The organism is Pseudomonas sp. WS 5078 (assembly GCF_012985745.1).
In the GTDB taxonomy this organism is placed as follows: domain Bacteria; phylum Pseudomonadota; class Gammaproteobacteria; order Pseudomonadales; family Pseudomonadaceae; genus Aquipseudomonas; species Aquipseudomonas lundensis_A.
Genome location: NZ_JAAQWX010000014.1, coordinates 1 through 114,184, shown reverse-complemented (window position 1 = coordinate 114,184; position 114,184 = coordinate 1). Strand labels below are relative to the sequence as shown.

The window sequence follows — 114,184 nt, the reverse complement described above, 5'->3', positions numbered from 1 at the left end:
TGTTCACCGGCTTCACGCAGCACGTTCAGAGCGGTTTCTACGTCAGCCTGAGCCACGCAGATCACCATGCCGACGCCGCAGTTCAGTACGCGGTGCATTTCGGTTTCGGCCACGTTGCCTTGTTCCTGCAGCCAGTCGAATACCGCAGGGCGCTGCCAGCTGGCCACGTCCACCACGGCTTGGGCGCCTTTAGGCAGCACGCGCGGAATGTTGTCGAGCAGGCCACCGCCGGTGATGTGCGCCATGGCCTTGACCACGCCGGTTTCCTTGATCAGCTTGAGCAGCGGCTTGACGTAGATGCGGGTCGGGGCCATCAGCAGGTCGGTCAGCGGCTTGCCGTCGAGCTGGATGTTTTCGATGTCTGCACCGGACACTTCGATAATCTTGCGGATCAGCGAGTAACCGTTGGAGTGCGGGCCTGAAGACGGCAGGGCGAGCAGGGCGTCACCGGCAGCCACTTTGGAGCCGTCGATGATTTCGGATTTTTCGACCACGCCAACGCAGAAACCTGCCAGGTCGTAGTCTTCGCCTTCGTACATGCCTGGCATTTCAGCGGTTTCGCCGCCTACCAGCGAGCAGCCGGACAGCTCGCAACCTGCGCCGATACCGGTTACCACCTGGGTCGCGGTTTCAACGTTGAGTTTGCCGGTGGCGTAGTAATCGAGGAAGAACAGTGGCTCGGCGCCGCACACGATCAGGTCGTTCACGCACATGGCCACCAGGTCGATGCCGATGCTGTCGTGTTTGTTCAGGTTCAGGGCCAGACGCAGCTTGGTGCCAACGCCGTCGGTGCCGGAGACCAAAACAGGCTGCTTGTAACCGGCAGGAATTTCGCAGAGGGCGCCAAAACCGCCGAGGCCGCCCATCACTTCCGGGCGTGCAGTGCGCTTGGCCACGCTCTTGATGCGTTCGACCAATGCTTCACCGGCGTCGATGTCTACACCGGCGTCTTTGTAGCTCAGGGATGGTTGCTTGCTCATAATCCAGGCCTTTAGGGGGGATTCGGGGAGGTCGACCGATCTCAGAGGGCCCGCTGGCAAGTGCTCATCGCTGTGAATGAAGCATTTGCCGGGTGCCCGGCTGTCGCCGGTCTGCGAAGGCGCGCGATTTTATCAGGCTTGAAGGGCAGCGGCCATCCTCGGGCCGACGGGCAGGGTTATATAGCGCGAAAAAAACCTTTTTTAGTCGTACTGGCCGCTGCGGGCAGGCCTGTATAAGGTATACGGGTTCACTTTTGATTTTTTATGACCGTGTGAAAACGCTGCCGCCGCGGTGAATGATTTGGCTTGCGCCCTGTCTGAAACCTGCAGCAGTGGATTTATCGGGTCTTTCAAGACTGCTTTTTTGTCGTCAGGAATATTTCATGCGTTTTCATCACCTTTTAGCCGCAGGCTGTTTGTCCTTTTTCAGTCTGGCGAGCCATGCCGAAATTCTGACCAATTTGTATCAAGTGCGTGAGCCGGTGAGCAGTCAGTCTCCCGAAGAACGCACCCAAGCCACGCAAAAAGCATTGGAAACACTGGTGATCCGCCTGACTGGCGATGCCAAGGCGCTGCAAAATCCTGGTCTGGAGCCGGTGCGCAAAGACCCCCAGCAAATCATTCGTCAATACGGATATGACGCCGGGCCGCCCGAAAGCCTGCAAGTGGATTTCGATCCTGTGAGCACCGAACGTGCGTTGCGGCAGGCGGGCCTGTCGTTGTGGGGCAGCAATCGCCCGGCGTTGTTGAGCTGGTGGCTGAGCGACTCGGTTGAAGGCTCAAGCCTGGTAGGTGACGGGCAGTCGGCCGCCGAACCCCTGCGCCGTGCAGCGCAACACAGGGGTTTGCCCTTGCGTTTGCCGCTGGCTGACTTGAGTGAGCAACTGGTCGGCACGGTCGACAATATTGAAGGCTCCAATCCTGCCCCGTTGCGTGAAGCATCCGAGCGTTATGGCGCCGATGCGTTGCTGGCGGTACATGCCCGTGAAGAGGGCGGCCAGTGGCAAGCTAAATGGCGCATGTGGCTGGGTGATCAACAAGAGCAGGGCAGCGCGCAGGCGGCGGATCAGGCGGCACTGGCCGATGCGGTGATGCTGGCCGTGAGTGAGCGCCTGGCGCCGCGTTACGTGGTCAAGCCGGGCGTTTCCACTGAGCAGTTGCTGGAAGTGCAAGGCATGACCCTAGAGCGTTATGCCTCGCTGGGGCGTTTGCTTGAACCGTTTGGTGGGCAACTCGTGCGCATGGACGGCGACCGTAGCGTGTATCAGGTCAATGGCAGCGCCGAGCAGTTGCGCTCTCAATTAGGGCTGGCGCATTTGCAGGAAATCCCGACGAGTGAAAGCGCGCCGGTGACTGAGGCGGGTCAGACGCCCGCTACGCCTGCCGCGCAGCTACGCTTTCGCTGGTAGGTTTTTCTCTTCTATATAAAGGATGGACGCTTGATGACGGATTCGCGGCGATGGGTATGGTGGGGCATGGCGCTGGTGTTCGCCCTGTTTGTGTATTTCTTGCATCCGATACTCACGCCGTTTCTGGTTGCTATCGTACTGGCGTACATGTTCGATCCTGTGGTGGACCGTCTGGAGAAGTTCGGCTTCTCCAGAACCTGGGGCGTCGTGACCGTGTTTGCGCTGTTCACGGTGATCGTAACGGGGCTGGTGCTGATTCTGGTGCCCTTGCTGGCCAAGCAGTTGATGAAGCTCTATCAACTGGCGCCCCAAGTGCTGGACTGGTTGCAGCACACGGCGGTGCCGTGGGCGCAAAGCAAATTCGGCCTGAGCGACGGCTTCTGGAAGTTCGACAAGATCAAGGCCGCTATCACTGAGCATATGGGGCAGGCGTCCGATATCGTCGGGGTGGTGCTGTCGCAGGCCACGGCGTCCAGCCTGGCGCTGATCGGCTTTTTGGCCAACCTGGTGTTGATCCCGGTGGTGGCTTTCTACCTGCTGCGCGACTGGGACATCATGCTGGCCAAGATCCGTGGCTTGCTGCCGCGCGACCGCGAAGAACAAATCGTTTCGCTGGCCAAAGAGTGCCATGACGTACTCGGCGCGTTTGTGCGTGGGCAGTTGTTGGTAATGCTTGCGCTCGGGGTGATTTATTCCGCAGGCCTGATGCTGGTCGGGCTGGAGCTGGGGTTGTTGATCGGCTTGATGGCGGGTATCGCGGCCATCGTGCCGTACATGGGGTTCATCATCGGCATTGGCGCGGCATTAACTGCCGGGCTGTTCCAGTTTGGTGGTGATCTGTACCCGATGCTCGGGATCGTGGCGGTGTTCATGGTCGGCCAGGCGTTGGAAGGTACGGTGCTCACGCCTTTACTGGTGGGTGACAAAATCGGTATGCACCCGGTGGCCGTGATTTTTGCGATTTTGGCCGGGGGTGAACTGTTTGGGTTTACCGGGGTGTTGCTGGCTTTGCCGGTCGCCGCCGTGATCATGGTGCTGGTCCGCCATGTGCAGGACATGTACAAGGAGTCGCAGGTGTACAAAGGCGAGGAAGACCCGGAGTTATAGGTCTCGTCATGTGAGAAAAAGGCAGGCCGGTCGTTTGACGGGCCTGCCTTTTTTGTTGCACCGCATGGCCCGTTGGAATTGGAAAAAACTCAAATAATCCAAGGCCTTAACGCAAACCTTTGATTTTGCTCGTGGTCTGTTACATTGTGCGCCCGGCTACAACGGGTATAAACTTTGCAAACTTTACACAGAGGCCACTAACGGTTCGTTTGAACTGTTCAGTCAGCATGAAACCGATTCAGCTGCCCCTAGGTGTGCGTCTGCGTGATGACGCTACCTTCATAAACTACTATCCAGGCGCCAATGCCGCTGCACTCGGCTATGTCGAGCGTCTATGCGAAGCCGACGCCGGCTGGACAGAAAGTCTGATTTACCTGTGGGGCAAGCATGGCGTAGGACGTACGCACCTGTTGCAGGCAGCCTGCCTGCGTTTTGAACAGATGGGCGAACCTGCTGTGTACCTGCCGTTGGGCGAATTGATGGATCGCGGCATCGAAATCCTCGATAACCTCGAACAGTATGAGCTGGTGTGTCTGGATGACCTTCAGGCAGTCGCCGGTCGCGCGGACTGGGAAGAAGCACTGTTCCACCTGTTCAACCGTCTGCGCGACAGCGGGCGACGGCTGTTGATTGCGGCTTCGGCGTCACCGCGAGAGCTGCCGATCAAACTGGCTGACCTCAAATCCCGCCTCACCCTGGCCCTGATCTTCCAGATGCGACCGCTGTCCGACGAGGACAAGCTGCGTGCTTTGCAGTTGCGAGCTTCGCGTCGTGGCCTGCACCTGACCGACGAAGTCGGGCACTTTATCCTCACCCGTGGCACCCGCAGCATGAGTGCGCTGTTTGACCTGCTGGAGCAGCTCGATCAGGCCTCTTTGCAAGCCCAGCGCAAATTGACCATCCCTTTCCTGAAAGAAACCCTGGGCTGGTAAACACGCCGTTTCAAGCCGTTTCGACAAATGACAGGCGTCAGAAAACCCGCGTGCCAGAAGGGCGGCAAACGCAGAATTTATCGTCAGGGGTGTAAAACTTTAGATGTCATGAGAAAACTGGCGAGTCACATTTAGATCGATTGAATTTGCAAATGAGGATCATAGTTGGCATAGTCGCGGCTACTTTTCCCACAAGCCACGGTCGTGCCCATGCTAAATCGCTTCGCACCCCTCGTGCCCCTCGCACTCGTTACCCTGTTATTTGGTTGCGCTGCGCACTCGCCAGTGTCTCAGCAAGTGGTCGACCAGCAGGCTCATAAGTCATCAGTGTCCCAGGATTCCGCTCTTTATCAGGAAGAACTGGCGACCGAAAAAGAACTGGCGCAATTCTCCGAGAACAGCAAGCCTTACGAGTTGCCAGCGTTGGCTGACAGCATTCTTGAGCGTGGCATGTCCCTGATCGGTACCCGTTACCGTTTTGGCGGCACCTCGGAAGCAGGCTTCGACTGCAGCGGCTTTATCGGTTATCTGTTCCGCGAAGAGGCTGGCATGCAATTGCCGCGTTCAACGCGCGAGATGATCAACGTTGATGCGCCGCTGGTTGCTCGCAACAAACTCAAGCCGGGTGACCTGCTGTTCTTCAGCACCAACGGCCGCGGTCGTGTCAGTCACGCGGGGATTTACCTGGGTGATGACCAGTTCATCCACTCCAGCAGCCGCCGCAGCGGTGGTGTGCGTATCGACAAGTTGGGCGATACCTACTGGAGCAAAACCTTCATTGAAGCCAAGCGTGCACTGGCCATGGCGCCAACGAGCGTAATCGCCCGCAAGTAAAGTTAAAGCTTCACTTGAAGTTTGGCCTCTAAGGGCTAGAATTCAGTCGCATTGTTAAATTCCTGAGCCGCGAAGGTATTGCCTGTCGCGGTTTCAGGTTTCGCGGCCGAGTTGCCGTATCCAGAATCAGGAACGTTCTGTTTATGTCAATCATGGCCCGCTTCTCAGTTTTGACTCTAGCAGCCCTGCTCAGTGCTTGCGCCAGCAACCCGCCGCCCGCCCCAGTGGCCAAAAAGCCGGTGGTATTTGCCAATCCCTCTGAAGATTTCTCGCCCATCGCCGCCGATGTGTTGTTCCGTGCGCTGGGTCTGGTAGGCACGCCTTATCGTTGGGGCGGCAACACCCCTGACTCGGGCTTTGATTGCAGTGGCCTGATCAAGTACGTCTACAACGACGCTGCCGGGATTTCGTTGCCGCGCTCGACCCGCGAGATGATCGTGATGAGTGCGCCGAATGTGGGTAAAGACAAGCTGCAAACCGGTGACTTGCTGTTTTTCGCTACCAGTGGCGGGACGCAAGTCAGTCATGCGGGAATTTACGTGGGAGAAGGGCGCTTCGTACACGCGCCAGCCACCGGCGGTACCGTCAAGCTCGACAGCCTGTCCAAAGCCTACTGGCAAAAAGCCTACCTGAATGCCAAGCGTGTACTGCCAACCGAGCAGCACCTGGCCCGCAACCCTTAAGCGGGCCTGTTATACAGAGAGAGGCTGTGATCACACAGCCTCTTTTTCTATTCCGGGCAGCAGTACCTTACTTCGCGGACACCCGCCAGATCTTGTTGCCGACATCATCTGCCACCAACAGATCTCCTTGCTTGTCGATCACTACGCCCACCGGACGGCCCATCGCTTTTTCATCGGCGGTGAGGAACCCGGTCAATACATCCATCGGCATCCCGGTCGGTTTGCCATCGGCAAACGGTACGAAAATGACTTTGTAACCGCTATGGGGTTTGCGATTCCATGAGCCGTGCTGGCCGACAAAAGCCCCTTCGGTGAAGTTCGGCAACTTGCTGCCGTCGGCAAAGCTCAACCCTAATGAAGCGGTGTGCGGGCCGAGTGCATAGTCAGGCGCTATGGCTTTTGCTACTTGCTCAGGGTTTTGCGGATTCACCCTGGCATCGACGTGTTGACCGTAATAGCTGTAGGGCCAGCCATAAAAGCCACCGTCTTTGACGGACGTGATGTAGTCCGGCACCAGGTCGCTGCCAATCTCGTCGCGTTCATTGACTGCCGTCCAGAGTTTACCGGTCGACGGTTCCCAGCCCATGCCATTGGGGTTGCGCAAGCCGGACGCGAAAATGCGGTGGCTGCCGGTGGCGGGGTCCACTTCCCAGATCGCCGCGCGGCCTTCTTCCTTGTCCATGCCGTTCTCGCCCACGTTGCTGTTAGAGCCAACGGTCACGTAGAGCTTCTTGCCATCGGGGCTGGCAATCACGTTTTTGGTCCAGTGGTGGTTCAGCGGGCCGCCTGGCAGGTCGACCACTTTGGTCGGCTGAGCGCTGATGCTGTCTTCACCGGCTTGGTACGGGAAGCGCAGCAGTTTGTCGGAGTCGGCCACGTACAGATCGTTGCCGACCAGGGCCATGCCAAATGGCGAATTCAGGTTTTGCAAAAACACGCTGCGGGTTTCGGCGATGCCATCGTGATTGGCATCGCGTAACAGTGTGATCCGGTTCGCACTGGGCACGCCCGCGCCAGCTTTACCCATGACCTTTTCCATCACCCAGCCGCGAATCCCTTTACTGTCGTCCGGTTTGGGCGGGGCATTGGTTTCCGCCACCAGCACATCGCCGTTGGGCAGCACATACAGCCAGCGCGGGTGATCAAGGTCCTCGGCAAAGGCGCTGACCTGCAGGCCTTCGGCGGCAATCGGCTTGGCTCTCTGCGACCAACCCACGGCGGGGGCGATATTGACCGTCGGGATCAGCGTCTTGTTAGGTTCAGGCAGCTTGGGCGACGGGCCAGTGCCATCCGCCACTTGCAAAGTCGAACTCTCACCACAGGCGGCTAATCCTGCTGCAAGTACGATGACAACAGCGTGCTGGCGCTTGAGCATGTGAATCTCCATGAGTAGGGGTGTAAGTGATAGAGAAGCTTGGCGAGGCAAAGGTTCAGGGTAATGCCATTTTGCTGTGGGTATGTGCACTACCTTTAATTGACGCTCCACCCCCAACCCTCTAACCTTCGCCGCTTGTTTCAGGTGCTCTGCAGCCATGGGCTGGCAGGGTGAAACAGGGAAGCCGGTGAGGGTTCAGGTGCAGTGCGCCGGGGCCACGATTCCGGCGCTGCCCCCGCAACGGTAAATGAGTCAACACCACGCCAAGTGCCACTGTGTCTGTTCACGGGAAGGCGCGCGGTCAGGGCTGCTTGTGTACAGGCGGCCCGCTCATGAGCCCGGAGACCGGCCTGATCCATCCAGCACCTCGCGGCGGGCGACGGTGTGTCGCTTTTGTTAAATCTCCCCCGCCTCCCGTTTGCTTTTTTCAGCCCCAACGGAGAGCTGCCATGAATGAATCCCCCGAACGCGACGAACGTCATCAGGCGCGCATGCTGCGCAAAAAAGCCGTGATGGACGAGCGCATTGCCAGCGCACCCAATGAGTGTGGTCTGCTGCTGGTGTTGACCGGCAACGGTAAAGGCAAGAGCAGCTCGGCCTTCGGCATGCTGGCCCGCGCCATGGGCCACGGCATGCAGTGTGGCGTGGTGCAGTTCATCAAGGGACGCAACAGCACCGGCGAAGAACTCTTCTTCCGTCGCTTCCCGGAGCAAGTGCGCTATCACGTGATGGGCGAGGGCTTTACCTGGGAGACGCAGGACCGTCAGCGCGACATCGCCGCTGCCGAGGCTGCGTGGGAAGTGTCCCGCGAAATGCTGCGTGATCCGTCCATCGGGCTGGTCGTGCTGGATGAGTTGAACATTGCGCTCAAACACGGCTATCTCGATCTGGAACAGGTGCTGACTGACCTGCAAGCCCGTCCGCCGATGCAGCACGTACTGGTCACCGGACGCGGTGCAAAACCTGAAATGATTGATCTGGCCGACACCGTGACGGAAATGAATGTGGTTAAACACGCTTTCCAGGCCGGCATCAAAGCCCAGAAAGGCATCGAACTGTGAGTGTTCAAGCATGAGAGAGTCGCGTCATTGCCCGGCGGTGTTGATCGCCGCGCCGGCTTCCGGTCAGGGCAAGACCACCGTTACCGCCGCTTTGGCCCGACTGCACCGCAATCAGGGGCGCAAGGTGCGGGTGTTTAAATGTGGCCCGGATTTCCTCGACCCGATGATTCTGGAGCGTGCCAGCGGTGCGCCGGTGTATCAGGTCGATTTGTGGATGGTGGGCGCGCAGGAAAGTCGACGTCTGCTGTGGGACGCCGCGGGTGAGGCAGACCTGATCCTCATTGAAGGGGTGATGGGGCTGTTTGATGGCACGCCGTCCAGCGCTGACCTGGCGCGTCACTTCGGGGTGCCGGTACTGGGCGTGATTGATGGCACCGCAATGGCTCAAACCTTCGGCGCCTTGGCGCTAGGGCTTGCGCGGTATCAGCCGGACCTGCCCTTTGCCGGGGTGTTGGCCAATCGGGTGGGTACGGTGCGTCACGCGCAATTGCTTGAAGGCAGTTTGACCGAAGGGTTGCGCTGGTATGGCGCGCTGTCCCGGGAAACCGGCATCGAATTGCCCAGTCGTCACTTGGGGCTGGTGCAGGCCAGCGAGTTGAATGACCTGGACGCACGCCTGGATGCGGCCGCCGACGCCCTCGCCAGCACCTGCGAGGTAGCGCTGCCACCCGCTGTTGAGTTCGCAGCGCCCGAGCCGGTAAAGGTCGAGCCATTGTTGGCGGGCGTCCGGATTGCCGTGGCGCGGGATGAAGCGTTCGCTTTTACATACGGTGCGAGCCTGGCTTTACTGCGCGACATGGGCGCTGAGCTGCTGTTCTTTTCGCCGATCCGCGACACGCAGCTTCCTGCGGCGCACAGCCTGTATTTGCCGGGAGGCTACCCGGAGTTGCATCACCTTGAGCTGTCGCGTAACCACGCGATGCTCGACGCGATTCGTGCTCACCACGCTGCAGGCAAGCCGTTACTGGCGGAATGTGGCGGCATGCTGTACCTGCTCGATGCCTTGACGGATGTCGACGGCCAACGTGCTGAATTGGTGGGCGTGCTGGCGGGGGAGGCAACCATGCAAAAGCGTCTCGCGGCACTGGCGTTGCAAGCTGTTGACATGCCCGAAGGCCTGCTGCGCGGTCATACCTATCACCACTCGCTGACCAGCACCGAGCTGCAACCCATTGCCCGCGGCCTGAGCCCTAACGGGGGGCGCGGTGCCGAAGCGGTGTATCGCGAAGGCCGTATGACGGCGTCTTATGTGCACTTTTACTTTCCCTCCAATCCCAAGGCCGTGGCTGCGCTGTTCGCGCCCTGTGCTGTGAAGGTGCCATGAGCGACAACGCATTCAGTTCCCAAGAGCGCGCAGCGGTGTATCGCGCCATCGCCGAGCGCCGCGATATGCGCCATTTCAGTGGGGGAACGGTCGCCCCCGAACTGCTGGCCCGCTTGCTCGAAGCGGCGCACCAAGCCCCCAGCGTGGGTTTGATGCAGCCGTGGCGGTTTATCCGCATCACCAACCGTGAACTGCGCGCCAAGGTTCAGGCGCTGGTGGAAGAGGAGCGTGTACGCACCGCCCAAGCGCTGGGCGAGCGTTCTGATGAATTCATGACCCTTAAGGTCGAAGGCATCAACGACTGCGCCGAAGTGCTGGTTGCCGCATTAATGGACGATCGCGAGAAGCATATTTTCGGGCGCCGCACGTTGCCGGAGATGGACATGGCGTCGTTGTCCTGTGCCATTCAAAACCTGTGGCTGGCGGCCCGGGTTGAAGGGTTGGGCATGGGCTGGGTGTCGTTGTTCGAGCCGCAAGCACTGGCGGATCTGCTGGGCCTGCCTGCCGGCGCAAAACCGTTGGCGGTGTTGTGTCTGGGGCCGGTCGAGGCGTTTTATCCGGCGCCTATGCTGGTGCTGGAAGGGTGGGCGCAGGCGCGTCCTCTCAACGAATTGGTGTACGAGAACTATTGGGGGGTGAGCCCATGAGTGTGGCGTTGCTGTGCGTCGCCGGGGTGGCGTTGGACGCATTGCTGGGTGAGCCCAAACGCTGGCATCCGCTGGTTGCGTTCGGCCGTATGGCAGACCGCATCGAACAGCGTTTTAATTCCGGTGGACGTGGCTGGCGCAGTCACGGCGTGACCGCTTGGGTGTTGGCCGTGATTCCGTTGACGATTTTGGCCACGGCGTTGTCATGGCTGCCTTATATCGGTTGGCTGGTGGACATTCTGGCGCTGTATTGCGCGCTGGGCATGCGCAGCCTTGGCGAACACGTGCAACCTGTGGCTGAGGCGTTGCGCAGTCAGGATCTGGATCACGCCCGCACCCGTGTGGGTTATCTGGTCAGCCGCCAGACCAGCGAACTGGACTCGACCGAAGTGGCGCGGGCCGCCACCGAGTCGGTGCTGGAAAACGGCAGCGACGCGGTGTTTGCAGCGATTTTCTGGTTTGTCGTGGCGGGTGCTCCCGGCGTGGTGCTCTATCGTTTGAGTAATACCCTCGATGCCATGTGGGGCTATCGCACTGAACGGTTCGAACGTTTTGGCTGGGCTGCTGCGCGCATCGACGATTTGCTTAACTACGTGCCTGCGCGTCTGGTCGCCCTGACCTACGCACTGCTGGGCAAAACTCGGCTCGCCATGCAGTGTTGGCGAACGCAGGCGCCGCACTGGGACAGCCCCAACGCGGGCCCGGTCATGGCGGCCGGTGCTGGCGCGCTGGGGGTCGCACTGGGTGGCCCGGCGATTTACCACGGTGAATTGCACGAGCGCCCGCAGTTGGGTGAAGGCCCGCCCGCCGACGCCGATTCCATCGGGCGCGGCTGGCAATTGGTGCAGCGTGGCGTGTGGCTGTGGCTGCTGATTCTGTGTGTCGGGAGTGAGTTTTATGCTTGAGCACGGTGGACGTTTGCGACAGGCAGCCCTGCAATACGGGATTGCCGAAGCTGACTGGCTGGACCTGTCCAGCGGTCTGGCGCCCTGGCCCTTCACAATCCCTGTTATTCCCGAGCGGGCCTGGGCGCGCTTGCCCGAAACCGATGACGGTCTTGAACAGGCCGCGTGCAGCTATTACGGCGCCCCTGAAGTCTTGCCTGTGCCCGGTTCGCAATGTGCTATCCAGTTGCTGCCCCGTCTGCGTCGCAGTGGCAAGGTCGGCGTGCTGTCACCGTGTTATGCCGAGCATGCAGAGGCCTGGCGCCGCAACGGGCACATCGTGCGCGAAATCCTGGAGCAGGAAGTCGATTTTTATCTCGACACGCTGGACGTGCTGGTGGTGGTCAACCCCAATAATCCGACGGGCCTGAGCCTGTCACCCGAACGGTTGCTGGACTGGCATGCGCGCCTGGTACAGCGCGGCGGCTGGCTGGTGGTGGACGAAGCGTTCATGGACAACACCCCTGAGTTGAGCCTGGCGCCGCAGAGCCAGCGTACCGGCCTGATTGTGCTGCGTTCGTTCGGCAAGTTTTTCGGGCTCGCGGGGGTGCGTCTTGGCTTTGTGCTGGCGGAACTCAAGCTGCTCAAGTTGCTCGCTGAGCACGTCGGCCCGTGGGCTGTCAGCGGACCGACGCGGGTACTGGGGCAAGCGTGCCTGCTCGACACCGAGGCGCATGCCCGGCAACGCCAGCGCAGCGAGCAGGCCAGCCAGCGTCTGGTGGCGATGCTCAGTCAGTACGGGTTGCCTGCACAGGGCGGCTGTGCACTGTTTCAGTGGCTGATCACCCCGCACGCTGAGCACCTCTACGACTTCATGGCCCGGCGCGGCATACTCCTGCGCCTGTTTGCCCATAACAGCAGCCTGCGTTTTGGCCTTCCCGCCGAGGAGGCCCATTGGCTGAAGCTGGACCTGGCTTTGCAGGCTTACACCAAGGAAATCCCATGAGCACGTTGATGGTGCAAGGCACCACGTCCGATGCGGGCAAAAGTACATTGGTAACGGCGTTGTGCCGTTGGTTGACCCGTCAAGGCGTGCGTGTGGTGCCTTTCAAGCCGCAGAACATGGCGCTCAACAGTGCGGTGACAGCTGAGGGCGGCGAGATCGGTCGCGCCCAGGCCGTTCAGGCGCAGGCTGCCGGGCTGGCGCCGCACACCGACATGAACCCGGTATTGCTCAAACCCAACAGCGACACCGGCTCGCAAGTGATCATTCACGGGCGTGCCGTGACCAGCATGAACGCGGTGGCTTATCACGATTACAAAACCATCGCGATGCAGGCTGTGCTGGCCTCCCATGCACGTCTGAGTGCGGCCTATCCCGTGGTGATGGTCGAAGGCGCGGGGTCGCCGGCCGAGATCAATTTACGCGCAGGCGACATTGCCAACATGGGCTTTGCCGAAGCGGTGGATTGCCCGGTGATTCTGATTGCCGACATCAATCGCGGCGGCGTTTTCGCCCATTTGGTCGGCACCCTCGAACTGCTGTCGGAAAGCGAACAGGCACGGGTTCAGGGTTTTATCATTAACCGTTTTCGCGGCGATATCGCATTGCTGCAACCGGGGCTCGACTGGCTGGAGCAACGGACGGGCAAGCCGGTGATCGGAGTGCTTCCTTATGTGATGGACCTGCACCTTGAAGCCGAAGACGGCATCGATCAGCGTCAGATCAGTAAAGAGGGGCATGTGCTGAAGGTGGTGGTGCCGGTGCTGCCGCGCATCAGCAACCACACCGATTTTGACCCGCTGCGTTTGCATCCCCAAGTGGATGTGCAGTTTGTCGGGCCGGGCCAGTCGATTCCGGCCGCCGACCTGATCATCCTGCCGGGTTCCAAAAGCGTGCGCAGTGACTTGGACTACCTGCGCGCCAATGGCTGGGACGCGGTCATTGAGCGGCATTTGCGCTATGGCGGCCGGGTGTTGGGGATTTGCGGTGGCTTGCAAATGCTTGGCGAACAGGTACACGACCCGCTGGGCCTCGAAGGCGCGCCGGGTTCCAGCGACGGGCTGGGCCTGTTGGCGTTTAGCACGCAGCTGGAAGCTGAAAAACAACTGCGTAATGTCCGCGGGCGGCTTGCGCTGGAAAACGCCGAGGTCAGTGGTTATGAGATTCACGCCGGGGTAACCAGCGGGCCAGCCCTTGAACAGCCCGCCGTGCAGCTCGAAGACGGCCGATGCGATGGCGCGCTTAGCGCAGACGGGCAAATCATCGGGACTTACGTGCATGGCCTGTTCGAGTCGCCCGCAGCGTGCAGTGCCCTGCTGCGCTGGGCCGGCCTGCGCAACGTCCAGTCTGTGGACTACCACGCGCTGCGTGAGCGCGATATTGAGCGGTTGGCTGATCTGGTGGAAAACCATTTGGACACCGACCGCTTGCGCCAGCTGTGCGGGCTTGAATAACCCGGTGATCGCTGCCGCAGGCTGATTTTTTAGAGGTTCATGAACATGCTGCAACTGATTTTGGGCGGTGCCCGTTCGGGTAAGAGCCGTCTGGCAGAAACGCTGGCAGCCGGCTCGGGGTGCGCGGTGACCTACATCGCCACCAGCCAACCGCTTGACCTGGAGATGAATGACCGTGTTCGTCACCACCGCGAGCGGCGTCCTGCCGATTGGGGGTTGATTGAAGAGCCGTTGGCATTGGCCCGCGTGCTGCGCGAAAGTGCCCGTGCCGATACATGCCTGCTGGTGGACTGCTTGACGTTGTGGTTGACCAACCTGTTGATGCTCGAAGACCCGCAACGCCTGATTGCTGAGCGTGATGCCTTGCTGGCGTGCCTGACAGCGCTGCCGGGAGAGATCATTTTTGTCAGCAATGAAACCGGAATGGGTGTCGTGCCGCTGGGCGAGTTGACGCGCCGTTATGTCGATGAAGCCGGTTGGCTGCATCAAGCTTTGGCCGAGCGCTGTGAGCGGGTTGTGTTGACCGTCGCAGGCTTGCCCCTGACGTTGAAAGGAACTGCCTTATGAACACGCCGTGGTGGCTGCGCCCGTGTAAATCCCTTGACCGTGACGTACAAAAGGCAGCTGCCGAGCGTCAACAGCAATTGACCAAACCTGCTGGTTCACTGGGGCAGCTCGAAACCCTGGCGATTCAACTGGCCGGGCTGCAAGGGCGGGTCAAACCGCGTGTCGATCAGTTATGGATCGCCCTTTTCGCCGGAGATCACGGGGTGGTGGCCGAGGGTGTTTCAGCGTACCCACAAGCCGTGACCGGGCAAATGCTGCACAATTTTGTCAGTGGCGGTGCGGCGATCAGTGTGCTGGCACGGCAATTGGGCGCGCAACTGGACGTGGTTGACCTGGGGACGGTCACGCCGATGCTCGATCTGGCGGGTGTCCGTCATTTGCAATTGGGGGCGGGCACGGCGAACTTCGCCACGGGGCCGGCCATGACGGACGCACAAGGCCTGAAGGCCTTGCAAGCAGGGCGCGACAGCGTGATACGGGCCCGTGAGGACGGTGGGGAACTGTTTATCGGCGGCGAAATGGGTATTGGCAACACCGCCTCCGCCAGTGCGGTGGCCAGCGCGTTGCTTCAATGCCCGGCATCGTTGTTGACGGGCCCCGGTACAGGGCTGGACGCTGCGGGCGTCAGCCACAAAGCACGGGTAATTGAGCAGGCGTTGGCGTTCCATGCTGGCTGGCTGGACGATCCGCTGCAAACGTTATTCCGTCTCGGTGGTTTTGAAATCGCCGCGCTGGCGGGCGCGTATGTGGCCTGCGCCCAAGAAGGGCTTGTGGCGTTGGTGGATGGCTTTATCTGTACGGTCGCGGCGATGGTTGCCGTGCGTTTGAATCCCGAGTGCCGTCAATGGATGGTCTTCAGCCATCGCGGAGCCGAACAGGGGCATCGTCACGTGCTCGAGAGCCTCGCAGCAGAGCCTCTGCTTGATCTTGGCCTACGGCTGGGCGAAGGCAGCGGGGCGGCACTGGCGGTGCCGTTGCTGCGGCTGGCCTGTGACCTGCATGGGCAAATGGCGACGTTTGCCGAAGCAGCCGTGGCGGATCGCCCGGCATGATTGTGCGCCTGGACCTGTTGCGCCATGGGGAAACCGAACTGGGCGGTGGCCTGCGCGGCAGTCTGGACGATGCGCTGACCGAACTGGGCTGGTCGCAAATGCGCGAGGCGGTTCAGGGACAGGGGCCGTGGGAGCGGATTGTCAGCTCGCCATTACAGCGCTGCCGCCTGTTTGCGCAGGATCTGGCTGCGTCCCTGGACCTGCCGTTGACCCTCGACAAGGATCTTCAGGAGTTGCACTTTGGCGTGTGGGAAGGGCAGAGCGCGGCGGCCTTAATGGAAACCGATGCTGAGGCGTTGGGCTTGTTCTGGTCAGACCCGTATGCCTTTACCCCGCCTGAAGGGGAGCCGGTGCTGGAGTTTGCCGAGCGTGTGATGGCAGCGGTTCTGCGGCTGCAACACCAGTACGCGGGTCAAAAAGTGCTGGTGGTTTGCCACGGTGGTGTGATCAAACGGTTATTGGCTCAAGCTCGCGGCTTGCCCCGCGAACAGTTGCTCAACGTCGCGGTGCCCCACGGCGCCTTGCTGCACGTGCAAGTGAGCGCTGAGGGTGAGTTGCATGAGGTGAGCGCATGAGGGGGCCGTTCTGGATTGCCTTGCAATTTTTGAGCAGTTTGCCGGTGCGGTTGCCCGGTATGCCGTCACCTCGGGAAACCGGCCGTTCGCTCCTGTATTACCCGCTGGTGGGCCTGCTGTTGGGCGCTGTTTTGTGGGGCGTGAACGTGTGCTTGTCAGGCGCGCCGCTCATGTTACATGCCGCCCTGCTGCTAACGGTGTGGGTGCTGTTCAGCGGCGGGTTGCACCTGGACGGCCTGGCGGACAGCGCTGATGCGTGGTTGGGCGGGTTTGGTGATCGCGAGCGCACGCTGACCATCATGAAAGACCCACGCAGCGGCCCGATTGCCGTGGTGGTCTTGGTGTTGGTGCTGCTGCTTAAGTTCTCTGCCTTGCTGGCGGTGATCGAGCAGCAACAGTACGTGGCGTTGCTGATTGTGCCGCTGATCGGGCGCAGTGCGTTGCTGGGTGTGTTTTTGACCACCCCTTATGTGCGCGCCGGTGGGCTGGGGCAGGCGCTGGCCGATCATTTGCCGCGCTCGACAGGCTGGTGGGTGCTGGGCGTCAGCGCGTTGGTTGGTGTGCTGCTGGGGGGGATGAGTGGCGTGTGGTCGCTGGTCTTGGCCATCATCGGGTTTGCGTGGTTGCGCCGAATGATGATGCGTCGATTGGGCGGCACCACCGGCGATACCGCCGGCGCGCTACTGGAGTTGCTTGAGGTGTGGGTATTGGTCGGTCTGGCCCTGATCGGGTAGCCACCGTTTTGAACGGGAATGAGCCGCCGGGGCAGTCGCGGCGTATTTCGGGCTGGCTCAGGCTTCAACAGCGGCTAAGGTTTTATTCTTGTAACTCTTTTATTGCGGGTATATACATACAAAATGTTACCAACCCAGTGTTTATGCACCAACCTGCGGCGTGCGGCGCGTGGCGTCAGCAGGCATTACGACGGCGCCCTGGATGGCTTGGGGATCAACGTTGCCCAGTATTCACTGCTCTGCAACCTCAAGCGTATGGACCGACCGAGCATTTCCAGCCTTGCCGAAGCGATGGGGCTGGACCGCAGCACGCTGGGCCGCAATTTGCGGGTGCTTGAGGGGATGGGGTTGGTGAAACTCTCTGAAGGCGCTGATCAGCGTAACCGACTGGTGTGCCTGACCGAGGCGGGTAATGAGCGTCTTGCTGCGGCCCTGCCCGCGTGGGAGCGCGCGCAGCAACGCTTGATGGACCGCTTGGGTGACGCGCGACGCGCCCAACTTTTAGAATTGTTGAACGAATTGGCAGGCACTGACTAAGGGTAAGTCGCGTGTCTTCAAAGGGTTTATACCCGCTCCCGGAGAATAAAAATGACAACGGTGTGGCGTAATAGCGGTTGGGTCTTGCTGGGCAGCGCGCTGATCTTGGCGCTGTCCTTGGGCGTGAGGCATGGCTTCGGCCTGTTTCTGCCGCCGATGAGTGCGCAGTTCGGCTGGGGCCGAGAAGTCTTTGCGTTCGCTATCGCTTTGCAAAATTTGATTTGGGGCTTGGCGCAGCCTTTCACCGGGGCGCTGGCGGACCGGTTTGGCGCGGCCAGGGTCGTGATCGTCGGCGGCGTGCTATACGCGGTGGGTCTGGTCATGATGGGGATGTCCGATTCGCCGCTGTCGCTGTCATTGAGCGCAGGGCTGCTGATCGGGATTGGCCTGTCGGGCACTTCGTTCTCCGTGATCCTCGGTGTCGTAGGGCGTGCCTTGCCGCCTGAAAAGCGCAGCATGGGCATGGGGATCGCCAGCGCAGCAGGTTCCTTCGGGCAGTTCGCCATGCTGCCTGGCACGCTGGGGCTGATCGGCTGGCTCGGTTGGTCAACGGCCTTATTGGTGTTAGGCCTGTTGGTTGCGCTGATCGTGCCGCTGGTGAGCATGCTCAAGGATCGCCCCATGCCCGCACTGGGCGGCGAACAGACCCTCAAACAAGCGTTGCACGAGGCGTGCAGCCACTCGGGGTTCTGGCTTTTGGCCTTTGGTTTTTTCGTCTGCGGTTTTCAGGTGGTCTTTATCGGCATTCATTTGCCGGCCTATCTGGTTGATCAGCATCTGCCTGCGACTGTCGGTACGTCTGTGCTGGCACTGATCGGTCTATTCAATATCTTTGGCACCTACACGGCAGGTTGGCTGGGCGGGCGGATGTCCAAGCCACGCTTGTTGACCGGCCTCTATTTGGCGCGGGCGGTGGTCATCGTGCTGTTCTTGTGGGCGCCGGTTACGCAGTTCAGTGCTTACTTGTTCGGTATGGCCATGGGGTTTTTGTGGCTGTCGACGGTGCCCCTGACCAACGGTACGGTAGCGACACTGTTTGGTGTGCGTAACCTGTCGATGCTGGGCGGCATCGTTTTTCTGTTCCACCAGTTGGGGGCATTTTTGGGTGGCTGGCTCGGCGGTGTGGTCTACGATCAAACCGGGAGTTATGACTTGATCTGGCAGGTTTCGATTGTTTTGAGCCTGTTGGCGGCGGCCCTTAATTTACCGGTGCGCGAGCGGCCTGTTGCGCGTTTGCAATTGCAGGAGCGTGGGGTGTGAGTTCAACCTGGATCTGGCTGGGTGGCTTGGGTGCGGGGTCGGCCCTTATCGCTCTGGCATGGTGGGGCTGGCATCAGGGTGGACTGGCGTTGCTGCAACTGGGCATGGCTACTTGCTAGTTCATGGGCCGGGCGCGTAAGTTCAGGGCCTGTATTTTTTAAAAGGACACCAATGATGCTCAAGCGCTGGATTGCGATGCCCGTACTGTTGTTGGCGTGTGCAGGACCTGTTTGGGCGGCACAATGCCCGCCGCTGCTCGAAGGTTCGTTGCCCAAGTTGCGATCAAAAGAGTCCATCGACTTGTGCCAACGCTTTGCCGGAAAGCCGCTGGTCATTGTCAATACCGCAAGTTTCTGCGGGTTCGCGCCCCAATTCAAAGGGCTTGAAGCGTTGAATAAACGCTATAAAGATCAGGGGCTTGAGCTGATTGGCGTGCCCTCGGATGACTTCAAGCAAGAGGCCAAGGATGGGGAAGAGACTGCCAAGGTGTGTTACGTGAACTACGGCGTGACATTCACCATGACCAATCCGCAGAAAGTTCGTGGGGCAGATGCGGTGCACCTGTTCAAAGTGCTGGCTGAGCAAAGCAGCGCGCCGAAGTGGAACTTCTATAAATACGTGGTGGACCGTCAGGGCAATGTGATTGCCAACTTTTCCAGCCTGACAAAGCCCGACAGTCCGGAGCTGATCGAGGCGATCGAAAAGGCCATTGCTTCAAAACCCTGATTAACGGCCAATAAAAAATCCCCGCGCTCGTCACCGAGGCGGGGATTTTTTAATTCAGCAGATGAACCGTGAGGTTCGTCGCGAATTAGAACTTGTAGGTTGCACCCACTGCGAAGCCGTTTGCGCTGTTTTCATATTTGGCGCTGTAACGGTTGATGCCCTTCGCGTCGTTGACTTTCACGGACTCTTCTTTGAGGTAAGAGTAAGCCACGTCAATAGTCAGGTCGTCAGTGATTGCGTAGCCAGCACCCAGGCTGAAGATTGTCCGGTCACCGGTAGGAATACGTGGCGAACGGTTGGTGTTGTTGGTAGGCGACTGGTCCCATGTCAGACCGGTACGCACAATCCACTGTTTGTTCAACTGATAAGACGTACCGATGGCGTAAGCCCAAGTGTCATGCCAGTTTTGCTCTTCTTTGATGGTGGTGAACGCCTGAGCGCCGCCCGGACCTGCGTTGGCAACCGTAACGCCTTCGTTTTTAACGGTTATGTCTTTCAGGCGGCTCCAACGTGTCCAGGTAGAACCGGCATAGACTTTCCAAGCATCAGACAGGTCTTGTGTGACGGACAGATCCCAGGATTCAGGGGTGTCGATCGACAACGAAGCATCATAGCGGTTGCTTTTCAGCAATTGAGGCGGAGTACCCGCGCCCGCTTCAATGTCGGTGTGGCCTTTGAGCTTGTAGCTGACTTTGGAGTGGTAGGTCAGGCCGACACGGGTAGTGTCAGTGGCTTGCACCAAAATACCGGCGTTCCATCCCAGAGCGGTGTCATCACCTTTGATCTTTACATGGGCTTCAGGTGTTCCTGGTACCAATGCAAGATCGGATTCCAGTTTGCCGGCAATGCGGTTGATGGTTGGACCGAAACCGATCGACACCTTGTCATTGAACGCGTAGCTGACGGTCGGTTGGAAGGTGACAACTGCAACGTCGCTAGTACTGCCGAAAGCGCGACCCTGGAAGCTTTTTTCATATTCAGTGGCGAGGCCAAAGGGCGCGTATACACCGAAACCTACAGCCCACTGATCATTGATGCGGTTCGTGTAGAAACCCATTGGAACACCGGTGAAGGGAACCATGTCACCTTTGTTGGTTCCCCGGGCATTACCTCGCGCATCTTTGATATCGGTTGTTGCGTCAATGACTGCAACGCCACCGGTCACTTGCTGACCTTGTAGGCGGGACATACCGGCAGGGTTACCAAATACGGTGCTTGCATCATCCGCTTGAGACGAACGACCTGCGAAACCGGTCCCCATACCGCTGACGCTTTGTTCGTTGAGGGCGAAGCCACTGGCGAAAATCTGGCTGGAAGCCAAAGTGACGGCGAGGCTAAGTGTGGTCTTGAGCATTACTTTTTTCATTATTAGAACTCCTTTTGATCACCGGGTGGAAAGCTACCAACATTTTTGTTTAAGCGCTATAGGCCAAATCGCAGGAGATAGCGTTGTTTTGTAGGACAATCCTACCGGTTTTAGGTCTTTTTCTAGTTGTTAAGGCGGTTGGAAATCTCAGGCCACCTGGTTGAGATGTGTAACGCAGATGCGCCAAGCATGAGCGAAGTCACGTAAACGTCCTTGTGGCTCAAAGACTTGGCGCCAAACTTTGGCCATGCCCACTACATCGTTGGTTTTCGGGATGATGGCTTTTTGCTCTTCAATCAACATCCATGCGATTGCGGTGGCGTAACGCAAATTTACAGTTAGCTCGAGGTGAGGACTGCATAAAAAAGCGTGCTGGCTGGCGAGTCCCCTTACAAGGCTTGCCAGATCCGGGTCATGTGCGAGGTAGTCATCCCACAGTGCGGCGTGTCGAGGTTCGCGAATACTGTAAAGACCATGCCTGCGTCGGTCGTGGAGTGCGGAGCCCAGGTTTGACTGACTTGCAGCAATGCCGAGCAACAATGCCTCTGCATCAGGATTGTTCGTGCCTAAATAAAGAAGCGTTGGTCGGATCACGTAAAGTCTCAACTCCCTGGCAGCAATACCCATGGCAACCTCGAAGCCTGAAATTGGCCGGCTACACCCAGGCGCTTGGCAGCGATGAGTCGGTAGGGTTCGCCGGAAGCGGAATGAACCGCTTGAGTTGAAGTGTAGTGTCATATCTTTGCTGTAACGGACTGTTTTTAAAACATTTGCAGCATCTAGGCTGTAGCTATATACCCGCAAGTAATTAAATAATGCGGCATATTTCTTAAATTCAAGACAACAAAAAGCCCCACTATTGGAGCAGGGCTTGTTGTATAGACGCTGGGCGCGTTGTCAGGCGATCAATGCCTGACGTGTCCGGTCAATCACAGCTTGCAGGGGTTCTGCGCTGGAATATTGATCCGGGTACAGGCGTTCGCTGTGACGTGCGATGCCGTGTTCGTTGACCAGTGTGAAGCTAAAGCAGCCTTTGCGAGCGGCCATAATCAGGCAGTTCATAGGAGCGAAGGCGTTGGTTAGGGTGCGAATGGCATCCTGAGTATGGATTTGAGTAGACATAGTTATTAGGTGTTCCTGCAAATGACACGGATATGATCCGTGCAACGTTAAAACGTTCCAGTGACGTCGAGCCATCTTTGGCGTGACGAAGAACCTGACTGGAACAAAGCCGCCAGTTGGAGCGCATTTAAGTATGTGGCGCTTGGGCTGGCAGGTAGGTACTTAGGAGGGCAGGCAATCACAACAAGAGCTAAGGTTCCGTGCTCGGGGTGAAGATCCTGATCAATTGGCAGGTTGGTTCTGTCAGAGTAAAAGCGCTTGGCGATACCCTTTGTGTTTGTTCAAAGGCCGTATCGTCGCAAGATTTACCTGGAAACCATCGAGGGGGTCGATCCCGTGTGTATCAGCGTGGCTTCTCTTTAGGGAAGGTGGCTGGGGGATTTGTTCGGCCCGAATTGACTTTCAGCTTGGTACTAACGCTGCGGATACTAACGGCTTGAAAAAATAAACGCAACTGTGCTAGCCAAAATACTTTCTGTGCCTGCTGAAGTGCGGCCGTGAGCCGTTAGTCGGTTTTTGTCAAAATGCCACTCGATAGGGCAGGGGGACAAGGGTTAGCGAACGCCTTTGAATGACGAACCCAGTGGGGTCGCAGTCCTACAGATTTCAGTACGTTTTGAGTCCATTCCTGCTGCTGAGTGTGAACTTGTGCACATTTGCAGTGCGTCATATAAACGCACTGCAGGCAGGAAGCCACGCAGGCGCTTAGCCTGTTTCGCAAATTTAAGTCAATGAAAAACATCGTTTTTTTTAATTGGTGAAAAAATCGTCAGTTTGACCCCGACCCCCGCCCTGTGGGGGTTTGACGGGGGCAAAAGGGGGTTGTCCACTGACTTATCCACAGGATCTGTGGATTGTCGCACTCCGTTGCTCTAGCTCGGGGTTGTAGACCTTTTTCGACTTTACCCAAACGAAAAAAGGAGTAGAGTGGCGCGCCTTCTGTTCTGCCCCACAGTGTTCTATGAAGTTTCGCACAAACTCTTCCTCTGTTACTCCCTCCGGATCACCTGCCGAGGCACCAAGGCGGTTTTCTTTGAGTGTAGCCATCTGGCTGTTGGACAACCCGCGGCTGGGGACTAATCCGAGCATCAAGCATGTGGCCGGTCATCTGCTCAAGCAACCTGCCCGCCAAGGTGTGGTGCTGGCGCAAAGTCGTCTCGGGCAACTGATGTGCCGCGATTGTGGCAGCAAGCGGGACCAACGCATTGGTCATGCCTTGTTACGTAATGCTGCGCGCGCAGGCGATGAGGCAGCCCAGCAAGAACTCAACAAGATCGAAGACTGAGCTGTCTTCGACTCTGCAGCTTGGTTAACCTTGCTCTTTTACCTTGTGCGGAGGGGTTATGGCCCTGGACTTGAACAGCATTCTGCTGGGCCTGGTGGTAGCAGGTGTGCCGTTGTTGGCTTTTATCTGGCAGTTGCAGCGTCGGGTCAGCGCGCATAACGCAGAACTGGCCCTGCTGGAAGAGCGCTTGAATATGGCGCAGTTGGCACAGGAAGGTCTCAATGCACAACTCGATGCTGGCCGTGACGAGATCAGTGATCTGGGGCAGGCCAATGCCGCCAAGCAGGCAGAGCTGGCGGCCCTGAGCCGCGAAGTCGAGTTGTTGCAGGTCGAGCGCGACAACGCCCGGGATGCTGCCCATGGCTGGAGCCTGGAGCGGGCTCAGAAAGAAACTGAATTGCGCAGGCTTGATGCCCAGTGCGCCGCACAAGCGGCAGAGCTACGCGAGCAGCAAGAAAACCACCAACAACGACTCAACGACCTGCAGGGTTCTCGTGATGAGCTACGGGCGCAGTTTGCAGAGTTGGCCGGCAAAATATTCGATGAGCGCGAGCAGCGGTTTGCGCAGACCAGCAATGAGCGACTGGGGCAGTTGCTGGACCCGCTTAAAGAACGCATTCAGTCGTTCGAAAAGCGCGTCGAGGAAAGCTATCAGCAGGAAGCCCGCGAGCGTTTCTCTCTTGGCAAAGAACTTGAGCGACTTCAGCAACTCAACCTGCGCTTGAGTGAGGAGGCCACTAACCTCACGCGGGCGCTTAAGGGACAGAAAACCCAAGGCAACTGGGGTGAGTTGATTCTGGAACGGGTACTGGAACATGCCGGGCTGGAGAAGGGGCGTGAATATCAGACCCAGGTCAGCCTCAAGGGCCCGGATGGCGAACGCTTCCAGCCGGACGTGCTGATCATGTTGCCGGGCGACAAGCAGGTAGTGGTCGATTCCAAGGTCAGTTTGACTGCCTATCAGCAGTTTGTTGCAGCGGATGATCAGGTGATCGGGCAGGCGGCACTCAAGCAGCATGTGTTGTCGTTGCGTAATCACGTCAAGGGCCTGGCTGGCAAGGACTATAAGCGTCTGGAAGGCTTGCACAGCCTGGACTTCGTTTTGTTGTTCGTGCCCATTGAGGCGGCCTTTTCAGCTGCATTGCAGGCCGAGCCCAATCTGTTTCAGGAAGCGTTCGACCGCAACATTGTGATTGTCAGCCCCACAACCTTGTTAGCTACGTTGCGGGTGATCGACAGTTTGTGGAAGCAAGAGCGTCAAAGCCAAAACGCGCGCGAAATTGCTGAGCGTGCCGGGTGGCTGTACGACAAGTTCGTGCTCTTTATTCAAGACCTGGATGAGGTTGGCAATCGCTTGCAGCAATTGGACAAAGCCTATGCTGCCGCGCGCAACAAGTTGACGGACGGGCGCGGTAACTTGGTGAGCCGCAGCGAGCAGCTTAAGTTGTTGGGTGCGCGAGCCAGTAAAAGCTTGCCGCCGGATCTGCTGGAGCGCGCCATGACCGACGTGGACGGTGTGGCGCACCCCGCAGAGTGACGTGCAGCGGACTGAGTGAATGGCGGCCAGGCGCTGTTAAAGCGGGACGTGGCGGCTAACCAGTGCCCGCAGTACGGCGGGCTTCACCGGTTTGGCAAGATATTCCAGACCCGCCGCATGCACCTGCGCAATCATCTCCGGGCGTCCGTCTGCACTGATGACCACGCCCGGCACCGGCTCGCCCAGTTCAGCCCGTAGCCAACGCATCAGCTCGGTGCCGACTTCGCCGTTATCCAGGTGGTAATCCACCAATACCAGTTGCGGGCGTACCCCTTCATTGAGCAGTGCCGCACATTCTTCGCGATTGCGCGCCGTCCAGACGCGGCATCCCCAGCGGGTCAACAGGCTTTGCATACCGATCAGAATGCTGTCTTCGTTATCGATACACAGCACTTGCGCGCCCGTCACGGGTTGACCATTTTGCTCTGCGACGACCGGTTGTGGGGCAACCTGACTCTGTGCCAAAGGCACGCTGACGCTGAATACGCTGCCTTTACCAGGCCATGAGCGAACTTGCAGGGTGTGTCCCAGCACGCGGCACAAACCGTCAGCAATCGCCAGCCCTAGCCCCAAGCCCTTTTCAGCGCGGGTCTGATGGCTGTCCAAGCGTTTGAATTCCTCAAAAATGACCTGCAACTTGTCCTCTGGAATGCCTGGGCCGCGGTCCCACACTTCGAGGCACAACGCATTGCCACGACGGCGCACGCCTAGAAGAACCGGTCCTTTGGCATAGCGAAATGCGTTGGTCAGGAAGTTCTGCAAGATCCGGCGCAGCAGTTTGATATCACTGCTCACCCGCAATCGACTGCCGCGGACACGGAAGGTCAGCCCTTGCTCTTGAGCCTGTGCCTTGAACTCATTGCCCAGCGTGTCAAACAGCTCATTCAGGGCAAACGGCTTGATGTCAGGCGTGAATTTTCCGTTTTCGAGCCGGGAAATATCCAGCAAGTCGCTGATCAGGTCTTCGGCAGAACGTAACGAGCTGTCCAGATGTTGCACCAGCTTTTGTGCCTCCGGGCTAAGTCCTTCCTCCTGGTGGGAAAGGGCGGAGGAGAACAACCGGGCGGCATTCATGGGCTGCATCAAGTCATGGCTGACAGCAGCCAGAAAACGGGTTTTCGATTGGTTGGCGGCTTCTGCGACGCCCTTGGCTTCGATCAGAGCCTTGTTCAGCTCGGACAGTTCGCGGGTGCGCTCGGCCACCCGTTGCTCCAGGCCTTCGTTGGCCTCTGTCAGTGCCTGCTCTGCTTCGCGGAAGGCAGTAATGTCGGTAAAACTCATGACAAACCCGCCGCCCGGCATCGGATTGCCGATCAGCTCAATCACGCGCCCATTGGGGAACAGCCGTTCCGAGGTGTGGGCGCGCCCCTGACGCATCCAGTGCAGGCGACGGGCTACATGCACCTCGGCTTCGCCGGGACCGCACAGGCCACGCTCGGCATTGTGGCGGATGATGTCGGCAATCGGCCGGCCAACGCTGATCAAGCCATCAGGGTAGTCGAACAGCTCAAGATATCGGCGGTTCCAGGCCACGAGCCGCAAGGACTGGTCGACCACGCTGATGCCTTGGGTGATGTTCTCAATCGCGCCTTGCAGGAGGGCGCGGTTGAACTGCAACACTTCTGACGCTTCGTCGGCAATGCGTACGACGTCTTCGAGCTGCATTTCCCGGCCTTCGATGGCAGCTTTCACCACTGCCCGGGTCGAGGACGCACCGAGCACGCCTGCCAGCAAGCGCTCTGTGTGGGCGATCCATTCGCCATCGGCATTCTGGTTCGGGTTGAAGCCTTTGCCCTGACGGTAAGCGAAACGGATAAAGCTCTGGCGCGCGCGTTCTTCGCCGACAAAACGTGCGGCCAGCGTTAACAGGTCATTGATCTGTACAGCCAGCATGGAGCGGCCATTGGGGTGGCTGATTTCCTGGCCGATGAATCGTCCTGCTTGCCAGTGTTCCGAGACACGGGTGCGCGACAGCACCGAGACCCACGCAAAGACGGTGAAGTTGCCGGCCAATGACAGCACGACGCCTTGTGTCAGAGGTGTAATAGGCAACCCCAGCGGGTTGCCATGCAGCCAGGCCAAACCCGGGAAGTGGCTCAAGTGCCAGCCAAGGCTGTGAGCTATCAGGGGCAGCACCAGTGTGTAAAACCAGATAAAGGTACCCGTGGCCAAACCGGCGAAAACGCCGCGACGGTTGGCTTGTTTCCAGTAGAGCGCACCGATCATGGCGGGTGCCAATTGCGTCACTGCGGCGAAGGAAATCTGCCCAATGGTGGCTAGGCTGGCTGTTGAGCCCAGCAGGCGATAGCTGACGTAAGCCAGCAGCAAGATGACCACAATCGATACGCGGCGCACCGACAGCATCCAGTAGCGGAACACTTCAAAGGGGCGCTCGGCGTTTTTGTGCCGTAACAACCAAGGCAACAGCATGTCGTTGGAGACCATGGTCGACAGGGCTACGCTGGCCACAATCACCATGCCGGTGGCCGCAGATGCGCCACCGATAAAGGCCAGCAAAGCCAGTGCCGGGTGGGCTTGCGCCAGTGGCAGGCTGATCACGAAGGAGTCTGGCAGGACTGAGCTGGGCAACATCATTTGCCCGGCCAGCGCGATCGGGACGACAAACAGTGCAGCCAGGATCAAATAGGCCGGGAACACCCATTTCGCCAGCCGTAAATCCTGTGGCTCGATGTTTTCGACCACGGTCACGTGGAATTGGCGAGGTAAACAAATGATGGCCATCATGGCCACGCCGGTTTGCACCACCATCGAGGGCCAATTGACGGTCTCTTTCCAGTATTGCTCCAGGCGCGGTGCGAGCATCGCCTGATTGAATAAGTCGTCAAAGCCGTCATACAGGCCGAAGGTTACGAACGCACCCACAGCGAGAAACGCGAACAGCTTGACCAGCGACTCGAAAGCAATTGCCAGCACCATGCCGCGGTGGTGCTCGGTGGAGTCAAGGTTGCGGGTGCCGAAGACGATGGTAAACAGCGCCAGTACCAGAGACACAATCAGGGCTGTGTCTTGCGCGCGAGTGCCGGTTGCATCGGCACCTGCACCGATCAACAGGTTCACGCCGAGTACGATGCCTTTAAGTTGCAAGGCGATATAAGGCAATACGCCCACCAGACAGATCAGCGCCACGACAATTGCCAGCGACTGGGATTTGCCGTACCGCGCGGCGATGAAGTCGGCAATGGAGGTGATGTTCTCCTGTTTGCTGATCATCACCATTTTTTGCAGCACCCAGGGTGCAAACACCAACAACAGCACCGGGCCCAAGTAAATGGGCAAAAAGGACCACAGCTGCTCGGCGGCCTGGCCAACAGCGCCAAAGAATGTCCAACTGGTGCAGTACACCGCCAGCGACAAGCTATAGACCCATGCGCGAACCCGTGGCGGCAGCGGGGTGCTGCGCCGGTCACCATAAAAGGCAATGGCGAACATGACGGCCATATAGGCCAGGGCAACGGCGGCGATCAGCCCGCTGGACAACGACATGGTGACTCCTGGAGGTATAAGGCTGCAGCAATCCGGCTGCTGCTGGCTAGTCTCGCATGATGTTTGGGCGCCGTCAGTGTCGACGATGGTCGCAACGCGGCCAACCGTCGCAGTGCTTGAAATCGGTTAAAACAGTCCTTATCTGTAAAGTCGATAACAGTTAGAGAAATTACCCGTTATATAGATATTCGATTCAGTTCTACTCTTGTATTACCTCGCACGAGGATCAGGAGGAACCCATGACTTGCCTTAACATGACCAAAACCACTTTAAGACCCTTAAGCACACTGCAACACCCGCGTGAGGTGATCCGTCAGTTCACCCCTAACTGGTTTGCAGCCACCATGGGGACCGGGGTGCTGGCGCTGGCGCTGGCTTCGTTGCCCGTACACATTCCGGGCGTGTACGCCCTCGCGGAAGGGTTGTGGCTGTTCAATATTGGCTTGTTCATTTTATTCAGCGTGCTCTATGGCGCTCGTTGGGTGCTGTATTTCGATGAGGCGCGGCGGATTTTTGGCCACTCCACCGTCTCGATGTTTTTTGGCACCATTCCCATGGGATTGGCGACCATCATCAATGGTTTTCTACTGTTCGGTGTCGCCCGCTGGGGCAGTGGCATGGTGCAAGTGGCCGAGGTGTTATGGTGGCTGGACGTGGCCATGTCGCTGGCGTTTGGCGTGCTGATTCCTTACATGATGTTCACCCGTCAGGAGCACAGTATTGACCAGATGACTGCTGTCTGGTTGTTGCCGGTAGTGGCGGCTGAAGTGGCGGCTGCCAGTGGTGGCCAGTTGGCTCCGCACCTGACGGATTCGCTGGCGCAGTTCCATGTGCTAATCACCAGCTACGTGCTGTGGGCATTTTCGGTGCCGCTGGCGTTCAGCATCCTGACCATCCTGATGCTGCGCATGGCGTTGCATAAATTGCCTCACGAAAGCATGGCGGCGTCGAGTTGGCTGGCATTGGGGCCGATTGGTACTGGAGCGCTTGGCTTGTTGCTACTGGGGGCGAATTCGCCCGCGATCTTTGCGGCCAATGGTTTTGCCGGTATCGGTGAAGTGGCCAACGGTATGGGCCTGATTGCAGGGGTTGCGCTGTGGGGCTTCGGGTTGTGGTGGATTGTGATGGCGATACTGATTACCCATCGCTACTACCGCTCAGGCATTCCGTTCAATCTGGGGTGGTGGGGGTTCACGTTCCCGCTGGGTGTGTATTCGCTGGCCACCTTGCGCCTGGGCAGTGTGCTGCACCTGACTTTCTTCGATATTGCGGGCTGTGCGCTGGTGGCTTTGCTGGTGATGATGTGGCTGATCGTGGGGCGTAAAACCTTGATCGGCGCTTACCGGGGCGAGTTGTTTGTTTCGCCTTGCATCGCGGGCTTGAACAAGTAGGAGCTTGCCTCAGGTTTTGTACGAATGCGCCTAGATGGGTGGCATCAGCTACATAACCTGAGGCAAGGTTGTGCCTCGGGTGTTACAAGAGCACTCCAATGAGAAAGCCTCTGGCGCAACTTGAGAACATGGATGATGAGTCACCCCTCGCAGTTCAGCTTGCTAAGGAAGCGACGCTTCCTGCCCTTCTTTGTGACCCAGTCGCTGGGCGCCCTCAACGACAACCTGTTCAAACAATCGTTGATTCTGGCCATCCTTTATAAGCTCGCCATCGAGGGGGACCGGGGGATTTGGGTCAATCTGTGTGCGCTGCTGTTTATCGTTCCCTTCTTTTTATTTTCTGCCCTGGCGGGTCAGTTTGGCGAGAAGTTCGACAAGGATCGACTGATCCGTCTGATCAAACTTGGCGAAATCGCGATCATGCTTGTCGGTGCCGCAGGATTTGCATTCGATCATTTGGCACTGATGTTGGTCGCCCTGTTTGCGATGGGTACCCATTCTGCGTTGTTCGGCCCGGTCAAGTACTCAATCCTGCCGCAAACATTGCATGAGGATGAGTTGGTCGGGGGCAACGGTCTGGTAGAAATGGGGACTTTCCTGTCGATTCTGGCCGGGACCATCGGTGCGGGGATCATGCTGTCGTCGAGCAATTACGCCGTGGTGGTGTCGGTGGTGATCGTCTGCGTGGCGGCGCTCGGGTATCTGGCCAGCCGGGCCATCCCCAGCGCACCGGCCGATACACCTGATTTACGCCTGAACTGGAACATTTTCAGCGAGTCCTGGGCCACGTTGAAAATGGGTCTGAACCAGACGCCTGCAGTGTCGCGTTCTGTCGTGGGCAATTCGTGGTTCTGGTTTGTCGGTGCGATTTACCTGACACAAATTCCGGCCTACGCCAAAGAATGGCTGTATGGCGATGAAACCGTGGTGACGTTGATCCTGACGGTGTTCTCGGTGGGGATCGCGTTGGGGTCGATGCTGTGCGAAAAACTGTCGGGGCGCAAAGTTGAAATCGGTCTGGTGCCATTTGGTTCTTTCGGCCTGACGGTGTTTGGCCTGTTGCTGTGGTGGCATTCCGGGCAGATGCCGTCACCCCTTCAGCCGAATGACTGGCTGGACGTATTGGGCTTCAGTCAAGCGTGGTGGGTGCTGTTCGATATTCTTGGTCTGGGCGTGTTTGGGGGTTTTTACATCGTTCCGTTGTATGCATTGATCCAGTCTCGTACTGCGGAAAACGAGCGTGCGCGGGTGATTGCTGCCAACAACATCTTGAATGCGCTCTTTATGGTGGTCTCAGCCATCGTCACCATCCTGTTGCTCAGCGTGGCGAAACTGACGATTCCTGAACTGTTCCTTGTGGTCTCGCTGCTGAACATCGCGGTCAATACTTACATCTTCAAGATTGTTCCCGAATTCAGCATGCGCTTCATGATCTGGCTGCTGAGCCACTCCATGTACCGGGTGCAGCATAAAAACCTGCAAGCAATCCCCGACGAGGGCGCGGCATTGCTGGTGTGCAATCACGTGTCGTTTGTGGATGCGTTGCTGATAGGTGGAGCAGTGCGTCGGCCGATTCGATTTGTGATGTATTACAAAATCTACAATTTACCGGTGCTCAACTTTATCTTCCGTACCGCAGGGACGATTCCTATTGCCGGGCGCGCAGAAGATGAAGCGATCTACGAGCGGGCTTTCAAGAAAATTGCCGAATACCTGAACGACGGCGAGCTGGTGTGTATTTTTCCGGAGGGCAAGCTCACCACGGATGGCCAGATCAACGAATTCAAGGCAGGCGTCACACGGATTCTGGAACAAACGCCGGTGCCGGTGATTCCGATGGCGTTGCAAGGGTTATGGGGCAGCTTCTTCAGTCGCGATCCGAATAAAGGGTTTTTGCGCAGGCTGTGGTCGCGGGTGACGCTGGTAGCAGGCGAGCCAATAGCGGCAAGTGAGGCTACGCAAAAAGTGCTGCGTGAGCGGGTGACCGCGCTAAGGGGGCAGAGCCTCTAGACCTTTTTTGGTGGGTTTTGCTCGCCAGAGTGAAGAGGGGGCGGAGGCCTGAGGGCTGTCCCGGCCTGGCCAGTGACTACAGAGTGGGCATTTCTGTAGTCGCTGGCGAGTGAGGGGTCAGGCGCTGATTTTCAGACCAATCAGCCCGGCAATGATCAGCGCCACGCTGGCCAAGCGGAACAAGGCCATGGATTCGCCAAACAGAATGATCCCGGCGATGACCGTGCCCACTGCGCCCACACCTGTCCAGATGGCGTAAGCCGTGCCCAATGGCAGTTCCTTCATTGCAAGGCCCAGCAAGCCGAGGCTTACCGCCATGGCGGCGACTGTTAATGCCGTGGGGAGGGGGCGGCTGAAGCCGTCAGTGTATTTCAGGCCGACCGCCCAGCCGACTTCAAACAGGCCAGCGAAAAACAGAATAATCCAGGACATGGTTGCCTCCATCAATTGATGGGGTCGTCCCCAGAAAGTCACTCGATGAGTCGCGAGGTCGTCCTCGCTGGGCGCAGTATATTGCCCATGATTAATCTGGCAGGCAACTGTGATTTTTCGTGCGCGATCATTGATCGTCGCGCTTTCTATAGAGGAAGCAGCCGACAGTCGAAGTTGCATCATCTGCCGGACATGCTTCCTTAACCCACGTTACTCGATACCTTGCGGAATCTCTTCGCCGCCCAGCGCTTCAAACAACTGGGGCAAGAACTCACCGAACGTCAGCATCATCAAGGTAAAGCTGGCGTCTTGCTGGCCCAGGTCGTCATCGCCGCCGTTCTGTTCAGCTTCGTCTTGCAGCAGGTCTTCAAACTTCAGGCGTTTGACCACCAGTTTGTCGTCCAGTACGAACGACAGTTTGTCCTGCCAGGCCAATGACAGCTGCGTCACGACTTTGCCAGTGCTCAGGTGCAACTGAATTTCGTCGCTGGTCAGGTCCTGACGCTTGCAGCGAATGATGCCGCCGTCTTCATGGGTGTCGCGCAGCTCGCATTCGTCGAGGACAAAGAAGTGTTCGGCAGCTTTTTGGGTCTTGACCCATTCGGTCATGGTCGCACTTGGCGCTACTTTGACGGCCAATGGACGCACCGGCAGCGAACCCACAACTTCACGCAAGGTGGAGAGCAAGTCTTCGGCGCGTTTAGGGCTGGAGGCGTTAACCAAAATCAGACCCTGTTTAGGTGCGATGGCGGCGAAGGTGGCTGAGCGACGAATAAAGGCACGCGGCAAGAAGGCCTGGATGATTTCGTCCTTGAGCTGGTCGCGTTCCTTTTTGTAGACCTTGCGCATTTGCTCGGCTTCGATCTCTTCGACCTTTTCCTTGAGTGCGTCACGCACAACGCTGCCGGGCAGGATGCGCTCTTCTTTGCGGGCAGCGATCAGCAGGAAGTCCTGGCTGACGTGAACCAGTGGAGCATCTTCGCCTTTGCCAAAAGGGGCGACGAAACCGTAAGTGGCTAATTCCTGACTTGAACAGGCGCGGGCCAGTTTGGTGGCCAGTGCAGTTTCCAGCACCTGCGCATCAAAAGGCAGATCTTGGGTCAGGCGATAGATAAGCAGGTTTTTGAACCACATGGGGTGAATCACTCCTTTATACAAAGACGGCATTATTCGCCTCATGGGCGCATAGGCCAACCCTGCGCTAAGCCTTTGTCATGCATAAGAAAATTATTTTAAAAAGTGCTTGCCAGACTTCAGGTCGCTCCGTAGAATGCGCGCCACACCGAGAGTGAAAGGGTGATTAGCTCAGCTGGGAGAGCATCTGCCTTACAAGCAGAGGGTCGGCGGTTCGATCCCGTCATCACCCACCATTCACTTGCAGTGTTACGCGCAGCGGTAGTTCAGTCGGTTAGAATACCGGCCTGTCACGCCGGGGGTCGCGGGTTCGAGTCCCGTCCGCTGCGCCATATTTTGATCACAAGCCCCTTGAACGCTTGTGGTCTGGGGAAGCCCCGCTAAGTGCGGGGCTTTTCTTGAAAGTCTTGGATTCAACAGCTTGCTGGAGAATCAAAGAGCAGGGCGCAGGAAAAGGTCGTTTGAAGCAAGTTTTAAAAAACTTGAATAAAAACAACCGCTTACACAATAAGTGTGAGAGAATGTGTCCCGCAATGAGAGTGAAAGGGTGATTAGCTCAGCTGGGAGAGCATCTGCCTTACAAGCAGAGGGTCGGCGGTTCGATCCCGTCATCACCCACCATTCGCTTTCAATGTTACGCGCAGCGGTAGTTCAGTCGGTTAGAATACCGGCCTGTCACGCCGGGGGTCGCGGGTTCGAGTCCCGTCCGCTGCGCCATATTCGGAACACAAGCCCCTTGAACGCTTGTGATCCACAAATAGCCTGCCATTTGCAGGCTTTTTTGTGCGCGTGTGTTTTGTGGTTTGCTGCCAGAGTTTCTGCGTTGGCGTAGAGGTAATTGAATCGCTGCGCGCCTGCTTAACCTCACGCAGTCCTGCGGCAGTTGCACAGGACTGAGGGTTTTAAGGTCAGTGTTTGGCGATCAAATTACCAGCATGCAGGCCACATTCCTTTTGCGTAGCTTCTTCCCACCACCAGCGGCCTTCGCGCTCGTGCTGGTTAGGCAGGACTGGGCGGGTGCAGGGCTCGCAACCGATGCTGATAAAGCCTCGTTCGTGCAGGCTGTTATAGGGCAGCTCCAACATGCGGATGTAACCCCAGACTTCCTCGCTGGTCATTTGCGCCAACGGGTTGAATTTGTACAGCGGGCGCTCCGGGGTCGAGAAGGCGCCGTCGATTTCCAGTGCGGCGACCTGACTGCGAGTGCCCGGGCTTTGATCGCGCCGCTGGCCGGTCGCCCACGCTTTGACGCCAGCCAGCTTGCGGCGCAGCGGTTCGATTTTGCGCACGCCGCAGCATTCACCGTGGCCGTCTTTATAGAAGCTGAACAAGCCTTTTTCTTTGACGAATGGCTCCAGTAGGCGTTGATCTGGCGAAATCAGCTCGATCTGCAGGTTGTAGTGTTCGCGGACCTGCTCAATGAAACGATAGGTTTCGGGGTGCAGGCGTCCGGTGTCGAGGCTGAACACTTTAACGTTTTTGTTGAGTTTCCAGGCCATGTCCACCAGCACCACGTCTTCGGCGCCGCTGAATGAAATCCAGAGTTCGTCGCCAAAATGCTGAAAGGCGAGTTTGAGAATGTCTTGCGGGGATTTGCTGGCGTATGTCGCGGCGAGTTCCGCGACGTCGAACGGGTGGCTCATCAGGCGGCTTCCTACAGTCAATGGCGCTGGGCGCTCTCTAGTGGCGCGATGTTAGCAAATACGGTGTGTTACAGGGCTTGCAGCGTGTCGAGCAACACTTTCACTTTAGTGATGGACTCTTGATATTCGGCTTCCCAGTCCGAGTCCGCGACAATACCTCCTCCTCCCCAGCAGCTCACGCGACCGTCCTTGATCAGCAGCGTGCGAATGGCGATGGAGCTGTCCATCTCGCCGCGTACGTCGAGGTAAAGCAACGAGCCGCAATAAATACTGCGACGGGTGGGCTCCAGCTCGTCGATGATTTGCATGGCGCGGATCTTGGGTGCGCCGGTGATCGAGCCGCCCGGAAAGCTGTCGCCGATCAGGTCCAGCGCGTCTTTATCCGCAGCCAGCTCGCCCGTGACACTGCTCACCAAGTGATGGACGTTGGGGTAACTTTCGAGATTGAACAGCTCCGGCACGCGGACCGAACCTGTGCGGCAGGTGCGCCCGAGGTCGTTGCGCAGCAGGTCGACAATCATCAGGTTTTCAGCGCGATCTTTAGCGCTGGCAAGCAGTTCGGCGGCGTTGGCCGTATCTTGCGCGGCGTTCTTGCCGCGTGGGCGGGTGCCTTTGATCGGACGGGTTTCGACCTGCAGGTTGCTGACCCGTACAAAGCGTTCCGGCGACAGGCTGACAATTGCGCCTTGCGCGGGTAATTGCATAAAGCCGGAAAAGGGCGTCGGGCACGCCGCGCGCAGAGCGCAATACGCCGTCCATGCGTCGCCTTGGCAGTCGGCGCTGAAGCGCTGGGTGTAATTGACCTGATAGCAGTCGCCGGACTGAATGTATTGATGCACTTGAGCAAGGGCGTGCGCGTACTGCTGAGTGCTGATGTCCGGCCGCATCGGTTGTTTCAGGCGGAAAGGTACTTCCAACGGGCGTTGAAGCACGCTGAACTGCTCAATCAGGCGTTTGCGTTCACTGGCCTCCAGCGCGGGATGAAAAACCAATTGGCTGGTTGCGTGCCGGTGGTCGCTTATCAGTGCCCACGGGTACAGGCCCAAGCGTGCATCCGGTAGCTGCAGGTCGTCCTGAGCCAGCGCCGGAAGCTGTTCGAGTTGACGCCCGAAGTCGTAACTCAAGTAGCCGATGAGACCGCCCGCGAACGGCAGTTCGTACTCGGGCGGGATCTGCGCCTCGCCCAGTTGGCACAACTGGCCGCGCAAACGTTGTAAAAATGCGCGTCCTGATTCCTCTGGCTGACGTTGCAGTGTGTGAAGGGGCCAGGCACTCATGATGTCGTAACGGCCACGCTCGGCGTCGGGTCGTCCACTGTCCAGCAAGACCGCGCCGGGAGCGTGGCGTATGGCAGCAAAATAATCGGCCGGGTTGGCGAGGTAAGGCAGTGGATGAACGGAGCAGGTCAACATGCGCAGCAAATCAGCCATCGAAACGGGGAGGGGATTGTAGGCCTGTGTCGGTGGGTAAATCCATGAAACCGTTCAGGAGCGAGCGTGTCTTGCGTGGCCCGCTCGCTCCAGCTGGTCAGGTGTTAGGGGGGATGTGCCCGAACATTTCCTGAGCAAAACGGACCCGCTCTTCAACGGTTTCCTTGATGCCTTTGGCTGCCAGGGCTTCAACGTGGGCCTCGACTGCGTGGGTGCGCAGTGTCAGGCCGCAGTCGTTGGCGATCTGGATGTTCAGGCCCGGGCGGGCATTGAGTTCCAGAATTAGCGGGCCTTTATCCTGGTCCAGCACCATGTCCACACCGATGTAGCCCAGTCCGCACAGTTCATAGCAACCGGCGGCCAGCTTCATGAAGCCATCCCAATAAGGCAGTTGTACGCCGTCCACCGCGTTGGTGGTGTCGGGGTGTTTACTGATGATGTTGTTCAGCCAGGTGCCGCGCAAGGTCAGGCCGGTTGCGAGGTCAACACCGACGCCGATGGCGCCTTGGTGGAGGTTGGCTTTGCCACCGGATTGACGGGTCGGCAAACGCAGCATCGCCATTACCGGGTAGCCCATCAGCACAATGATGCGGATGTCCGGTACGCCTTCGTAGCTGATGCTTTTGAAGATCTGGTCGGGGGTGACGCGGTATTCGATCAGGGCGCGGTCGCGGTGCCCGCCCAAGGAATACAGCCCTGTCAGGATGCTGGAGATCTGATGCTCAATTTCTTCATGGCTGATGATCTTGCCCGAAACGGTGCGAAAGCGGTCTTCGAAACGGTCGGCGATCACCAAGATGCCATCACCGCCTGCGCCTTGCGCAGGCTTGATCACGAAGTCGCTGCGCCCGCCGATGATCTCGTCGAGCTTTTCGATTTCTTTCTCGGTGGAAATCACGCCATACATCTCCGGCACGTGAATGCCGGCCTTGATGGCGCGTTCCTTGGTGATGATCTTGTCATCCACAATCGGATACAGGCTGCGTTTGTTGTACTTGAGTACGTAGTCCGCATTGCGCCGATTGATGCCCATGATGCCCCTGGCTTCCAGGGCCTTCCAGGTCTTCCAGAAGCCAAACATCAGGAGTCAGCCTTCAAAAAGGCTTTGAAACGGACCAATTCGGTCAGGCGGTAGCCGCGGTAGCGACCCATGGCCAGCATGAAGCCTACGAGAATCAGCAGCACTGCCGGGAAGGTGAACACGAAGTACACCAGCTCCGGAATGCTCATTACCAGATACGCCAGGGTGGCAGCGAACAGGGTGCCGATTGCGACCTTCATCGCATGCCCGGCGCCTCGCTCCTCCCAAGTGATCGACAGCCGCTCGATAGTCATGGTCAGAATCACCATCGGGAACAACGCGACCGAAAGTCCGCGCTCAAGGCCCAGCTTGTGGCTGAACAGGCTGATGGCGGCAATCAGTATCACCACAAATGTCAGTACCACGGACAGGCGAGGCAGCATCTGCAGCTTCAGGTGCTCCAGGTACGAGCGCAACATCAACCCGAGCGCGGTTATCACTGTAAACAGGATGATGCCGAACCCCAGTTGTGTTTCGCGGAACGCCAGTGCAATCAGTACCGGGGTAAATGTGCCCAGGGTTTGCAGGCCGATCAGGTTGCGCAATACCAGAATCACCAGCACGCCAATCGGGATCATCACCATGATCATGAACGTTTGCTGAGTTTGTAACGGCAGGCCGTACAGCGAATATTCGAGGAAGTTGGCGTCGGTGTTCTCGTCGGTCAGTTTGGCCAGGCGGATGGCGTTCATCTCGCTGTTGTTCAGGCTGAACGTTACGTTGGCTTTTTTGCCGCCATCGACGCTAATAATCGGCTCGTCGCCCGTCCACCACAGCAGGCGGTCGGACGGCAGGCCCTGTTCGCCGGTTTCCGGGTTGAAGTACAGCCAGTCGTTACCGTTGAAGCTGCGCAACCACAGCTCCGGGGTTTGCGGCTGGTCTGCTACCAGGCGGATGGTGTGGACTTTTTCCAGTGGTACGTGGGCAATCGACAGCAAAAGCTCGATGATTTGTGCTTTGTGTGGCGTCGACGGATCGCCCGCCAGCAGCAGTTTCACGTTGTCATCGTTCGGGTTGTTAACCCGCTTGATGGTTTCGCTGATGAAGGTTTCAACGTCGGCCGAGTGCTGGCGGATCGGTGCCAGCAAGGCTTCGGCGGCGATTTTTTCTGGCCCTTCGACAGCGATGCTGTCACGGAATACCGGGCCTTTGACCTTGGTTTTGTCGCCGGTGTAACGCTTGGTCAACACCAGGCGGTAGTAAAGGGTTTGCTTGCCGCTAACGCGACGGGCTGACCACGTGACTTTGCGATTGCCGTCTACCCGATTGACGCTCACCCCGTAATTGTTGGAGATGAAGCTTTCATTGAGGCTGACGTAGTCGCGGTTCAACGGCGGTACGAACATCTGGATCTTGACCGGATCCTTGGAGCTGGCAACGAATTCGACTTTCGCGTCGATGTTCCACAGGTCATCCGTTGCGTCTTCGGTCACCGGGATGCCGATGACGAAAATCTGGTAGGCCGTAATCGAAATGCCCAGCACCACAAGGATGGTAATCAAGACTTTCAGGTGAAAGGTAAGAGCGCGCATTTCAATTACTCTGCGGTTTGAGCGGTGGCGGCGCAGGCAGGTTTGCCAGCAGCGTATTTAAGGCTTGGGTCGACCAGCGCATCAAAGCGTTTGAGCGCTTCGGAGCCAATCAACAGCGGGTATTGGAACGCGCTTCGGTCGGTCAAGTTCACTTCGATGGTGCGTAAAGCTTTGCCCATACAAATTTCCAGGGCAATGACCGGCCGCAATGTGTAGTTCTTGTCCGACTCAGGGTCGTAATCCCCGGAGCGACGCTTGATCTTGCTTACCCGTGCCAACGGGCGTTCGATGGGATGCGAATGGGCATCATCAATGGCCAGATAAAAGCGTACCCAGCTCTCGCCGTCGCGTTTGAAGCGTTTGATGTCGCGGGCGCTCAGTGAGGCGGTTTTGGCGCCAGTGTCGAGTTTGGCGGCCACTTGCAGGTTGATACCTGCCAGTTCGGCGTATTCATTGAGGCCGTAAACGGTTTTTTCGGCGCCAAGGCTCAGGCCCGGCAACGCCAGCAGGCAAAGACATATAAAGAAGGAGGGAAATTTCATAAATCCGGGGGCAGTCTCTTGCAGTCTTCAGTTCAAGGCGACTGGCAATACAGCGCAAGCGTCCTCGTGCGGCTGCCCTGTTCAAAAGGGCAAGGCTGATGCGGTCGGCATTCTAGCATGATGGTTTTATGACGCCAGCGCCCAAGCCGTTCGACGCGTGGTCTGTGGCTGTCGATTCAACCAAGGTCTTATTCGGAGATTGTCGACAATCCTTATTTATCCTTTGACTATAAAGCCTTGAATAGCTAATTTTGACGCTATTGATTTTCAAGGTGTCGACAATATGCTGGATTCGTTCGAAAGTGCCGCGCTGGCCCAAGATGACTCGGAAACCTTGTCCGAGAACGTCTTCAGGCGTATTCAGGCCGCTATCGTCCAAGGCGATATTGCGCCGGGTAGCAAAATTTCCGAGCCGGAGCTGGCCCGCACCTACGGCATCAGCCGCGGGCCGTTGCGCGAGGCGATCCACCGTCTTGAAGGTCAGCGCCTGTTGGTGCGGGTGCCGCATGTGGGCGCGCGGGTTGTGTCCTTGAGCCATGAAGAACTGATTGAGCTCTACGAAATTCGCGAATCCCTTGAAGGCATGGCCTGCCGTCTGGCTGCAGAACGCATGAGCGATGAAGACATCGCGGAACTGCGCCGTGTGCTCGAAACCCATGAGCGCGATGCAGCATTTCAGGCAGGTGTGGGGTATTACCAGCAAGAAGGCGACTTCGATTTTCATTACAAAATTATTCAGGGCAGCGGCAATCGCACCCTGACCCAGATGCTCTGCGGTGAGCTGTATCAACTGGTGCGCATGTACCGCATCCAGTTTTCCACCACCCCGAATCGCCCGCACCAGGCATTCGCTGAGCACCACCGGATTCTCGATGCCATTGCCGATCGCGACGGCGAACTGGCCGAGTTATTGATGCGTCGCCACATTGGCGCGTCCAAACGCAATATTGCGCGTCACTATCAAGACAGCGCCCAGCAGACAGCCACTCCACGAGGTGAGTCATGAGCAATAAAAACAGTCCAGGCCAACGTTTCCGTGATGCAGTCGCCAATGAACATCCCCTGCAAGTGGTGGGCGCCATCAATGCCAACCATGCTTTGCTGGCCAAGCGCGCCGGTTTCAAAGCGATCTACTTGTCCGGTGGCGGGGTAGCGGCGGGTTCGCTGGGTGTGCCGGATCTGGGCATTACCGGTCTGGATGACGTACTGACCGATGTGCGTCGCATCACGGACGTTTGCGACCTGCCATTGCTGGTGGATGTCGACACGGGTTTTGGTTCTTCGGCGTTCAACGTGGCGCGTACTGTCAAGTCGATGATCAAGTTTGGCGCTGCCGCTATCCACATCGAAGATCAGGTGGGCGCCAAACGTTGCGGCCATCGCCCAAACAAAGAAATTGTCTCGCAACAAGAGATGGTCGATCGCATCAAGGCCGCTGTGGATGCGCGCACCGATGACAGCTTTGTGATCATGGCGCGTACCGACGCGCTGGCGGTCGAGGGGCTGGAGTCTGCGCTGGAGCGTGCTGCAGCCTGCGTGGAAGCGGGCGCCGACATGGTGTTCCCGGAAGCCATTACCGAACTGGAGATGTACAAACTGTTTGCCAGTCGCGTTAAAGCGCCGATTCTGGCCAACATCACCGAGTTTGGAGCCACCCCGCTGTACACCGTGGATCAACTGCGCGACGCCGATGTGTCGCTGGTGCTGTACCCGTTGTCGGCCTTCCGCGCCATGAACAAGGCGGCGGAAAACGTCTACGGTGCGATTCGCCGCGACGGCACCCAGCAGAATGTGATCGACACCATGCAAACCCGCATGGAGCTGTACGACGCCATTGACTACCACGTGTTCGAACAGAAGCTCGACGCGCTGTTTGCCAGCAAAAAGTAAGACGGCTTCTAACCGGATTGACCTGACGCCCGGGATTGCTGTCGAGCCTCGCGGGGCTCGATACGCACCAAGGGCGTAACAAATTAATAAGTTCTTGCCGAATCCCTAACAAATTCAAGATTGGAGAAGCGCAATGGCCGAAGCAAAAGTATTGAGTGGTGCCGGATTACGCGGCCAGGTGGCCGGGCAAACGGCGTTGTCGACCGTAGGTCAGGAAGGGGCCGGTCTCACCTACCGCGGTTATGACGTGCGTGAGTTGGCCGCCCAGGCGCGCTTTGAAGAAGTCGCGTACCTGTTGTTGTACGGCGAATTACCTACCGAGGCAGAGCTGGAGGCCTATACAAGCAAACTCAAAGCCCTTCGCGATTTGCCGCAAGCGCTAAAGGAAGTGTTGGAGCGTATCCCGGCTGACGCGCACCCGATGGATGTGATGCGCACCGGCTGCTCGTTCCTCGGCAACCTCGAACCCGAGCAGGACTTTTCCCAGCAACGCGACAAGACCGACCGCTTGCTGGCGGCCTTCCCAGCGATCATGTGCTACTGGTATCGCTTCAGCCACGACGGGGTGCGCATCCATTGTGTGACTGACGAAGCCTCGATTGGCGGCCATTTCCTACACCTGCTGCACGATAAAAAGCCAAGCGACTTGCACATCAAAGTGATGAACGTGTCGCTGATTCTGTACGCAGAGCACGAATTCAACGCGTCGACCTTTACTGCCCGCGTCTGCGCCTCAACCCTGTCCGATCTGTATTCGTGCATCACGGCGGCCATCGGTTCGTTGCGTGGCCCGCTGCATGGCGGCGCGAACGAAGCAGCCATGGAGATGATCGAGCGCTTCAGTTCCGCCGACGAGGCCATCAAAGGCACGCTCGGTATGCTCGAACGCAAAGACAAAATCATGGGCTTTGGTCACGCCATCTATAAAGACAGCGATCCGCGCAATGAAGTGATCAAGGACTGGTCGAAAAAACTGGCGGAAGAAGTGGGGGACACGGTGCTGTTCCCGGTATCCGAAGCCATCGACAAAACCATGTGGGAGCAAAAGAAACTGTTTCCCAATGCCGACTTCTACCATGCCTCGGCGTATCACTTCATGGGCATCCCGACCAAGCTGTTCACCCCGATTTTTGTCTGCTCACGCCTGACCGGCTGGGCCGCGCACGTGTTCGAGCAGCGCGCCAACAACCGCATCATTCGCCCGAGCGCCGAGTACATCGGCGTCGAACAGCGCAAGTTCGTGCCAATCGAACGTCGCTGACCGCAGGGCCGCCCATGCCAGCCCGGCAGGCGCCGCGTGTGGCGGCCCCGACCTAACCGTGATCGAGTCCCATGCCAATGAATACTGAATTTCGTAAAACACTTCCGGGCACCCGGCTGGATTATTTCGACACCCGCGCGGCGGTCGATGCGATCAAGCCCGGCGCCTATGACACGCTGCCGTACACCTCGCGCGTGTTGGCTGAAAACCTGGTGCGTCGCTGCGATCCGGCCACCCTCAATGCTTCGCTGAGCCAGCTGATTGAACGCAAGCGTGACCTCGACTTCCCGTGGTTCCCGGCCCGGGTGGTGTGCCACGACATCCTCGGACAGACCGCGTTGGTGGACCTTGCCGGCCTGCGTGACGCCATTGCCCAGCAAGGCGGCGACCCGGCGCAAGTGAACCCTGTGGTGCCGACCCAACTGATCGTTGACCATTCACTGGCAGTGGAATGTGGCGGTTACGACCCCGAGGCGTTCGAAAAGAACCGCGCCATCGAAGACCGCCGTAACGAAGACCGTTTCCACTTCATTGAATGGACCAAGAAAGCCTTCAAGAACGTCGACGTGATCCCGCCGGGCAACGGCATCATGCACCAGATCAACCTGGAGAAAATGTCGCCGGTGATTCAGGTGCGTGACGGCGTGGCGTTCCCCGATACGTGCGTCGGTACCGACAGCCATACTCCCCATGTCGACTCGCTGGGTGTGATTGCCATTGGCGTCGGCGGGCTGGAAGCCGAAAGCGTGATGCTGGGCCGTGCGTCGTGGATGCGCTTGCCCGAGATCGTTGGTGTTGAGCTGACCGGCAAGTTGCAGCCAGGCATCACGGCCACGGACATGGTGCTGGCCCTCACGGAGTTCCTGCGCAAACAAAAAGTGGTCGGCGCCTGGCTGGAGTTCTTCGGTGAAGGCGCTGCGGCGTTGACCCTGGGCGACCGCGCGACGATTTCCAACATGGCCCCGGAATATGGCGCCACGGCGGCGATGTTCTATATTGACCGGCAGACCATCGACTACCTCAAACTGACCGGACGCGAAGACCAGCAAGTGCAGTTGGTCGAGCACTACGCCAAGGTCAGCGGCCTGTGGGCCGACAGCCTTAAAGACGCGCAATATGAGCGCCGCTTGAGTTTTGATCTGTCCAGCGTTGTGCGCAACATGGCAGGCCCGAGTAACCCGCATGCCCGGGTCGCCACCACTGATCTGGCTGCCAAAGGTATCGCCGGTCAATGGGAGGATGTGCCGGGGCAAATGCCGGAGGGTGCGGTCATCATTGCAGCCATCACCAGTTGCACCAATACCAGCAACCCGCGCAACGTGATCGCAGCGGGCCTGATTGCTCGCAACGCTAACCGGCTGGGGCTGACCCGCAAACCGTGGGTCAAATCTTCGCTGGCGCCGGGCTCGAAGACCGTTGCGTTGTACCTCGACGAAGCTGGACTGACCGATGAACTGGAGCAGTTGGGCTTTGGTGTCGTGGCGTTTGCCTGCACCACGTGCAATGGCATGTCGGGTGCGCTGGACCCGCACATTCAGCAGGAAATCATCGACCGCGACCTGTACGCCACGGCTGTACTGTCGGGTAACCGTAACTTCGACGGGCGTATTCACCCCTACGCCAAGCAAGCGTTTCTCGCCTCGCCGCCCTTGGTGGTTGCCTACGCGATAGCGGGAACCATCCGTTTTGACATCGAGAAAGATGTATTGGGTCTGGACGCCAACGGCAACGAAATTCGCCTCAAAGACATCTGGCCAAGCGACGAAGAAATCGACGCAGTGGTCAAGGCGGCGGTCAAACCGGAACAGTTCCGTCAGGTCTACATCCCGATGTTTGCAATCCATGAAGACACCGGGCCGAAGGTTGAGCCACTGTATGACTGGCGCCCGCAAAGCACCTACATTCGCCGCCCGCCGTACTGGGAAGGCGCACTGGCCGGTGCCCGCCCACTCAAAGGCATGCGCCCGTTGGCGGTGTTGCCCGACAACATCACCACTGACCACCTGTCGCCGTCCAACGCGATCATGCTCGACAGCGCTGCGGGTGAATATCTGGCGAAAATGGGCCTGCCGGAAGTTGACTTCAACTCCTACGCGACTCACCGTGGCGACCACTTGACTGCCCAGCGCGCGACGTTTGCCAACCCGAAACTGTTCAATGAAATGGTCATCGAGGACGGCAAAGTCAAACAGGGCTCGCTGACTCGACTGGAGCCTGAAGGCAACGTGATGCGCATGTGGGAAGCCATCGAGACCTATATGGAGCGCAAGCAGCCGCTGATCATTGTCGCCGGCGCCGATTACGGGCAGGGATCTTCCCGCGACTGGGCGGCCAAGGGCGTGCGTTTGGCGGGTGTGGAAGCCATCGTCGCTGAAGGCTTCGAGCGTATCCATCGCACGAACCTGGTGGGCATGGGTGTCCTGCCGCTGGAGTTCCTGCCGGGTACCAACCGCAAAACCCTGCAACTGGATGGCAGCGAAATTTACGACGTGATTGGCGAACGTACCCCGCGTGCCACGCTGACGCTGGTCATCACCCGCAAAAACGGCGAACGCGTCGACGTGCCGGTGACGTGCCGTCTGGATACCGCCGAAGAAGTCTCGATCTACGAAGCTGGCGGCGTGTTGCAGCGTTTCGCGCAGGACTTCCTGGAATCGGCCTCCGCGTAATCACAGCGCCGGGGCGCCTCGCCCCGGCCTTAACAGGACTGTGTCATGGCTTATGCAGCGCAAATCAAAATCCCTGCGACGTATATGCGGGGCGGAACCAGCAAGGGTGTTTTTTTCAGTCTCCTCGACCTCCCGGCGGTCGCACAGGTGCCCGGCGCGGCCCGTGATGCCTTGCTGCTGCGGGTGATCGGGAGCCCGGACCCGTACGAAAAGCAAATCGACGGCATGGGCGCAGCTACATCCAGCACCAGTAAAACCGTGATTGTGAGCAGAAGTTTGCGTGCGGATCACGACGTCGATTATTTGTTTGGTCAGGTCGCCATCGACAAGCCATTCGTGGACTGGAGTGGCAACTGCGGCAACCTCTCAGCAGCCGTTGGCTCATTTGCCATCAGCAGCGGCTTGGTGGACGTGGCGCGGATTCCGCAGAACGGCACCGCAGTGGTGCGAATCTGGCAAGCCAATATCGGGAAAACCATCATTGCCCATGTCCCTATCACGGACGGTGAGGTGCAGGAAACGGGCGACTTTGAGCTGGATGGGGTGACGTTTCCTGCGGCCGAAGTGCAGCTGGAGTTTCTTGACCCGGCGGCGGATGAAGACGGAGCCGGCGGCTCAATGTTCCCTACCGGTCATGTGGTTGATGAACTGGACGTTCCAGGTGTCGGCACCCTGAATGTGACCATGATCAATGCGGGTATTCCCACCATTTTTGTTAATGCCCGCGACATTGGTTACAGCGGCACCGAACTGCAAAACGACATCAACAGTGACGCCAAGGCCTTGGCCATGTTCGAGACCATTCGCGCTCACGGCGCATTGCGCATGGGGCTGATCGGTACTCTTGAAGAGGCCGCCAAACGCCAGCACACCCCTAAAGTCGCGTTTGTAGCCGCGCCTGCGGATTACGTGTCGTCCAGCGGCAAGGCCGTCAAGGTGCAGGATGTGGATTTGCTGGTGCGGGCGCTGTCGATGGGCAAGTTGCACCACGCCATGATGGGCACGGCCGCTGTGGCGATTGGCACGGCGGCCGCCATTCCCGGCACGTTGGTGAACCTGGCGGCAGGCGGCGAAACGCGTGATGCCGTGCGTTTTGGCCACCCGTCAGGGACGTTGCGCGTCGGCGCACAGGCGCAGCAGGTCAACGGTGAATGGACCGTCACCAAAGCCATCATGAGCCGCAGTGCGCGTGTGCTGATGGAAGGCTGGGTGCGGGTGCCGGGCGATTCGTTTTGACCGCATGACCCTTTGCCCCCACCCCGACCCTCTCCCGTCAGATGAGGGGCGGGGGAGGGGCCAAGGTGTCTAGGGACTGTCGAGCGGGCACTTGAGACCCGCAACACCATGATTAACCTGAGGATGGAACACACCACTCACTGACTTTTTGGAGGCACCCATGAGCGCCAACGTCGACCTCAACAACCGTCCGGACTATGACCGGGTTTTGCAGGACATTGCCGATTACGTCCTCAATTACCGCATCACGTCGCAAGAAGCCCTGAACACTGCCCGCCTTTGCCTGATGGATACATTGGGGTGCGGTTTGTTGGCGCTGCGCTTTCCGGAGTGCACCAAGCACCTCGGGCCGCTGGTTGAAGGCACCGTGGTGCCGTTCGGGGCGCGGGTGCCCGGTACGCCGTACCGTCTCGATCCCGTAAAAGCGGCGTGGGACATCGGTTGCAGTGTGCGTTGGCTGGATTACAACGACACCTGGCTGGCCGCAGAGTGGGGGCACCCTTCGGACAATCTGGGCGGGATTCTGGCGGTGGCCGATCACCTGTCACAACAGCGCGTGGCCAAAGGTCAAACGCCCCTCACGGTGCGCGCCGTGCTCGACGCAATGATCATGGCGCATGAGATTCAGGGCGTGATCGCGCTGGAAAATTCGTTCAATCGAGTCGGCCTCGATCATGTGTTGTTGGTGAAAGTCGCCTCGACAGCCGTGTGTGCCAAGCTGATGGGGGCCACCCGCGAACAGCTGTTGTCGGCGCTGTCCCACGCATTTGTGGACGGTCAGGCATTGCGCACGTATCGCCATGCCCCCAACGCAGGTTCGCGCAAATCGTGGGCGGCGGGGGATGCCACCAGCCGCGGTGTGCGCCTGGCCGACATTGCGCTGAAAGGAGAGATGGGCATCCCGGGTGCTCTGACGGCGCCGCAATGGGGTTTTTATGATGTGCTCTTTAGCCATACCAACAAGGACCTGGCACTTAAGCCCGAAAGCCAGCGTGCGTTCAAGTTGTCGCAACCCTATGGCACGTATGTAATGGAAAACGTGTTGTTCAAGATCAGTTTTCCGGCGGAGTTTCATGCGCAAACTGCCTGTGAAGCGGCCGTTACCTTGCATCCGCAGGTCAAGGATCGGCTGCATGAGATCGAGAAAATCGTTATTACCACCCATGAATCAGCGATCCGGATCATTTCCAAGCAGGGCAAGCTCGCCAACGCGGCAGATCGCGATCATTGCATTCAATACATGACGGCCGTGCCGCTGGCGTTTGGCAATCTGGTGGCTGAACAGTACGAAGACGATTTCCATGCGGCGCATCCGATCATTGATGAGTTACGGGAGAAGATGCAGGTCGTCGAAGAGCCGCGTTTTACCCGGGAATACCTGGAGGCAGACAAGCGGTCGATTGCCAACGCGGTGCAGGTTTTTTTCACCGATGGTTCCAGCACTCAGCAAGTGGTGGTGGAGTACCCGATCGGCCATCGTCGGCGCCGGGCGCAAGGTATTGCGCTGCTGGAAGAGAAGTTCAAAAGCAACTTGGCGACGCGTTTTGCACGCCAGCGTTGTGCGCAGATTTTTGAGTTGTGCAACGATCAGGCGCAGCTTGAGTCGACGCCGGTCAATGAGTTTGTCGATAAGTGGGTCATTTGACCCGCACGCTTGCGCAGGCTGCGATCGGGCTATAAGACACCCTTTTTTGCAGCCTGCGCCAGTGCGGCAAGATGAGGTCTATTTGAAGCGGCGTTCCACGCCTTTCTCGACCAGAATTTTGGCCGAGATTTCCTCTACGGAAAAATGGGTGGAGTTGATGTGCGGGATGTTTTCGCGCTTGAACAGGTTTTCGACTTCGCGCACTTCGAATTCGCATTGGGCAAAGCTGGAGTAGCGGCTGTTGGGCTTGCGTTCGTTGCGGATGGCGGTCAGCCGGTCCGGGTCGATGGTCAGGCCGAACAGTTTGTGTTTGTGCTCGCGCAAGGCGGCGGGCAGCTTCAGGCTTTCCATGTCGTCTTCGGTCAGCGGGTAGTTGGCTGCGCGGATGCCGAATTGCATGGCCATGTACAGGCAGGTTGGGGTTTTGCCGCAACGCGAGACACCCACCAGAATCAAGTCAGCCTTGTCGTATTTGTGTGTACGGGCGCCGTCATCGTTGTCGAGGGCAAAGTTCACCGCTTCGATACGCTCCATGTAGTTGGAGTTGTGGCCGATGGAGTGCGATTTGCCGACCGAGTAAGAAGAGTGTTCGGCCAACTCTTGTTCCAGTGGGGCGAGGAAGCTGGAGAAGATGTCGATCATGAAACCATTGGAGGTCGCGAGGATTTCGCGAATGTCCTGATTGACGATGGTGTCGAAGATTATCGGACGAACTCCGTCTTTTTCGGCGGCGTTATTGATTTGTTGTACCATTGCCCGCGCTTTATCGGCGCTGTCTATATAAGGCCGCGTGAACTTGCTGAAGGTCACATTTTCGAATTGGGCCAACAAACTCTGGCCGAGGGTTTCGGCGGTGATGCCGGTGCCATCGGAGATAAAGAAAGCAGATCGTTTCATTTGCGCCTTGGGCCTTAAGCTGGTGACGATTCTTGGATATGATAGGCGCGATTTTGTCGGCCTCAGTGTCAGGCAGTGTCACTTATTTTCCAGGTCCAGGCCACATTCGCTGCGATGCCGCCCTGTAGAGCGTCCAGCGCCCTGAGCTTTTCCAACACAGTTAGTGGAGAGATCACCTTGGTAGAGTACGTAGTTTCCCTCGATAAGCTCGGCGTCCATGATGTAGAGCATGTGGGGGGCAAGAACGCATCCCTCGGCGAGATGATCAGTAATCTTGCAGGCGCCGGTGTTTCGGTACCCGGTGGTTTCGCCACCACGTCTCAGGCCTATCGCGATTTTCTTGAACTCAGCGGTTTGAACGATCAGATCCACGCTGCGCTCGACGCGCTGGATGTTGATGACGTGAACGCACTGGCCAAAACCGGCGCCCAGATCCGTCAATGGATCATGGAAGCCGAGTTCCCGGAGAAGCTCAACGCTGAAATTCGCACTGCGTTCGCCACCTTGTCCCAGGGCAATCCCGACATGGCTGTGGCCGTGCGCTCCTCAGCCACCGCTGAAGACTTGCCTGACGCGTCGTTCGCCGGTCAGCAAGAAACCTTCCTTAATATCCGTGGTGTAGAAAACGTGATTCGTGCGACCAAGGAAGTGTTTGCTTCCCTGTTCAACGACCGTGCGATTTCTTACCGCGTGCACCAGGGTTTTGACCATAAGCTGGTCGCCCTGTCTGCTGGCGTACAGCGCATGGTGCGTTCTGAAACCGGGACCGCAGGCGTAATGTTTACCCTGGATACCGAATCGGGTTTCCGTGACGTGGTCTTTATCACCGGCGCTTATGGTTTGGGCGAAACCGTCGTACAAGGCGCGGTCAACCCGGATGAATTCTACGTGCACAAACCTACGCTTGACGCAGGCCGTCCTGCGATTTTGCGCCGTAACCTGGGCAGCAAAGCCATCAAGATGATCTACGGCGACGAAGCCAAGGCCGGTAAATCGGTCAAGGTGATCGACGTCGAGCCCGCTGATCGTGCACGTTTTTGCCTGAGTGACGCTGAAGTCTGCGAGTTGGCCAAGCAAGCGATGATCATCGAAAAGCACTACAAGTGCCCGATGGACATTGAGTGGGCCAAAGACGGCGATGACGGCAAGCTTTACATCGTTCAGGCGCGTCCTGAAACTGTGAAAAGCCGTTCTCAGGCCAATGTCATGGAGCGTTACTTGCTCAAGGAAACCGGCACGGTCCTGGTAGAAGGCCGCGCCATTGGCCAGCGCATCGGCGCTGGCAAGGTCCGCATCATTAAAGACGTGTCTGAAATGGACAAGGTTCAGCCGGGCGACGTGCTGGTGTCCGACATGACCGACCCGGACTGGGAACCGGTGATGAAGCGCGCCAGCGCTATTGTCACCAACCGCGGCGGACGCACCTGCCACGCGGCGATCATCGCCCGTGAACTGGGGATCCCGGCGGTCGTGGGTTGCGGCAATGCCACTCAGTTGTTGAAGGACGGCCAAGGCGTAACTGTTTCGTGTGCCGAGGGCGATACCGGCTTCATTTTTGAAGGCGAGCTGGGCTTCGACATCAAGAAAAACTCCGTGGATGCCATGCCGGAGCTGCCGTTCAAAATCATGATGAACGTGGGCAACCCGGACCGCGCCTTTGATTTCGCGCAGTTGCCGAACGCCGGTGTGGGCCTGGCCCGCCTGGAGTTCATCATCAACCGTATGATCGGCGTGCACCCCAAGGCGCTGCTGAACTACGACGGTCTGCCGCAGGACATCAAGGAAAGCGTCGACAAACGCATCGCCGGTTACAACGACCCGGTCGGCTTCTATGTTGAAAAACTGGTAGAAGGCATCAGCACACTGGCAGCGGCATTTGCACCGAAGAAGGTGATCGTGCGCTTGTCGGACTTCAAGTCCAACGAATACGCCAACCTGATTGGTGGCAAGCTGTACGAGCCGGAAGAAGAAAACCCGATGCTGGGTTTCCGAGGCGCCTCGCGTTACATCAGCGAAAACTTCCGTGACTGCTTCGAGCTGGAATGCCGTGCCTTAAAGCGTGTGCGCAATGAGATGGGCCTGACCAACGTCGAAATCATGGTGCCATTCGTGCGTACCTTGGGCGAAGCGAGTCAGGTAATCGACTTGCTGGCCGAAAACGGGCTTAAGCGTGGCGAAAACGGCCTGCGCGTCATCATGATGTGCGAGCTGCCGTCCAACGCGATCCTGGCTGACGAGTTCCTCGAATACTTCGATGGTTTCTCCATTGGTTCCAACGACCTGACTCAGCTGACGCTGGGACTTGACCGCGACTCGGGTGTCATCGCGCATTTGTTCGACGAGCGTAATCCGGCAGTCAAGAAGCTGCTGTCCAACGCCATCCAGGCTTGTAACAAGGCTGGCAAGTACATCGGTATTTGCGGTCAGGGCCCATCTGATCACCCGGATCTGGCGCGCTGGTTGATGGAGCAAGGCATTGAAAGTGTGTCGTTGAACCCGGACACCGTGCTGGAAACCTGGTTCTTCCTGGCCGAAGGTCAAGCCAAGGCTTGAGCCGTTAAATGAGGGGCGGGGCAGTCCAGTGATTGCCCTGTCCTTATATAAGCAGTGGTAGGGCGAGTTCCTGTATGGGGTCGCCCTTTTTTGTGCAAGAGCATTATGCAAAGCAGCAGTCATTTATTTCCCGTTGCCCTGATCAGCGCCGAGCGTCGGGGCGATCTGAGCGAAGACGTGTATCGCTTGAAACCCGCCAACAGTCCGGATGCGTCCGTTGAATTGGCGGTCACCCGTCTGGGCATGGCAGATGCCGGGCTGGCGCGGGGCGTGCCCGTGATCCTGTTACACGGCAGTTTCTCCAATCGACGTTTCTGGTACTCCCCAAAAGGTGTCGGGCTTGGGGCGTATCTGGCCCGTGCCGGCTTTGATGTGTGGCTACCCGAGATGCGTGGTCACGGCCTGTCAGTGCGCAATCAACAGTGGCGTAACAACCGTGTGGCGGATTATGCGCGTTACGACTTGCCAGCGATTGCTGCCTTTGTGCGTGAGCAAAGTGGGCAGGTCCCCCACTGGTTAGGTCATTCTCAGGGCGGTGTCACATTGGCCGCTGCGTTAGGCGGCCAGTACATGGGCGAACCGGCAGTCGCGTCTGCAGCGTTTTTTGGCTGTCAGGTCAATCGCCGCTATTGGCTGTTAAAAATTCCGCCGGTGGAGTGGGTCGCTCATCTGTTGCTCAAGCGCTGCGCACAACTGTCGGGCGTTCGCCTCAAGCGTGGACCGGAAGACGAGCCGATTGGCATCGCGCTGGAAAACTTGCGCTGGAACGGTTTTTTGGGGCGCTTCAAAGGTGCCGGACGCGATTGGTGGGCCGGGCTGGCTGAGGTTCGTTTACCGATCATGGCTGTTGCGGCCGCGGGCGACTTGAAAACCCCGGAATGGGCTTGCCGCGCGTTGTATGACCAATTGGGATCAGAGCAGCGAACATTCATGACCTTGGGGCGTGCGCAGGGTTTCAGTTCGGATTTTGGTCATGTCGAAATGCTGGTCAGTGAAACTGCTCAAACCGAGGTTTGGCCAAAGGTGCTCAATTGGTTGCAAAGCCGGAGCGCGTCGCAACCACGTGAAGTCGCTGAGGAAAGCGAAGCGCCACTGCTGGGGTTTCGGCAGGATGAGGTTGCGGCTACTATGTGACGCCCTTTGAGGTTCTGGTCATATTGTGTGACCCGTTCCTTGCTGTGTTCTGACATGCGGGCAACTTTTAAAGCCTCACGCCGTGGTGGCGTCTATACCCTTAGAACCCTTTCGCTTCTTCCTGCTGTGCCTTTTTTCACAGGAGTTTCCATGAACCACTACATCACTCCCGATTTGTGCGATGCCTACCCTGATCTGGTTCAAGTGCTTGAGCCGATGTTCAGCAACTTTGGCGGGCGCGATTCATTCGGTGGCGAAATCGTCACGATCAAGTGTTTTGAAGACAACTCGCTGGTTAAAGAGCAAGCAGAGCTAAACGGTAAAGGCAAAGTACTGGTGGTCGACGGTGGTGGCTCACTGCGTCGAGCCTTGCTGGGTGACATGATCGCTGAAAAAGCGGCGAAAAACGGTTGGGAAGGCCTGGTCATTTACGGTTGCATACGGGATGTAGACGTCATCGCGCAAACTGATCTGGGTGTCCAGGCGTTGGCCAGTCATCCGATGAAAACCGATAAGCGCGGGGTGGGCGACCTTAACGTTGCGGTCACGTTTGCAGGCGTCACATTTCGGCCAGGTGAATTTATTTACGCCGACAATAACGGCGTCATTGTTTCGCCTACTGCTTTGAAAATGCCGGAATAACGGCGTAACCGCTAAGGATCACGGATGTTCGAGGAAGACAACGCCCAATGGGGCCTGGTGCATGCATTGGTGCTGGACGGTGAGGGCGGTGCTCGCCCGATTGCCCGCACCGAGCTCAATGAGCTTGCGTTGCAAGCCCATGAAAGCCTCTGGTTGCATTGGGATCGCAGTCATCCTCAAACCCAGAGCTGGCTGCGTAACTCTAGCGGCCTGAGCGAGTTCAGCTGTGACTTGCTGCTGGAAGAAAATACGCGCCCGCGTCTGCTGCCTCTGCCCAACAACGAATTGTTGCTGTTTCTGCGGGGCGTTAACTTGAACCCCGGCGCTGAACCGGAGGACATGGTGTCGCTGCGTATTTTCGGCAGTGCGCAGCGGGTGATTTCACTGCGCATGCGGCCTTTGCGTGCAACCGATGAGCTGCTAAGCGAGTTCGATCAGGGCGAAGGGCCTAAGAACCCCGCCGAATTGATCCTTTATCTGGCTCAGCACCTGACATTAAAAGTGCAGGATCTGATTGGTGAGCTGTCTGAAATCGTCGATGACGAAGAAGATAAAATTGATGCCGACGAACGGTATACACCCGAGCATGGCGCTATTTTGCAGATCCGCAGAAGGGCTGCCGCACTGCGTCGTTTTCTTGCCCCTCAACGCGATATTTTCGGTCAGCTGACACGCACCAAGTTGCCATGGTTTACGGCCGATGATGCAGATTACTGGAACGAATTGAACAATAGTCTGACGCGCTACCTCGAGGAGCTCGAACTGACCCGCGAGCGCGTGGGGCTTGTGCTTGAGGCTGAAGACCGACGTTTGAACGTTCGCATGAGCCGCATCATGTATCGCTTCGGCGTGCTGACCGGCATCTTCTTGCCCATCACCTTTATTACCGGTTTGTTGGGCATCAACGTGGGCGGCGTTCCCTTCTCCAATGACCCTTATGGTTTTGCCGTGACCTGCCTTGTGATGTTGGTCATTGGTGTAGGGCAGTGGTGGTTTTATCGTCGTTTGCAGTGGCTTTAAAGCCACGGTATGTGACCTCATTCATGTTGCCCACGTCTTTCACTGACATACCGAGAGGTGCTTATGCACGATCCGTTTGAACAGTCCTTACGTGAAATGCTCAAGGCCGAGCCGTCCACCCGTGACGACGATGCCTGCTTGGGCCGTGTACTGAAAACCGCTAACCGTCAGGTGGGGGCGGGTGATCTTTTCAGTCTGCTGGGCCGTTGGGTGCAGGCACTGATGATTGCTTTGAACAGCGGTTCGGCTCATATTGCGCCCGTTTCGCGACGCAAACCTGCTGCTCGCCCTGCTGATAAGGCTGATTGAACATGGAACTTGATCTCTGGACCCAGAGCCTGGTTACGGCAATGACCGCCCTTTGGACCAAAATTGCCAACTTCATCCCGAACCTGTTCGGGGCGCTGGTTGTTGTATTGCTGGGCTTCGTGGTTGCAAAACTGCTTGATACCTTGCTGTCCAAGTTGCTCGCCAAGTTGGGCCTTGACCGTTTGATGGGTGGCACCGGCCTCACGAAAATACTGGGCCGTGCAGGGATCCAGGTCCCGATCTCCACACTGATCGGCAAAATTGTTTATTGGTTCATTCTTCTCATTTTCCTGGTTTCAGCAGCTCAGTCCCTTGGACTTGAGCGGGTTTCAGCTACGCTGGACATTTTCACGCTTTACCTGCCCAAGGTTTTTGGCGCGTTGCTGGTACTTCTGGTGGGTGTGTTGCTTGCGCAATTGCTCAACGGTCTGGTGCGCGGCGCGGCCGAAAGCGTAGGGTTCGATTATGCTGGCGGGCTGGGCCGCGTGGCTCAGGGTCTGGTCATCATCATCAGTATTTCTGTGGCCATCAGTCAGCTGGAGGTCAAAACTGACCTGCTGAACCATGTAATTGTCATCGTTTTGATTACCGTTGGTCTGGCAGTTGCGCTGGCAATGGGGTTGGGAAGTCGGGAAATTGCGGGTCAGATCCTTGCCGGGATCTATGTGCGTGAGCTGTATCAGGTTGGGCAAGACGTGCGTGTAGGTGAGATAGAAGGGCAGATCGAAGAGATCGGCACGGTTAAAACCACGTTGCTGACCGAGGAGGGTGAGCTAGTCTCCATCTCCAATCGGATCTTGCTGGAGCAGCACGTGACTAGCCGCTGATGCGGCAAACCCTGCTAATGTATGCCGCCGCAAATAAGCCTGTGTTCTCGGCTGTGGCGGACATTGACCTGACTGTCGGCACGACTCGTTTTGAATAAAGCCCAATCGCTATCCATGCGCTATGACCCCCGCGAACTCTCCGATGAGGAGCTGGTGGCGCGCTCGCATGATGAGTTGTTTCACGTCACGCGCGCCTATGAAGAGTTGATGCGGCGTTACCAACGAACTTTGTTCAACGTTTGTTCAAGGTATTTAGGGAACGATCGTGATGCTGACGATGTCTGTCAGGAGGTAATGCTTAAGGTGCTGTATGGCTTGAAGAATTTTGAGGGCAAATCGAAATTCAAGACGTGGCTATATAGCATCACCTACAACGAATGCATTACGCAGTATCGGAAGGAACGGCGAAAGCGTCGCTTGATGGACGCATTGAGTATTGACCCCCTCGAGGAAGCGTCTGAAGAAAAGACGCCGAAACCTGAGGAAAAGGGTGGGCTCGATCGCTGGCTGGTGCATGTGAACCCGATTGACCGTGAGATTTTGGTGCTGCGATTTGTCGCAGAACTGGAATTTCAGGAAATCGCAGACATAATGCATATGGGTTTGAGTGCGACGAAAATGCGCTACAAGCGTGCTCTTGATAAATTGCGTGAGAAATTTGCAGGCATTGCTGAAACTTAGTTCAGCGCAAATAGCTCTACGTGTAGGTAAGTTCTGATAGACTTGCCGCCGAGTTGTCCCCCGGTATGTGGGACTGCTTTACAATCACCAGATGGGGATTTAACGGATGAAACTGAAAAACACCTTGGGCATTGCCATTGGTTCCTTTGTAGCCGCAACTTCGTTCGGTGCCCTGGCACAAGGCCAAGGCGCGGTCGAGGGTGAACTGTTCTACAAAAAACAGTACAACGACAGCGTCAAGCACGTAGAAGACGGTTACAACCCAGGCGCATCGATCGGTTACTTCCTGACCGACGACGTCTCGTTGAACCTGACCTACGACAAGACTAACCACACCCGTTCGAACGACGGCACTGGCCACCAGAAAATCAAAGGCGACAACTTTGGTCTGAACGCTCAGTACCACTTCGGCACCGTGGGCGACGCTCTGCGTCCTTACGTTTCCGGTGGTGTTGCTCACAAGAGCATGACCAACGTAGAAGCTGACGGCCACAGCGGTCGTGACAAGTCGACTTTCCTGACTGCTGGCGCTGGTGTTAAGTGGTACATCACTGACAACCTGTTCGCCCGTGCAGGCGTTGAAGCTGACTACAAACTGGACAACGGCAAGTGGGACTACGCTCCTACTGTTGGCCTGGGTGTAAACTTCGGCGGCAACGGCGGTAAAGTAGCTCCTGCTCCAGTTCCAGCTCCAGCACCAATCGCTGAGCCAGAACCAGAAGCTCCAATCGCTGAAGTGGTTAAAGTTGAGCTGGACGTTAAGTTCGACTTCGACAAGTCGGTTGTTAAATCGCAGTACATGCCTGACATCCGCAACGTTGCTGATTTCATGAAGCAGTACCCAGCGACCACCACTACCGTTGCTGGTTACACTGACAGCGTTGGTCCAGACGCCTACAACCAAAAACTGTCCGAGCGTCGTGCTAACGCCGTTCGCGCAGCTCTGGTTAACGACGGTGTTGAATCCGGCCGCGTAAACGCAGTAGGTTACGGCGAAGCCAACCCAGTTGCTTCGAACGCAACTGAAGAAGGCCGTGCTCTGAACCGTCGCGTAGAAGCTACCGTTCAAGCAGAAGCTAAGTAATTTTTAGCTAGCCTGTTCAGAAAAGCCCGGCTCATGCCGGGCTTTTCTTTGCCTACGATTTAATCGTACTGTTTCAATCCGGCAGGCCTGATACGCCGCGCCACACTTCCCTCGCGTCTTCGCGCTCGGCACGGCTATAATCGCGCTCTCTTTCAGCCGCCTTCCGAGACCATCGAGCCCATGTATAACCTGGCCCGCCAGTTGCTCTTCAAACTTTCTCCTGAAACCTCGCATGATCTGTCCCTTGACTTGATCGGGGCGGGCGGCCGTTTGGGGCTGAACAGTTTGCTGTGCAAGGCGCCGGCCAAGCTGCCCGTTACGGTCATGGGCCTTGAGTTCCCCAACCCGGTCGGGTTGGCCGCAGGCCTGGATAAAAACGGTGCTGCGATTGATGGTTTTGCTCAATTGGGCTTTGGATTTGTGGAGATCGGCACCGTTACGCCGCGCCCGCAGCCCGGTAATCCCAAGCCGCGTATTTTTCGTTTGCCTGAAGCGCAGGCCATTATCAACCGCATGGGGTTCAACAACCTTGGCGTCGATAATTTGGTGACACGTGTGCAGGCCGCCAAGTACAGCGGCATTCTGGGCATCAATATCGGCAAGAATTTCGATACACCGGTTGAGCGTGCTGTCGATGATTACCTGATCTGTCTGGACAAGGTCTACGCTCACGCAAGCTACGTGACCGTTAACGTCAGCTCGCCCAATACACCTGGCCTTCGCACGCTTCAGTTCGGCGATTCGCTCAAGCAGCTTCTGGAAGCCTTACAGCTGCGCCAGAACGAACTTACACAGCGTCACGGAAAGCGCGTGCCACTTGCAATCAAGATTGCACCTGACATGACCGATGAAGAAACCGTGCTCGTTGCACGTGCCTTGCTGGATACAGGCATGGATGCGGTGATCGCCACCAACACGACGTTGAGTCGCATCGGCGTTGAGGGTATGGAGCATGGGGATGAAGCGGGCGGCCTGTCGGGTGCACCCGTACGAGAAAAAAGCACCCACACGGTGAAGGTCCTGGCTGAAGAACTTGCTGGCCGGATGCCTATAATTGCAGCGGGCGGCATCACTGAAGGCCGGCATGCGGCTGAAAAAATCGAGGCTGGTGCCAGTCTGGTGCAAGTTTACTCCGGCTTTATTTATAAAGGACCCGCGCTGATTCGCGAATCGGTGGATGCCATTTCGGCTATTCCTCGTCGATAAACACCCAATAAAAAGGGCTCCTTGAAGGAGCCCTTGGGCCGCAGCCCGCCGCCCGGATAGGACGGCATGGTTAAAGTGTTGCGTATTCGAGGTGATGTCGGAATGTGCCCAGAGTTAGCCGACGGCGTGAAGTTCGTTGAGTCTGTGGATGCCCGCAGTGCCTGTCATACCGTCCCAGTTGTCGCCGCGTCCTTCGCGCCAGCCATTAATCCATGCCTGGCGCACCGACGGTAGAGAAAAAGGGCAAAGCTCACGGGACTTGCCATTAACGCCATATTGGTATCCGCGTAAGAAAGCTCTTTCCAACGGATCACGCTTAAGTCTTCTCATAGGGTATTGCCCTCACTTGTTGACTGTTTTATATCGCGTCGACCTGACTCAGGTCGGGGCAGAATAAATCTGCCGTGGGTTGCTCGCTGCCGGCGTGGCGAGCATGTTTGTAATCACCTGCGCGGTGACTACCTGAGTTAAGTTCTAACGAATGTACTTGGGTGTGTGAATGATCGTTTTGTCATAAGGACGTAACGATAGTGTTGTTCAGGCCATAAGACCGGGTGTGCTGTTGCCCCTTTCTACGACAAAAGCCTGATGCTGCGAGTGTTTGCAAAGATGATGCGTTTCATTCTCTGCTGCGAATGACCGCCTTTTTTGCTCGGGTACTATTCGACGAAGGGTCTGAATATGTCCCTTTGTTTCAAGATGAATGACCTGCCTCTGCGTCTAAACTCTTTATGCCTGCGGGCGAGGGTGGTCGTTGGGGTGGAACGGCACAGTTTCGTGCCACGCGAGCGCTCTTCAAGAAAAGCGCTTGATTGAAAACGGAGCAGGCAATGCGTTGCCTCTTCACTGATAGCTAAAAGCTCAGGAATCCCATGTCGGATCGTTACGAACTCTTCCTTACCTGCCCGAAAGGCCTTGAAGGCCTTCTCCTTGAAGAGGCCACCGGCCTTGGCCTTGAGGAAGCTCGCGAGCATACCTCGGCCATTCGTGGTACTGCAGATATGGAAACTGCCTACCGTCTGTGTCTCTGGTCGCGCCTTGCCAACCGCGTATTGCTGGTGCTCAAACGCTTCCCGATGAAGGATGCCGAGGACCTCTACCACGGCGTACTGGATGTTGACTGGCAGGATCACATGGTGCCGGACGGCACCCTGGCGGTGGAATTCAGCGGCCATGGTTCAGGCATCGACAACACGCACTTTGGTGCGTTGAAGGTCAAGGACGCCATTGTCGACAAATTGCGTACGCCAGCCGGTGAGCGTCCTTCGATCGATAAGATCAGTCCAGACTTGCGTATTCATTTGCGTCTGGACCGTGGCGAAGCCATTTTGTCGCTGGATCTGTCTGGCAGCAGCCTGCACCAGCGCGGGTATCGCTTGCAGCAAGGCGCAGCGCCCCTTAAAGAAAACCTTGCGGCAGCCATTTTGATTCGTGCGGGCTGGCCGCGCATGGCAGCCGAAGGCGCCGCGCTGGCTGACCCTATGTGCGGTGTGGGCACATTCCTGGTTGAGGGTGCGATGATCGCGGCGGACATGGCGCCCAACCTCAATCGCATACATTGGGGGTTTGATGCCTGGCTCGGCCATGTGCCTGCAATCTGGAAAAAACTCCATCAGGAAGCCACAGAGCGTGCTGAAGCAGGCATGTCCAAGCCGCCGTTGTGGATTCGTGGTTACGAAGCTGACCCGCGATTGATCCAGCCTGCCCGCAATAACATCGAGCGTGCCGGGTTGAGCCACTGGATCAAAATTTACCAGGGTGAAGTCGCGACGTTCGAGCCCCGCCCGGATCAGAACCAGAAAGGCCTGGTCATCTGTAACCCCCCTTATGGCGAGCGTCTGGGTGACGAAGCGAGCCTGCTCTATCTCTACCAGAACCTCGGCGAGCGTCTGCGTCAGGCGTGCTTGAACTGGGAGGCCGCAGTATTTACTGGCGCTCCGGATCTGGGCAAGCGCATGGGTATTCGCAGCCACAAGCAGTACTCGTTCTGGAACGGTGCCTTGCCTTGCAAGCTGCTGCTGATCAAGGTTGTGCCGGATCAGTTTGTGACAGGTGAGCGTCGCACTCCCGAGCAGCGTCAGGCGGAGCGGGAGCAGGCTGAGTCCGATCTGCCGTCCAACATTGAGGCGCCGGGTAAATACGAGAAGTTCAACAAGAACGGTAATCCGATCAAGCCGGTTCCTGTTGTGATCGAACAGCCGCGATTGAGCGAAGGCGGGCAGATGTTCGCCAACCGTCTGCAAAAGAATCTCAAAGCGCTGGGTAAGTGGGTAAAGCGTGAAGGCATCGATTGCTACCGTGTTTACGATGCAGACATGCCTGAGTACTCGATGGCGATTGACCTGTACCACGACTGGGTACACGTTCAGGAGTATGCAGCACCTAAATCCATCGATCCGGAAAAAGCCTCGGCGCGTATGTTCGATGCGCTGGCGGCCATTCCGCAGGCACTGAACGTCGATAAAAGCCGCGTGATCGTTAAGCGCCGTGAACGTCAAAGCGGTACCAAGCAGTACGAACGCCAAAGTGCTCAAGGCAAGTTCACCGAAGTCAATGAAGGTGGCGTGAAGCTGCTGGTCAACCTGACGGACTATCTGGACACAGGCCTGTTCCTTGATCACCGCCCGATGCGCATGCGTATTCAGCGTGAGGCTGCCGGCAAGCGCTTCCTTAACCTGTATTGCTACACCGCAACTGCCAGTGTCCATGCGGCCAAAGGTGGCGCGCGCAGCACTACCAGCGTGGACTTGTCCAAGACCTATCTGGACTGGGCACGTCGCAACCTGTCGCTCAATGGTTTTTCAGACAAGAACCGTCTGGAGCAGGGCGATGTGATGGTCTGGCTGGACGCGTGCCGGGAAGAGTACGACCTGATCTTTATCGATCCACCGACCTTCTCTAATTCCAAGCGCATGGAGGGCATCTTCGATGTCCAGCGCGACCACGTGCAATTGCTGGATCTGGCCATGGCGCGTTTGGCGCCGGGGGGCGTGCTGTATTTCTCGAACAACTTCCGCAAGTTCATTCTTGATGAGCATCTGGAAGCGCGCTACGCGGTAGAAGAAATCACGGCCAGCACGATTGATCCGGATTTTGCGCGCAACAGCAAAATTCACCGCGCGTGGAAAATCACTGCGCGTTGACGGCCTCTTTGTCATTTCTTAGCGCAATGACAGATGCAGTACACACAAAAACGCCCCGGTTCTTGCGAGCCGGGGCGTTTTTTGTGGCAGGTAAGAGACCCGCTACTGGGCGATGGAAACTGCGTTATTCGGCACTTGCGGCTGGCGATAAAGGTCCAGCAATACTTGGTCGAGAACTGCAGAGGCACCCCATGGGCGTGGGTCATTGAGAATGGCGACCACGGCCCAGGTGTTGCCATTGCTATCGCGGCTGAAACCCGAAATGGCCCGGACAGTGTTGAGGGTGCCGGTCTTGATGTGAGCCTGTCCGTTCATGGCGGTGGTTTTCAGGCGTTTGCGCATCGTGCCGTCCTTGCCGGCAATGGGCATGGAGCTGATGAACTCGGCAGCATACGGGCTCTTCCATGCGGCCTGAAGCATCTGGGCCATTTCACGTGCGCTGACTCGCTCGGCGCGAGACAGGCCCGAGCCATTCTCCATCACCAGGTGTGGTGCGGTGATGCCTTTCTTGGCCAGCCACTGACGAACCACCCGTTGTGCTGCTTTGGCATCATCGCCATCTGCATCGGTGCGGAACTGCGCGCCCAGGCTCAGAAACAGCTGTTGAGCCATGGTGTTGTTGCTGTACTTGTTGATGTCACGAATGATTTCGGCCAAGTCGGGCGAGAAAGCGCGGGCCAGTACTTTGGCGCTTTTAGGCACCGAACCCTGACGGTCCTGTCCCAGAATGCTGCCGCCCAGCTCTTTCCATATCGCGCGAACTGCGCCTGCGGTGTACGTTGCGTGATCAAGCAGCGACAGGTACGTCTGCGAGTTGCAGCCTTCTCCCAGCTGGCCAGTGACGGTGACGACCACCGAGCCGTCCGGCTGCGTCACCGGGTTGTAGCGCACGTCCCCCGTGCATTGCTTGGCGTTGACGGCTTTTACCTGGTTATCCACGCGGATGCTGGCAATCGGCGGCTCAACCGATATCAGGACCTTTCCTGAATCATTGCGTGCAACAAAACGCAGCGCCTTGAGGTTGACCATCAGCGCGTCGGGTTTGACCAGGAACGGCTTGTTCTTGTCATTACCGTCGTCGTCAAACACGGGCAATTGTGGTTGTTCGAAGAAGCTGCGATCCAGTACCAGATCGCCCGTCACCTGCTGCACACCATTGGCGCGCAGGTCGCGCATCAATAGCCAGAGCTTTTCCATGTTCAGCTTGGGGTCGCCACCGCCTTTAAGATAAAGGTTGCCTTGCAGGATGCCGTTGCTCAGCGTGCCATCGGTGTAAAACTCGGTTTTCCACTGATGGGTAGGGCCGAGCATTTCCAGCGCCGCATAGGTGGTGACCAGCTTCATGGTGGACGCCGGGTTCATAGAGACGTCGGCGTTGAAAACAGTCGGTACGCCGGGACCGTTGAGCGGTAGCATCACCAACGACAGTGCGTTGTTTTGCAGCTTGTTGGTTTTAAGGGCCTGTTGAACCTTGGGCGACAGGGTGGTGTTGACGGGGGCGGCGTTGGCCCCAAAGGCGAATGGCAGCATCAGCCCGGCAAGAAACAATGGACGTAAAGACTTGATCATAAAAAGTAATACCCTACAGGCGAGGGGGAAAATACGAGGGCATGATGAAAAGATTCCCTCAATGGTCATGAAAGTGACGGCATTATGCCCCAAGGTCGTCAGGCTTGGGCATTGCCGTGATACATACATCCACTGATTAAATGCACAAAACGATGAGCCGTCCACACTGAACCGGGCAAGTGCAGCTCGAAACTGGTAAAGTGCCGCCGTTATTACTTAAGAGGATTGTTCAATGGCTACTAATCGTTCCCAGCGTCTGCGCAAAAAGCTGTGCGTTGATGAATTTCAGGAGTTGGGTTTTGAGCTGAACCTGGATTTCAAAGAAGACCTGTCGGATGAAGCTGTCGATGCTTTCCTCGATGCGTTCTTGAAAGAAGCCATGGAAGCGAACGGCCTTGGTTATGTTGGCGGCGACGACTACGGTCTGGTTTGCCTGCAGAAGCGTGGTTCGGTCAGCGAAGAACAGCGTGCCGCTGTTGAAGCCTGGCTGAAAGCTCGTCCAGAGCTGACCAGTGTTGAAGTGAGCCCGCTGCTTGACGTTTGGTACCCGGAAAAGCCAATCAATCCGGTAGCCTGATGTTGTGCATGGAGGCAGCCTGCATGGCTGCTTCCATGCTGTTGCCCTGCAACATTCTCTAGCCCGTTCGGGCGTCAGATAAAAACCCTCGATCTTCTTTGCTCGCCCTGCGTGTATGTATCCGCGCGCGCATATTCCTGCGCAGGTTAGGCGTTAAGACCGTGCCTGTTGATCAGTCATCAATGCTTTCAGGTATCCAAAAAAAAGGACAAGGCATACGCTTGTCCTTTTTTTCAGGGTTTAGCACATCAGTCGTAGATGACCTTTTTCTTCCAGTCGGCATCCGCTTCGTCAGTTTTCAAACCTTCAGTCAGCTCATTGACTTCATCTTTTGCCGGCTCAAGCTTGGTGAGTACGAGCGAGTTGGCACGCGCCAGTTGCTCCTCCATTTCCTTCAGGGCGTTGCTGTACAGGGCAGGCTCAGGCTGTTTGCGCAGGTACTGGGCGCCGCGCTCATAGGCGAGACGTGCCTGGCCAGGCTGATTTTGCTGGAAAGCCAGTTGCCCAAGGTTGTTGAAAAATTCGATGTGCAGCACGACCAGTAAATGGCGGATCTCTTTGATCCAGCGCTTGGCTTCGTTGGTAGGCAGAAAGCCATCTTGCACCGCGCGGGTGATTTGCCCGTGCAACGTTTCCAGCAGAAAACGCACGTCTTTTGCTTTGGCTTCAGTCAGGATAGGGCCGGGCGGGTTATTGACCGGAATCGATTCACCTTGGCCCACCAGTGCATTCAGCTCGGCAATGCGTGCCTTCACAGGCGCGCTGTTCTTATCCAGATGCAGCAGGCGCTGGCACGCATTGAGTTCCAGGCGCGTCAGCAAGTGCTTGAGGCCGGGCGACATCAATTGGCCCGGGAATGTTTCGCTGACTTCGCTACAGCGACGAACGCGGTCAGTCAGTTCAACCTTCAGGCGCGCCTTTTCCAGTTTGTTGTTTTCCACCACATGGTTCATGTAACCGATGGCGATCAATAGGACGATCCCGGCTACTACAAGCAGGGTGATCATGGATGGCGTCAACGTGAAAACCTCTTTGGATGGTCAATGGGCTTTATTTGGGTGTGGCAAACAATCTTGAAGGTAATAGCTCTCATCTATAAAGAGGCAAAAGTGTGGGATGTGGTACAGAGTGCCACTATTGTCCGCTGCCAACTATAACTCCTTGTAGGATGTCGGAATATAGGCGTCAGGACTTGGGCGCTAGACGGCGTAAGAAAAGTCCTGAAGATAGGGGAAGTCATTGATTTCAATATATTTTCATATTGGGGTTGACGACTTCCAAAACCATCCCTAGAATGCGCGCCAATTGCAGCGTAAAGCACACAGCCAAACGCAGTGACCAGTGAAGTTGTAGCGTGTCCCCTTCGTCTAGTGGCCTAGGACACCGCCCTTTCACGGCGGTAACAGGGGTTCGAGTCCCCTAGGGGACGCCAATGCGGGAATAGCTCAGTTGGTAGAGCACGACCTTGCCAAGGTCGGGGTCGCGAGTTCGAGTCTCGTTTCCCGCTCCATTTTTAAGCAGCTTCGCTCTTGAGCGGGGTTGAGTGAAAGCCAAAACAATAACTTCGGTTAATGTAATTGGCACTGAAACATACAGCGTATGTTTTGGGCAACGTCCCCTTCGTCTAGTGGCCTAGGACACCGCCCTTTCACGGCGGTAACAGGGGTTCGAGTCCCCTAGGGGACGCCATTATTGCGGGAATAGCTCAGTTGGTAGAGCACGACCTTGCCAAGGTCGGGGTCGCGAGTTCGAGTCTCGTTTCCCGCTCCAAATTTTGTTTTCTGGAGCTACGCACAGTTCAGAAAGCATAAAAAGATCAGCCGAGGCTGATTTTTTTTGTGTCACCAGCAGCCCTGCCTTCGGGTGAGGTTGAGTGAAACGCCAGAGCAGCAACTTCGGTTAATGCAGTTGGCACTGAGACATACAGTGTATGTTTTGGGCAACGTCCCCTTCGTCTAGTGGCCTAGGACACCGCCCTTTCACGGCGGTAACAGGGGTTCGAGTCCCCTAGGGGACGCCATTATTGCGGGAATAGCTCAGTTGGTAGAGCACGACCTTGCCAAGGTCGGGGTCGCGAGTTCGAGTCTCGTTTCCCGCTCCAAATTTTGTTTTTTGGAGCAACGCAGTTTCAAAAAACACAGAAAAGCAGCCCGCAGGCTGCTTTTTTTGTGCCTGCGATTTATGGGGCGCTGCCGAACCAGTGAGGGGCGCACCCTCATAACAGTCAAATAAGTGTTCACATATTTAAGCGTCACCTCCCGCTGGACGGTATGACTGCTAATGTTGGACATATCCCCCTGTTCAGTCAGTACTGACCTGAACCTTGCGTCAACTTCGTTGTTCAAAGCCAATAGCGCTCCGATCACGCCGACACCACACAACAAGAGAATCTGTATGAACAATCTGAAAAAGTGGCTCAGTGTCCCGCTTCTAGCGTTTGGAATCATGACACAACCCGTGTCGGCACAAAGCCAGGCTACACCGGTTCACTTCGCTGATCTCACGTGGGAAAGCGGCAGTTTTATCACTGAGGTGCTGCGCCAGCTCACCGAAAAGGGCTACGGCGTCAGCACTGACACATTGCCAGGCAGCACGGTCAGCCTTGAAGCCGCCTTGGCCAAAAATGATATCCAAGTGATCGGCGAAGAGTGGGCCGGGCGCAGCCCCGTGTGGGTCAAGGCCGAAGCTGAAGGCAAGGTCTTTGGCCTTGGCGATATTGTGAAAAATGCCAGCGAAGGGTGGTGGGTGCCTGAATACGTGATCAAGGGTGATCCGGAAAAAGGCATCAAGCCTTTGGCGCCCGAGCTGAAATCCGTCAGCGATCTGGCGCGCTACAAAGACGTTTTCCGCGATCAGGAAGACCCGAGCCGCGGACGCTTTCTCAATAGCCCCAGTGGTTGGACGTCTGAAACCGTTAACAGTCAAAAACTCAAAGCCTACGGGCTGGAGAGCGATTTTGTGAATTTCCGTACGGGTTCCGGGGCTGCGCTGGATGCCGAAATTAGCTCTTCGATCAAGCGCGGGAAGCCGGTGCTGTTCTACTACTGGTCCCCGACCCCCTTGATCGGCCGCTACCCGTTGATCAAGCTGGAAGAGCCGCCCTTTAATGCCGAAGCTTGGAAAACCCTGACCGACGCCAACGATCCGAACCCCAAGGGCACACGTTCACTGCCTGCAAAATTGGCAATTGGCGTTTCTGCGCCCTTCAAATCCCAGTACCCGCAGTTGGTTCAGTTCTATGAGAAAGTCGACTTCCCGATCGACCTGCTGAATCAGACACTGGCGCAGATGAGTGAAAAACGAACCGAACCGCGCAAGGCCGCCGAGGCGTTCCTGCGTGAACAGCCGCAGATCTGGGAGCGTTGGGTAACCCCTGAAGCCGCGCAGAAGGTTAAATCGGCGCTATAAGCCGTCTATTTCTCAGAACAAGAGCCGTGCATGTTTCCTGAAAATCTGACGTTCTCCATCGCCGGCTGGGTTAACAACGGGGTCGATGCGCTGGTAAGCAATTATGGGGATGTATTTCGCAATATCTCTGACACATTGCTGTGGGCCATTATCAACCTTGAACACCTGCTGCGCCTGACGCCGTGGTGGCTCATGCTGGCCATTGTCGGAGCCATTGCCTGGCATGCCACTCGCAAAGTCTTCAGTACGCTGTTGATTGTCGGCTTGCTGTTTTTGGTCGGTGCAGTAGGGCTGTGGGACAAGCTGATGCAAACCCTGGCGCTGATGATGGTGGCCACTGTGATTTCGGTGCTCGTCGGTATTCCCTTGGGCATTCTTGCCGCGCGCAATAATCGTCTGCGAGCGGTGATGATGCCGTTGCTCGACATCATGCAAACCCTGCCGAGCTTCGTGTACCTGATCCCGGTGCTGATGCTGTTCGGTCTGGGCAAAGTACCGGCCATTTTTGCCACCGTCATTTATGCAGTCCCGCCGTTGATCCGCCTCACCGATTTGGGCCTGCGCCAAGTGGATCGCGAAGTTATGGAGGCAATCAATGCCTTTGGTGCCACCCCGTGGCAGCAACTGTTTGGCGTGCAGTTGCCGCTGGCCTTGCCCAGCATCATGGCCGGGATCAATCAGACCACCATGATGGCGTTGTCGATGGTGGTGATCGCCTCCATGATTGGCGCGAGGGGATTGGGCGAAGATGTTCTGGTGGGCATTCAGACCCTCAACGTCGGCAAAGGACTGGAGGCAGGGCTGGCCATTGTGATTCTCGCCGTGGTGATTGACCGCATCACTCAGGCCTACGGGCGCCCCCGGCAGGGAGAACGTAAATGAGCCTAGCGGGCGTGAATAAAATTGAAGTCCGGCATGTGTTCAAAGTGTTTGGCAAACGTGAGAAAGAAGTGCTTGCCCTTCTTCGGGCCGGGATGAGTAAGGAGCAAGTCCTGGCCGAGACCGGCTGCGTAGTGGGCATCAATGATTTGTCGCTGTCGATCCAGGCGGGGGAGGTGTTTGTCATCATGGGCCTGTCCGGCTCGGGCAAGTCGACGCTGGTTCGTCACCTCAATCGGTTGATCGACCCCTCAAGCGGGCAGGTTTTGGTGGATGGCGAAGATATTCTTCATCTCGACATGCCAGCGCTGCGTCACCTGCGTCGCCATAGAATCAGCATGGTGTTTCAGAATTTCGGCTTGCTGCCTCATCGAAATGTACTTGAGAACGTGGCTTACGGCCTCAAGGTGCGCGGCGAGAGCAAGGCACAATGGGATGAACGGGCGCGGCACTGGATCTCTGTAGTGGGGCTCAAGGGCTACGAGCAGGCGATGATTCATCAATTGTCAGGCGGCATGCGCCAACGTGTAGGACTGGCGCGGGCGCTGGCCACCGATACTGACATTATTCTGATGGACGAAGCATTCAGCGCCCTCGATCCACTGATCCGGGCCGAAATGCAAGATCAGTTACTGGCGTTGCAGCGGTCGCTGAAAAAAACCATCGTCTTTATCACCCACGACCTGGACGAGGCGCTGCGTATTGGCAATAGCATCGCCATTCTCAAGGACGGGCAATTGATTCAGGTCGGGACCCCAGATGACATTCTGCGTGCGCCGGCCGATGACTACGTGGACCGTTTTGTAAAGCGGCGTCGCACGCACGCGTGAGTCAGGGGTAATCAGCTACCGCAGAGGAAGGCGGTGCATTGCGTTTAATGAAAGAAAAGCCCGGTCCATGCAGGTTCGATGGGCTGGGCTTTCCTTAACACGTCAATGCAATGGACGCCCGATGAAGACCTTCTCCTCAACCCCCGGCTTAATCTCCCGTTTCAAGGTGCTGGGCAGTTTTAATGCCCAGGATTTCCCGCCACGCCCGACGCTTTATACCGTGCTTGCTGCCCAACTCAACGATTCGCTGGCCGAAAAGTACGGGGGGCTTGGCCTTGATGTCACAAGTCTGCACCTCGCAGAACCCTGGCCCATCGCGACTGCCTTGCTATCACCTCAAAGCACAACGCCCCAGCGTTATCGATTGATGTCCCCAGTGGACATGCTGGTCCAGTGTTTCATCGATAAACGCCCCATCAGTCTGATCCAGGGGGTGCACCGACTGACGGATGAGACCACTGAATACGATCCCCATCCCTTGGCGGTGCACATGGATGACCTGCAAACGGCTATCAATGAGTGCGCACCCTTGTTGCCCGAAATCTGGCAATGCGCTTTGACGCAGTTTTGGAGCGTAGGCAGTACTGGCGTTTCGCCAATTCTGTGGCTGAGCCAAGTGCTGCAGACAAGCCTTAGCTCAACATTGGCTCACAATCATCACGTACCGGCCTTGAGCAATGATCAAGCTGTCTCATTGGCGGTGGTGGCGAGTTTTGCGGACAGTGAACAGCGCCAAAAAGGCACGGAAGAGTCCCCTGTGCATGCCTATCTGGTCAACATTCAGGCGCTTAAGGCGCCGGGGGTTGAACGCTTTCAAGCGCCGGGCGAAATGCTTGTTTTGCGGCAGATGAATCAACGCGAGTTGGTGATGAGCTACTCCCTCAACACAGGCATCCTTGCATATGAGTCGCTGCATGATTACGGCACACGGCTCGCCCGTCGTCTGGAAGGCCAGTTGGGGCGCCGGGTGTTTTCATGGGGCTTGAACGAACCCCAGGGAAATATTTTTACCGCGCAGGCTTACACGCTGCTGGATCAACAGTTACGCGACTTGAGTGACCTTGGGCAAACGGCACAAGCTGAACGCTGGAGCGCCTGGCGGCTGGAGCGCAAGCTGGACGACGCTGCGGGAATGTTCCCTTTATTCAGTCAGGAGGATCGCCCCTGGCTCGATCATGTCATGACCAAACTGCCTTCGTGGCTCAAGCAGGCGTCTGCGCAGCACCAATTGGCCTATAGCAAACTGATCATTGCTCAAGCCCTGTCTCAGCAACAATCTGCGGGCAAAACGTTTCTTGATGAGATCGAAGCATTGCCGGTCTATGCCGGGCAACTGATCCAGAAACGGCTTGAGATCGATCACCCCCACTCGGGGGTGGATATTTCCAGGGTGGAAATTCATGACCAGGGGGTTGAGGTGCTGACATTGCCGATCTTTACCGATGACCGGCTGTCTTTGATCGACTTTGTGTTGAGCTATCGAGGGGGCTGGCCGATCGGGCTGATTGGTGTTGAAGGGCGCGACGGCACCGTTTTGCCCGGCTGGTTTACCGCCGATTACGCCCGACAGTTAGTCGACGAGCTGGATGTCGGTACTCAGTACATTGCGCAGATCAAGCGTTTGCTGGTTGATGACGCGCAGGAAGTTGCGCGACGCAAAGTGCTATTCAAATCGCAAGTAAGTGTTCAATTGCCCATGTTCGCGCTGGAGAAGCTTATCAAGGGCGAAGCCGGGTTGACCGAGCATGGGTGGGCGGTTCTGCTGCGTTTGATGCGTCCCGATGGCAACGCGACCTTCGATAAAGGTGACTTTTGTGTACGGCCTTTAGGCTTTATAGCGTACGAAGGCGCACCGACCCATTATGTCGCCAACATGTTCATCCTCGGCCCGCGTGATATCGAAAAGGGTCCCTTTATCCTTTACCAGCCCTTCGCAACGGAGCCTTTACTGCAGGTTGAATCATGGCCGGCGCTATTGGCAGCCATCATTGAGTCCGAAGACCTGAACTACAGCGTGCTGCAATGGCTGGAAGACGACGCGCGAGGTTTTTACGCTGACGGAGGGTTTGCCCGGCCCCATCTTGAAGGTGTCTTGCTCGAAGGCTTTCTTGCCCTGTTACCGCGCAGCCCCGCGGCATTGAGTACACAACCTGTGGTGGGCGATTACTTTGACGTCTTGTTTACAGCTCATGCCAATGCCTTGATGTTACTGGCCGACAAGCAAACCGTGACGGTCGCTGAGCGACGCTGGTTGTTGGTCAAAAAAGCAGGCTGGGCGTTATTTAACGGGCTTACTTTCTTTGTCAGCGGGCCGCTGCAAAAAGCGGGCTGGTTACTTCAAACCTTGCTCAGTATTGATGGCGCCTTGCATGCTCGTCTGAGCGCTAATAAAGAAGCCGCGCGCGAATCTGTCATCGACTTGCTGATGAACGTCAGTCTGGCGTTGCTGCAAGAAGGGTTGAGTTTCAGGGGGCAAGCCAACGACCGGCGGCGTCTCAATGTGCCTGCGGATGAACCCTTGTTTTCGCGGTTTGAAGAAGGGTTTGCGCGGCCCCCCAAACCGGCCATTGAGCCACTGATGATGCCACGCAGAAACCCTGACCTGAGCCCAGCGGCTGTGCAGGACTATTCGGCGCTGGAAGTGACTTGGTTCAGTGGTCAGCAGCGTTTGACCCCCGCGCAACGCCAAGCGCTTGAAACATTTGAAGTGCACACCGACCTGTCGCAGGCCACCCGTATCGAGGTCGGCGCGTTAGCGGGGGTCATGACCCATCAAGGGCAGTCTTACGTGCGCATTGCCAGCAGCACCTATGCCGTCGCGCGTGATGCGCAGGGGTTGAGAATTCAGGATGCGCGTCAACTCGATCGCTGGGGTCCCCGTCTGGTGCGCGATGAAACGGGGCGCTGGGCACTGGATCTGCGCCTCGGCTTAAAGGGTGGCGGTCCTAAAGCGCGAATCAAGAAGCTGCGCGAGGACAGGCAGAAAAAAGTCGATGAGTTAACGCGCCAGGCTGACACCCTCAAAGGGCTCATTCAGGAAAAGGCGCGCGTGCTGAGTGTGACTCAAGGCTTGCTCGAAAGCGCAACCGAACGCAAGACCGTGTTTCTGGAGCGTTACCACCAGGAATTCGAAAGCTGGCGGCTCATGGTCCACGATTTGATTAACCTGTTGACCAAGGCAGAAAGTATTGCCCCTTCAGAACCACGTGCGCAGAGAATCCAGGGCTATTGGAGCAAGTTGGCGTTGAATCATTTCAAGTTGCAAAACTTTTACGAGCAGGTGCGCCAGGCCCTTCCTGTCCATAACTCTCAAGAGGACTTTCTCGAGAAGTTGATCGATGTAGTCAAAAAATTGGAGGCTGGGTCAAGCGATGTTTACGAAAAGTGGGTTCAGCAATTGGAAAAAGCCCAGGAGATTGAAGGGAAGTTGTTCCATAACGCCGTCGAAGAGGCACAAGCCCTGAACCATGTTCATGCACGTCCCCTGCCCAAGGACAGCGCACTCCGGGAATTCAAGAACAGAGAAGATCATGAGTATTTCGATCGCCATTGGTCTGCCGTGTATTTAGAGACTTTGTGCGAGTTAGTCATCCGGCGGGGAGGGGTTAACATGTCCCCGGAAGAACAGCATGCCTACAGCTTTTTTGCTAAAGCTTCTCTGGTCGACACGGCGTGGGCGCAATTGAGTTTGCGAATGGAAAATCAGCTATTTAGCAAAGACCATATTGCCTTGTTGGATCGGGCGATCGAGCACTACTACGCGGCCGAAAGCTTGTGCGTGAATCTCCTGAGTCTGGAGTCTGAACATTTTCGAAACCAGTATTTGGCGCCCATCATGCAGGTGATCAGACACTTGAGAGAATTTGCTGAAAACCAGCTGGAAAAAGTCATCAGAGACTCCGAAAGCTCATCGTCTGAGTTTGAAGAACCCCGACCGGGGCCTAGCCGTCTGGCTCACGTTGAGCAAAGAAAAAAAGCGGAGCCGTCCCGGCCTGCACAACACGTGATCGAAACGACGACTCATCAAGTGCTTGTGGGCGCCTTGCGAGACCCCGCCGAGGGCACCTCCGGCGACATCGTCGAGGTCACCGAAGGCTTTGGAAGGATGACGGTTCATGCGTACAAGCAAGTTGAAGGCGGAACCTGGGAGGAAATCACTCAGTTGCGGCCTGGCGTGCAGGTAGCGACTCAGTCCAGAAACCTGGCGCGACTGGAGGCTGATGCTCGGCGCTTGCTCGCCAAAGTCGAGGGTGCGATTGAAAGCAGCCGCTCCAGCGCTGCCATTTCAAAAATCCCGGTAGAAATCGAAGAGATCCTCGAATTTAAAGGCAAGAGTCTCGATGAGGTTGCCGTTCAAATAGATGTGATCTTGATGAACTCCAGCGCTGAACCCGAAATACTGACCGGCACCCGTCAGCGCGCCGCGCAGGCGTTGAGTGAGGAGTTGAAGGCTGCGGCGATCCGGTTGCGTTCGGTCGGGAAAACGTTACGCGTGGGCATGATCAAGCGTTTGCCTCCGACGGGGCCTAATGTGGATTACTTGAACACTCAAAAAGAAATCAGCATTCGGCGCTTGGGTGAGCGCACGTTTTTGTCCCGTGGGCAGCGCAAAGACTACTTGCAGGAATACGTCATCAATGACACAGACGGGCGCGCATTGTGGTACGCGCACTTTCATTACAAAGCACTTGAGACGCCGGCCGCGGCGTTCGATGTGGCGCACCTGAAAACCGCAGCCCAGCGTCGATTGAGCGAACAGACACTTTATTCGAGGGCGGGTACGTCCCAAGAGGTCATCGAGGTCTACCGGGCCAAACTCGATGCAGCACTGGCTCAGCGTTTGTTTTTGTCGATCCCCTAGCATGGCAGGGCGCCGCGCAGGCGCCTCAGTCCATGGTGTAGCGAACGGTGAGTACGCCTTTCTTTTCTTTGATCGACAGGATGGGGACAGATTTTAATTGCTTCAACGAGCTGACATGGGTGCCGGCGCACGGGTAGACGGGCAGCTCGCCGAAGCCGATGAAACGTTGCTCGGCCTCCATGCGCGTCACCCGCGGCAAGTCCGCTTCGATCCATTGCTGGAGTTGCTCCTCGACCTGTTGCGCCTGCAGTGGCTGAGGGGCTTGGCCCGGCACGAAGCTGACCCGGCATTCACCCGGCCAATGATGGGCTTTACTGGGGATCCAGCCTGCGCGTTCGCCACAGACGCCGATCAAATGACCGGCCGAATGCAGGCGGGTATTCAAAAGGCGCCGTGTTTCATCGACGCGGGCTTGGGTTTCCCCTGTTTGTACGGCGGCTTTGACGACATGCACCAACGTGTCGTCCCCATGGAAAACCCTGATCACTTCGCTGTCGCCGATCCAGCCCGTGTCGCTGGGCTGCCCGCCACCCTGAGGGTGGAAAGGCGTCGTACTCAGCTCCACCGCAAACCCATCGTCACACGGGGCGCAACTGAGCACCTCGACCTGAGCAGTAAGGCCATCTTCGGTAAAAAACAGGCGTGGGGTCATGGCGAGGTTCCTGAAAAACGTGTTTTTGAAGTATAAGGACGTCACGTTGGCGTGATAATCCCTTCAATTTTCAATGGACCTGTGCGTTGTGAGCATCAATCTACCGTTGTCTTTGTTGGCTGAAATGGCGATTTTTGTGAAGGTGGTTGAGGCCGGGAGCTTTTCTGAGGCAGCGCGCCAACTGGGTACATCGCCCTCTGCTGTGAGCCGCAGCATTGCCCGGCTGGAAAAGGCACTGGCCATCCGCGTATTGCAGCGCACCACCCGTAAATTGCGCCTGAGCGATGGCGGCGAGGAGGTGTATAAGCGTTGCCGGGATGTAGTGGGTGCGGCGCAGTCGGTCATGCAAGTCAGTGGACGTTTTACCCAAGAGGTGGAAGGTCTGGTACGCGTGAGCGTCCCCAAGGCCATCGGCCGCTACGTGATTCACCCGCATATGCCCGAGTTCCTGCGTCGCTTCCCGCACGTGGATGTGCAGTTGGTGCTGGAAGACCGGTATGTAGATTTGATTGATGGCAATGTCGACTTGAGCCTTCGTGTTACAGAGCAGCCCGCGCCAAGCCTTGCAGGGCGGCAATTGTTTGTGATCGAGCAACTGCTGTGCGCAACGCCACAATATCTGGCCGAGCATGGCGTCCCGCAACAGCCTGAAGATCTTCGCCATCACAGTTGTATCTGCCTGGGCGAGACCCCGGCCGATGCGCGGTGGAAGTTCAAACAGGGCAGCAAAGCAGCGGTTGTGGGCGTAAAAGGGCGCTACGCTGCCAATCACACGGGGGTGCGGCTGGATGCCGTGTTGCAGCATATCGGGATTGGAAGCCTGCCGTATTTCACCGCGCGGGAGGCGCTTGAGCAGGGGCTTATTGTTCAGGTGTTGCCCGAGTGGGACTTTATTGCGTCCTACCACGGCGGGGTGTGGCTCCTGTACGAACCGACCCGCTACTTGCCACCGAAATTGCGCGTGTTCATCGACTATCTGGTTGAGCGGCTGGCACAAGAACCGAGTCGACCGCTAGCCGCCTCGCGCCTGGATCGCGACCCCTGACTAAGCTGCGCAAGGTTGCGATGCTCAACAGAGTCGACGCATCGCTCGCCGTGGCAGGGGGCCTGAAACGGCGACGCAAAAAAAGACCCGCGCGGGGAACCGGGCGGGTCTGGTGTCTTGTGTGGCGCCGATCAGTGTTGAGGGCTGTCTTCGGCTGTCGGCAATGCCATGAACTGCTTTTCCTGATTCCAGTCGAACGGCTCACCGTTTTCTTCGGCCTCATGACGGCGCTCTTCAAGCGCCTGGTACATGTCCAGTTCTTCATCGGACAGGAAGTTGAAGCAGGCACCACCGAAGTACCACAGCAGGTCGCGAGGCACGAGGTGGGCGATTTGCGGGTAGCGTTCGATCACCTGGCACATGATGTCCTGGCCCAGGTACTGGCTTTCAATCGGGTCGACCGGCAAAGCGCTGCGCATTTCGTCGAAACGTTCGATAAACAACGCGTGGCTTTCTTCGGGGATCTGCTCGGCATCACCGACAGCAACCAGAATGCTGCGCAGAATGTCGAGCAACACGAGGTTGTGGTTGAGATCGTTGGTGGCCATTGCGGTGTCCTCTAAAGCAAAACGGGCGCGGGAGTATAAAGCCCCGCGCGCCCGCTGTCGTGCTATCGAATTTTCCCCTCGCTGTGAGTGAGCTCCTCTTTCGAGAAATCATCAACATCAATTACCCTGCGCCGTGCCGCCTCGGCATCGCGCAGGGTTTGCGCTTCGGCCGGTTGCAACACGCCAGCACTGAGCGCGGCATCAATTGCATGCTCCCCCGCAGCCGGTTTGACGTGCCCGCTTTTTAGGCCCTGATGAAGCGTTTTGAACAGCGGCTGGGCAGCGGCCAGCAGTTCACTGGCATGTTGCAACGCGCCGACCGGATCATCGGCCGATTGCGGGCGATAGCACCCGGCAAGTACTGCTTCCAGCGTCGGGTCGCCCTTGGCGCGTCCCAGTACGGCGGCCACCTCGGCGTCCAGCGCATCGCTGGGCCCGGTGTGACGTCGGCCAAACGGGAACACCACCCCGCGCAGGAGGAAACCCAGCGTGCGGCTCGGGAAGTTTTTCAGTAATTCATCCAGCGCCCGCTCTGCATGCCCCAGGCTTTCTTCCATGGCCCAGGTAAACAGCGGATTCAGATGTTCCGGTGAATCAAGGTCGTGATAGCGCTTGAGGGCCGCGGAAGCCAAGTACATATGGCTGAGCACATCGCCCAGACGCGCCGACAGGCGTTCGCGGCGTTTTAGCTCGCCGCCCAGCAGCATCATGCTCAGGTCGGCCAGCATCGCAAACGCCGCGGCCTGGCGGTTCAAGGCGCGGAAATAGCCTTGGCTCAACGTGTTGCCCGGTGCATGTTCGAAGCGACCCAGGCCCAGATTCAACACAAAGGTGCTCGCAGCATTGCTGACGGCAAAACCGATATGTTTGAGCAGCAGGTCATCGAATTCGTGCAGGGCCTGTTCATGGTCCTCGCGTCCGGCCAGTGCCATTTCCTTTAAGACAAACGGATGGCAGCGAATGGCACCCTGGCCGAAGATCATCAGGTTGCGCGACAAAATATTTGCGCCTTCCACGGTGATGAAGATCGGCGCACCTTGCCAGCTGCGGCCCAAGTAGTTGTTGGGGCCCATGATGATGCCTTTACCGCCGTGCACGTCCATGGCGTGGCTGATGCATTCGCGGCCACGCTCGGTGAGATGGTATTTGAGGATGGCCGACAGTACAGACGGTTTCTCGCCCAAGTCGACGGCGTTGGCCGTCAGCATGCGGGCGCTGTCCATCAACCAGGCATTGCCGCCGATTCGGGCCAGCGCTTCCTGAATGCCTTCGAACGCGGCGAGGGGCACATTGAACTGTTCGCGCACCTGGGCATATTGGCCAGTGACCAAACTGGTGAACTTTGCAGCTCCGGTGCCCACCGCCGGGAGGGAAATCGAACGGCCCACCGACAGGCAGTTCATCAGCATCATCCAGCCCTTGCCGAGCATCTCCTGCCCGCCAATCAGATAGTCCAGCGGAATGAACACGTCTTTGCCAGCGTTGGGGCCATTCATGAACGCTGCGCCCAATGGCAGATGACGTCGGCCAATCTCGACACCCGGCGTGTCGGTCGGAATCAACGCGAGGCTGATGCCCAGGTCTTCTTCCTCACCCAACAAGTGGTCAGGGTCGTGCGCCTTGAATGCCAAACCCAACAACGTGGCGACCGGGCCGAGTGTGATGTAGCGTTTTTCCCAGTTCAGACGCAGGCCGATGACCTCTTGGCCTTGCCACTGGCCTTTGCAAATAATCCCGGTATCGGGCATGGCGCCTGCATCCGATCCGGCAAGCGGGCCGGTAAGGGCGAAGCACGGGATGTCGTCACCCCGGGCCAGACGAGGCAGGTAGTGGTTGCGCTGTTCATCCGTGCCGTAGTGCAGCAGCAATTCTGCCGGGCCGAGGGAGTTGGGCACCATCACCGTGGACGCCAGGTCGCCGCTGCGGGTGGCGAGTTTCATGGCGACCTGCGAATGCGCAAACGCCGAAAAGCCTTTACCGCCGAACGCTTTGGGAATGATCAGTGCAAAGAAGCCGTGTTGCTTGATGTGCGCCCAGGCTTCGGGGGGTAAATCCATGCGTTGGCCGATGTCCCAGTCCGAAACCATGGCACACAGTTCTTCGGTGGGACCGTCGATGAACGCTTGTTCTTCCTCAGTCAGTTGGACTTTGGGGTAGGCCAGCAGTTGATTCCAGTCGGGACGACCGCTAAAAAGTTCGCCATCCCACCACACGGTGCCTGCATCAATGGCGTCGCGTTCGGTCTGCGACATGGGCGGCAAGGTTTTTTGGAACCAACTGAACAGTGGCGCGGTGAACACCTTGCGCCGCAGGTCAGGCAGTAGCAACAGCGCGGCCGGTACCGCCAGCAGAATCCAGAAGATCCCCAGCAGCCAGCCCGGTGCGTGGCTGAACAGGCCCATAGCCAGTAGATAGACCGCGACTATGCCCATGGCGGGCAGCGGGGCAACGCGACGGTGCGCCAACCAGGCGACGCCTACGATTAAAACCACAATCCACAACAACAGCATATTTAATCCTCCGTGAAACCAGTGGCGCGAACCTGTTAGAGCTTAGTCGCAAGTCGTGTTCGGGGTGCTATGGATAGTGACCTCACCCGGGAGGCGGAGTTCGTCCGGCGAGGTTAGACTCGTGCAGCGTCTATCAATCAGGAGTTGAGTCATGCTGAAAGTGTGGGGTCGCAAGAATTCATCTAATGTCAGAAAAGTCCTGTGGTGTGCCGAAGAGTTGGCGCTGCCCTACAGCCGTGAGGAGGCCGGTGGCGCCTTTGGTGTCGTCGATAGCCCAGCATACCGAGCGCTAAACCCTAACGGTCGGGTGCCCATGATTGAGGACGACGGTTTCGTGCTATGGGAATCCAACGCCATCGTGCGTTATCTGGCTGCGCGTTACGGTTCAGACACAGCGTGGTATCAAACTGATGTATGCGTGCGCGCACAGGCGGACAAGTGGATGGACTGGACCACGTCGACGTTTGCAGGCCCTTTCCGCGATCTGTTTTGGGGGATTTTGCGGACTCCGGCCGAGCAGCAGGATTGGGTGCTGATTAACGCTGCACGTAAAACATGCGCAGAGTTATTGTCGATTGTGGATCAGGCGTTGTCGGAAAAACCTTATTTGTCAGGTGATGAAATTGGCATGGGTGACATTCCGCTGGGCTCGTTCATTTATGCGTGGTTTGAGATGCCTATCGAACGCCCGTCGATGCCGCATCTGGAAGCGTGGTACGAGCGCCTGAAACTGCGCCCGTGCTACCGCCATGCGGTCATGACCGCGTTGACTTAATACCCACTATTAATACGGGCGACTGTACTTGTGCGTCGAGGCCAAGCACCATGCTGCTTGCGTGTCGAACGTCTATGACAGACGGCTCGCCCTTATTTACACCTCCTATTCCCCCATCTTGGTGCGTAATCAGATATGAGTTCCGCTCTGTCCATACGGCAGCTAACCAAAACCTACGGCAACGGTTTCCAGGCCCTGAGTGGTATCGATCTGGATGTTTCTGAAGGTGATTTTTTCGCATTGCTCGGCCCCAATGGCGCCGGCAAATCCACAACCATTGGCATTCTCTCGACACTGGTGAACAAGACCAGCGGCACTGTGAATGTGTTCGGGCATGACCTGGACCGCGAACCCGCCGCCTTGAAGCGTTGCATCGGCGTGGTGCCCCAAGAGTTCAACTTCAACCAGTTTGAAAAAACCTTCGACATTGTCGTAACCCAAGCGGGCTATTACGGCATCGCACCAAAAGTCGCCAAGGAGCGCGCTGAGAAATACCTGACCCAACTCGGGTTATGGGACAAGCGCGACACGCCGTCGCGCTCTCTGTCGGGCGGCATGAAGCGCCGTTTGATGATCGCCCGCGCCCTGGTGCACGAGCCTCGCCTGCTGATCCTCGACGAGCCGACCGCAGGCGTGGACATTGAGCTGCGTCGTTCGATGTGGACCTTTCTTACAGAGCTGAATGAGCAGGGCACTACCATCATCCTCACTACTCATTACCTGGAAGAGGCTGAGCAACTGTGCCGTAACATTGGCATCATCGATCACGGCACCATCGTTGAAAACACCAGCATGCGTCAGTTGCTGGGCCAGTTGCATGTCGAAACCTTCCTGCTGGACTTGAAAACCCCGTTGCAGGCGGCCCCGCATCTGATCGGCTACCCAAGCCAGTTGCTCGACAGCATGACGTTGGAGGTTCAGGTGGACAAACAGGTCGGCATTACCGGCTTGTTCACCCAGTTGGCTGCACAGCAGATTGAAGTTGTGAGCTTGCGCAATAAAACCAATCGCCTTGAGGAGTTGTTTGTGTCGTTGGTCGAGAAAAATCTGGCGAAGGTGGCGATATGAGCTCGGAGCTGCGCCCCAATCTGATTGCGCTGAACACCATTGTTTACCGCGAAGTACGTCGTTTCATGCGCATCTGGCCGCAAACCCTGCTGCCGCCAGCGATCACCATGGTGCTGTACTTTGTGATCTTCGGTAACCTGATTGGCCGACAAATCGGTGATATGGGTGGTTTCACCTATATGGAGTACATCGTGCCGGGCCTGATCATGATGTCGGTGATCACTAACGCCTACGGCAATGTGGTGTCGAGCTTTTTTGGCAGTAAGTTCCAGCGCTCTATTGAAGAATTGATGGTATCGCCAGTGTCGCCGCATACCATCCTGATCGGCTACACCGTGGGCGGGATTCTGCGAGGCTTGATGGTGGGCGTGATCGTGACCTTGCTGTCATTGTTCTTCACCCACTTGCAGGTGCATCACCTCGGGTTAACGGTGGCGGTTGTGTTGCTGACGGCGACCATCTTTTCGCTGCTGGGCTTCGTCAATGCCGTATTTGCACGTAATTTCGATGATATTTCGATCATTCCGACGTTTGTGCTCACGCCGTTGACCTATTTGGGAGGCGTGTTTTATTCGATCTCGTTGCTGCCGCCGTTCTGGCAGACGGTGTCGATGGCCAACCCGGTGCTGCACATGGTGAATGCCTTCCGCTACGGCATTTTGGGGGTGTCTGACATCAAAATCAGCGTGGCCCTGACCTTTATGATGGTGGCGACCGTGGTGTTGTACATCTTGTGCGCCCGATTGCTGGTTAGCGGTCGCGGCATGCGTCAGTAACACGCTTTGCGCTTTGCAAAAGACCCCGTAAGGGGTCTTTTTTATGGGCGATTGTTTTGTCGGCGTTTCCATTGGCGGCTCACCCACCAGCGCCAATAGAGTTGGGTCAGGCAATAGGCGAGCGCGCCCAATACCACGCCGCATACCACAGAGCCCAGCAAGAATGGCTGCCAGAGGGTAGACAACTGCCCGCTGATCCACGCCCAGGTCAGATCGTCTGGCAAGGTACGTGCCGGCACGTCCATCAACCAGGCGCCAAGTTTGTAGGTGCAATAAAACACCGGTGGCATGGTAATCGGGTTGGTCAGCCATACCAGACCGACCGAAATGGGCATGTTGCTGCGCACGGTAATCGCGAGGAACGCTGCCAGGAGCATCTGAAAAGGCATGGGGATGAACGCGGCGAAGATGCCCACGGCCATGGCGCGGGAAACCGAGTGGCGGTTCAAGTGCCAAAGGTTCGGGTCATGCAACAGGGTGCCCATAAAGCGTAAGGATTTGTGTTCCCTGATGCTTGCCGGGTCTGGCATGTAACGTTTGAACAAACGCCGTGGCATGGGCCTCTCCCTGGGGTCAATGGGGCAGTATGCCCAAATTCGTACCTGTGCCTATTCAGACTTTGTGACAATTATTAAAGCGCGGTAGGCCCGGATGAACTAATCCGAGAGGAAAGGAATTTCTGGGCTGGCTATGTATACAGGGATGTCAGGGCTGGCGCTGGGCTTGATGGCGTTGCGTTATTTGCCGGTATTGCCGCCGGTGTGGTGCTGGGTGCTGTTGTTCGGCCTGGGGCTTGGCTTGCTGTTTTTTCGCACGTACCCGCTTGGATTGTGCCTGCTGGGGCTGGTGTGGGCGTGCGTACAGGGGCAGTCGGCGCTGGATGACCGCCTGTCGGATGCCCTCGACGGGCGTACCCTGTGGATTGAGGGGCAGGTGACAGGTCTGCCGCAACGCACAGCGTCTTACGTTGCTTTTGAAATCGGGAGCCCTGTGTCTCGTCGAGCTGATCTGCCGCGCACGATTCGGGTGAGCTGGCAGGACGGGCCGCCCGTTAACAGCGGGGAGCGCTGGCGTCTGGCCGTGAAACTGAAAAAGCCGCGAGGGCTGCTTAATCCTCAGGGATTTGACTACGAGGCGTGGCTGCTTAGCAAACGGATTGGCGCAACCGGAACGGTCAAGGATGGGCAGCGTCTGGCTGCGGCTTCCTATGCGTGGCGGGACGGGCTGCGTCAACGTTTGCTGAGTGTCGATGCCCATGGTCGGGCACCGTGGTTGGCGGCGTTGGTGATGGGGGATGGCTCCGGTCTGGAGCGCGAAGACTGGACGCTGCTACAAACCACGGGCACGGTGCACTTACTGGTGATCTCGGGTCAGCACATCGGGTTGTTTGCCGGGTTGCTCTACGGGTTGATTGCGCTGCTGGCGCGGTACGGCCTTTGGCCGCGAGGTTGGCCATGGCTGCCTTGGGCATGTGGCGTGGCGTTTGTAGGGGCTGTCAGTTATGGCCTGTTGGCCGGATTTGAAGTGCCTGTGCAGCGCGCCTGCGTGATGCTGGGGCTGGTGCTGTTATGGCGCCTGCGCTTTCGTCATTTAGGTGTGTGGCTACCGTTTTTGCTGGCGTTGAATGCAGTCTTGCTGGTGGAGCCGTTAGCCAGCCTGATGCCGGGTTTTTGGCTTTCTTTTGCAGCGGTTGCCGTGCTGATTTTCACCTTCAGCGGGCGTTTGGGTGCATGGCGTCTATGGTCAGCCTGGACAAGGCCCCACGGGCTGATTGCTTTGGGGCTGTTTCCCGTGATGTGGGCCTTGGCGTTACCCGTGAGTGTGACCGGGCCTCTGGCAAATCTGGTAGCTGTGCCGTGGATCAGCCTGCTGGTTTTGCCTAGTGCGTTGCTGGGCACATTTTTGCTGCCCGTGCCCTGGCTCGCAGAAGGGTTGCTCTGGGTGTCAGGTGGTTTGCTTGACGTGCTGATACGCGGTTTGACCTGGCTTGCTGGGACGTTCCCTTCATGGCTGCCGCCAAACGTGCCCGTCGAAATTTGGGCGCTGGCGGCGGCCGGGACAGTGATGCTGTTGTTGCCTGCGGGCGTTACGTTGAGGCCGTTGGGTTGGCCCTTGCTGGCATTGGCAATGCTGGCACCACGTGAGCAGGTTCCCCACGGTCAGGTCGAGGTCTGGCAGATAGATGTTGGTCAAGGGTTAGCGATGCTGCTAAGAACCCGTCACCACACCGTGCTGTATGACGCAGGCCCCAAATTCAGGGACCTGGATCAGGGAGAGCGGATCGTCGTGCCGTTCTTGCGCTCGCAAGGTATCGGCCAACTGGACTTGATACTGATCAGCCATGCTGATGCTGACCATGCAGGCGGTGCGCTGGCGGTCCAGCGCGCGCTGAACGTCAATCAGGTGATCAGCGGCGACGTACCGGGTTTGCCTGCTCAGCTTCAGGCTCGACACTGCGCCGCGGGGCAAGGCTGGGAGTGGGACGGTGTACGCTTTTCACTCTGGCAATGGGCGGATGCCAGCAACGGTAACCAGAAGTCTTGCGTGCTGTTGGTGCAGGCTGGCGATGAGCGGCTATTGCTGACCGGGGACATCGACGTGCAGGCTGAGCGAGCCTTTTTGCGCAGCCCTTTGGCGATCCCCGTGCAATGGTTGCAGGCCCCGCACCACGGCAGCCGCACCTCGTCATCCCGGGTGTTTTTGAATACGCTGTCTGCGCAAAATGTCCTGATATCGCGTGGTGCTGGCAATAGTTTTGGCCACCCGCACCCTCAGGTACTGGCTCGCTACCGGGCGTTGGGCATGACGGTGCTCGACAGTGCAGAACAAGGCGCCGTGCGTTTCTGGCTGGGGGCAAAGGGGGCGGCCACAGGCGAGCGTCAACAACGCAGGTTCTGGCGCCATGACGGGTGACAGGGGTTTTGTGCGCGCCTGAGCGCCAGTCCAATCCTATGGTAGAGTGGCGCACTTTTTCGAGGGGATTGTCACTGTGTGGGAACTGGTCAAATCCGGTGGCTGGATGATGCTGCCGATCATTCTGAGCTCTGTTGTCGCGCTGGGCATTATTGTCGAGCGTCTTTGGACTTTACGCGCCAGCCGCGTGACGCCGCCCCATCTGCTGGGGCAAGTCTGGGTCTGGATCAAAGACAAGCAGCTGGACAAGGAAAAACTCAAACAACTGCGTGCAGATTCGCCGCTGGGTGAAATCCTTGCGGCGGGCCTGGCCAATTCCCGGCACGGTCGCGAGATCATGAAAGAGTGCATTGAGGAAGCGGCTGCCCGTGTGATTCACGAGCTTGAGCGCTACCTCAATGCGCTGGGCACCATCGCTGCCATGGCGCCGTTGCTGGGCCTGTTAGGGACGGTGCTGGGCATGATCGACATTTTCAGCTCGTTCATGGGGTCGGGCATGACCACCAATGCTGCCATCCTGGCCGGCGGTATCTCCAAGGCGTTGATCACCACGGCAGCGGGCTTGATGGTGGGTATTCCTGCGGTGTTCTTCCACCGTTTCCTGCAGCGCCGGGTCGACGAGCTGGTGGTCGGCATGGAGCAGGAAGCCATCAAACTGGTTGAAGTGGTTCAAGGCGACCGGGAAGTCGACATGGCCGGGAGCAACGCGTGAAATTTCGCCGTAAGCCACGAGAAACGGTGGATATCAACCTCGCTTCGCTGATCGACGTGGTGTTTATCCTGTTGCTGTTTTTTGTCGTGACCACCACCTTTACCCGTGAAACCCAACTGCGGGTAGACCTGCCTGAAGCTGTCAGCGGCTCCCCGAGCGAAGACCAAAACGTTAAACAACTGGATATCGCCATCAGTGCGGACGGCGTGTTTTCGGTGAACAACCAGCTGTTGCCGAAAAATGATCTGGCCAGCCTGATGGACGCCCTGCAAAAAGAATCCGGCGGTGATACGTCATTGCCGTTGTCGATCAGTGCCGATGGCAAAACTCAACATCAGGCCGTGGTTACGGCCATGGATGCGGCGGGCAAGCTAGGGTTCAGCCATTTGCGCATGACCACTGTCGAGGCGCAGTCGAATCCCTGATGGCCATCTCTGATCGTTTGTTGCAGGCATGGTATGCCGGGCACCCCTTGTTGGCATTACTCAGACCGCTCGAATGCCTCTATCGGCGCGTAGTGGACGGTAAGCGCGCACGTTTTGTCGCGGGGCAGGGTGGCATTTACCGTGCTCCCGTGCCTATTGTGGTCGTGGGCAATATCACCGTGGGTGGCACGGGCAAGACGCCTATGATCCTGTGGCTGATCGAGCATTGCCAACGCAAGGGGCTGCGGGTCGGCGTGGTCAGCCGGGGGTATGGGGCCAAACCGGGGCAGTTCCCTTGGCGCGTCACGGCGGATCAACCTGCCGCGCAGGCAGGGGATGAGCCCTTGTTGATCGTGCAGCGTACGGGCGTGCCTCTGATGATCGACCCTGATCGCAGCCGTGCGGTGAAAACGCTGCTGGCCACCGAGCCGCTGGACGTGATTCTGTCGGACGACGGTTTGCAGCATTACCGGTTGGCTCGCGACCTGGAACTGGTCTTGATCGATAACGCACGGGGGCTGGGTAACGGCCGCTGCCTGCCTGCCGGTCCGCTGCGTGAGCCAGCTGAACGCCTGAGCAGTGTGGATGCGGTGCTGTATAACGGCGCCCTGACGGATCCGCAGCCCGGCTTTGCCTTTCAGTTGCAGCCGACAGCGCTGATCAACGTGCGCACGGGCGAGCGTCAGCCACTGGATTATTTTCCTTGCGGACAGGCATTGCATGCGGTGGCCGGTATCGGTAATCCGCAGCGTTTTTTCAACACCCTCGAAACGCTACACTGGCGGCCAATTGGCCACGCGTTTGCCGACCACGCGCCCTACAGTGCCGAGATCCTGAAGTTCAAGCCGGATCTGCCGCTGGTCATGACGGAAAAGGATGCGGTGAAATGCCGCGACTTTGCCGCGCCGAACTGGTGGTATCTGGCGGTAGACGCTGTACCTTCAGAGACCTTCGCGCGCTGGCTCGATCAACAGTTATTGCGTCTTTTACCTGATCGTTTTTTGCCCTAACTCATCTTTATTCAGGGAAACCTTATGGACACCAAATTGCTCGATATCCTTGCCTGCCCGGTTTGCAAAGGCCCGCTCAAGCTCAGCGCCGACAAAAAGGAGCTGATCAGCAAGGGCGCCGGTCTCGCGTACCCGATCCGCGATGGCATTCCGGTCATGCTTGAAACCGAAGCCCGCACCCTTACCGATGATGAGCGTCTGGATAAATGATTCCGGTTTTTACGGTCGTTATTCCTTCACGCTTTGCCTCGACGCGTTTGCCTGGCAAGCCGTTGCAAATGATTGCGGGCAAACCCATGGTCCAGCATGTCTGGGAGCAGGCGTGCAAAAGCAGTGCCCAGCGTGTCGTGGTCGCAACTGATGACGCGCGCATCGTCGATGCCTGCAAGGCGTTTGGCGCCGAGGTGCTGTTGACCCGGGCCGACCATGAGTCAGGCACCGACCGTCTGGCTGAAGTGGCGACGCAATTGGGTTTGGCCAGTGATGCGATCGTGGTCAACGTACAGGGTGATGAGCCGCTGATCCCGCCGCAAGTGATTGATCAGGTGGCCGTCAACCTCGCGGCCCATGGTGAGGCCAGCATGGCCACCTTGGCGGAGCCGATTGAAGACGTCGCGATGTTGTTCAATCCGAATGTGGTCAAAGTGGTCAGCGATATCAACGGCCTTGCGCTGACGTTTAGCCGTGCCACGTTGCCGTGGGCGCGTGACGATTTTGCCCTGAGCTGCGACCGTTTGCCCGAGGGCGTGCCATACCGCCGTCATATCGGGATCTACGCCTATCGGGCGGGCTTCCTCCATGACTTCGTCAGTTGGGGGCCTTGCTGGCTTGAGAACACCGAGCGTCTTGAACAGCTGCGGGCGTTGTGGCACGGCGTACGGATTCATGTGGCTGATGTGCTGGAGGCGCCGCCTGCGGGTGTCGACACCCCCGAAGACCTGGAGCGCGTTCGGCGTTTGTTGGAGGCGTGATGCGCGTCCTGTTCGTCTGTTTGGGTAACATTTGCCGATCACCGACGGCTGAAGGTGTGCTGCGTCACAAGTTGCAGCAGGCTGGCCTTGAACGGCAGGTTGAAGTGGCGTCGGCCGGGACCGGCGGCTGGCATGCGGGCGAGCCGCCGGACAAGCGTACTCAGCGGGCGGCTCAGCTGCGAGGCTATGACCTGTCGCAGCAACGTGCGCAACAGGTTCGCGTGCAGGATTTCGAGCGCTATGACCTGATTCTGGCGATGGATAACAGTAATTTTCGGGACCTTCAGGCCATGCAGCCTGCCAATGGCAAGGCTGAACTTGATGTGTTCCTGCGTCGATATAAGGGAGTGAAAAGTGAAGTTCCCGACCCTTATTACGACGGCGAACAAGGGTTCGTTGAAGTGCTGGACTTGATAGAAGCAGCGTGTGATGGGCTGATGATCGAATTGAAGGGACGTGTATGAGTTTGCAGTTGCAGGTTGATGCGTCGCTCAAGCCGTTCAACAGTTTCGGTGTCGATGTGCGTGCGCGGCTGTTTGCCGAGGCGCACAACGACGCTGAGGTGCGTGAAGCGTTGCAGTATTGCGCCAAGCGGGAACTGCCGTTACTGGTTATTGGTGGCGGCAGCAATTTGCTGCTGACGCAGGATGTGCAGGCGCTGGTCTTGAGGATGGCCACCCGCGGCATTCGGGTGATTGAGGACAGTGGGCAACAAGTGGTGGTAGAGGCCGAGGCGGGCGAAGTGTGGCATGCCTTTGTCTTGTGGACCCTAGGCCAGGGGTTTGCCGGGCTTGAGAACCTGAGCCTGATCCCCGGCACGGTCGGCGCTGCACCGATGCAGAATATTGGCGCCTACGGGGTTGAGATTAAGGATGTGTTTGCCGGGCTGACGGCGCTGGATCGTCAAACAGGTCAACTGCGTGATTTCACCCTGGACGAATGCAACTTTGGTTACCGTGACAGCGTATTCAAGCAAACCCCGGGGCGTTGGCTGATTCTGCGGGTACGTTTTGCCCTTAGCCGCGCTGCCCGTTTGCATTTGGAATATGGCCCGGTACGCCAGCGGCTGAGCGAGCAAGGCATTGATCAGCCGACGGCCAGTGATGTCAGTCGTGCCATCAGCAGCATCCGCAGCGAAAAACTGCCTGATCCAGCGGTGCTCGGCAATGCCGGGAGCTTCTTCAAAAACCCGGTGGTGTCGCAGGCGCTGGCAGCCGAGCTGAAATTGACCCACCCCAACATCGTGGGCTACCCCCAGGCCGATGGCCAGGTCAAGCTGGCGGCCGGGTGGTTGATCGAAACGGCGGGCTGGAAAGGCTTTCGTGAAGACGATGCAGGCGTCCACCGTTTGCAGTCGCTGGTGCTGGTCAACTATGGCGCGGCAACCGGTGTGCAGTTGTTATCGCTGGCGCAGCGCATTCAGGAAGATATCGCACGACGGTTCAAGGTGCAGCTCGAGATGGAACCCAACCTGTATTGATGCACGCCTTTACGGCGTCATTGGCCGTGCCTGAGGACATTCAATGAAACATAAGCCTGCATGGGCCCTGGCGTCGATCATGGTGGCGCTGTCGGGGTGCACCACTGCACCTCCGCGGGATCAAGGCAACCTGTGCAACATCTATCGGCAATACCCGCGCTGGTATGAAGACTCGCTCACTATGCAGAGTCAATGGGGCACACCGCCCCAAGTGGCGATGGCAATTATGAAGCAGGAGAGCAGCTTTGTAGCGGATGCGCTGCCACCGCGAGCCTACCTGTTGTGGGTCATACCGTGGGGGCGAGTGAGTCCTTCCTACGGCTATGCCCAAGCTCAGCCTCCCGCCTGGAGCGACTTCGAGAGAAGTACCGGTAAAAGTGGGTCGCGGGACAATTTCGCGGACGCTATCCGCTTCATCGGCTGGTATACGGCAGGGACGCAGCAGCAGTTGGGGATTTCCAAGTGGGATGCTTACAACCAGTACTTGGCCTATCACGAAGGTCGAGGGGGCTACAGTCGCGGTACCTACCGTGCCAAACCCTGGCTGATCCAGGTCGCACGCAAGGTTGAGCAGCAGTCCAAAACCTATGGTGCGCAGCTGAGCCAATGCCGGGGCGAGTTGGAGAGCAAGCGCCGATCATTCTGGTTTTTTTAACCATTTACGGACATTAAAAAGCCCCGCCTGATGACTCAGGCGGGGCTTTTTAACAGCTATTGGAATCAGGCGAGAGGTTTAGGCTCGTGTGCTTCTTCCAGGGCTTTAGGGTTTTGCTCGACCAAGTCTTCGACGGAACGCAGGTTTTCGTCGATGGTTGGTGTGGTGTGCTCAGCAACGGCCTCGGTGGCTTGCGCTTGGGCAGCGGCTGCGGCAGCAGCGGCTTCACGCTTGCGGCGACGCACTTCACGTGGGTCGTTCGGGGCGCGGCCATTGCTGGTCAGAGCGCTTGCCACAGGTGCCGCAACGACGGCCACTTCAACCACCTCAGCCTGCACAATCACTTCAACCGGTTCCGGTTGGGCGACCACTTCAGGCTCGGCAGGCTGCGCTGGAGCAGTTGCTTGTTCCGTCATCACAGGCTCGGCAACGGGCTCGCGCAGGGTGCGGGCTTCCTTGGCAGGCTCGGGACGCTTTTCAAACGCAGGCTTCTCAACGATCGGCGTTTCCACTGCTGGCGCTTCTGCAACAGATGCCTGGACAACAGGCTCAACGGCAGCTTCGACAGGTGCTTCGAGGGTTGGAGCAGGTTCGTCAGCAACCTTGAACGCAGGCTGAGCTTCTTGAACCGGTGCCACTTCAACTTCAGGTGCTTTAACCGCTTCGATCGGAGCAATGGCTTCGACAACAGGTGTCTCAACGACTGGCGTTTCGATTGCCGGTGTTGCAACAGCCGGTGCGATAGCCGCTGGCGTTTCAATAATGGCAACAGCCTTGGTTTGCTCTTCAACAACGACAACTGCGGTTTCAGCCGGGGCTGATTCTTGGGTTGCAGCGGTGGCACGTTCAGCTTGCTGGTTGGCTTGGGCTTGCGCCGGGGCGCTGATTACTGTGCTGGCAACGGCTTCGGTCACGGCCAGACCGGCCGCCAGTTCAGCGGTGGTTGCCGGCGCGTTTTCAGCCTTGGCTTCTTCGCTGCCTTCTTCCGAACCTTCAATCACATTGCCGTTGGCATCACGTTGACGTTCGCGACGATTGCTGCGACGACGCTGACCGCGTGAGCGGCGACGTGGGCGATCGCCCTCGGCGTTGTCTTGGGAATCATCTTGTACGTGCTCGGCGCTGCTCAGTGCGGCTTCGTCTTCAACAGCGGGTGCTGCTTGCTCTGGGCGAGGGGCGCGCTCTTCACGCGGCGCACGTTCTTCACGCGGCTTGCGCTCTTCACGGGGCGGGCGGGCCGGGCGTTCTTGCTCAGGCGTTACGGTCGGAGCGGCATCCAGAGGTTCGCGCAATTCACGTACGCGCTCTTCGCGTTCGCCACGCGGCTTACGGTCTTCACGCGGTGCGCGTGGAGCACGCTCTTCACGTGGTGCACGAGGTTGACGCTCTTCACGGGCGACAACGGGTGTTTCTTCGCGGGGTTCGCGGGCTTCACGTGGCTCGCGTGGGGCGCGCTCTTCACGCGGCGCACGTTCTTCACGCGGTTTGCGCTCTTCGTCGCGGCGACCGTTGCGGTTACGGCTTTGCTGGCGGCCGTTGCGACGCTCTTCGTTGCGTTGCGGGCGTTCCGAAGTCGCAGGTTTTTCAACCACGGTCGGTGCCGGTGCAGGCTCTTCCTTGGACGCAAACAGGCTGACCAGCGACTTCACCAGGCCTTTGAACAGGCTAGGCTCAGCAATGGTTGGGGCTGGAGCGGGCGTGGCAGCGGCAGCAGGTGCTTCGGTCGGAACCGGAGCGGAGGTGCGGGCCGGCGCTGTCTTAACGGCAGCTTCCTGACGGACCAGGGTGCGGGTGGCGGCAGCAGGCTGGATTTCTTCCACTTCAGCAGCCGCAGCAGCGATTTCATAGCTGGACTGGTTGGTGTGGGCTTCCGGGCTGTCATCACGCAGGCGCTGCACTTCGAAGTGAGGCGTTTCGAGGTGGTCGTTCGGCAGTATGACAATGCGTGCGCGGGTACGCAGTTCGATCTTAGTGATCGAGTTGCGTTTTTCGTTAAGCAGGAACGCAGCAACCGGGATTGGCACCTGAGCGCGCACTTCGGCAGTGCGATCTTTCAGGGCTTCTTCTTCGATCAGGCGCAGGATGGCCAGCGACAGCGACTCCACGTCGCGGATGATGCCAGTGCCGTTGCAGCGTGGGCATACAATGCCGCTGCTTTCGCCCAGGGACGGACGCAGACGTTGACGGGACATTTCCAGCAGGCCGAAGCGGGAGATACGGCCGACTTGTACGCGGGCGCGGTCTGCTTCGAGGCATTCGCGGACTTTTTCTTCCACGGCGCGCTGGTTTTTGGCTGGGGTCATGTCGATGAAGTCGATGACGATCAGGCCGCCGATGTCGCGCAGGCGCAACTGACGAGCGATTTCTTCAGCCGCTTCAAGGTTGGTTTGCAGGGCGGTTTCTTCGATATCGCTGCCTTTGGTGGCGCGTGCCGAGTTGATGTCGATGGACACCAGGGCTTCGGTCGGGTCGATAACGATGGAGCCGCCGGAAGGCAGTTCAACGACGCGCTGGAACGCGGTCTCGATCTGGCTTTCGATCTGGAAACGATTGAACAGCGGAACGCTGTCTTCGTAGAGTTTGATTTTGCTGGCGTACTGCGGCATGACCTGGCGAATGAATGTCAGGGCTTCGTCCTGGGCTTCAACGCTGTCGATCAGAACCTCACCGATGTCCTGGCGCAGGTAATCGCGGATGGCGCGGATGATGACGTTGCTTTCCTGATAGATCAGGAAAGGCGCTGCACGGTCCAGCGAGGCTTCTTTGATGGCGGTCCACAGTTGCAGCAGGTAGTCGAGGTCCCACTGCATCTCTTCGCTGCTGCGGCCCAGGCCGGCAGTCCGCACGATCAAGCCCATGTCGGCAGGAGCGATCAGACCGTTCAGCGCTTCACGCAGTTCGTTGCGCTCTTCGCCTTCGATACGGCGCGAGATGCCGCCAGCACGCGGGTTGTTTGGCATCAGAACCAGATAACGACCGGCCAGGCTGATGAATGTGGTCAGGGCAGCGCCCTTGTTGCCACGCTCTTCTTTTTCGACCTGAACGATAACTTCCTGGCCTTCGCTAAGGACGTCCTTGATATTGACGCGGCCTTCAGGGGCTTTTTTGAAGTATTCGCGGGAGATTTCTTTGAGGGGCAGAAAGCCGTGGCGCTCAGAGCCAAAATCGACAAAGGCAGCCTCAAGGCTGGGTTCGATGCGAGTAATACGGCCTTTATAAATGTTGGCTTTCTTCTGCTCGCGTGCACCTGACTCGATGTCCAGGTCGTAGAGGCGTTGGCCATCTACCAGTGCTACGCGCAACTCTTCAGGTTGAGTTGCGTTAATCAGCATTCTTTTCATGTTGTACCGTCGGTTTCCGGGCTGCCGGAAACGGCGTTCGGCACACACGACTTCTCATGGTCGGTGTCAGGTGCGTCAGGAGTAGTTGGCCACTCCAGTGTCCAGCGATGTTCAGCCCGAGGGCCGAAGTCGCGACTAACGCGTCCTGCTTGCTGTGGTGCTAATGCACCGCTTAAGCAAAAGTCTGGTCAGGAGGAGGAATCAACCGGCGGCTGTGGACGAGATGAAGCGTCTTGATAAAGCCTATTGCTACACAGTCCGGCGGTTGTGCATCTCCACCCTACACGTATCCCTGATAATTCGGGTGCTGCCGCGCGCAGAATCCGCAGCGGGTTGGCATTTACCGTGAACTCCAAAAGGGGAGGCCACGCATCATGGCTAATAAAGGCGAAGTTTCCGAAACATTCGCTCGAAATTCCCGAGGCTGACTGCACTTTGTGAACTGGCCGTGAATATCGGCGTAAAAGGCGAGTTTGCACTCTGCTTTCCAGGCTCGCTTCAGGCCTCATGTCACCTGCGCTTGTTACAACTCCAGGCATTCCGTTGCAGCAAAAGTCCCGTAGGACGGCCTCGCGTCCTCGTGAAGAGCGTTGGTCAGGGCCGGTGGTTCACCGTTAATCCGCTGTCCAGGCCGCTTTTGGCGGCGTTCGCGACTATAGCAGCAATGATTAAGTGCTTCAATTCCATAAAAAATTGTTATCATCCGCGCCATGACGACGACTACCCCCCCGACCCCCAGCGTCCAGCTGCTTGAGGTCTCGCCGGAATATGCCGGCCAACGCATCGATAATTTTCTTCTTGCTCGCCTCAAAGGTGTCCCCAAGACCTTGATTTACCGCATTTTGCGTAAAGGCGAAGTGCGCGTTAACAAGGGGCGGATCAAGCCTGAGTACAAACTTCAGGCGGGCGATATCGTGCGCGTGCCTCCTGTTCGAGTCCCTGAGCGCGATGAGCCTGTGCCGCTGGCTCAGGGTCTTTTGCAGCGACTTGAGGCGGCGATTGTCTATGAAGACAAGGCCTTGATTGTGCTGAACAAGCCTGCGGGTATTGCGGTGCATGGTGGCAGTGGTCTTAATTTCGGCGTTATTGAAGCCTTTCGTCAGTTGCGCCCTGACGTCAAAGAGTTGGAGTTGGTGCACCGTCTCGACCGAGATACCTCTGGTCTGCTGATGATTGCCAAAAAACGCAGCATGTTGCGTCACTTGCACGAGGCGTTGCGCGGCGATGGTATCGACAAGCGCTATATGGCGCTGGTGCGCGGCAATTGGGCGTCTTCCATCAAGCAGGTGCGCGCGCCGCTGATGAAAAGCAACTTGCGTTCCGGTGAGCGCATGGTTGAAGTGAATGAAGAGGGGAAAGAATCGGTCACGGTGTTCAAGGTGCTGCGTCGGTTTGGCGATTTCGCCACGCTGATTGAGGCCAAGCCCATTACCGGTCGTACCCATCAGATCCGCGTGCACACCTTGCATGCCGGGCATTGCATTGCGGGCGATACCAAGTACGGCGAGGAAGGTTTCTCCAAGGAGATTCGCGATCTGGGTGGCAAGCGCTTGTTCTTGCACGCTTACATGCTGACGGTGCCGATGCCGGATGGGGGTGAAATGAAGTTTCAGGCGCCTGTCGACGAAATGTGGGCCAAAACCGTGGAGCGGCTGAGTGTCGTCTGAGTACAAACTGCTGATTTTTGATTGGGATGGCACGCTGGCGGATTCCATCGGCCGTATCGTGACTTCGATGCGGGAGGCCGCCCTGCGTGCAGGGCGTGCCGAGCGTGATGACGATGCAATCAAGGGCATTATCGGGCTGGGGCTGCCGGAGGCGATCCTGACGCTTTATCCCGACATGGCGCCCGATCAGGTTATTGCCTTTCGTCAGCATTATGCGGATACCTATATCGCCCTGGATGCTGAACCTTCCCCTTTGTTTGCTGGTGTGGCCGAGTCGCTTGAGGCTTTTCGTGCGCAGGGCTATCGTCTGGCTGTGGCAACAGGAAAGGCGCGGCGCGGATTGGATCGCGTGCTCAAGGCTCATGGCTGGGAGCGGTTTTTCGATGTGACTCGCGCGGCAGATGAGACGGCCAGCAAGCCGGATCCCTTGATGCTTAATCAAATTCTTGCGCAATGCGACATGCAGCCAGGGCAGGCGCTGATGGTGGGTGATGCCTCCTTTGATCTGCTAATGGCGCGTCATGCCGGTATTGATTCGGTTGCTGTGAGTTATGGGGCTCAGTCCATTGAGCGTTTGCGCGACTTTGGCCCGATGCTGGAGATCGATCATTTTCCCGAGTTGCGTGGCTGGTTGGAGACGCGCACTCATTCACGTCTTTGCTGAGGTAATGCATGGTTGATCAATGGAAGGCGCCTGCCGAGGCTGAGCCCGCTGCTGGCGATGACAAGAGCTGGAAGCTGCTGGAAAAAACCTTGCTGGCCGGCATTCAGGAGCAGCGTCGTGCGCGTCGCTGGGGAATTTTCTTCAAGCTGCTCTCATTCTTGTTGTTGGTAGCTGTCCTTCTGACCTTTACGCCGTTGATGGATATGGAGCGCAACGCCGCTTCAGGTGCGCATTACAGTGCGCTGATCGATGTGCGTGGTGTCATTGCGGATAAAGAGCAGGCCAGTGCCGACAATCTGGTGACCAGTCTGCAAGCGGCATTTGATGATCCGAAAGTTAAAGGTGTGGTGCTGCGCATCAATAGCCCGGGCGGCAGTCCTGTGCAATCGGGTTATGTGTACGACGAAATACGCCGTCTGCGCGGGTTGCACCCGGATACCAAGGTGTATGCGGTGATCTCCGATCTCGGGGCTTCAGGGGCTTATTACATTGCGAGCGCGGCCGATGAGATCTATGCCGACAAGGCCAGTCTGGTTGGTTCGATTGGCGTGACAGCGGCCGGTTTCGGATTTGTCGGTGCGATGGAAAAGCTGGGTATTCAGCGTCGCGCTTACACCTCGGGCGAGCACAAGGCGTTTCTGGATCCGTTCGAGCCTGAAAAGCCGGATGAAACCAAGTTCTGGCAGGGTGTGCTGAATGTTACCCATGAGCAGTTCATTGCAAGCGTCAAGCAGGGGCGTGGCGATCGTCTGAAGGATAAGGAGCATCCCGAGCTGTTTTCGGGGTTGGTCTGGACGGGTCAGCAGGCGCTGCCCTTAGGGTTGATTGATGGATTGGGCAATGCCAGTTCGGTTGCGCGGGACGTGATCGGCGAGAAAGAGCTGGTTGACTTCACGGTGCAAGAGTCGGCGTTCGATCGATTCTCTAAAAAGCTGGGTGCCAGCGTGGCGGAACATATAGCCCTGTGGATGGGGTTTCAGGGGCCGACCCTTCGTTGAGGGGGGGTTGCTAAAAAGCCGACCTGAGAAGGTCGGCTTTTTTGTGTCTGAGGCCGGTGTCAGGGGATGCTGATGCCTTCATTAATAAGCATGTTTACCAGGCTGATCAGTGGTAAGCCGACCAGGCTGGTGGCGTCGTCGCCCTCAGTGCGCTGAAACAGACTCACCCCAAGTCCTTCGGCTTTGAAGCTGCCCGCGCAATCATAGGGCTGCTCGGCGCGCAGGTAGCGTTCGATCTGCTGTGTGCTGAGCGAGCGCATGTGCACGGTGAACGGTACGCAGTCGGTCTGGTAGTTGCCGGTCTGGCTATTGAGTAGCGTAAGGCCGGTCAGGAAGCTGACGCTGGCGCCGCTGGCGTTCAACAGTTGCTGGCGTGCGTTGTCAAAGGTGTGAGGCTTGCCAATGATCTTTCCGTTAAGGACGGCCACTTGGTCGGAGCCGATGATAAGGTGCTCGGGATGGCTGCTGGCGAGGGCCTGCGCCTTTTGCAGGGACAGGCGTCGGACCAGTTCGGTTGCGCTCTCTTCGGGGCGGTGGGCTTCGTCTATGTCGGGTGAGCTGCACGTGAAAGGAAGGCGCAGGCGGTCGAGCAATTGGCGACGATAAACCGAGCTTGAGGCAAGTAATAAAGGCAGCATGCGCGTCTCCTGAAGATGAGCGGCGATTCTAGCGGGCGCACGGGATGTCGCACAGGCACAATTTCCTTTGACAGGTGAGGGGGTCGTCCCTAGAATGCTGCGCCTATGTTGAATGACCCGATTCCACCTCACGTTGACCCGCGCAAATTGGCTGATCGTGGCACTACCCTTCAAGGTGAAGTGCTGCTGGCCGATTTGGAGAGACTCTGCGACCCGCTTTCCGACGATGTCGGTACGGTGCAGGCTAAATTTGTTTTTGAGCGCGACGAGCGAAGATCTGTGGTAATACACAGCTCCATCGACGTCGAGGTCAAGATGGTTTGCCAGCGTTGTCTTGAGCTGGTCACCCTGCCGATCCATAGCGAATGCAGTTATGCCGTGGTGAAAGAGGGTGCGAATACCCAGTCGTTACCGAAAGGTTATGACGTGCTGGAACTGGGCGAAGATCCATTGGATCTGCATGCACTGATCGAGGAGGAGCTTTTGCTCGCCTTGCCCATTGTGCCTGCTCATCATCCGGAAGAATGCCAGCAGCCGGCGGGTCTCGATGAGCCCGATCCAGGCGAGGACGAGGTAACGCGGTCCAACCCGTTCAGTGTATTGGCGCAGTTAAAGCGTGACCCAAACGTTTAGGAGTTAATCAATTATGGCTGTTCAGCAGAACAAAAAATCCCGCTCTGCCCGTGACATGCGTCGTTCGCACGATGCTCTTTCGGCTAGCACGCTGTCTGTAGAAAAAACCACCGGTGAAATTCACCTGCGTCACCACGTATCGCCAGAAGGCGTATACCGTGGTCGTAAAGTGATCGACAAGGGCGCTGACGAGTAATCACTTGTCCGTTCAGGTCATCGCGATCGACGCAATGGGCGGGGACTTCGGTCCCCGCAGCATTGTTCAGGCATGTATCGCTTGCCTATCTGCTACGCCCTCGCTTCACCTGACCCTTGTTGGTCAACCCTCCGTACTTGAAGAATTGATTGCCAGCCATTCGACTGTTGATCGCTCGCGCCTGACCATTACACCTGCCTGCGAAGTCATTTCCATGAGTGAGCGGCCTTCCCATGCCTTGCGTGGCAAGCCGGACTCTTCCATGCGCGTGGCGCTGGAGTTGTTGCGCGATGGCAAAGTGCAGGCGTGTGTGAGTTCGGGCAATACGGGGGCATTGATGGCCCTTTCGCGGTTTGTTCTCAAAACACTCCCGGGTATTGATCGTCCGGCAATGGTGGCAGCAGTACCCACACAAGCAGGCTATTGTCAGTTGCTGGACCTCGGGGCCAATGTCGACTGCACTGCGCAGCAGTTGTTTCAGTTTGCCGTGATGGGGTCGGTGGCGGCTCAGGCGCTTGGCACGTTACGCCCACGCGTAGCGCTGCTCAATATTGGTACTGAGGACATCAAAGGTAATCAGCAAGTCAAAGAGGCGGCGACCTTGCTTCAGTCTGCGCCGGGATTGAACTACATCGGTTTCGTCGAAGGTGACGGCCTGTATCGGGGGGAAGCGGACGTCGTGGTGTGCGACGGATTTGTCGGAAATATTCTGCTCAAGTCCAGCGAAGGTCTGGCCACCATGATCGCGGGCCGCATTGAAGCGTTGTTCAAACGCACAGTCGCGGGTCGTTTTGTCGGGGTGCTGGCGTTGCCGTTGCTGCGTCGCCTGCAGGCTGATCTTGCGCCTGCGCGACACAATGGCGCGAGTTTTTTGGGGTTGCAGGGCATAGTCATTAAAAGTCACGGTTCGGCAGGTGCTCAGGGCTTTCAAAGCGCGATAGAGCGTGCGCTGATTGAAATCCATGAAGACCTGCCAAAGCGTTTGCATGGACGTCTTGAAGGGTTGTTACCGTAGGCGTTTTGAAGGTCGAGTGCTTAAATGTGACCGCTCGGTCCAAACAGCCATCCAACTGTCAGTTTCTTGCGTCCGCAATGGCGGAACGTCAATTCACCGACGACCAGATTATTAGGGGCTTGTTACATGTCTACATCCCTCGCATTCGTCTTTCCAGGGCAGGGTTCGCAGTCCCTCGGCATGTTGGCCGAGCTGGGCGCGGCACACCCGCTGGTCCTGGAAACCTTTACGGAAGCCTCCAAATCGCTGGGTTACGACCTGTGGGCGTTGACCCAGGAAGGCCCTGCCGAGAAGCTGAATCAAACTGATATTACGCAGCCTGCCATTCTGACGGCCTCGATTGCCTTGTGGCGCCTGTGGCTGGCCGAAGGGGGCAAGCATCCTGATTTTGTCGCGGGCCATAGCTTGGGTGAATACAGTGCACTTGTAGCCGCTGAATGCCTGACTCTGGCTGAGGCGGTCAAACTGGTGGAGTGCCGTGGCCGTCTGATGCAGGAAGCTGTTCCTGCCGGTCAAGGCGCCATGGCGGCGATTCTTGGCCTGGACGATGCTGTGGTCATCCAGGCATGTGCTGACGCCGCGCAAGGTGACGTGGTCAGTGCTGTTAACTTCAACTCGCCGGGTCAAGTCGTGATCGCGGGCACCAAGGCGGCTGTTGAGCGCGCCATGGAACTGTGCAAGGCGGCTGGCGCCAAGCGTGCGCTGCCGTTGCCGGTCAGCGTGCCGTCACACTGCGAGCTGATGCGCCCTGCGGCAGAGCGTTTTGCTGAAGCCATCGAAGCCATCCGCTGGAACGATCCAAAGATCTCTTTGGTGCAAAACGTCAGCGCGGCCGTGACAAATGATCTGAATGTCATCAAGCGCGATTTGCTCGAGCAGCTCTACAAGCCTGTGCGTTGGGTTGAGTCGGTTCAATGTCTGGCGGCCAATGGCCCGGTTGATCTGGTTGAATGCGGCCCGGGCAAAGTGCTGGCGGGCATCAGCAAGCGTTGCGCTGAAGGCGTCACCACCCACAATTTGAATACCCCGGATGCCTTCGCCGCTGCGCGTGCGGCACTGGTCTGAATCAGGAGAATCCTGCATGAGCTTGCAAGGTAAAGTTGCACTGGTAACAGGCGCTAGCCGTGGCATTGGCCAGGCGATCGCACTGGAGTTGGGGCGTCAGGGCGCCGTCGTTATCGGCACCGCGACCTCGGCCTCTGGCGCTGAGCGCATTGCCGCTACGCTGAAAGAAAACGGTGTTCAAGGCACTGGCATGGAACTGAACGTCACCAATGACGAATCGGTGGCAGCGGTATTGGCCAGCATCCAGGAGCAATTCGGTGCGCCGGCAATTCTGGTCAATAATGCCGGCATCACCCGCGATAACCTGATGATGCGCATGAAAGACGACGAGTGGCATGACGTTGTCGATACCAACTTGAACAGTCTGTTCCGCCTGTCCAAGGGTGTTTTGCGCGGCATGACCAAAGCCCGTTGGGGTCGAATTATCAACATTGGCTCGGTTGTGGGTGCCATGGGCAACGCAGGCCAAGTAAACTATGCCGCCGCCAAGGCCGGCCTCGAAGGTTTCAGTCGTGCTCTGGCGCGTGAAGTGGGCTCGCGCTCCATCACGGTCAACTCGGTAGCGCCTGGCTTTATCGATACCGACATGACGCGCGAATTGCCTGAAGCACAGCGTGAAGCGTTGCTGACACAGATTCCACTGGGTCGCCTGGGGCAGGCTCAAGAGATCGCGAATGTGGTTTCTTTCCTGGCTTCGGACGGCGCAGCTTACGTGACTGGGGCTACAATCCCGGTCAACGGCGGGATGTACATGAGTTAAATGTGACGGATTGCTTCAAAAAAATGTCATACGAGCTGTCTAAAATCCGTTATAAAGCTGCATCTTTTTATAGGTAGCCGGTCATCGCGGGGCACGTGCAAAGCTTTCAGTTGAAAAATTGAAAAGCCTTTAGATACACTTGCCCACTGGCCAGCTGCCTGAATTTGTCCATTAGGAGTGAAAACAAGGTATGAGCACCATCGAAGAACGCGTCAAGAAAATCGTTGCCGAGCAACTGGGCGTTAAAGAAGAAGAAGTGACCAACAGCGCTTCCTTCGTTGAAGACCTGGGTGCCGACTCCCTTGACACCGTTGAGCTTGTGATGGCTCTGGAAGAGGAATTCGAGACCGAAATTCCTGACGAAGAAGCTGAGAAGATCACTACTGTACAAGCTGCTATCGATTACGTTACTGCCCACCAGGCGTAATAGTTTGTAATCGTTGCACGCTGTCATGGAAAAACCGCACTGCCGCTCAGGCGTGCGGTTTTTTCTTTAGGCGTGATGCAAAGTGTCGTCAATAGAATAAAGGAGAGTGCTGTGTCGCGTAGACGCGTCGTAGTCACCGGTATGGGGATGTTGTCGCCACTGGGTGCGGATGTTCCGAGCACCTGGCAAGGCATTCTGGCAGGCCGCAGTGGCATTGGTCTGATCGAACACACGGATCTTTCTGCCTATTCCACCCGTTTTGGCGGCTCGGTACAGGGCTTTAACGTCGAGGATTACCTCTCCGTTAAAGAAGCCCGAAAACTTGACCTGTTTATTCAATACGGTTTGGCCGCTGGTTTCCAGGCAGTGCGTAATGCCGGCCTTGAAGTCACTGACGCCAATCGTGAACGCATCGGTGTGGCGATGGGGTCAGGTATTGGCGGTTTGACCAATATCGAAGAAACCAGCCGTACCTTGCATGAACAAGGCCCACGACGGATTTCTCCGTTTTTTGTGCCGGGTTCGATCATCAATATGATTTCCGGTTTCCTGTCTATCCACTTGGGCACACAGGGGCCTAACTATGCCATCTCGACGGCGTGTACCACAGGTACGCACTGCATCGGCATGGCGGCGCGCAACATTGCTTACGGCGAAGCCGATGTAATGATTGCCGGCGGTGCCGAAATGGCGGCGTGCGGTCTGGGTATGGGCGGCTTCGGCGCGTCCCGTGCGCTGTCGACGCGCAACGACGACCCGACACGCGCCAGCCGTCCGTGGGACAAGGGCCGTGACGGCTTCGTGCTGTCCGACGGCGCCGGTGCATTGGTGCTTGAGGAGCTTGAGCATGCAAAGGCCCGGGGCGCGACCATTTATGCCGAGCTGATCGGTTTCGGGATGAGCGGCGACGCTTATCACATGACCTCGCCACCGGCAGATGGCGCGGGCGCGGCACGCTGCATCACCAATGCCTTGCGTGATGCGAAGCTGAACGTTGATCAAGTGCAATACATCAATGCACACGGCACGTCGACGCCTGCTGGTGACCTGGCAGAAGTCTCGGCGATCAAGTCGGTGTTCGGTGATTACGCCTACCAGTTGGCTGTCAGCTCGACCAAGTCGATGACTGGTCACTTGCTCGGTGCAGCAGGGGCCGTGGAGGCAATTTTCAGCGTGCTGGCCATCAACAGCCAGATCGCGCCGCCGACCATCAACCTCGACGAGCCTGATGAAGGTTGCGATCTGGATTTTGTGCCGCACACGCCGCGCGAAATGCCGATTGATGTCGTGCTTTCCAACTCCTTCGGTTTTGGCGGCACCAACGGCTCACTGGTGTTCCGCCGGTACGCCGAGTGATGCACAGCTGGGTCGACGGTCTGCCAGCTGACGGTCTGCCGTCGCTCCAGGACCGTGGGCTGGCCTACGGTGATGGTTTGTTCGAAACCATTGCCGTCAAGGCTGGCAGTCCCCGGTTGCTGGAGCTGCACATGCAGCGTCTGGCGCTGGGGTGTTCCCGGTTGGCGATCACTGCGGATCACGCTTTGATCCGCAGTGAGCTGCTGGCTTACGCGCACCAGATGGGTGAGGGCGTACTCAAACTGATCCTGACCCGCGGCGATGGCCCGCGCGGTTATGGCGCATTTGCCGAGGCGCAGCCTCGAAGAATTCTGCAAGCCAGTCCCTCTGCTGCCTATCCGCTGGCTAACGCCCGCGATGGGGTTGCTCTCTATGACTGTGCCACGCGGTTGTCCGAACAGCCGCTGCTGGCGGGGCTCAAGCACCTCTGCCGACTGGAGCAAGTGATTGCTCGCTCCGAATGGCAAGATCCTGCCTACGCCGAAGGTTTGATGCGTGATACATCAGGTCGGGTCATAGAAGGCGTTTTCAGTAATATTTTTCTGGTACGGGACGGCATATTGCTCACGCCGGACCTGCAACGCAGCGGTGTGGCTGGTGTTATGCGGGCGGCGTTACTGGCTGAGGCCGTGCGTCTGGCTATCCCGTGTCATGTCACCGATATCAGCCTTGAGCAGTTGCAACAGGCTGATGAATTGTTTGTCTGCAACAGCGTGTATGGCGTTTGGCCTGTGCGCGCATTTGCAGACCTGAGCTGGCCGGTGGGGCCGCTCACCCGTAAACTGCAAGGCATTGCCCGCACCCTATTGGATGTTTGATTCGTGAAACGTAAATTCTTGCTGCTGCTGGAGACAGGTCTGGTGCTGGCGGGCCTTGTGCTGGGCGCTGGTGCCTGGAAACTCAACGCTGCGCTTGAACAACCGCTGAACCTGACCCAAGAGCAACTGCTTGATGTGCCCGCTGGCGCAACCCCGACCGGGACTTTCAATCGCCTTGAGGCAGACGACACACTTAGCGACGCATTCTGGCTGCGCCTCTATTGGCGTTTCAACCTCGCGGGGCAGCCGTTGCACAGCGGCGAGTACCGGATGACGCCCGGCATGACGGCGCACGACCTTATTGGCCTGTGGCAGCGTGGCGAAGTGGTGCAATACAGCTTGACGCTGGTGGAAGGCTGGAATTTCCGCCAGGTGCGCAGTGCATTGGCCCGGCATGAAAAAATCGAGCAGACGCTTGATGGCCTGAGCGACAGTGAAGTGATGGATAAACTCGGGCATCCGGGTGAATTCCCGGAAGGACGTTTCTTTCCTGACACCTATCGTTTTGTGCGCGGCATGAGCGATGCGCAGCTCCTTGAAAAAGCCTACGACCGCCTGCACAAAGTGTTGGCCGAAGAATGGGAGCAGCGCGACCCAGGGGTGCCTTACACCGATCCCTATCAGGCGTTGACCATGGCGTCGCTGGTCGAGAAAGAAACCGGTGTGCCCCATGAGCGTGGGCAAATTGCCGGGGTATTTGTGCGTCGCATGAAAATCGGTATGCCTTTGCAGACAGACCCTACTGTCATCTATGGCCTGGGTGAGCGTTATAACGGCAAGTTGACCCGTGCCCATCTGCGTGAGCCAACGCCTTACAACACCTACACCATCCCCGGTCTTCCGCCGACACCGATTGCCATGGTGGGGCGCGAGGCGATTCATGCGGCTTTGCACCCGGTCAGCGGCAGCAGCCTGTATTTTGTGGCCAAGGGCGATGGCAGCCATACATTCTCGGACGATCTGGACGCGCACAACAATGCCGTTCGCGAGTTTCAGATCAAGCGCCGCGCTGATTACCGTTCGAGCCCCGCGCCAGCGGCGGACGCGACGCCACAGACAGAGCCTGCGGTTGAGCCGGCACCCGCTGAAACCGAGCCGAAAGGCGAGCAATGACACTGATGAAGGACCGCAGCCTGTGACTGGCTTGTTTATTACCCTGGAAGGCCCCGAAGGTGCGGGCAAGAGCACCAACCGTGAGTACCTGGCTGCACGCTTGCGCGAGGAGGGCATTGATGTAGTGCTGACCCGCGAACCGGGCGGTACACCGTTGGCCGAGCGCATTCGTGAGCTGTTACTGACGCCGAGCGAAGATGCCATGTGCGCCGATACCGAGCTGCTGCTGGTGTTCGCTGCGCGAGCCCAGCATTTGGCCGAGGTCATCCGTCCGGCGCTGGCCCGCGGTGCGGTGGTGCTGTGCGACCGGTTTACGGATGCAACGTATGCGTACCAGGGGGGCGGTCGTGGTTTGTCGCACGGGCGCATCGCGGTGCTCGAAGATTTTGTGCAAGGGGGGCTGCGTCCGGATTTGACGCTGGTGTTCGACTTGCCGATTGAAGTGGGCATGGCCCGCGCCAGTGCTCGGGGGCGACTTGATCGTTTTGAGCAGGAAGGCCGTACCTTCTTCGATGCCGTTCGCAGCACGTACCTGCAACGCGCCGAGGCTGCGCCGCAGCGTTATCGGTTGATCGACGCTGCTCAAACCCTGGAGCAGGTACAGACTCAATTGGATAACCTGCTGCCACAATTGCTAGGGATGTACCGTGGCTGAGGCTTATCCGTGGCAAGACGCTTTGTGGCAGCAAATGGCCGGGCGCGCCCAGCACGCGCATGCTTACTTGCTGCACGGGCCCGCAGGCATCGGCAAGCGAGCCCTTGCCGAGCGCCTGATGGCCAGTCTGTTGTGCAAGCAGCCAAATGGGCTTGAAGCGTGCGGCACGTGCAAATCCTGTTTATTGCTGGCCGCGGGCAGTCATCCTGACAATTACATTCTTGAGCCTGAAGAAGCCGACAAGGCGATCAAGGTCGATCAAGTGCGGGAACTCGTGAGTTTTGTCGTGCAGACAGCCCAATTAGGGGGGCGCAAGGTGGTATTGGTTGAGCCCGTTGAGGCCATGAACATCAATGCTGCCAATGCTTTGCTAAAAAGCCTGGAAGAGCCCTCGGGCGATACGGTGTTGCTGTTGGTCAGCCACCAGTCCAGCCGTTTGCTGCCCACCATACGCAGTCGTTGTGTGCAACAAGCCTGCCCGCTGCCAAGTGAGGCGCTCAGCCTGCAATGGCTGGCCACGGCCTTGCCCGATTGCACTGTCCAGGAACGCGTGGAGTTGCTGACCTTGGCAGCCGGTTCACCCTTGGCGGCGGTTAAGTTGCAGGCACAAGGCGTGCGCGAGCAACGTGCGTCTGTGGTTGATGGCGTGAAAAAATTGCTCAAGCATCAGCAGTCGGCCACTCAGTTGGCGGAGAGCTGGAATGCGATTCCCTTGCTGTTGCTGTTTGACTGGTTCTGCGACTGGTCGAGCCTGATTCTGCGTTATCAGTTGACGCAGGATGAGTCCGGCCTTGGCCTGGAAGACATGCGCAAAGTGCTGCAATACCTGGCACAGAAAACCCCGCAGGCAAACGTGTTGAACATTCAGGACTGGATTCTTGCCCAGCGTCAGAAAGTGCTGGGCAAAGCCAACCTTAATCGTGTGCTGTTGCTCGAAGCGTTACTGGTGCAATGGGCAAGCCTGCCCGGCCAGCGCTGATTTGATTTAAATTCCAAGCAGGTGATTGCTATGCTCGTCGACTCCCATTGCCATCTCGACCGTCTCGATTTAAGCGCCCACGACGGCTCGCTGGATGCCGCGCTGCAAGCGGCCCGGGAACGAGGTGTGGGGCATTTTCTGTGCATTGGTGTCAGTGCCGACAATGCGGCCGATGTCAAAGCCCTGACGGATCGTTATGACGATGTAGATTGCTCGGTGGGCGTCCACCCTCTGGACGTACAGCCCGGTGCTGCACCGGCGCTGGACTGGTTGCTCGGTGAGTTGAACCATCCGCGTGTAGTGGCCATTGGTGAAACCGGTCTGGATTATCACTACGAGCCTGAAGCGGCCGAATTGCAGCAGATGTCATTTCGCGTTCACCTTGAGGCTGCGCAGCAGACCGGCAAACCCGTGGTGGTTCATACCCGTGGCGCCCGCGCCGATACATTGACGCTGCTGCGTGAAGCGGCACTGCCACAGGCGGGTGTGCTGCATTGCTTTACCGAAGATTGGGAGATGGCCAAGGCTGCGTTGGACCTGGGGTTTTACATCTCGCTGTCCGGCATCGTGACGTTCCGCAATGCCGATGCGCTGCGTGATGTGGCCCGTCAGGTGCCTGCCGACCGCTTGCTGGTGGAGACCGACTCTCCGTACCTCGCCCCCATTCCTTACCGCGGCAAGCCGAATCTTCCGCAATACGTGCGAGAAGTGGCTGAGTTCCTGGCCATGCTCCGTGGTGAGTCATACGAACGCTTTGCAGAGCAGACCACAGAAAACTTCCAGCGTCTGTTTCCGTTGGCACGGGTCCAGCGCTGATCGCCCGACCTTCATAAAGGCAAAAAAAACCCGGGCTCTGGGGGAATCCGGGTTAAGACCATTAGGAGTAAAACAAAGGCACACAGTCCGTGGCGGCCTTTATCGGCGAAGCACTTGGGGGGATGTACCGCCGACCCCTTAAGTATTGGTCAGCATTGTCAGGCGTCCAGTCTTGGCTGTACATTTTTTAAACAGATTTGGAATACCCGTGATTCGGTTGAGTACGTATCGGCTGCAACGGAATTTCCCGGCACCGATCGATTTGCAGGATGATCCGTGCAATTTAGCGTGACTTAGGCATAATACCGGGCTTCGATTTTGCCCCCTACAGACCTTTTCTTATGCACAAAGAACCCCGTAAGGTCCGTGAGTTTCGTCGCCGTGAGCAAGAAATTCTCGATACCGCGCTCAAGCTGTTCCTCGAACAGGGTGAAGACAGCGTCACCGTCGAGATGATTGCGGATGCCGTCGGTATCGGCAAAGGCACTATTTACAAGCACTTCAAATCCAAGGCTGAGATCTACTTGCGCCTGATGCTCGATTACGAGCGCGATTTGAACGCGTTGTTGCATTCCGCTGACGTGGACAAGGATAAGGAAGCGCTGTCGCGCGCCTATTTTGAATTCCGCATGCGTGACCCTCAACGTTATCGGTTGTTTGACCGCCTTGAAGAGAAGGTGGTCAAAGGCAATCAGGTGCCTGAGCTGGTGGAGGAGTTACACAAGATTCGCGCGTCGAATTTTGAACGCCTGACCCTGCTCATCAAGGGCCGTATCAGTGAAGGCAAGCTGGAAGACGTGCCGCCTTATTTCCACTATTGCGCCGCCTGGGCGTTGGTGCATGGCGCCGTGGCGCTGTACCACTCGCCGTTCTGGAGCAATGTGCTGGAAGACCAGGAAGGTTTTTTCCAGTTCCTGATGGACATCGGTGTGCGCATGGGCAACAAGCGCAAGCGCGATTCAGACACGCCGGCAGTCGACTAACACTGCTGCTTAGCCCTGCATGGCACCCTGTCGTGCCGCCTATACTCAGGCTTGGGTCTTGCCAAAATCTGATACTTGAGTCAGGTTTTGGCGCACCCCCTTTCTCTCGTGCCGGAGTCATCCATGATTGTTGACCGCCAAGGCAGACAATTTCGCAACTTGCGCATCAGTCTGACGTCAGCTTGCAACTATGCCTGCACGTATTGCGTCCCCAATGGCAAGCGGCTCGTGGCAGCGCAGGATGAATTGTCGGCCGAGGCCATGGCGCGTGGGGTTGCCTACCTGATAGAAGCAGCGGGCATTGAGCGTTTGCGTATTACAGGGGGGGAGCCACTGGTAAGCCCCAAACTTGAAACCTTTATGCGTGAAGTCGGGCAGTTGGGCCTGAGTGATATCAGCCTGACCACTAATGGCCAATTGCTTGCTCGCAAATTGCCCCTGTTGGTGGATGCGGGCATTCGTCGTCTCAATGTATCTCTCGATACGCTGGACCCCGATACCTTCCGCAGCATTGCTCGCGGCGGTGACTTGGCCACGGTGCTCGACGGTCTGCAACAGGCCAGCGATGCAGGCATGAAAATCAAGGTCAACATGGTGCCCTTGCGTGGGCAGAACCTCGATCAAGTCATGCCGCTACTCGAATACTGTCTGGAGCGCGGCTATGAGCTGCGTTTTATCGAGCTCATGCGCATGGGGCATCTGGCCAGCGACGGGAATGGGTTCCTGCAACAATTCGTCAGCCTGCAACAGTTGCTCGCGTTGATTGGCGAGCGTCATGAATATTTGCAGGCCGATGCACCGGTGGATGCCACTGCCGTGCGTTACCAGATTCCGGGCTGCGGGTACTTTGGTGTGATTGCCAACGAAAGCGTGCCGTTTTGTCGAACCTGCTCGCGTTTGCGACTCTCTTCTACCGGCTGGCTGCATGGCTGTTTATCGTCAAGCAATCGCCATTATGTCGGCGACTTGCTCAACAAGCCCCGTCACGAAGCGTTGCCTGCATTGCAGGGGTTGCTGATGAAAGCCCTGGGCGACAAACAGGACATTGCCTTCTCGGGTGGCGCCACCGTGATGAAAATCATCGGCGGCTAAAACCGGGCCGCGCTAAACCTCAAGTGACTGCACAAACTGGCGCGCAAACTGCATTACGCGACTACTCGCCGGTTTTTTGTCGCCGGTCATCAGGAGATCAGGATGCGTAGTCTGTTTGTTTTGCTGGCTTTGTTGGCGCTGGGTGGATGCATGAAGGTCAGCGACCTGGGTCAAGGCGCACGTGATCAAATGAGTGATGCCGGTCTGCTGGACCATAGCAACACGCGCCGCAGCAATTCCCTGCGCATTCAGCCTGATTCCTTTATTTACATCGCTCAGGGCCCCTTCAAGCCAATTGGCGACCCTTATGTTCGGCCCAACGTAGTCGCGGAAGAGGCGTTTAACGGTTTTGTTGAATATTTCCCAATGGTGCGTCGCGCCAAGGCGCCGGTCGGGCTGGATGAAGCAATGACCGAAGCGCGGGGATACGGCGCTCATTATTTGTTGTACACGCGGTTTGCCCGTGCCGACGACCGCATTGGTAACAGTGACGAGTGGCTGGATCAGGAAGAGATCAGTCGTTTGGGCATCGATAGCGGTGTGATTCAAGTGATGTTGATTGAAACCAGCACCCAATACCTGATCGATACGGCGACCATCCGCAGCCGTGGCGGCTTGCTGACGTTCCATGACAACAAACCAGCCGACCTGATTGGCCCGCCGCTGGCTAAGTACGCCCGCAGCTTGATAGGCTTGAGCGACCAATAGAGCGAGGGAAGCACCATGAGCGAGCCGGTTGACGTCAGTAATCTGTTGGCGCAAATCCCGAGAGCCGACAAGGGATTGCCGCCGGTTCATCTGTGGGACACCGCGTTTTGTGGTGATATCGACATGCGCATCGCCCGTGATGGCACGTGGTATTACATGGGAACGCCGATCGGTCGTAAGCCAATGGTCAAATTGTTCTCGACCATAATTCGTCGCGATGGTGATGATTATTTTCTGATCACACCGGTGGAAAAAGTCGGCATAAAGGTCGATGACGCGCCATTTGTGGCAGTTGCACTGGATGTGCAGGGGGAGGGAGAGCAGCAGGTGCTGCGATTCATCACTAATGTGGATGATCTGATTGAGGCGGGTCCTGAGCATCCGGTGCGGGTAGCGATCGACCCTGTCACTCAGGAGCCCTCGCCCTACCTACGGGTGCGCCGGAATCTGGAAGCCTTGATCCATCGCAATGTGTTCTACCAGTTGGTAGAGCTGGCGCAAACGCGACCGATTGACGGTCAGTTGTGGTTCGGCGTCTGGAGCCATGGGGAGTTTTTCCCCATCGCCCCGGACCCGGGTGCGTAAACGCTTAGGCTTTCAGCGTTTTCATATCAATCACAAAGCGGTATTTCACGTCGCCTTTCTGCACGCGTTCAAACGCCTGATTGATGTTTTTGATGTCGAGCATTTCGATGTCGCAAGTAATACCGTTGGCTGCGCTGAAGTCGAGCATTTCCTGAGTCTCAGCGATCCCGCCAATCAACGACCCGGCCAGCACGCGGCGTTTGAATACCAGATTGAAGGCGTTGACAGCAGGTTCAATCGGTTCGATCAGGCCCACCAGAATATGCACCCCGTCAAAACGCAGGGTTTCGAGGTAGGGGTTTAGGTCGTGTTTCACCGGAATGGTGTCCAGCAAGAAGTCGAAGCTGCCAGCAGCGGCCTTCATTTGCTCGGCATCGGTGGACACGATCACGTGATCGGCTCCCTGACGACGGGCTTCCTCGGCCTTGGCGGCGGAGCGGGTGAACAAGGTCACTTCAGCGCCCATGGCCTTGGCGAACTTGATGCCCATATGGCCCAGGCCGCCCATGCCCAGTACACCCACCTTGTCGCCCGGCTCAACCCCGTAGTGTTGCAGGGGCGAGTAGGTGGTAATGCCGGCACACAGCAGCGGTGCTGCGCTCGCCGGGTCAAGGTTTTCCGGGATGCGCACCACGAAATCTTCGCGTACCACGATGCTGTCCGAGTAGCCGCCCATGGTGGTGGTGCCATCGATGCGGTCCGGCGAGCCGTACGTTTGGGTAAAACCTTCGAGGCAATATTGCTCCAGGTCTTCCTTGCACGCGGAGCATTCGCGGCACGAGTCGACCATGCAGCCCACTCCAACCAGATCGCCCACGTTGTACTTGGTCACGGCGCTGCCCACTGCAGTCACTTTGCCGACGATTTCGTGGCCCGGCATGACCGGGTAAACGGCAAAGCCCCAATCGTTATGCACTTGGTGAATATCGGAGTGGCACACGCCGCAGTACATGACCTCGATGGCGACGTCGTCCGGGCGCGGCGCGCGACGGTTGAACTGCATCGGCGTCAAAGGAGCGGAAGCGGTTTTAGCGGCGTAGCCGATGGCGTTATAGGTGACGTTGGACATGGAGAACCTCGCGAAACGTTGACTGTAAACAAGGAGGTGATTTTGCGCCCGCCTGCCTGTCAGGACTATGACGATTCCTCCGCCTGTTATGCCTATTCCTCCGGCGTGTCGGGGTGGATCTGGTTTTAACCGTCAATTCTGCGAAGATGCGCCTGTCTATTCCTCTTGTGAAGTTGTCTGCATGTTTTTGACTCGCCACCGCGACGAGAATGCCACGCTGGTTTCATTGATCCAGCCGTTGGCCTCGCAAATCGGTTTTGTATCGACATTGTTGCCCGAAGTGCGCGTGGTTTCTGCCTGTCGGGCAGTGGCGCGCATGCCGCAGATTTATGAGCCTAGCCTAATGGTCATCGCTCAGGGCAGTAAGTTGGCCTATCTCGGACAGCGGACACTGGAATATGGCGCAGGGCATTATCTGGTGCAGGCGTTATCCGTCCCGTTCGAGTGTGAGACCTTTGCATCTGAGCAAGTTCCCCTGCTGGGTGTGGCCATCAGTATTGACCGCGCCGTGCTCGGTGAGTTGGTGCTGGCAATGGGGCGTGATCCTGATCGCAGCGCTATTGCTCAAACGCCCGAGTCCATGACCTCAGCCGTGCTGGATGACGAAATGCGCCAAGCGGTTGAGCGGTTACTGCGCTGTCTGCACGACCCTTTGGAGTGCCGGATCATGGGCAAGGCGCGGTTGCGCGAAGTGCTCTTTGCGGCCTTGCGAGGACCGCAGGCAGGCGTATTGCGCGCGCTGGTCGAGCAGCAAGGCCAGTTCGCACGGGTGGCAGCGTCCCTCAGTCATTTACACGAACATTTCGCTGAGCCATTGAATGTCGAGACGCTGGCGCGTTGCGCGAACATGAGCGCCTCCACTTTTCATGAGCATTTCAAGCGCAGTACGCTGTTGTCGCCCGTGCAGTACCTCAAGCGCTTGCGCTTATTGCGGGCTCAGCAGTTGCTGTTGAATGAGGGCTTGGGCGTTGCGCAAGTGGCAGAGCGGGTGGGTTATCAAAGTACGTCGCAGTTCAGCCGCGAGTACAAACGCTATTTCGAGCGCAGTCCGGGGCATGAAGGGGCGGGAGGATTGTAGCGAGCAGTTCTTGCGTGCCTGTCGCCACTAAAAGCAGCGTAAGACTGTTGATGATTGCGTGAGTGGCCCCGATAGCGGGGCCGCTCGTGACATCTTGTCGTCTCTTCAGCGGCTAAGTGGCCGCTTCAGGCTTACATATTCGGGTAAGTCGGGCCGCCAGCCCCTTCTGGGGTAACCCAAGTGATGTTCTGCGACGGGTCTTTGATGTCGCACGTTTTGCAATGAACGCAGTTTTGCGCGTTGATCTGGAAGCGCTTCTCACCGCTTTCCTGAGTGATCACTTCATACACGCCCGCCGGGCAGTAGCGTTGAGCCGGCTCATCGTACAGCGGCAGGTTGACGCTGATCGGGATGTTCGGATCGCGCAGCTTGAGGTGACAAGGCTGTTCTTCTTCATGGTTGGTGCTGGAGAGGAACACTGAACTGAGTTTGTCGAAGCTGAGCTTGCCGTCGGGTTTCGGGTAGTCGATCTTCTTACAGTCTTTGGCCAGCTTCAGGCACGCGTAGTCTGGCTTGTTGTCGTGCAACGTGAACGGCAGTTTGCCGCCGAAGAGGTTCTGATCCATCCAGTTGAAACCGCCGCCCAGGATAGGGCCGAACTTGTGCAGCGCCGGACCGAAGTTACGGCTGGCGAACAACTCGTCAAACAGCCAACTGCCTTTGAAGGCTTCAACGTACGTATTGAGCGCATCACCGCCTTCGGAACCGGCGAGCAGCGCATCAGCCACTGCATCGGCGGCGAGCATGCCGGACTTCATCGCCGTGTGGCTGCCCTTGATTTTGGAGAAGTTCAGCGTGCCCAAATCGCAACCGATCAATGCGCCGCCGTTGAAGACCATTTTAGGCAGCGAATTCAAGCCGCCCTTGCAAATGGCTCGGGCGCCGTAACTGATGCGCTTGCCGCCTTCAAGGTACTGCTTGAGCACCGGGTGATGCTTGAGGCGCTGGAACTCATCGAACGGCGAAAGGAAGGTGTTGCTGTAGGACAGGTCAACAATCAGGCCGACCACGACCTGGTTGTTTTCCAGGTGATACAGGAAAGAGCCGCCGGTGTTCTCGCTGCTCATAACGTCCAGAGGCCAGCCCGCGGTGTGAACCACAAGGCCGGGCTGATGTTTGGACGGGTCGATTTCCCAGATTTCTTTCAGGCCGATACCGTAGTGCTGACTGTCTGCGTCGGCGTCCAGCTTGAAGCGTTCGATCAGTTGTTTACCAAGGTGACCGCGGCAGCCTTCTGCGAACAGCGTGTACTTGCCGCGCAGTTCCATGCCCGGGGTGTACAGGCCTTCTTTTGGGTTGCCTTCTCGGTCAACACCCAAGTCGCCAGTGATGATCCCGCGGACCACGTTGTTTTCATCAAGCAGGACGTCTTGTGCGGCAAAGCCGGGATAGATTTCCACGCCCAGGTTCTCGGCCTGTTGCGCCAGCCAGCGGCACAGGTTGCCCAGCGAGATGATGTAGTTGCCTTCGTTGTGCATGGTCTTGGGCACAAAGAAGTCCGGCACCTTGGTCGAGGTGGTATCACTGCGCAGTACATAAATATCGTCGCGGGTGACCGGTGTATTGAGTGGAGCGCCCAGTTCTTTCCAGTCCGGGAACAATTCGTTCAGGGCGCGGGGTTCAAACACGGCGCCAGACAGGATGTGTGCACCGACTTCAGAGCCTTTTTCAACCACGCAGACGCTGATTTCGTTACCGGCTTCGGCGGCCTTCTGCTTCAAACGGCAGGCGGCGGACAAACCGGCAGGGCCGGCGCCGACGATGACCACGTCGAATTCCATGTATTCGCGTTCCACAGGCTATCTCCTACTCAAGGCTCAACGGTATTTTTCTAATTGGAGGTTTGGCGTTTCATCCATTATTTCCTCGGCGCTCGCTGAAGACGCAATGGATGACGCACCGCTCTCTCTAAGGGGCGGCATTATATCTACACCACCCGCGGGGTCCAATACAAACGTTTGTTTGAAATCCCTGCAACCCAGACAAATCAATGACGCGCGGCTCTAAAGTGGCCGATTTGCTGTATTGACCGCAAAAGGTGTTCCGGTCAAGATACGGGCGGTTTTGCGCTCGCCGTAGGCTGATTGTTGGTTTCAAGAGCACCTCTAAAGACAGGGCACAGGCATTAGCCTGATGGGGTCTGCCATTTTTTGAGCGAAGTTTACACGTCATTGCGATGAATGACTTGCCAGTCACATCCGATAAGCGGTCGCAAAGGGAAGTTTTGGGCACGCGTCCTTCTTTATATAAGCAGGGCAAGGCAACGATCTTTGGAGGTGCCCTTGTGCTGATGAGCATCAACCGCCAGGTTCGCCTAGGCGACTTTCTTTTCACCGGAGAGTAACGAGGAATCCATGAAGGTTCTTGTAGCTGTCAAACGAGTGGTCGATTACAACGTTAAAGTTCGCGTCAAAGCGGACAACTCCGGCGTTGACCTCGCCAACGTCAAGATGTCGATGAACCCCTTCTGCGAAATCGCAGTGGAAGAAGCCGTGCGCCTGAAAGAGAAAGGCG

At 57.6% G+C, this 114,184-nt stretch carries 102 protein-coding genes, 10 tRNA genes, 1 pseudogene and 1 riboswitch (1 of these 114 cut by a window edge); of the genes and pseudogenes, 88 read left to right on the top strand and 25 right to left on the bottom strand.

Annotated features, from left to right (window positions below; translation table 11 throughout):
- A protein-coding gene (gene purM / locus HBN68_RS17925) for a phosphoribosylformylglycinamidine cyclo-ligase (protein ID WP_047276389.1) crosses the window boundary here: on the bottom strand, positions 1 to 980 show its 5' portion. 79 nt of this gene lie to the left of the window's left edge; the window shows 980 of its 1,059 coding nt (coding positions 1-980); the start codon lies at positions 978 to 980; its stop codon lies beyond the left edge, outside the window.
- Between the two features lie 383 nt (positions 981 to 1,363).
- Here purM and HBN68_RS17920 point away from each other — a divergent pair, with 383 nt between their 5' ends.
- The 5 genes from HBN68_RS17920 (at position 1,364) to HBN68_RS17900 (ending at position 5,945) form a co-directional block, all read left to right on the top strand.
- Positions 1,364 to 2,389: a DUF2066 domain-containing protein gene (locus HBN68_RS17920; protein ID WP_094994728.1), complete on the top strand. Its 1,026-nt coding sequence runs from the start codon at positions 1,364 to 1,366 to the stop codon at positions 2,387 to 2,389.
- A gap of 33 nt (positions 2,390 to 2,422) precedes the next feature.
- Positions 2,423 to 3,496: an AI-2E family transporter gene (locus HBN68_RS17915; RefSeq protein WP_094994729.1), complete on the top strand. Its 1,074-nt coding sequence runs from the start codon at positions 2,423 to 2,425 to the stop codon at positions 3,494 to 3,496.
- Between the two features lie 227 nt (positions 3,497 to 3,723).
- Positions 3,724 to 4,428, top strand: coding sequence for a DnaA regulatory inactivator Hda (gene hda / locus HBN68_RS17910; protein WP_047276383.1), 705 nt, complete (start codon positions 3,724 to 3,726; stop codon positions 4,426 to 4,428).
- A 210-nt stretch (positions 4,429 to 4,638) separates the two neighbouring features.
- A complete protein-coding gene (locus HBN68_RS17905) occupies positions 4,639 to 5,262 on the top strand; it encodes an NlpC/P60 family protein (protein WP_094994730.1) in 624 nt (207 codons plus the stop codon).
- A 143-nt stretch (positions 5,263 to 5,405) separates the two neighbouring features.
- Positions 5,406 to 5,945: a C40 family peptidase gene (locus tag HBN68_RS17900; RefSeq protein WP_094994731.1), complete on the top strand. Its 540-nt coding sequence runs from the start codon at positions 5,406 to 5,408 to the stop codon at positions 5,943 to 5,945.
- Positions 5,946 to 6,012: 67 nt separating this feature from the next.
- On the opposite strand, the gene HBN68_RS17895 is transcribed toward HBN68_RS17900, so the two are convergent.
- Positions 6,013 to 7,320: a sorbosone dehydrogenase family protein gene (locus HBN68_RS17895; protein WP_169965535.1), complete on the bottom strand. Its 1,308-nt coding sequence runs from the start codon at positions 7,318 to 7,320 to the stop codon at positions 6,013 to 6,015.
- Between the two features lie 125 nt (positions 7,321 to 7,445).
- A riboswitch (cobalamin riboswitch) is annotated at positions 7,446 to 7,689 on the top strand.
- A gap of 80 nt (positions 7,690 to 7,769) precedes the next feature.
- Between HBN68_RS17895 and cobO the strand changes: the two genes are divergently transcribed.
- The 14 genes from cobO to HBN68_RS17830 all read left to right on the top strand — a co-directional run bounded on the left by cobO (position 7,770) and on the right by HBN68_RS17830 (position 19,144).
- Positions 7,770 to 8,381, top strand: coding sequence for a cob(I)yrinic acid a,c-diamide adenosyltransferase (gene cobO, locus HBN68_RS17890; protein ID WP_094994733.1), 612 nt, complete (start codon positions 7,770 to 7,772; stop codon positions 8,379 to 8,381).
- A gap of 10 nt (positions 8,382 to 8,391) precedes the next feature.
- Entirely contained in the window at positions 8,392 to 9,705 is a 1,314-nt protein-coding gene (locus HBN68_RS17885) for a cobyrinate a,c-diamide synthase (RefSeq protein ID WP_094994734.1), read from the top strand.
- Positions 9,702 to 10,352, top strand: a complete 651-nt coding sequence (gene bluB, locus HBN68_RS17880) for a 5,6-dimethylbenzimidazole synthase (protein WP_094994735.1) — start codon at positions 9,702 to 9,704, stop codon at positions 10,350 to 10,352. The genes HBN68_RS17885 and bluB overlap by 4 nt, the downstream gene beginning before the upstream one ends.
- Positions 10,349 to 11,257 carry an adenosylcobinamide-phosphate synthase CbiB gene (cbiB, locus tag HBN68_RS17875; protein WP_094994736.1) on the top strand — a complete coding sequence of 303 codons (909 nt, stop codon included), beginning with the start codon at positions 10,349 to 10,351 and terminating at the stop codon, positions 11,255 to 11,257. The genes bluB and cbiB overlap by 4 nt, the downstream gene beginning before the upstream one ends.
- The gene (cobD, locus tag HBN68_RS17870) at positions 11,250 to 12,242 is read left to right on the top strand and encodes a threonine-phosphate decarboxylase CobD (protein WP_094994737.1); all 993 of its coding nucleotides are present in this window, start codon (positions 11,250 to 11,252) and stop codon (positions 12,240 to 12,242) included. Before cbiB ends, cobD begins: the two co-directional genes overlap by 8 nt.
- A complete protein-coding gene (locus HBN68_RS17865) occupies positions 12,239 to 13,693 on the top strand; it encodes a cobyric acid synthase (protein ID WP_169965533.1) in 1,455 nt (484 codons plus the stop codon). The genes cobD and HBN68_RS17865 overlap by 4 nt, the downstream gene beginning before the upstream one ends.
- A gap of 45 nt (positions 13,694 to 13,738) precedes the next feature.
- Positions 13,739 to 14,260 carry a bifunctional adenosylcobinamide kinase/adenosylcobinamide-phosphate guanylyltransferase gene (gene cobU, locus HBN68_RS17860; RefSeq protein WP_094994749.1) on the top strand — a complete coding sequence of 174 codons (522 nt, stop codon included), beginning with the start codon at positions 13,739 to 13,741 and terminating at the stop codon, positions 14,258 to 14,260.
- The gene (gene cobT, locus HBN68_RS17855; RefSeq protein WP_094994739.1) at positions 14,257 to 15,312 is read left to right on the top strand and encodes a nicotinate-nucleotide--dimethylbenzimidazole phosphoribosyltransferase; all 1,056 of its coding nucleotides are present in this window, start codon (positions 14,257 to 14,259) and stop codon (positions 15,310 to 15,312) included. The genes cobU and cobT overlap by 4 nt, the downstream gene beginning before the upstream one ends.
- Positions 15,309 to 15,887 (top strand): alpha-ribazole phosphatase family protein, encoded by a 579-nt coding sequence (gene cobC / locus HBN68_RS17850; RefSeq protein ID WP_094994740.1) that lies wholly within the window; start codon positions 15,309 to 15,311, stop codon positions 15,885 to 15,887. Before cobT ends, cobC begins: the two co-directional genes overlap by 4 nt.
- Entirely contained in the window at positions 15,884 to 16,621 is a 738-nt protein-coding gene (locus tag HBN68_RS17845; protein ID WP_169965531.1) for an adenosylcobinamide-GDP ribazoletransferase, read from the top strand. Before cobC ends, HBN68_RS17845 begins: the two co-directional genes overlap by 4 nt.
- A gap of 123 nt (positions 16,622 to 16,744) precedes the next feature.
- Entirely contained in the window at positions 16,745 to 17,158 is a 414-nt protein-coding gene (locus HBN68_RS17840; RefSeq protein WP_094994742.1) for a MarR family winged helix-turn-helix transcriptional regulator, read from the top strand.
- 60 nt (positions 17,159 to 17,218) lie between these two features.
- Positions 17,219 to 18,418 (top strand): MFS transporter, encoded by a 1,200-nt coding sequence (locus HBN68_RS17835; RefSeq protein WP_169965573.1) that lies wholly within the window; start codon positions 17,219 to 17,221, stop codon positions 18,416 to 18,418.
- Entirely contained in the window at positions 18,415 to 18,537 is a 123-nt protein-coding gene (locus HBN68_RS22295; RefSeq protein WP_262373569.1) for a hypothetical protein, read from the top strand. Before HBN68_RS17835 ends, HBN68_RS22295 begins: the two co-directional genes overlap by 4 nt.
- Positions 18,538 to 18,592: 55 nt before the next feature.
- Entirely contained in the window at positions 18,593 to 19,144 is a 552-nt protein-coding gene (locus HBN68_RS17830; RefSeq protein WP_169965529.1) for a glutathione peroxidase, read from the top strand.
- An 85-nt stretch (positions 19,145 to 19,229) separates the two neighbouring features.
- On the opposite strand, the gene HBN68_RS17825 is transcribed toward HBN68_RS17830, so the two are convergent.
- The 3 genes from HBN68_RS17825 to HBN68_RS17815 all read right to left on the bottom strand — a co-directional run bounded on the left by HBN68_RS17825 (position 19,230) and on the right by HBN68_RS17815 (position 21,632).
- Positions 19,230 to 20,510, bottom strand: coding sequence for an outer membrane protein transport protein (locus HBN68_RS17825; RefSeq protein WP_094994745.1), 1,281 nt, complete (start codon positions 20,508 to 20,510; stop codon positions 19,230 to 19,232).
- 147 nt (positions 20,511 to 20,657) lie between these two features.
- Positions 20,658 to 21,137, bottom strand: coding sequence for a hypothetical protein (locus tag HBN68_RS17820; RefSeq protein ID WP_169965527.1), 480 nt, complete (start codon positions 21,135 to 21,137; stop codon positions 20,658 to 20,660).
- A 270-nt stretch (positions 21,138 to 21,407) separates the two neighbouring features.
- Positions 21,408 to 21,632 (bottom strand): hypothetical protein, encoded by a 225-nt coding sequence (locus HBN68_RS17815; RefSeq protein ID WP_034156218.1) that lies wholly within the window; start codon positions 21,630 to 21,632, stop codon positions 21,408 to 21,410.
- A gap of 961 nt (positions 21,633 to 22,593) precedes the next feature.
- Here HBN68_RS17815 and HBN68_RS17810 point away from each other — a divergent pair.
- Both HBN68_RS17810 and rmuC read left to right on the top strand, forming a co-directional pair.
- On the top strand, positions 22,594 to 22,917 hold the full coding sequence (locus tag HBN68_RS17810; RefSeq protein WP_169965525.1) for a sel1 repeat family protein: 324 nt from the start codon (positions 22,594 to 22,596) through the stop codon (positions 22,915 to 22,917).
- Between the two features lie 172 nt (positions 22,918 to 23,089).
- Positions 23,090 to 24,454, top strand: coding sequence for a DNA recombination protein RmuC (rmuC, locus tag HBN68_RS17805; RefSeq protein WP_169965571.1), 1,365 nt, complete (start codon positions 23,090 to 23,092; stop codon positions 24,452 to 24,454).
- Between the two features lie 36 nt (positions 24,455 to 24,490).
- On the opposite strand, the gene HBN68_RS17800 is transcribed toward rmuC, so the two are convergent.
- Positions 24,491 to 27,958 (bottom strand): PAS domain-containing hybrid sensor histidine kinase/response regulator, encoded by a 3,468-nt coding sequence (locus HBN68_RS17800; protein ID WP_094995291.1) that lies wholly within the window; start codon positions 27,956 to 27,958, stop codon positions 24,491 to 24,493.
- A gap of 239 nt (positions 27,959 to 28,197) precedes the next feature.
- Here HBN68_RS17800 and HBN68_RS17795 point away from each other — a divergent pair, with 239 nt between their 5' ends.
- Both HBN68_RS17795 and HBN68_RS17790 read left to right on the top strand, forming a co-directional pair.
- Complete coding sequence (locus tag HBN68_RS17795; protein WP_094995292.1) at positions 28,198 to 29,349, top strand: TDT family transporter; 1,152 nt, start codon at positions 28,198 to 28,200, stop codon at positions 29,347 to 29,349.
- A 135-nt stretch (positions 29,350 to 29,484) separates the two neighbouring features.
- Positions 29,485 to 31,359, top strand: a complete 1,875-nt coding sequence (locus tag HBN68_RS17790) for an MFS transporter (RefSeq protein WP_094995295.1) — start codon at positions 29,485 to 29,487, stop codon at positions 31,357 to 31,359.
- Between the two features lie 117 nt (positions 31,360 to 31,476).
- Here HBN68_RS17790 and sugE read toward each other — a convergent pair whose 3' ends face one another.
- On the bottom strand, positions 31,477 to 31,791 hold the full coding sequence (sugE, locus tag HBN68_RS17785) for a quaternary ammonium compound efflux SMR transporter SugE (RefSeq protein ID WP_094995293.1): 315 nt from the start codon (positions 31,789 to 31,791) through the stop codon (positions 31,477 to 31,479).
- A gap of 210 nt (positions 31,792 to 32,001) precedes the next feature.
- A complete protein-coding gene (gene rdgC, locus HBN68_RS17780; RefSeq protein ID WP_094995294.1) occupies positions 32,002 to 32,925 on the bottom strand; it encodes a recombination-associated protein RdgC in 924 nt (307 codons plus the stop codon).
- Between the two features lie 160 nt (positions 32,926 to 33,085).
- Here rdgC and HBN68_RS17775 point away from each other — a divergent pair.
- The 4 genes from HBN68_RS17775 to HBN68_RS17760 all read left to right on the top strand — a co-directional run bounded on the left by HBN68_RS17775 (position 33,086) and on the right by HBN68_RS17760 (position 33,642).
- Positions 33,086 to 33,161: transfer RNA gene (locus tag HBN68_RS17775), tRNA-Val, on the top strand.
- A gap of 19 nt (positions 33,162 to 33,180) precedes the next feature.
- Positions 33,181 to 33,257: transfer RNA gene (locus HBN68_RS17770), tRNA-Asp, on the top strand.
- 213 nt (positions 33,258 to 33,470) lie between these two features.
- Positions 33,471 to 33,546, top strand: a tRNA-Val gene (locus HBN68_RS17765).
- 19 nt (positions 33,547 to 33,565) lie between these two features.
- Positions 33,566 to 33,642: transfer RNA gene (locus tag HBN68_RS17760), tRNA-Asp, on the top strand.
- 191 nt (positions 33,643 to 33,833) lie between these two features.
- Here the strand turns inward: HBN68_RS17760 and HBN68_RS17755 are convergent.
- From HBN68_RS17755 to HBN68_RS17735, 5 genes are all read right to left on the bottom strand, one after another.
- Positions 33,834 to 34,568, bottom strand: a complete 735-nt coding sequence (locus HBN68_RS17755; protein ID WP_094995069.1) for a phosphoadenylyl-sulfate reductase — start codon at positions 34,566 to 34,568, stop codon at positions 33,834 to 33,836.
- Positions 34,569 to 34,636: 68 nt separating this feature from the next.
- Entirely contained in the window at positions 34,637 to 35,980 is a 1,344-nt protein-coding gene (gene pabB / locus HBN68_RS17750) for an aminodeoxychorismate synthase component I (protein WP_094995092.1), read from the bottom strand.
- A gap of 115 nt (positions 35,981 to 36,095) precedes the next feature.
- On the bottom strand, positions 36,096 to 37,079 hold the full coding sequence (locus HBN68_RS17745) for an alpha-L-glutamate ligase-like protein (RefSeq protein WP_094995070.1): 984 nt from the start codon (positions 37,077 to 37,079) through the stop codon (positions 36,096 to 36,098).
- Positions 37,079 to 38,611, bottom strand: coding sequence for an inactive transglutaminase family protein (locus HBN68_RS17740; RefSeq protein ID WP_169965523.1), 1,533 nt, complete (start codon positions 38,609 to 38,611; stop codon positions 37,079 to 37,081). Before HBN68_RS17740 ends, HBN68_RS17745 begins: the two co-directional genes overlap by 1 nt.
- Positions 38,612 to 38,616: 5 nt before the next feature.
- Positions 38,617 to 39,153 (bottom strand): ATP-dependent zinc protease, encoded by a 537-nt coding sequence (locus HBN68_RS17735; RefSeq protein ID WP_094995072.1) that lies wholly within the window; start codon positions 39,151 to 39,153, stop codon positions 38,617 to 38,619.
- 283 nt (positions 39,154 to 39,436) lie between these two features.
- Between HBN68_RS17735 and HBN68_RS17730 the strand changes: the two genes are divergently transcribed.
- The 6 genes from HBN68_RS17730 (at position 39,437) to prpD (ending at position 47,854) form a co-directional block, all read left to right on the top strand.
- The gene (locus HBN68_RS17730; RefSeq protein ID WP_169965521.1) at positions 39,437 to 40,159 is read left to right on the top strand and encodes a GntR family transcriptional regulator; all 723 of its coding nucleotides are present in this window, start codon (positions 39,437 to 39,439) and stop codon (positions 40,157 to 40,159) included.
- Positions 40,156 to 41,043 (top strand): methylisocitrate lyase, encoded by an 888-nt coding sequence (prpB, locus tag HBN68_RS17725; protein ID WP_169965519.1) that lies wholly within the window; start codon positions 40,156 to 40,158, stop codon positions 41,041 to 41,043. Before HBN68_RS17730 ends, prpB begins: the two co-directional genes overlap by 4 nt.
- 133 nt (positions 41,044 to 41,176) lie before the next feature.
- A complete protein-coding gene (gene prpC / locus HBN68_RS17720) occupies positions 41,177 to 42,304 on the top strand; it encodes a 2-methylcitrate synthase (RefSeq protein WP_094995075.1) in 1,128 nt (375 codons plus the stop codon).
- 77 nt (positions 42,305 to 42,381) lie between these two features.
- Positions 42,382 to 44,973, top strand: coding sequence for a Fe/S-dependent 2-methylisocitrate dehydratase AcnD (gene acnD / locus HBN68_RS17715; protein ID WP_094995076.1), 2,592 nt, complete (start codon positions 42,382 to 42,384; stop codon positions 44,971 to 44,973).
- Between the two features lie 45 nt (positions 44,974 to 45,018).
- Complete coding sequence (gene prpF, locus HBN68_RS17710; RefSeq protein WP_094995077.1) at positions 45,019 to 46,209, top strand: 2-methylaconitate cis-trans isomerase PrpF; 1,191 nt, start codon at positions 45,019 to 45,021, stop codon at positions 46,207 to 46,209.
- A 160-nt stretch (positions 46,210 to 46,369) separates the two neighbouring features.
- Positions 46,370 to 47,854: a 2-methylcitrate dehydratase gene (gene prpD, locus HBN68_RS17705; protein ID WP_094995078.1), complete on the top strand. Its 1,485-nt coding sequence runs from the start codon at positions 46,370 to 46,372 to the stop codon at positions 47,852 to 47,854.
- A gap of 78 nt (positions 47,855 to 47,932) precedes the next feature.
- Here the strand turns inward: prpD and HBN68_RS17700 are convergent, their stop codons facing one another.
- Positions 47,933 to 48,751 (bottom strand): pyruvate, water dikinase regulatory protein, encoded by an 819-nt coding sequence (locus HBN68_RS17700; RefSeq protein ID WP_094995079.1) that lies wholly within the window; start codon positions 48,749 to 48,751, stop codon positions 47,933 to 47,935.
- Between the two features lie 177 nt (positions 48,752 to 48,928).
- Between HBN68_RS17700 and ppsA the strand changes: the two genes are divergently transcribed.
- The 9 genes from ppsA (at position 48,929) to HBN68_RS17655 (ending at position 58,207) form a co-directional block, all read left to right on the top strand.
- The gene (gene ppsA / locus HBN68_RS17695; protein WP_094995080.1) at positions 48,929 to 51,304 is read left to right on the top strand and encodes a phosphoenolpyruvate synthase; all 2,376 of its coding nucleotides are present in this window, start codon (positions 48,929 to 48,931) and stop codon (positions 51,302 to 51,304) included.
- A gap of 105 nt (positions 51,305 to 51,409) precedes the next feature.
- Positions 51,410 to 52,438: an alpha/beta fold hydrolase gene (locus HBN68_RS17690; RefSeq protein WP_094995081.1), complete on the top strand. Its 1,029-nt coding sequence runs from the start codon at positions 51,410 to 51,412 to the stop codon at positions 52,436 to 52,438.
- 150 nt (positions 52,439 to 52,588) lie between these two features.
- On the top strand, positions 52,589 to 53,080 hold the full coding sequence (rraA, locus tag HBN68_RS17685; protein WP_094995082.1) for a ribonuclease E activity regulator RraA: 492 nt from the start codon (positions 52,589 to 52,591) through the stop codon (positions 53,078 to 53,080).
- A gap of 24 nt (positions 53,081 to 53,104) precedes the next feature.
- Positions 53,105 to 54,100 carry a CorA family divalent cation transporter gene (locus HBN68_RS17680; RefSeq protein ID WP_094995083.1) on the top strand — a complete coding sequence of 332 codons (996 nt, stop codon included), beginning with the start codon at positions 53,105 to 53,107 and terminating at the stop codon, positions 54,098 to 54,100.
- A gap of 63 nt (positions 54,101 to 54,163) precedes the next feature.
- Complete coding sequence (locus tag HBN68_RS17675) at positions 54,164 to 54,409, top strand: hypothetical protein (protein WP_047276304.1); 246 nt, start codon at positions 54,164 to 54,166, stop codon at positions 54,407 to 54,409.
- A gap of 2 nt (positions 54,410 to 54,411) precedes the next feature.
- Entirely contained in the window at positions 54,412 to 55,236 is an 825-nt protein-coding gene (locus HBN68_RS17670) for a mechanosensitive ion channel domain-containing protein (protein ID WP_047276302.1), read from the top strand.
- 90 nt (positions 55,237 to 55,326) lie between these two features.
- The gene (gene sigX, locus HBN68_RS17665; RefSeq protein WP_094995084.1) at positions 55,327 to 55,917 is read left to right on the top strand and encodes an RNA polymerase sigma factor SigX; all 591 of its coding nucleotides are present in this window, start codon (positions 55,327 to 55,329) and stop codon (positions 55,915 to 55,917) included.
- A gap of 106 nt (positions 55,918 to 56,023) precedes the next feature.
- Positions 56,024 to 57,001 carry an OmpA family protein gene (locus HBN68_RS17660; RefSeq protein WP_094995085.1) on the top strand — a complete coding sequence of 326 codons (978 nt, stop codon included), beginning with the start codon at positions 56,024 to 56,026 and terminating at the stop codon, positions 56,999 to 57,001.
- Positions 57,002 to 57,181: 180 nt separating this feature from the next.
- The gene (locus HBN68_RS17655) at positions 57,182 to 58,207 is read left to right on the top strand and encodes a quinone-dependent dihydroorotate dehydrogenase (RefSeq protein ID WP_094995086.1); all 1,026 of its coding nucleotides are present in this window, start codon (positions 57,182 to 57,184) and stop codon (positions 58,205 to 58,207) included.
- A gap of 114 nt (positions 58,208 to 58,321) precedes the next feature.
- On the opposite strand, the gene HBN68_RS17650 is transcribed toward HBN68_RS17655, so the two are convergent.
- Entirely contained in the window at positions 58,322 to 58,537 is a 216-nt protein-coding gene (locus tag HBN68_RS17650) for a ribosome modulation factor (RefSeq protein WP_094995087.1), read from the bottom strand.
- A gap of 542 nt (positions 58,538 to 59,079) precedes the next feature.
- On the opposite strand from HBN68_RS17650, the gene rlmKL reads away from it, so the two are divergent.
- On the top strand, positions 59,080 to 61,350 hold the full coding sequence (gene rlmKL, locus HBN68_RS17645; RefSeq protein ID WP_094995089.1) for a bifunctional 23S rRNA (guanine(2069)-N(7))-methyltransferase RlmK/23S rRNA (guanine(2445)-N(2))-methyltransferase RlmL: 2,271 nt from the start codon (positions 59,080 to 59,082) through the stop codon (positions 61,348 to 61,350).
- 102 nt (positions 61,351 to 61,452) lie between these two features.
- Here rlmKL and dacB read toward each other — a convergent pair whose 3' ends face one another.
- Positions 61,453 to 62,919, bottom strand: coding sequence for a D-alanyl-D-alanine carboxypeptidase/D-alanyl-D-alanine-endopeptidase (gene dacB, locus HBN68_RS17640; RefSeq protein WP_094995090.1), 1,467 nt, complete (start codon positions 62,917 to 62,919; stop codon positions 61,453 to 61,455).
- 232 nt (positions 62,920 to 63,151) lie between these two features.
- Between dacB and HBN68_RS17635 the strand changes: the two genes are divergently transcribed.
- Positions 63,152 to 63,496 (top strand): YggL family protein, encoded by a 345-nt coding sequence (locus HBN68_RS17635; RefSeq protein WP_048369844.1) that lies wholly within the window; start codon positions 63,152 to 63,154, stop codon positions 63,494 to 63,496.
- Positions 63,497 to 63,744: 248 nt separating this feature from the next.
- On the opposite strand, the gene HBN68_RS17630 is transcribed toward HBN68_RS17635, so the two are convergent.
- Positions 63,745 to 64,503, bottom strand: a complete 759-nt coding sequence (locus HBN68_RS17630) for a hypothetical protein (protein ID WP_094995091.1) — start codon at positions 64,501 to 64,503, stop codon at positions 63,745 to 63,747.
- 349 nt (positions 64,504 to 64,852) lie between these two features.
- On the opposite strand from HBN68_RS17630, the gene HBN68_RS17625 reads away from it, so the two are divergent.
- From HBN68_RS17625 to HBN68_RS17580, 10 genes are all read left to right on the top strand, one after another.
- Positions 64,853 to 64,928: transfer RNA gene (locus tag HBN68_RS17625), tRNA-Glu, on the top strand.
- Positions 64,929 to 64,930: 2 nt separating this feature from the next.
- Positions 64,931 to 65,006: transfer RNA gene (locus tag HBN68_RS17620), tRNA-Gly, on the top strand.
- A 103-nt stretch (positions 65,007 to 65,109) separates the two neighbouring features.
- Positions 65,110 to 65,185: transfer RNA gene (locus HBN68_RS17615), tRNA-Glu, on the top strand.
- A 5-nt stretch (positions 65,186 to 65,190) separates the two neighbouring features.
- Positions 65,191 to 65,266 (top strand) — tRNA-Gly (locus HBN68_RS17610).
- A gap of 174 nt (positions 65,267 to 65,440) precedes the next feature.
- Positions 65,441 to 65,516 (top strand) — tRNA-Glu (locus tag HBN68_RS17605).
- A gap of 5 nt (positions 65,517 to 65,521) precedes the next feature.
- A tRNA-Gly gene (locus HBN68_RS17600) sits at positions 65,522 to 65,597 on the top strand.
- Positions 65,598 to 65,890: 293 nt separating this feature from the next.
- Positions 65,891 to 66,904, top strand: coding sequence for an ABC transporter substrate-binding protein (locus tag HBN68_RS17595; protein ID WP_169965517.1), 1,014 nt, complete (start codon positions 65,891 to 65,893; stop codon positions 66,902 to 66,904).
- Between the two features lie 30 nt (positions 66,905 to 66,934).
- Complete coding sequence (locus tag HBN68_RS17590; protein ID WP_094994664.1) at positions 66,935 to 67,786, top strand: proline/glycine betaine ABC transporter permease; 852 nt, start codon at positions 66,935 to 66,937, stop codon at positions 67,784 to 67,786.
- Positions 67,783 to 68,613: a glycine betaine/L-proline ABC transporter ATP-binding protein gene (locus tag HBN68_RS17585; RefSeq protein WP_169965515.1), complete on the top strand. Its 831-nt coding sequence runs from the start codon at positions 67,783 to 67,785 to the stop codon at positions 68,611 to 68,613. The genes HBN68_RS17590 and HBN68_RS17585 overlap by 4 nt, the downstream gene beginning before the upstream one ends.
- Positions 68,614 to 68,734: 121 nt before the next feature.
- On the top strand, positions 68,735 to 73,474 hold the full coding sequence (locus HBN68_RS17580) for a DUF6543 domain-containing protein (RefSeq protein ID WP_169965513.1): 4,740 nt from the start codon (positions 68,735 to 68,737) through the stop codon (positions 73,472 to 73,474).
- Positions 73,475 to 73,499: 25 nt separating this feature from the next.
- Here HBN68_RS17580 and HBN68_RS17575 read toward each other — a convergent pair whose 3' ends face one another.
- Complete coding sequence (locus HBN68_RS17575; protein WP_169965511.1) at positions 73,500 to 74,126, bottom strand: alanyl-tRNA editing protein; 627 nt, start codon at positions 74,124 to 74,126, stop codon at positions 73,500 to 73,502.
- An 88-nt stretch (positions 74,127 to 74,214) separates the two neighbouring features.
- Here HBN68_RS17575 and HBN68_RS17570 point away from each other — a divergent pair, with 88 nt between their 5' ends.
- Complete coding sequence (locus HBN68_RS17570) at positions 74,215 to 75,171, top strand: LysR family transcriptional regulator (RefSeq protein ID WP_169965509.1); 957 nt, start codon at positions 74,215 to 74,217, stop codon at positions 75,169 to 75,171.
- A 131-nt stretch (positions 75,172 to 75,302) separates the two neighbouring features.
- Here HBN68_RS17570 and HBN68_RS17565 read toward each other — a convergent pair whose 3' ends face one another.
- Together HBN68_RS17565 and HBN68_RS17560 are read right to left on the bottom strand one after the other, a co-directional pair.
- Positions 75,303 to 75,719, bottom strand: coding sequence for a PA2817 family protein (locus tag HBN68_RS17565; protein WP_094994667.1), 417 nt, complete (start codon positions 75,717 to 75,719; stop codon positions 75,303 to 75,305).
- 62 nt (positions 75,720 to 75,781) lie between these two features.
- Positions 75,782 to 78,229 carry an acyl-CoA dehydrogenase gene (locus HBN68_RS17560; protein WP_169965507.1) on the bottom strand — a complete coding sequence of 816 codons (2,448 nt, stop codon included), beginning with the start codon at positions 78,227 to 78,229 and terminating at the stop codon, positions 75,782 to 75,784.
- A gap of 151 nt (positions 78,230 to 78,380) precedes the next feature.
- Here HBN68_RS17560 and HBN68_RS17555 point away from each other — a divergent pair, with 151 nt between their 5' ends.
- The 3 genes from HBN68_RS17555 (at position 78,381) to HBN68_RS17545 (ending at position 80,848) form a co-directional block, all read left to right on the top strand.
- The gene (locus HBN68_RS17555; protein ID WP_094994669.1) at positions 78,381 to 79,004 is read left to right on the top strand and encodes a glutathione S-transferase; all 624 of its coding nucleotides are present in this window, start codon (positions 78,381 to 78,383) and stop codon (positions 79,002 to 79,004) included.
- 135 nt (positions 79,005 to 79,139) lie between these two features.
- Entirely contained in the window at positions 79,140 to 80,072 is a 933-nt protein-coding gene (locus tag HBN68_RS17550; RefSeq protein WP_094994670.1) for an ABC transporter ATP-binding protein, read from the top strand.
- A complete protein-coding gene (locus tag HBN68_RS17545) occupies positions 80,069 to 80,848 on the top strand; it encodes an ABC transporter permease (RefSeq protein WP_169965505.1) in 780 nt (259 codons plus the stop codon). Before HBN68_RS17550 ends, HBN68_RS17545 begins: the two co-directional genes overlap by 4 nt.
- A gap of 41 nt (positions 80,849 to 80,889) precedes the next feature.
- Here the strand turns inward: HBN68_RS17545 and HBN68_RS17540 are convergent, their stop codons facing one another.
- Positions 80,890 to 81,405, bottom strand: coding sequence for a DUF2062 domain-containing protein (locus HBN68_RS17540; RefSeq protein WP_094994672.1), 516 nt, complete (start codon positions 81,403 to 81,405; stop codon positions 80,890 to 80,892).
- Between the two features lie 133 nt (positions 81,406 to 81,538).
- Here HBN68_RS17540 and HBN68_RS17535 point away from each other — a divergent pair, with 133 nt between their 5' ends.
- The 9 genes from HBN68_RS17535 to HBN68_RS17495 all read left to right on the top strand — a co-directional run bounded on the left by HBN68_RS17535 (position 81,539) and on the right by HBN68_RS17495 (position 89,014).
- Positions 81,539 to 83,761, top strand: a complete 2,223-nt coding sequence (locus HBN68_RS17535) for a DNA internalization-related competence protein ComEC/Rec2 (RefSeq protein WP_169965503.1) — start codon at positions 81,539 to 81,541, stop codon at positions 83,759 to 83,761.
- A gap of 76 nt (positions 83,762 to 83,837) precedes the next feature.
- Positions 83,838 to 84,473, top strand: coding sequence for a MotA/TolQ/ExbB proton channel family protein (locus HBN68_RS17530; RefSeq protein ID WP_169965501.1), 636 nt, complete (start codon positions 83,838 to 83,840; stop codon positions 84,471 to 84,473).
- Entirely contained in the window at positions 84,470 to 84,898 is a 429-nt protein-coding gene (locus tag HBN68_RS17525) for a biopolymer transporter ExbD (RefSeq protein ID WP_169965499.1), read from the top strand. The genes HBN68_RS17530 and HBN68_RS17525 overlap by 4 nt, the downstream gene beginning before the upstream one ends.
- Positions 84,898 to 85,908 carry a tetraacyldisaccharide 4'-kinase gene (gene lpxK, locus HBN68_RS17520; protein ID WP_169965497.1) on the top strand — a complete coding sequence of 337 codons (1,011 nt, stop codon included), beginning with the start codon at positions 84,898 to 84,900 and terminating at the stop codon, positions 85,906 to 85,908. The genes HBN68_RS17525 and lpxK overlap by 1 nt, the downstream gene beginning before the upstream one ends.
- A gap of 24 nt (positions 85,909 to 85,932) precedes the next feature.
- Entirely contained in the window at positions 85,933 to 86,118 is a 186-nt protein-coding gene (locus HBN68_RS17515; protein ID WP_094994676.1) for a Trm112 family protein, read from the top strand.
- A complete protein-coding gene (kdsB, locus tag HBN68_RS17510; protein WP_094994677.1) occupies positions 86,115 to 86,879 on the top strand; it encodes a 3-deoxy-manno-octulosonate cytidylyltransferase in 765 nt (254 codons plus the stop codon). The genes HBN68_RS17515 and kdsB overlap by 4 nt, the downstream gene beginning before the upstream one ends.
- Positions 86,879 to 87,343, top strand: coding sequence for a low molecular weight protein-tyrosine-phosphatase (locus HBN68_RS17505; RefSeq protein ID WP_169965495.1), 465 nt, complete (start codon positions 86,879 to 86,881; stop codon positions 87,341 to 87,343). Before kdsB ends, HBN68_RS17505 begins: the two co-directional genes overlap by 1 nt.
- Positions 87,340 to 88,359: a UDP-N-acetylmuramate dehydrogenase gene (murB, locus tag HBN68_RS17500; protein ID WP_094994679.1), complete on the top strand. Its 1,020-nt coding sequence runs from the start codon at positions 87,340 to 87,342 to the stop codon at positions 88,357 to 88,359. Before HBN68_RS17505 ends, murB begins: the two co-directional genes overlap by 4 nt.
- A gap of 43 nt (positions 88,360 to 88,402) precedes the next feature.
- Complete coding sequence (locus HBN68_RS17495) at positions 88,403 to 89,014, top strand: hypothetical protein (protein WP_169965493.1); 612 nt, start codon at positions 88,403 to 88,405, stop codon at positions 89,012 to 89,014.
- Positions 89,015 to 89,079: 65 nt separating this feature from the next.
- On the opposite strand, the gene rne is transcribed toward HBN68_RS17495, so the two are convergent.
- Entirely contained in the window at positions 89,080 to 92,346 is a 3,267-nt protein-coding gene (gene rne / locus HBN68_RS17490) for a ribonuclease E (protein WP_169965491.1), read from the bottom strand.
- A 719-nt stretch (positions 92,347 to 93,065) separates the two neighbouring features.
- Between rne and rluC the strand changes: the two genes are divergently transcribed.
- From rluC to sppA, 3 genes are read left to right on the top strand one after another with little or no spacing between them, the layout of a single operon-like run.
- On the top strand, positions 93,066 to 94,022 hold the full coding sequence (gene rluC / locus HBN68_RS17485) for a 23S rRNA pseudouridine(955/2504/2580) synthase RluC (protein WP_094994681.1): 957 nt from the start codon (positions 93,066 to 93,068) through the stop codon (positions 94,020 to 94,022).
- Positions 94,012 to 94,686 (top strand): HAD-IA family hydrolase, encoded by a 675-nt coding sequence (locus HBN68_RS17480; RefSeq protein WP_094994682.1) that lies wholly within the window; start codon positions 94,012 to 94,014, stop codon positions 94,684 to 94,686. The genes rluC and HBN68_RS17480 overlap by 11 nt, the downstream gene beginning before the upstream one ends.
- A gap of 8 nt (positions 94,687 to 94,694) precedes the next feature.
- Positions 94,695 to 95,684, top strand: a complete 990-nt coding sequence (sppA, locus tag HBN68_RS17475; protein ID WP_169965489.1) for a signal peptide peptidase SppA — start codon at positions 94,695 to 94,697, stop codon at positions 95,682 to 95,684.
- Positions 95,685 to 95,743: 59 nt separating this feature from the next.
- Here the strand turns inward: sppA and HBN68_RS17470 are convergent, their stop codons facing one another.
- Complete coding sequence (locus HBN68_RS17470; protein WP_169965488.1) at positions 95,744 to 96,322, bottom strand: nucleoside triphosphate pyrophosphatase; 579 nt, start codon at positions 96,320 to 96,322, stop codon at positions 95,744 to 95,746.
- A gap of 105 nt (positions 96,323 to 96,427) precedes the next feature.
- Here HBN68_RS17470 and HBN68_RS17465 point away from each other — a divergent pair, with 105 nt between their 5' ends.
- The 16 genes from HBN68_RS17465 (at position 96,428) to HBN68_RS17390 (ending at position 109,523) form a co-directional block, all read left to right on the top strand.
- A complete protein-coding gene (locus tag HBN68_RS17465; protein ID WP_047276241.1) occupies positions 96,428 to 96,955 on the top strand; it encodes a YceD family protein in 528 nt (175 codons plus the stop codon).
- Between the two features lie 13 nt (positions 96,956 to 96,968).
- Positions 96,969 to 97,151: a 50S ribosomal protein L32 gene (gene rpmF, locus HBN68_RS17460; RefSeq protein ID WP_003442519.1), complete on the top strand. Its 183-nt coding sequence runs from the start codon at positions 96,969 to 96,971 to the stop codon at positions 97,149 to 97,151.
- A 4-nt stretch (positions 97,152 to 97,155) separates the two neighbouring features.
- Positions 97,156 to 98,166, top strand: coding sequence for a phosphate acyltransferase PlsX (plsX, locus tag HBN68_RS17455; RefSeq protein WP_094994685.1), 1,011 nt, complete (start codon positions 97,156 to 97,158; stop codon positions 98,164 to 98,166).
- A 126-nt stretch (positions 98,167 to 98,292) separates the two neighbouring features.
- A complete protein-coding gene (gene fabD / locus HBN68_RS17450; RefSeq protein ID WP_169965486.1) occupies positions 98,293 to 99,231 on the top strand; it encodes an ACP S-malonyltransferase in 939 nt (312 codons plus the stop codon).
- A gap of 16 nt (positions 99,232 to 99,247) precedes the next feature.
- Positions 99,248 to 99,991: a 3-oxoacyl-ACP reductase FabG gene (gene fabG, locus HBN68_RS17445; RefSeq protein WP_094994687.1), complete on the top strand. Its 744-nt coding sequence runs from the start codon at positions 99,248 to 99,250 to the stop codon at positions 99,989 to 99,991.
- A gap of 190 nt (positions 99,992 to 100,181) precedes the next feature.
- Positions 100,182 to 100,418 (top strand): acyl carrier protein, encoded by a 237-nt coding sequence (acpP, locus tag HBN68_RS17440; protein WP_016973676.1) that lies wholly within the window; start codon positions 100,182 to 100,184, stop codon positions 100,416 to 100,418.
- A 111-nt stretch (positions 100,419 to 100,529) separates the two neighbouring features.
- Positions 100,530 to 101,774, top strand: coding sequence for a beta-ketoacyl-ACP synthase II (gene fabF, locus HBN68_RS17435; protein ID WP_094994688.1), 1,245 nt, complete (start codon positions 100,530 to 100,532; stop codon positions 101,772 to 101,774).
- The gene (pabC, locus tag HBN68_RS17430; RefSeq protein WP_169965484.1) at positions 101,774 to 102,592 is read left to right on the top strand and encodes an aminodeoxychorismate lyase; all 819 of its coding nucleotides are present in this window, start codon (positions 101,774 to 101,776) and stop codon (positions 102,590 to 102,592) included. Before fabF ends, pabC begins: the two co-directional genes overlap by 1 nt.
- 3 nt (positions 102,593 to 102,595) lie before the next feature.
- Positions 102,596 to 103,705, top strand: a complete 1,110-nt coding sequence (gene mltG / locus HBN68_RS17425; protein ID WP_094994690.1) for an endolytic transglycosylase MltG — start codon at positions 102,596 to 102,598, stop codon at positions 103,703 to 103,705.
- A gap of 22 nt (positions 103,706 to 103,727) precedes the next feature.
- Positions 103,728 to 104,360 (top strand): dTMP kinase, encoded by a 633-nt coding sequence (gene tmk / locus HBN68_RS17420; RefSeq protein ID WP_169965482.1) that lies wholly within the window; start codon positions 103,728 to 103,730, stop codon positions 104,358 to 104,360.
- Positions 104,353 to 105,339, top strand: coding sequence for a DNA polymerase III subunit delta' (locus HBN68_RS17415; RefSeq protein WP_169965480.1), 987 nt, complete (start codon positions 104,353 to 104,355; stop codon positions 105,337 to 105,339). The genes tmk and HBN68_RS17415 overlap by 8 nt, the downstream gene beginning before the upstream one ends.
- A gap of 30 nt (positions 105,340 to 105,369) precedes the next feature.
- Entirely contained in the window at positions 105,370 to 106,155 is a 786-nt protein-coding gene (locus HBN68_RS17410) for a TatD family hydrolase (protein WP_169965478.1), read from the top strand.
- Positions 106,156 to 106,496: 341 nt separating this feature from the next.
- Entirely contained in the window at positions 106,497 to 107,138 is a 642-nt protein-coding gene (locus HBN68_RS17405) for a TetR/AcrR family transcriptional regulator (RefSeq protein WP_094994694.1), read from the top strand.
- Between the two features lie 123 nt (positions 107,139 to 107,261).
- Positions 107,262 to 108,230 (top strand): radical SAM protein, encoded by a 969-nt coding sequence (locus HBN68_RS17400; protein ID WP_094994695.1) that lies wholly within the window; start codon positions 107,262 to 107,264, stop codon positions 108,228 to 108,230.
- A 102-nt stretch (positions 108,231 to 108,332) separates the two neighbouring features.
- Entirely contained in the window at positions 108,333 to 108,938 is a 606-nt protein-coding gene (locus HBN68_RS17395; RefSeq protein ID WP_094994696.1) for a DUF4823 domain-containing protein, read from the top strand.
- 15 nt (positions 108,939 to 108,953) lie between these two features.
- Positions 108,954 to 109,523, top strand: a complete 570-nt coding sequence (locus HBN68_RS17390; protein ID WP_094994697.1) for a DUF1285 domain-containing protein — start codon at positions 108,954 to 108,956, stop codon at positions 109,521 to 109,523.
- Positions 109,524 to 109,527: 4 nt separating this feature from the next.
- Here HBN68_RS17390 and HBN68_RS17385 read toward each other — a convergent pair whose 3' ends face one another.
- Complete coding sequence (locus tag HBN68_RS17385; RefSeq protein WP_094994698.1) at positions 109,528 to 110,592, bottom strand: NAD(P)-dependent alcohol dehydrogenase; 1,065 nt, start codon at positions 110,590 to 110,592, stop codon at positions 109,528 to 109,530.
- A gap of 181 nt (positions 110,593 to 110,773) precedes the next feature.
- Between HBN68_RS17385 and HBN68_RS17380 the strand changes: the two genes are divergently transcribed.
- Entirely contained in the window at positions 110,774 to 111,670 is an 897-nt protein-coding gene (locus HBN68_RS17380; protein WP_169965476.1) for an AraC family transcriptional regulator, read from the top strand.
- Between the two features lie 131 nt (positions 111,671 to 111,801).
- On the opposite strand, the gene HBN68_RS17375 is transcribed toward HBN68_RS17380, so the two are convergent.
- Positions 111,802 to 113,466 (bottom strand): electron transfer flavoprotein-ubiquinone oxidoreductase, encoded by a 1,665-nt coding sequence (locus HBN68_RS17375; RefSeq protein WP_094994700.1) that lies wholly within the window; start codon positions 113,464 to 113,466, stop codon positions 111,802 to 111,804.
- A gap of 558 nt (positions 113,467 to 114,024) precedes the next feature.
- On the opposite strand from HBN68_RS17375, the pseudogene HBN68_RS17370 reads away from it, so the two are divergent.
- Positions 114,025 to 114,184 (top strand): annotated as a pseudogene (locus HBN68_RS17370) (electron transfer flavoprotein subunit beta/FixA family protein); the annotation flags it as partial.

Coding starts and splice junctions, on each gene's coding strand:
- HBN68_RS17920 (WP_094994728.1), top strand. CDS start 1,364: ATGCGTTTTCATCACCTTTTAGCCGCAGGCTGTTTGTCCTTTTTCAGT.
- HBN68_RS17915 (WP_094994729.1), top strand. CDS start 2,423: ATGACGGATTCGCGGCGATGGGTATGGTGGGGCATGGCGCTGGTGTTC.
- hda (WP_047276383.1), top strand. CDS start 3,724: ATGAAACCGATTCAGCTGCCCCTAGGTGTGCGTCTGCGTGATGACGCT.
- HBN68_RS17905 (WP_094994730.1), top strand. CDS start 4,639: ATGCTAAATCGCTTCGCACCCCTCGTGCCCCTCGCACTCGTTACCCTG.
- HBN68_RS17900 (WP_094994731.1), top strand. CDS start 5,406: ATGTCAATCATGGCCCGCTTCTCAGTTTTGACTCTAGCAGCCCTGCTC.
- HBN68_RS17895 (WP_169965535.1), bottom strand. CDS start 7,320: ATGCTCAAGCGCCAGCACGCTGTTGTCATCGTACTTGCAGCAGGATTA.
- cobO (WP_094994733.1), top strand. CDS start 7,770: ATGAATGAATCCCCCGAACGCGACGAACGTCATCAGGCGCGCATGCTG.
- HBN68_RS17885 (WP_094994734.1), top strand. CDS start 8,392: ATGAGAGAGTCGCGTCATTGCCCGGCGGTGTTGATCGCCGCGCCGGCT.
- bluB (WP_094994735.1), top strand. CDS start 9,702: ATGAGCGACAACGCATTCAGTTCCCAAGAGCGCGCAGCGGTGTATCGC.
- cbiB (WP_094994736.1), top strand. CDS start 10,349: ATGAGTGTGGCGTTGCTGTGCGTCGCCGGGGTGGCGTTGGACGCATTG.
- cobD (WP_094994737.1), top strand. CDS start 11,250: ATGCTTGAGCACGGTGGACGTTTGCGACAGGCAGCCCTGCAATACGGG.
- HBN68_RS17865 (WP_169965533.1), top strand. CDS start 12,239: ATGAGCACGTTGATGGTGCAAGGCACCACGTCCGATGCGGGCAAAAGT.
- cobU (WP_094994749.1), top strand. CDS start 13,739: ATGCTGCAACTGATTTTGGGCGGTGCCCGTTCGGGTAAGAGCCGTCTG.
- cobT (WP_094994739.1), top strand. CDS start 14,257: ATGAACACGCCGTGGTGGCTGCGCCCGTGTAAATCCCTTGACCGTGAC.
- cobC (WP_094994740.1), top strand. CDS start 15,309: ATGATTGTGCGCCTGGACCTGTTGCGCCATGGGGAAACCGAACTGGGC.
- HBN68_RS17845 (WP_169965531.1), top strand. CDS start 15,884: ATGAGGGGGCCGTTCTGGATTGCCTTGCAATTTTTGAGCAGTTTGCCG.
- HBN68_RS17840 (WP_094994742.1), top strand. CDS start 16,745: ATGTTACCAACCCAGTGTTTATGCACCAACCTGCGGCGTGCGGCGCGT.
- HBN68_RS17830 (WP_169965529.1), top strand. CDS start 18,593: ATGCTCAAGCGCTGGATTGCGATGCCCGTACTGTTGTTGGCGTGTGCA.
- HBN68_RS17825 (WP_094994745.1), bottom strand. CDS start 20,510: ATGAAAAAAGTAATGCTCAAGACCACACTTAGCCTCGCCGTCACTTTG.
- HBN68_RS17820 (WP_169965527.1), bottom strand. CDS start 21,137: ATGGGTATTGCTGCCAGGGAGTTGAGACTTTACGTGATCCGACCAACG.
- HBN68_RS17815 (WP_034156218.1), bottom strand. CDS start 21,632: ATGTCTACTCAAATCCATACTCAGGATGCCATTCGCACCCTAACCAAC.
- HBN68_RS17810 (WP_169965525.1), top strand. CDS start 22,594: ATGAAGTTTCGCACAAACTCTTCCTCTGTTACTCCCTCCGGATCACCT.
- HBN68_RS17800 (WP_094995291.1), bottom strand. CDS start 27,958: ATGTCGTTGTCCAGCGGGCTGATCGCCGCCGTTGCCCTGGCCTATATG.
- HBN68_RS17795 (WP_094995292.1), top strand. CDS start 28,198: ATGACTTGCCTTAACATGACCAAAACCACTTTAAGACCCTTAAGCACA.
- HBN68_RS17790 (WP_094995295.1), top strand. CDS start 29,485: ATGAGTCACCCCTCGCAGTTCAGCTTGCTAAGGAAGCGACGCTTCCTG.
- sugE (WP_094995293.1), bottom strand. CDS start 31,791: ATGTCCTGGATTATTCTGTTTTTCGCTGGCCTGTTTGAAGTCGGCTGG.
- rdgC (WP_094995294.1), bottom strand. CDS start 32,925: ATGTGGTTCAAAAACCTGCTTATCTATCGCCTGACCCAAGATCTGCCT.
- HBN68_RS17755 (WP_094995069.1), bottom strand. CDS start 34,568: ATGAGCCACCCGTTCGACGTCGCGGAACTCGCCGCGACATACGCCAGC.
- pabB (WP_094995092.1), bottom strand. CDS start 35,980: ATGTTGACCTGCTCCGTTCATCCACTGCCTTACCTCGCCAACCCGGCC.
- HBN68_RS17745 (WP_094995070.1), bottom strand. CDS start 37,079: ATGTTTGGCTTCTGGAAGACCTGGAAGGCCCTGGAAGCCAGGGGCATC.
- HBN68_RS17740 (WP_169965523.1), bottom strand. CDS start 38,611: ATGCGCGCTCTTACCTTTCACCTGAAAGTCTTGATTACCATCCTTGTG.
- HBN68_RS17735 (WP_094995072.1), bottom strand. CDS start 39,153: ATGAAATTTCCCTCCTTCTTTATATGTCTTTGCCTGCTGGCGTTGCCG.
- HBN68_RS17730 (WP_169965521.1), top strand. CDS start 39,437: ATGCTGGATTCGTTCGAAAGTGCCGCGCTGGCCCAAGATGACTCGGAA.
- prpB (WP_169965519.1), top strand. CDS start 40,156: ATGAGCAATAAAAACAGTCCAGGCCAACGTTTCCGTGATGCAGTCGCC.
- prpC (WP_094995075.1), top strand. CDS start 41,177: ATGGCCGAAGCAAAAGTATTGAGTGGTGCCGGATTACGCGGCCAGGTG.
- acnD (WP_094995076.1), top strand. CDS start 42,382: ATGAATACTGAATTTCGTAAAACACTTCCGGGCACCCGGCTGGATTAT.
- prpF (WP_094995077.1), top strand. CDS start 45,019: ATGGCTTATGCAGCGCAAATCAAAATCCCTGCGACGTATATGCGGGGC.
- prpD (WP_094995078.1), top strand. CDS start 46,370: ATGAGCGCCAACGTCGACCTCAACAACCGTCCGGACTATGACCGGGTT.
- HBN68_RS17700 (WP_094995079.1), bottom strand. CDS start 48,751: ATGAAACGATCTGCTTTCTTTATCTCCGATGGCACCGGCATCACCGCC.
- HBN68_RS17690 (WP_094995081.1), top strand. CDS start 51,410: ATGCAAAGCAGCAGTCATTTATTTCCCGTTGCCCTGATCAGCGCCGAG.
- rraA (WP_094995082.1), top strand. CDS start 52,589: ATGAACCACTACATCACTCCCGATTTGTGCGATGCCTACCCTGATCTG.
- HBN68_RS17680 (WP_094995083.1), top strand. CDS start 53,105: ATGTTCGAGGAAGACAACGCCCAATGGGGCCTGGTGCATGCATTGGTG.
- HBN68_RS17675 (WP_047276304.1), top strand. CDS start 54,164: ATGCACGATCCGTTTGAACAGTCCTTACGTGAAATGCTCAAGGCCGAG.
- HBN68_RS17670 (WP_047276302.1), top strand. CDS start 54,412: ATGGAACTTGATCTCTGGACCCAGAGCCTGGTTACGGCAATGACCGCC.
- HBN68_RS17660 (WP_094995085.1), top strand. CDS start 56,024: ATGAAACTGAAAAACACCTTGGGCATTGCCATTGGTTCCTTTGTAGCC.
- HBN68_RS17655 (WP_094995086.1), top strand. CDS start 57,182: ATGTATAACCTGGCCCGCCAGTTGCTCTTCAAACTTTCTCCTGAAACC.
- HBN68_RS17650 (WP_094995087.1), bottom strand. CDS start 58,537: ATGAGAAGACTTAAGCGTGATCCGTTGGAAAGAGCTTTCTTACGCGGA.
- rlmKL (WP_094995089.1), top strand. CDS start 59,080: ATGTCGGATCGTTACGAACTCTTCCTTACCTGCCCGAAAGGCCTTGAA.
- dacB (WP_094995090.1), bottom strand. CDS start 62,919: ATGATCAAGTCTTTACGTCCATTGTTTCTTGCCGGGCTGATGCTGCCA.
- HBN68_RS17635 (WP_048369844.1), top strand. CDS start 63,152: ATGGCTACTAATCGTTCCCAGCGTCTGCGCAAAAAGCTGTGCGTTGAT.
- HBN68_RS17630 (WP_094995091.1), bottom strand. CDS start 64,503: ATGATCACCCTGCTTGTAGTAGCCGGGATCGTCCTATTGATCGCCATC.
- HBN68_RS17595 (WP_169965517.1), top strand. CDS start 65,891: ATGAACAATCTGAAAAAGTGGCTCAGTGTCCCGCTTCTAGCGTTTGGA.
- HBN68_RS17590 (WP_094994664.1), top strand. CDS start 66,935: ATGTTTCCTGAAAATCTGACGTTCTCCATCGCCGGCTGGGTTAACAAC.
- HBN68_RS17585 (WP_169965515.1), top strand. CDS start 67,783: ATGAGCCTAGCGGGCGTGAATAAAATTGAAGTCCGGCATGTGTTCAAA.
- HBN68_RS17580 (WP_169965513.1), top strand. CDS start 68,735: ATGAAGACCTTCTCCTCAACCCCCGGCTTAATCTCCCGTTTCAAGGTG.
- HBN68_RS17575 (WP_169965511.1), bottom strand. CDS start 74,126: ATGACCCCACGCCTGTTTTTTACCGAAGATGGCCTTACTGCTCAGGTC.
- HBN68_RS17565 (WP_094994667.1), bottom strand. CDS start 75,719: ATGGCCACCAACGATCTCAACCACAACCTCGTGTTGCTCGACATTCTG.
- HBN68_RS17560 (WP_169965507.1), bottom strand. CDS start 78,229: ATGCTGTTGTTGTGGATTGTGGTTTTAATCGTAGGCGTCGCCTGGTTG.
- HBN68_RS17555 (WP_094994669.1), top strand. CDS start 78,381: ATGCTGAAAGTGTGGGGTCGCAAGAATTCATCTAATGTCAGAAAAGTC.
- HBN68_RS17550 (WP_094994670.1), top strand. CDS start 79,140: ATGAGTTCCGCTCTGTCCATACGGCAGCTAACCAAAACCTACGGCAAC.
- HBN68_RS17545 (WP_169965505.1), top strand. CDS start 80,069: ATGAGCTCGGAGCTGCGCCCCAATCTGATTGCGCTGAACACCATTGTT.
- HBN68_RS17540 (WP_094994672.1), bottom strand. CDS start 81,405: ATGCCACGGCGTTTGTTCAAACGTTACATGCCAGACCCGGCAAGCATC.
- HBN68_RS17535 (WP_169965503.1), top strand. CDS start 81,539: ATGTATACAGGGATGTCAGGGCTGGCGCTGGGCTTGATGGCGTTGCGT.
- lpxK (WP_169965497.1), top strand. CDS start 84,898: ATGGCCATCTCTGATCGTTTGTTGCAGGCATGGTATGCCGGGCACCCC.
- HBN68_RS17515 (WP_094994676.1), top strand. CDS start 85,933: ATGGACACCAAATTGCTCGATATCCTTGCCTGCCCGGTTTGCAAAGGC.
- kdsB (WP_094994677.1), top strand. CDS start 86,115: ATGATTCCGGTTTTTACGGTCGTTATTCCTTCACGCTTTGCCTCGACG.
- HBN68_RS17505 (WP_169965495.1), top strand. CDS start 86,879: ATGCGCGTCCTGTTCGTCTGTTTGGGTAACATTTGCCGATCACCGACG.
- murB (WP_094994679.1), top strand. CDS start 87,340: ATGAGTTTGCAGTTGCAGGTTGATGCGTCGCTCAAGCCGTTCAACAGT.
- HBN68_RS17495 (WP_169965493.1), top strand. CDS start 88,403: ATGAAACATAAGCCTGCATGGGCCCTGGCGTCGATCATGGTGGCGCTG.
- rne (WP_169965491.1), bottom strand. CDS start 92,346: ATGCTGATTAACGCAACTCAACCTGAAGAGTTGCGCGTAGCACTGGTA.
- rluC (WP_094994681.1), top strand. CDS start 93,066: ATGACGACGACTACCCCCCCGACCCCCAGCGTCCAGCTGCTTGAGGTC.
- sppA (WP_169965489.1), top strand. CDS start 94,695: ATGGTTGATCAATGGAAGGCGCCTGCCGAGGCTGAGCCCGCTGCTGGC.
- HBN68_RS17470 (WP_169965488.1), bottom strand. CDS start 96,322: ATGCTGCCTTTATTACTTGCCTCAAGCTCGGTTTATCGTCGCCAATTG.
- HBN68_RS17465 (WP_047276241.1), top strand. CDS start 96,428: ATGTTGAATGACCCGATTCCACCTCACGTTGACCCGCGCAAATTGGCT.
- rpmF (WP_003442519.1), top strand. CDS start 96,969: ATGGCTGTTCAGCAGAACAAAAAATCCCGCTCTGCCCGTGACATGCGT.
- fabD (WP_169965486.1), top strand. CDS start 98,293: ATGTCTACATCCCTCGCATTCGTCTTTCCAGGGCAGGGTTCGCAGTCC.
- fabG (WP_094994687.1), top strand. CDS start 99,248: ATGAGCTTGCAAGGTAAAGTTGCACTGGTAACAGGCGCTAGCCGTGGC.
- acpP (WP_016973676.1), top strand. CDS start 100,182: ATGAGCACCATCGAAGAACGCGTCAAGAAAATCGTTGCCGAGCAACTG.
- pabC (WP_169965484.1), top strand. CDS start 101,774: ATGCACAGCTGGGTCGACGGTCTGCCAGCTGACGGTCTGCCGTCGCTC.
- HBN68_RS17410 (WP_169965478.1), top strand. CDS start 105,370: ATGCTCGTCGACTCCCATTGCCATCTCGACCGTCTCGATTTAAGCGCC.
- HBN68_RS17405 (WP_094994694.1), top strand. CDS start 106,497: ATGCACAAAGAACCCCGTAAGGTCCGTGAGTTTCGTCGCCGTGAGCAA.
- HBN68_RS17400 (WP_094994695.1), top strand. CDS start 107,262: ATGATTGTTGACCGCCAAGGCAGACAATTTCGCAACTTGCGCATCAGT.
- HBN68_RS17395 (WP_094994696.1), top strand. CDS start 108,333: ATGCGTAGTCTGTTTGTTTTGCTGGCTTTGTTGGCGCTGGGTGGATGC.
- HBN68_RS17390 (WP_094994697.1), top strand. CDS start 108,954: ATGAGCGAGCCGGTTGACGTCAGTAATCTGTTGGCGCAAATCCCGAGA.
- HBN68_RS17385 (WP_094994698.1), bottom strand. CDS start 110,592: ATGTCCAACGTCACCTATAACGCCATCGGCTACGCCGCTAAAACCGCT.
- HBN68_RS17380 (WP_169965476.1), top strand. CDS start 110,774: ATGTTTTTGACTCGCCACCGCGACGAGAATGCCACGCTGGTTTCATTG.